The organism is Levilactobacillus yonginensis, from assembly GCF_964065165.1.
In the GTDB taxonomy this organism is placed as follows: domain Bacteria; phylum Bacillota; class Bacilli; order Lactobacillales; family Lactobacillaceae; genus Levilactobacillus; species Levilactobacillus yonginensis_A.
Genome location: NZ_OZ061549.1, coordinates 2248376 through 2363718 on the forward strand (window position 1 = coordinate 2248376; position 115343 = coordinate 2363718).

Genomic DNA, 115343 nt, shown 5'->3' on the forward strand with positions numbered 1-115343 from the left:
GGAATCTTTCAGGGAACGCGTAAGCCAGTGATAGTCCGTCTTCAAAACCAGTCGTCGTGTGGCCGCTCGCAAAGTCAAAATCAGTTGCGGGAGCTGCAGCCATAATCTTTGAAAGAGCCGGTAGAGGTTTAACTTCTGTGCTCCAACGATAAGGGCGCTTGTACCGAACGACACTTTTTACGATGCCGGTGTTGGAGTAGGCTGTGTATGAATTGTGGTTCATGAAGGCCACGATGGGTCCCAGTTTTGAGTTTTCATCGGCCCAATCAACGTGGACGTGCTTTTTGTTGACCGGATCAGGGGTGCTTGGCATTGATTGGAAAGGTGTTTGAGCGTTCGCATTTTTAATGAATGCTGGTGCGTAAGGCCCAAGTGCGTTGATAACACTGTAACGGAGGTCCCGCCGGTCAGTTAAGTATGACCGTTCCTCTTCGGCAGGGGTCCGCGTTTGCGTGATCTTAGCAGACTTATCGATATTTTCCTTCATCAAAGCTTTGTCGAGATTTTTCCCATCAGCATAGTAGTTAGAAAATTCGGAAAGCATGCCAATCATTGGATTGTTGGAGGCGGTCTTGTAGGTCGACACGTTTTGCTTATATGTATCCATAAAGTAACCGTACACGGCCCGTTGTGGCGCTAATTGTGCTGCGGTGCTGGCTTGGGCCACGTTAGTTGCCATGGGAAGAGTTACGGCGACCAATGAGAGAATGGTGGCAGCCCGCTTGGTCCAGGTACGTTGTCTAGTTTTCATGAAAATTCCTGCCTTTCACGTTAGGAGATATGTTTTCATTCTTCGTTTCAAATATCATCATACCTGACTTGACCCATGATATGGGTGGCTTCATCAAACCTGTACGCGAACCATACCAAACCGATACACAATGGTGAATATCCTAATATTTAGTCATTACACGGCTAATAACAGCTTGCTTTCATTAATTTTCAAATAAAAAAGACCAGCTCGTTTTGAGGTAGGCCAATTGGATTATTAATGACTTTATTTTGAAATTAAGTGTTGTTGCCGCGCATAGGCTAAGAGCACCTTCAGTGCTTGAACGTTGGTTGAAGTGATGTAGAGCGCGAAGGACAGGTTGGCTTCATCCAGAAAGTAGGCAAAATCACGCTGACCCATCGCCATTTTGGTGGCTTGGTAGGTGTCGTTACGGATGATGCCCATGCGAGTACTCTTGAGAGTTAGGTAAGTGATTTCACGCTGATCGACGACATGGACTAAATCGGTGAGCAAAATGGCATGGCTTTCCCGCAAACCAGTTCGCAAGTTTTTTCCTGATAGTATTACGTAATTATGCATAGAAGCCTCCTGTGGCGGTAGTTTCAATTCGGAGACGGGGCTTAAATCTTCAATTCGTGTCGGAGGGTCGTATTTCCCCAGTCCTCCAGGGACGTCAGAATCTGATGAAACATGACGCCACTGATTGTTAGACGGTAACTGTAGTCATTGTCAGGAATGGTTTCAATCAAGTTCCATTCTATCAATTTCTTTAACCGGAGGAGCAGGTTAAACGTAGAGATTCCACGCACGGTGCGACGCAGTTCCATGAAGTCAGTCGGTTGCGCGTCGAGTTGGTACAAAATAAGTGCGTACCAGCGTTGATGCAGGATTTCCAGTCCCAACTCGCTGCCCAGATTAATATTGGTGAGTGCCATTTTATTGCGTCCTTTCTTACATTTTCAAAAAATTAAAGAGACGGTAGCTGAACCGCAACCCAAATGTTTTGTGCGCTTAGCCAGTTTGATGACTGTGGTTGAGCGAGTTACGTGGGAAATCAGCTTAGCATTTAGTGGGCAACTTGTCCATAGAAACCAGTTCATTACGATTTAGTGATAGACAAAAAGATGGGTGAACCTTTGAAAGGATTCACTCATCTTTTGCGTTATTTTAATAAAATTAGGGTGACAAATGACTGTTGGATTTCGTTAGTAAGGGTAGCGGGTCATTTTACCACAGGCACCATTGCCAAGTGACACAGTGGTACCAGACAAATTGAAGCTTGACCTTATGAAAAGAAGGGCAGTAGCCCCAAGACTTCTTAGCGTTTGGTACTTGCAGCTTAACGGCAGGCATCTTATTGCTCAGCGTGAAGGTAAGGTGCCGGTTAGAGCGTTGATAGCCGCGTGGGGCTTTGGTTTCAACAAAGTAGTAACTGGCATACTTCAGGTTACCGACCTTGAGTTCGCCGCGCCAGTTAGTCGTGACGTCGCTCTTAATGAGCTTGCCGGTGGCCGTGTAGAGATTGAAGTGGGCGTTAGCTAAATGTCTGCAACCCCATTGATCCGTCTTGATCAACGTGACGGCGCCATTAGCAGCTTGTTCGTCGCCGTTGCCTTCACCATTACCTCCCCAGGCAATGGTACCGTGGACCGTTTTATTCAGAGCGGTGCTACCGTTCGTAGCGGTCAATGTGGCCGCGTTAGACCAGTGGCTATCACTAGGGACTCCAGTGAGACTAGTCTGGTAGTTCAGGTTGACCTTCTTATTGACGTGACCAAATTTCATGGTAATCGTGTTGCCGTTGACCGTGACGTCGGGTGCTGGGATGTTGCCGTCGACTTTGACGGAGCCAGGAACGTAAGTCTGGTCGCTACCCAAGGTATCAGTCAGCGTAACGTTCGTTAAGTCCTGGTTGTCAGGATTGAAGGCAATATTCCAGTTGGCCGTTGTTGGGTGGCCATCTTTAATTGTCGTATTCGTGAGCCAGCCGACTTTATTAACGAACCAGTTGGTGTTACCAGTGTTGACGTGCTTCCCGTTTGCGGCGAGTTGTAAAGTACCTTGGCGGGCTGTGTTGTGAGTAACAAGGTAGTCATTGAACGTGATAGTCCCCGTCTGACTGCCCTTTTGGATGGTAAAGGTCCCAATTTTGGCCTGAGACTTAGCATCGGTCAAATCGAATGTGTAGTTGTAACTAGAGGCCACGTTGGCGGGCAGGGAGACCGTTGCCGTATCACCCTCAGCCAGTTTGGTTGTGTCGTTAATGGTCCATTTGTAATGAATCTGATAGGCACTGTACTTGTCGAGGTTGCCGGTCGTAGATTGTGTGACACCTTGATCGTTCGTGATAGTGGCGTCCGCAGCGCCAAGACCATTGACCGAGACAGTGTTGGCACTAGCTTGTGAACGGCCGACAAAGAAGGTCAGTAACAGGCTAGCAATCAGCAGAAATACACGGCGCCAATTGCGGTTGGAAGAAGTATTGGTAAGCATAGTTGTCATTCCCTGTTATGTAATTTTTAAAACTGTGATGGATGATCCAAAATTTTCGTGCACTGAAAATTCAGATCGGAAGTGATTTAATGGTATACCTATTACACATCTCAATTGAATTGTAACACAATCCAATTTAATTGTAACGGGGGTAATCTAACCATAACGTAAAATGTTTAGAAGTGTAGTGAAAAATAGACTCTTTGACAATTGAATAGTAAGCTAGTTAATCGCTGATCTGGTAACTATCTAACTGGTTGGCGGATAATCAAGTTAACCGATTTTAGTTGATGGTTTTTTAACTGCGGAATGCCTAATGGGACAGCTAAATTTATTTTGATTAAGGTTTATAGAGTGTCCAGTAGGAGCGACTTATTTGCTGTCAGCGCTTACAATCTATGCTACGATGGGCATGTAGGTAATTCAAGAAGGGAGTAGATCAGATGTCAATCATCGTAAATCACCAACAGTTTCACTTGCAAACGGATCACAGCAGCTACATATTTCACGTCATGGCCAATGGCGAATTGGGTCAACTCTATTATGGGCCACGGTTACACGATCAAGCGACGTATCCCGAATTGCTGGTTCGCGAACACCATGAGGCGATGCCGGCTTGGCGATTGGATACACCTGACTTTCAGCCAGAAACGTTGAAACAAGAGTTTGCGGGTCTGGGTAAGGGTGACTACCGGGATCCTGCCTTTCAAATCACAGAACCAGATGGCAGTCGGATCAGCGAATTCAGCTACCAGGATTTTCGAATCGTTGATGGGAAGTCCCGACTGAGGGGCTTGCCATCGACCTTCGACGATGAGCACGACGATGCGCAGACGCTGGTGATTTCACTGGTAGATGCTGTGACGCAAGTTGTGCTGGAGTTGAGCTATGCAGTTTTTCCGCATCAAGACGTGATTGTCCGGAGCGCTAAATTTCAGAATCAGGGCCAAGCAGCGGTTAAGCTAAACCGGGCGTTGAGTAGTCAGTTAGATTTGCCAGATGCCGATTATGACTTACTCCAGTTCTCCGGAACTTGGACACGGGAACGGCATTTGGTCCGGACGCCGCTGCGAAGTGGTATTCAAAGCGTCGGGAGCCTGCGGGGGGCTTCCAGTCATCAACAGAACCCGGCCATGATTTTGGCCCGGCCACAGACCACGGATGATCAGGGGGCAGCCATGGGCTTCAACCTGGTCTACTCTGGTAACTTTTTGGATCAAGTGGAAGTCGATGCGTTTAACACGGCAAGAGTTCTGGTTGGTATCAACCCAACGGAATTCGACTGGCAGTTGCCAGCGGGTCAGTCCTTCCAGACACCAGAAGCCGTATTGAGTTACACGGGAGACGGTTTGAACCAATTAAGTCAGCAGATGGGGGACTTCTATCAACATCACCTCGTTAACCCCCACTTTGCGCAACAGCAGCGCCCTGTCTTGGTAAATAACTGGGAAGGAACCTATTTTGATTTTAATGAAGATAAGTTGGTGGCCATTGCTGAGGATGCCCACGCGTTGGGCATTGAAATGTTTGTCCTCGATGACGGTTGGTTCGGCCATCGAGATGACGATACAACCTCGTTAGGTGATTGGGACGTCTATCAGGAGAAGCTTCCGAATGGGATGGCGCACCTGGCCGAGCGAGTTCACGGTTTGAAAATGCAGTTCGGTCTTTGGTTTGAACCGGAAATGATTTCTATCGACAGTCAGCTATACCGGACCCATCCGGAATGGACGATTAAGACGCCTAAGCGCCAAATGACGCCAGGCCGGAACCAATTTGTCCTGGATATGGCCAATCCGGACGTCGTGGACTTTCTCTATGGCAAAATCAGTGGGTTGATTGAAACGGCCCACTTGGATTACATCAAATGGGACATGAACCGGAACATTACGGAGGCGTACAGTCCGACGTTACCGGCAGATCAGCAAGGGGAGTTCCTTCACCGCTATATGTTAGGTGTTTACGACCTGTATGCTCGGTTGATTGCGGCTCACCCAACCGTTCTGTTTGAATCCTGTGCTTCTGGTGGTGGTCGCTTTGACCTAGGGATGATGGCGTATGCACCGCAAGCCTGGACAAGTGATGACACGGATGCCGTCGAACGGTTGAAGATTCAATTTGGTACGTCCTACGGTTATCCGCAGGCGATGATGGGGGCACACGTTTCGGCGGTTCCCAATGACCAAACTGGGCGCATCACGCCAATTGAGACCCGTGCGGCGGTGGCTTACTTTGGCGACCTAGGCTATGAGTTGGATGTGACAAAATGTTCTCCCGATGAGAAGGCGGCAATTAAGCAACAAGTCACGTTCTACAAGGCCCACAGAGAGTTGTTCCAGCAAGGGAAGTTTTATCGCATTGACAATCCATTTACCGGGGATGGCAACGTGGGTAGCTGGCAGGTTGTTAGTGAGGATCAACGGCACGCCATTGCGGCACGTTATCAGATTCTCAACCATCCCAACCCAGCTTACACCCGCCTTTATCTGCGTGGATTGGCGCCAGATCAACGGTATCGCCTCAACGGCGGTCAACACATCTACTTTGGTGATGAGCTGATGCATGCTGGGGTTTTCGTACCACATTTGTTGGAGAGCACACAGGGGGTTGAGCAGTCAGCCGACTTTAGTGCCTTCTTAGTGGTCATCGACGCAGTGGAAGAGTGATTCGTACTGTATAATGGCTCTTAAATCTAAGGATTTAGGAGGCCAGCAACATGAAAATATTAGTGACTGGGTTTGATCCTTTTAACGGTGAGCCGATGAATCCGTCCATTGAGGCAGTCAAACGACTACCGGACACGATTGCTGACGCAGAAATTGTGAAGGTGACGGTGCCAACCATCTTTGTGCGAAGCGCGGCGTTAGTTCGGCAGGCAATTTTAGATGAGCAACCGGATGTGGTGCTGAGCATTGGTCAGGCTGGTGGTCGGTCGGCCATCACGCCGGAGCTGGTGGCCATTAACCTGAACGATGCACAGGTCACGGATAATGCTGGGTTACAGCCGATGGATGAACCGATTCAACCAGATGGCCCCACGGCGTATTTCACGCAGTTACCCGTAAAGGAAATGGTTGACGCCATGCATGAGGTGGGGGTCCCCGCTGCAGTCTCAACGACGGCGGGCACGTTTGTTTGCAACCACTTGATGTATCAGGTGCAGTATCAACGGGCCAAGGAGTTTCCTTGGTTGGCGGCAGGTTTCATGCACATTCCTTATTTGCCGAGTCAGGTGGTTGATAAGCCCGGTGTGCCAGCAATGGCCTTGGCTGACGTGGTGCGGGGGATTACGGCGGCCATCACGGCCCTGGTGAAGGGTATCAATGCGGTGGATGATGAGTCACCCGATGATTGAAATGTAAAATTTATTGGGTTTGGGACAAAAGTCTCAAACCCTTTTTGTACTCCGAACATATATGGTCGAAACGTGCGCTAAAAGGTTGGGGGACCACACCGTTTTGATAGCGTTTGGGTACCGGAAATGAATGAAGTGTTTTATAATTAATTTAATTATAAGAATCTGGAAATGGAGGAATTATTATGCAGAAATATGCTGCAGAGTTTTTTGGAACTTTCATGCTGGTCTTCTTAGGGACTGGGGCAGTTACCGTTGCGGCGGGCAGTACCTTAACGATTGGACTAGCCTTTGGGTTAGCCATTACGGTGTCTGCGTACGCATTCGGCGGCATTTCTGGGGGTCATTTCAACCCGGCTGTGACGACAGCGATGTTGATCAACCGGCGAATTGGTGCCAAGGATGCCCTGGGTTACGTGGTAGCTCAGGTGCTGGGGGCGACGGTGGCTTCGGCGTTCATCAAACTGTTCGTTGGTGGCCTAGGCTTGGCAACGAATCAATTGGGCCAAACGGATTTCCCAAAGATTTCAACGGGACTAGCTTTCTTGGTTGAAACGTTGGTGACTTTCTTATTCCTACTGGTAATCTTGAACGTCACGAGTGACCGGCATGGTAATGGTGACTTTGCGGGTGTCACGATTGGGGTGACGCTGGCGTTCTTAATCATTGTGGCCTTGAACCTGACTGGTGGCTCCTTGAATCCAGCGCGGTCATTTGGACCAGCTATTTTTGCTGGTGGAAGTGCACTGTCACACCTGTGGTTGTACATTCTGGCACCAGAGGTTGGGGCTATCTTGGCGGCGTTCGTTGGCCGGTTAATGGGTAGCGAAGATTAACTTAGAAATTTAAAAAACTAGCTAGACTCGGATGAGGAGTCTAGCTAGTTTTTTGATCAATCAGTGATTTCATGAACCCGAAAGGTAACGATTTGGGTGATCAGGTCAGTGGGGAGCGGTTGGTCGTAAGGCAGTTGGATGGCCCCCTTGGACGTGCGATAGGCTACTAACTCATTGGCAAAGTGAGCAATGGGTGATGGTGTGGGGTAGAGGCCCAGGTGATGTTTAGCAGCGGCGAAGTAAATGACAGGTTTGCCATCGATGTAGAAGGCGGGCATGCCGTAGCTGAATCGTTCGGTAGCAGTGGGGAGCAACGCTTGGAGCAGGTGATAGAGCTCAGTTAGTTGGGCTTGATGTTCTGGTGCGACTTTTTCGGTTAGATAGGCGGGGATGGGGGACATGGTGTGTGGGCTCCTTTTAGAGATTTAGGTAAGTTTATTATATCAAATTTACAGTTCGGGTATTTATGCGATTTATTAAAAGATAGTGCGACGGCGCATACAAATCTGTCCAAAAATGTTCTAATTATTTCTTCTCCACGTCCCGCAATCGCTTAAATTCTTCATCGCCCAATAAATGGTGCAATGCCGTATTGGCAGGCTGATGCTCCTTGCGTCCCAACCAGTAAAACAGTAATCCCAGCCCAATCCACACGGCCAGCATAATGTATTCGGTTGGCCAGGCTAAGGCAACTGGCGACTTCGGGTATAGCGTGCCGATGGCAATGGTCACCGCTAACAGCCCACCCAACATACTTGGCCAGAGTCGCTTTAGTCGAAAGCCCCCGTGGAGCGTTGGATAATCTCGGCGAATCCGCCACAGAGCCATTGCCGTGATGGCCCAAGCCATTGCTACGAAGAAGCCCCCTAAATCCAGGAAGTAGGTCATGGCACCTTTGCCCAGCCAGCCGAAGCCAACCGCAAATACCAGTACCAAAATCGTCGCGTTTACCGGTGTATTGTGTTTTTCATTAATCCTAGCAAACTGCTGTGGCAACAAACCTGCTCGAGATAATGAGAGGATTAGCCGGGGGGCCGCCGTGAACAGTCCAATGAAGCTCGTTAGCAATCCCAAGAAGGCAATCAGGTAGGCCGCCGTTCCCAGTAGTGGGAACCCCGCCTCCGTGTACGCCTTAATGGAGCCCATGCTGAATTTAGCCGTTTTCTGCCATGGGTAGACCCACGCACTTGCTAGCAGCACCACGATGTAGTAGCTGGCCGCCAACAAAATGGCGCCCACGACTGCTTTTCCAATTTTGCGGGGTGGCATAGCCGCTTCCTCTGCCAGAATCGTGACGACTTCCCAACCGGTCAGAAACGTCATGGCCGGGAGTACAAAACGAATCACGTTAGCCCAAGGGTCCGTTCCGGTACTAAACGCAGGCCAAAAGTTGTGGACACTCCCTTGGGTAAAGCCAGTGCCCACCAAGGTACCGCCTAAGATGACCAGACCAATGAACAGGACCGCTTGCACGCCCGCCGTCAATTTAGTGCCCCGGACATTTAGCGCGAAAATTAAGAGCGTGAAGGCCACACCAATCGCCAGCTCCATCAGTGACACGTGGGCGCCAGCAATGGTGTAGCCAGGTCCTGCCGATATCTGGGGGACCAACGTTGCCAGTAACATACTGCTGGCCGTTACGTAGAAGGAGAGGGCACTCAGGTAGGCTCCCAGAATTGCCCACCCTGTCGCAAAACCCAGTCGTTTACCGAACGCAAGGTAACTGTACACGACTGGCCCACCACTACGGGGGAAAATTGAGGAGAGCTCGGCGAAGGAGAGAGAGGCGAGCACGGTGATAAAGGTGGCTAGCACAAAGCCGAAGATTTCGCCCCCAGCCCCGTATTTATCGAAGAAGATACCGTTCGTGTAAATCCAGCTACTCCCAATAACACTGGAGGCTCCCAGAATTAAGAGACGGGGAAATGAAATGTGGCGGGACAAATTCTGCATGGTTATCGCTCGCTTTCATGGATTAACTAGAATTTCAATATTTATGTACTTGTGAAATTATGCTTTCCTCATTCTAACTGATGGTTGCGCTTACAACAACGGAAATGACTCGGTAAATTCACAAACTATTTCTGGATAGTTAGAACGGTAAACGCGAGTGAATTTGCTAGGGGCTAGTTAACCGGTCATTGTCCCGCTTGGTGGTCGTGACCGTTATTTCAGCTAGCAAATCAATTGCACACCTTATGATTTTCCACTACAGTAAGGTTAATCAACTAACTGAAACGGAGGACTGACGATGACGGATCCACTACGGTTTAATGAAAAAAATTACGACTCAGCAACGGCGACCGTGGGGACAACCCGGGTAACTTACCGCGCCTTTAAGGATCTAACCTACGTGGCACAACCAGTTGATGACTGTCAGAAGCTCAATATTTTCGTACCAGAGGGCTACTTTAACGGCCAGGCCATCAATGGCTATACGCGGGTTACGGCCCCCATCTTCATGCCTAATACCGTCGGGGGGTATTTACCCGGGCCCCGAGACTTCCCTGGCAATCCAGCGCCGTATAGTAGGAGTACCACTATTCTTCAGGCTCTGAAACGGGGCTACGTCGTTGTCTCAGCCGGATTACGAGGACGGACGACGCAGAACATACAAAACGAGTATTTGGGTAAGGCACCCGCCTTTATTGTAGATATGAAGGCTGCCGTGCGCTACGTAAAATACAATGCGGGCTGGCTTCCGGGTAATCCTGATCGCATCATCACCAATGGTACCAGTGCGGGTGGGGCGACCTCAGCCTTGATGGGGGCCAGTGGAAACGCTGATTTCTTTGAGACGCCCTTACAAGAAATTGGCGCGGCCCCGGCTACGGACGATATTTTTGCAGTTTCAGCGTACTGCCCGGTGCACAATCTGGCGCACGCCGATGCCGCTTACGAGTGGCAATTCAACGGTATCAACCAGTGGCACCGTCAACGCGTTCGCATTGAAAATAATCAGCGAATCTGTACGCCGATTCACGGCCAACTTTCGCCGGATGAACAGGGGTTGTCGCGTGAGCTCAAAGCAGCATTTGTGCCGTATCTTAATAGCTTGGGACTCAGAGATATTGCTGGTAATCCGTTGACCTTAGATGCAACCGGTGAGGGGAGTTTTAAACAAGAGATTGAGCGCGCAATTTTAATGTCCGCCCAGCGGGCACTAGCTGCTGGAACCGATGTGACTAAGTATGCTGGCATTACGGTAAGTAATCGTACGGTGACTGGGCTCGACTGGTCCCGTTACTTACGGGCCATTACACGAATGAAGAGTGTTCCGGCCTTTGATGCTTTGGACCTCGGTAATCCTGAAAATGACCTGTTTGGCAATCGATTGACACCGGCCCGACACTTTACTCAGTTTTCGCAGGACCATTCAACGGTTTCGGCGTTGCTGGCTGACCCGTTATTGGTTGCCGCAGTGAATCCCGTAACGTACTTGATGACTAAGCAGAGTCACGTGGCTCCTCACTGGCGGATTCGTCACGGAGCAGCGGACCGGGATACGTCGTTTGCTATCCCTATGATTTTAGCCACGAAATTAGCCAACCGAGGCTATGATGTTGATTTTAAGTTACCGTGGGCGACACCCCACAGCGGTGACTACGATTTGCCTGAACTTTTTCGGTGGATCGACAATCTCTGTCAAACCGCAACTAAATAGGCTTTGATGGCACCCTACGTCATGTATGTAGGGTGTTTTTTTAGACGACGAATTTACAATTGAAGTGCAACAAGTAAGAAGAAAATAAAAAAGAACTCATAGCCTGAGTCCTGTAAAATGAAGTCACCACAACAATCACTTAAAGGAGATCTTAGGCTATGAGTCCGTACAATCATCTTACCTTAAAAGACCGAGAATGCATACTGTTAGGAGTCACTTTAAACGATACTTATCAAGGTATTGCGGAGAAAATTGGCTGCTCAAAAGCCACCGTATCACGCGAAATTAAGCGCAACGGTGGCCGTGATGCATATTCAGCTGTCAAAGCACAAGAGAACTATCAGAGACGGCGACTGAAAAGCCGACGTCCTAGGATCTTAGCTGACTTGAAACTACGAGATTTTGTCCTTCACCGCATCGTTCAATGCCAATGGTCTCCGGAACAAATCTCAGGCCGTTTAGTTCACGAAAATAGCGAATGGCAAATCAGTTACAATACTATTTATCGCGGAATTAAACTCGATAATTTAGGGATTAAACGCAAGAGTCACGGTGCTCGTGGTTTTGCCCGAAAGTTGCGCCACCGTGGCAAAACCCGTAAGGTCAAAGGAACGGTTAACGAACGACGTGGTCGGTTTAACGAAGTTCTTTCAGTTCATGAACGACCAGTTTCGTGTAATAAACGGAGCTGGTTCGGCCATTGGGAAGGCGACACCGTTCGGGGTAAAACTGGGCGTTCAGCTTTGGTTACATTGGTGGACCGTAAATCACGGTACTTATTGTCTCAACGAGTTTCCAAAGTAAACGCCAAGAACGTCACGCAAGCTATGATTGACCTACTGCATACTGTGACGCCCAAACGAGTTCGTACGCTTACGCCGGATCGTGGAACTGAATTCGCAGGATACCGCGAAGTTAGTCAAGAACTTGGTATTCCAGTCTATTTCCCAGATCCACATGCGCCCCAGCAACGGGGAACCAATGAGAATACCAATGGCCTTATTCGTGAGTACTTCCCCAAGGGAACCGATTTAGATCAGCTCACTGACCAAGATATTTATCAGTTCGTTGAAGTGCTAAATAACCGACCACGCAAGATTTTAGGCTGGAAGAGTCCATCTGAAGTTTTCTTTGGGACAAAGTTACACTTGATTTGACAATTCGTCACAGCCAAAATAAAAAAGTTTGCATTTTAATACCCCGTGGGGTATATTAATCTTCGTTCTTGATTGGCGGTAATCATTTAGCCTTGAAATTAATACGAAACGAATTGTAGCTGTCGCCATCGGGAAGATGGTGACTTCAATTCGATGCTCTTTAGCCGTTCGCCGACCAATCATCAAATACCCCAGTGGGGATTATCCAATCGAAAATGCGGAGGTACCAGATTATGATTCAAGAAATTCACGATCAAAATTTTGATCAAGAAACGAATACGGGCGTTACCGTTGTCGACTTTCGAGCCGACTGGTGCCCACCTTGTAAGATGATGGACCCAATTCTCAAGAGTCTGTCTGAGAGTGATGAGTTTCAAGGAAAAGTTAGATTCACGTCGCTAAACGTTGATCATGATCAGGAAGTTGCCAGTCGATTCGATGTTCAGGGAATTCCTACTTTTCTAATCAAGAAAGATGGTCAGGTTGTGAGCCGATTAGTCGGTGCGCGGCCAAAGCCAATGTTTGCAGCAGAGCTGAAGAAAGTACTAGGTGACTAATGAGTAAAAAATTTGATTACATTGTGTTGGGTAGTGGCCCAGCGGCTTATGGATTAACGACGGCCTTAAAAGCAGCTGGTAGTACGAAGACCGCATTGATTATTGATAATGATCTATTTAGGGAACCTGCCCGAATTATGGGGGCGAACCTAAAATCTTTTTAGAAGGCGCCGTTCGGAACGTCTTGATTGCTCGTCAATTGCAAGGACGTGGTATTCAACAGCCTGCTAAGATTGACTGGTCGACGTTGATGACCACCCAGCAGGCGACGTTTGCCCCTTATCCAGCCAATGCTCGGGCAGCCTTTCAGACCGACTATGTGAAAACGTTGCAGGGAACTGCTAGTTTTATCTTAGCCCCTTTTGGCATACCAGCAGTGGATTTACAAACTGTCGACAGTTTGTTTTTTCAAATAACCAAGTCCCAGCGTTCAGGTTTACATCTCATGCGGGGGTTTCTATAGTCAAGGTAGAAGCGGAAGAGGTGACGACTATGCAGAAGCTGTACGTATTTGTGCCGTTGCTCAACGTCGTCGGGTGTCTGTACTTTCTACTGATTATTTCGCTAGAACCCGCGCAGACTAGCCTGGGCCTAGACTTGGTCTGGGAGCAACCGGACGTGTTATTGGTGGGCGGCATGTTGTTCATCATCTTAGTGACTAGCGTGGCAAAAAGCCGACTAGCTAAAATGTTGGGGTTAGTCATTAACATGGTGGTAATCGGGATGATGTCGGTCTTTTTATGGTGGCTCCACGTTCCAGTATTGGTCACAGATTATCTGTGGTTGTGGGCCCTGCTCATGATTTTTAACGTGTGTTTAATTGGCTGGGGCTGGATGCAGCTATGGGGAAAGTAAGAGTGCAAATGCGGACGGTTAGCTGGCAAGCGTTAACGTCGTTAGGACGAGAATTCCGGTCCTGAATTCTTGTTATAACGGGGTTAAGCAGAACCAGCTGTCCGCAATTGCACGTTCAGCCACAGAAATCAAAAAACTGCTGTCACACCAAATTCCAGTGTGGCAGCAGTTTTAAATTAGTTAGTATTTCAGCAAATTCCAGGGATGTTTCTCTTTTTCCGACGTCAGCTTAGATTAAGATACCGTTGCAGTGGTCAATCTCGTGTTGAATGATTTGGGCCACAAAGCCAGTGAAGGTCTGATGTTGGCGTTGGAAATTCTGATTGTCAAACGTGACATCGATCGTTTGGAATCGTTTCGCCGGTCGTTCGCCAGTTAAAGACAAGCAACCTTCCTGAGTGTCGTACGAACCGGATTTCTTAGTGATGGTGGGGTTGATCATGGCGACCGGGAACACGCCCATATCCACCACAATAATCCGCAAGTTAGTGCCAATCATATTGGCGGCCATACCCACGCAGTTGTCACTGTTAGCTTTTAAAGTGTCTAAAAGGTCCGTTACGGTGGCTGCATCAGCCTTGGTAGCGGGAGTAGATTTTTGTGCTAAGCGGGTTTGATCGTGTATAACGGGTTTAATCATGAGGGGCCTCCAGAAAGTTTTTGAGTTTGACGGTCGTGTTGTAGTTTCGGGCACTGGTCTGTTTGTAGAAAGCAGTCCCAGCGATTTTGGCATAGAAAGAGCGGCTGAAATTAATTTTTAATGTTGACGTCCAAAAGATGATATTCGGCGTAATCAGAATTCGGTCGTAGTCAGCAGTTTGGTGCTCAGCGAGCCAGTCATCCCATTGCGTTTCGTAAGAGTTAAGCTTAAACAGGGCGTTGTGTCGCAATTGAGGATCGGCGCCCCACCAAGCTGGTGCGAGGGCCAAGTCCGCCAGAAAGTCCGACTGTGTGAGTAACCGGAAGTCGATGGGAAAGTCAAAGTTAGTTGTCAAAATTTCAGTTACGATTGTCTCACAAATGGCTGCGGGTTGGTCACTGGAGACGAATAAATTACCACTATTAATGTATGAGCGAACGTCGGTGAAACCACCAGCGGTTAACAGAGCTCGAAGATCTGCCATGGGAACACGATGCTTGCCGCCCACGTTAATGCCTCGAAGCAGTAAGAGATAGTTCAAGGGAAGCCCTCCTTTCAGTTAGTATTGATCCTATTATGAACAACGATAAGCGAAGCGGATTAAGTTTGCAACCAGTTTAGTGAACTGATTATCGGCGCTAAAGGGTCAGTGACGAGGACTACCTCCCCATGGCTAGCTGGTGTATACTGCGAATTGTACCTGATAATTAACCAATTGGAGGATTCTATGATGAAGAAAAAGACGTTGTTTGTCGTCATGTTATTGGCTGGAGTTTCGTTCGGTGGCCTGGCAGTCACGACACCGACGACGGTGCAAGCTAAGACGCGGTCGCTAACCACTTTTCCCCAGCGTTACCGGCACACTTGGTATCATTACATAGGTCATGGCAAGTACGATACGCAGAAATTTACCGCCAAGACTTGGCAGTATACGTCCCATGCGGGTGGTTACGTGAAAGTAAAGTCGAGCCTACACCCAACCAATACTTATTCCTATCAACATAAGGAGCATTCAAGCTGGGTATTTGGGAGTACACTTTTTGCCCGGAAGGCCCACTGGATCAACATTAAACTCTGGAAGCAGAATGCGGGCTACGGCGACTACTATAAGACGAGTACCAAGAAGTATCATGGTAAAAAGATTTCAACGTTATCAGCGGCTTCTGGTCTGGTTCAGACGTCTGATCACTACTACCGTTCCAAGAAGGTTGCCAAGCAACTGAAAAACCATCACTTTAAGGGTGAAGTTTATGAACATTAAGTAATTTTTGAATAGGATAAATAATTCTTGAAAACAAGTGCCACTTCGTGAGTGCATTGAGTAAGCTCACGGAGAGGCATTTTTAATTTGCCAGTTTTGATGAAAAAGGGAGTTACAAACCTCACCTGAATTTCGTTAGTAACAGTAGGGAGGTTCCTCCAGTTCATGTGCTTAAACCAACATTCCGGTCAACTTGCAATTGCACCCATGTATGGTAAAATGACTATCCAGCAATAATTAACACCACTTATTACTTAATCGGCTAAGCTTGTTTTACAACTGAGTAATAGTATCAGTAATCGTAAAACAAGTGTAGCTGCAGGTTGGCAGGAACGGGCTATTGGTTTAGGCCACTGCGCTACATGCTTTCAGTAAATGAGAAATCGATGTAAAACAATCTAAACTCTTTAGCCAATTCAACGGATATGATAGACAAACGATAGTTATTTAAGGTGGAAGTCGCTACAATATAGTAGAAATCCATTAATGGATTATTGATTAATGACAGGTACAAGAGTCAGAGGAGGAATGAACGTGCGGAAAGCCATTTTATTTGTAACAGCCCTATTAACTGGGGTGTTATTGTGGGGGGCGAGCACCACGGTGGCCAGCGCGAACACCAACAACGCGACTAGCGATAACTTGGGGATTACCATTGATGGTAATTTTGATGATTGGCAAGATAAACCCATGACGACCATTAAGGAACCATGGGATGACTATAATATTAAAAGAGGGAGCATGTTGGCAGATGCGAATAATCTGTATCTGTATATCAACATGTCGCCCAAAAAAGGTAATGGTTACAACGAAATGCAAGGCTACGGGTACGTCTTAACAGCCGGTTCTAAGACCTATGATCTGCAATTTAACAATGTCGCGGGGACCACCACTGGTAAGAGTAAGTCTGGATCCGTCAATATTTGGAACCGGACGGATGGCGTCAATGATCCAACCACGGGTGCTCAGGTCATGGTTCACCGATTCAAGACAGGCCAGAACTTTAACGACGTTATGGAAGCCAAGATTCCGATTGCCGACTTAAAATTAGCCGGTGGGAGCCAGACGTTTAAGATGACTAATAGCAATCTGGGTAGTCAAACGCTAACGGTGACCGGTGGTTCCACTGGGCCAGTCGTCATAGCCGGAATTGGCTTCGCCATTGCTCTCGGCGGGGTCGTTAAGTTAAATAAATCGAGAAAAAAGAGGACTACTTAGATGAACAGCTACCTGTTATTTGGTATCATCGGGTGGCTCTATGCAATCTCAGTATTGAAACGGGCCCACCTCTCCGCGTATTACTTTATCGTGGGGAGTGTTGGCCTGTTCTTTATTCTCATTGCTGTTGGCAACCCTTATTGGGTCTGGTTTCTGACGCACTCAGTTATCAATGGTATTGCCTGGGTGAGTGATCTTACCCACTGGAGTAGTGTGCATACGAAGTACGGAATCGTCTACATTGTGAACGCAATTCGACCGGTAACCATGTCAATCGATTACGAGTGTTCGGGGATTATCGAGACGACCGCCTTCGTTAGCCTCTTAGCCTTTTATCCCACCTATGGTCGGCAGGAAAAGTTATTCTATCTGGCCTTGGGCACTTTGTGGGTGTATCTAGCTAACGTGATTCGCCTACTATTAGTCGTGATCTTAGTCCACTTTGGTGGGGCTAATTGGTTCTTCACGGCACACACGATTATTGGACGGTTAGTCTTCTACTGCTTAATTATTATGTTGTACTATAACGTCTTTACGTACTCAGAGCTGTCACAGAGCTGGTACCGTAACGTCAAACGCTACTTTTCGAGAGGTTAGTTATTCGTGGACTATTTTGTAAATTTAACACTATTTCAGATGGGGTTTTGGATTACCTGGGCAATGATTCCCATTGTTGTCGAAATCATTCCCTCCCTAATTTCAGCAGTGCGACTGATTGTCCGTAGTCGGCATCAGCACGATTTACCACTACCAGCCAAGTTGCCGTTTATTTCAATAATCGTGCCGGTCTATAATTCCGAAGACACACTTTTTGCCTGCCTGCAGTCGATCAATGATTCGACATTTCCTAACAAGAATATGCAAATCGTGATTGCGGATAATCAGAGTACGGATGACAGTTTTCAAGCTTTTGCGACGGCTCAAAACCACTTCGACCTGAACCTACAATTGATTCGGACGGAGCAGGGGAAGGCCAAAGCGCTGAACGGCGCCATTTACCAGTGTATCGGCACTTACATTGTCAATATTGACAGTGACGGGGTGCTAGAGAAACATGCGTTGATGAACATGGTCCTGCAATTTGAAAATGACTTGGCGTTAGCTGCCATGACCGGGACGATTCTGCCTCAGCGGGCAATGATCAAACGGACGAAAAGACGGTGGCTGCGGTTGCTTCAGAAGAATGAATACTTTGAATACGCCCAAGCTTTCTTATCAGGGCGGACGATTGAATCAAATAATAACGAACTTTTCACCATGTCTGGGGCCTTTTCGGCTTTCCGAAAAGAGACGCTGTTGGCTACGTTTATGTACAATACCAGTACGGTGGGTGAGGATACGGATATGACGTTTCAGGTGCGTGAACGGCTTAAACGGAAAGTGATGTTGTGTGCCGACGCTATTTTCTACATTGAACCAACACCGGGGATGAGTCAGCTCTACAAGCAGCGCCAACGGTGGATGCGTGGGGAACTGGAAGTCTCACGGGAGTACATGCACCATGATGCCCAGCTTGGAAAGTTCTTTCATAATTTTCTGGTTCGGCGAATCATGATCGATCACACCTTCATCTTTCCGAAGATGATTTGGCTCTTTGCCAGTGTCGTGCTCCTGTTCTTTCGGTACTCGCCCGTGGTATTGGGCCTGTCTTACCTGGTGATTTATCTGCTGTACGTCTTAGTGTCGCTGGTTAACTTTATCAGTGTCGGTAAGTTGTTGCAGAAATTTCCAGATGAAAAGCGTTTTTATTGGCGTGTTAGCTGGGTTATCTGGACCCTGCCAATTTATAATTTTGTAATCTCTTGGATTCGGCTAGTGGGTATCATCAATTCCATGTCGATGACGGGAGCTTGGAATACGGCCACGTTGGGTGCTGAGACAAAGTCGGTCGGACAAGTCCTCAAGGGGGACATTCAGCGGTTACGCGATCAGAGACAGAAAAGGGAGTGAGTGGATTGGGTGAAATCCATACGTATAAAATGAAGTCCTACATCAACGCGAGTCATGCGATGCGGTGGGAATCTGGTACCGGGCAAAAGCATAATCATACCTGGGAAGTTATCATGGAAATTCAATTGGACACGAAACATTTGGTCCGGTTTAACGATATTGAAGACAACATGCGTGAGGTCTCGGTAAACTATTCAGGCAAGTTTTTGAACGAAGTGCCACCGTTCGATAAGCTCAATCCCTCATTGGAAAATATCACCCGCTATTTCTATAAAAGATTGTCTGAAACACTGGCCCAGAGCCAGGCGACGCTGATGCGTTTAGAGATTGGAGAATCACCTACACGGTTCTATTGTATTCAACACACTGACGACTAATTCGAGGAATTCTGATGAATCAAAAAATCTTTAACTGGGGCCAACGTTTAATTCACGGCCTTTTTTACGTCTTATTTAGTTTAACGACTTATTTTGCCATCACGTCGCCGAATTTTATTTTAGGTGATAACCAGTTTACTGGGAGTGGAACCACGATAGTCACCACTTGGGTGGTCATGGTGGTTGTGGGCATTATTCTGTGCTTGTATGCATACCGGCCGTTATTTCGGGGGTTCAAGTGGCTATTTATTACGCATCAAGCGGTAACGGCGAGTGTCGTCTTGGCACTGGTTGTCGTTTGGCAGATCACGTTCATGCTGGCCGTCCATCCGGCAATTGGGTTCGATGTGGGAGCGATTCACGAAGCCGTTTTAAATCCTAAATCACCCGATATTACGTCGTACTTCAGTCAATACCCGAATAACTTGACGATTTTGCTATGGCAGCACGGCCTCGCCCAGCACTTCCACACCACGTCCTGGTTGTTCTTTGACACGGTGACGTTACTTCTGACGGATCTTTCCGTCTTGCTCAATCTGTTGAGCATGACGGTGATTAACCGGCGGTTGGTGCCCACGGCAATGTACATCCATGCCGGGTGGCTAGCCCTGTTTCCCATGATCATTATTCCCTATACGGATGCCTGGGTCTTACCCTTTGTGTCTGCCTATATCTTCTGTTATTTTGTCATGCGTTACACGCAGTCTCACTGGTCAGTAAAGCTACTGGCTGCGGTGGGTTTTGGTCTAGCAGCGATTGGTGGCTACTTTATGAAGCCATCTGCAGTGGTTGGAGTGATTGCCATTGTCCTGATTGAGTTATTGGGACTGTTTAAACGTGAGACTTGGCAACGGGCAACGGGCAAACGAATCGCTCTGGTATTGGTGCTGGTTGGTTTAACTGGCGGTGTGGCAGGGACGACGTACGTGGCTGGTAATCATGCACTGGATCAGCAGACCTACATTCAGATCAACACGGATCGCGCGATTCCGGCCATTCACTTCCTCAGTATGGGGATTTCGGGTCACGGAGGATATAACGCTAAGGACGCCCTTAAGATGGTGACCTTGCCAACGAAGAAGGCACGGTCAGATTGGTCTAAGAAGGTCTACATCCAACGGCTTCGTCAGCGAGGCTTCTGGGGTTACCTGAAATTCTTAGTCGCTAAACAGCGCAACAACACGGCTGACGGCTCATTTGCCTGGGTCAAGGAAGGGCACTTCATGCAACACGGAACCAAGCCGCAAGGAACGGGCCTGACCCGGGCGCTTGGTAGTTTTGTTTATTTGTATGGTGAAAATTTGGGTGACTTCCGGTATTTGGCCCAAGTTTGGTGGATCGTCTGGGTACTCATGATCTTCTTTGCCTGGGGTGACCGCCGACAACTGGTTCAAATGCTCCGGCTCAGTCTAATTGGGGGCTTTATGTTTCTATTACTCTTTGAAGGTGGCCGGAGTCGTTACTTGATTCAATTTCTACCAGTCTTCTTGATTTTAGCGACACTGTCGTTTGAACGTTCACTCGCATTCCTACGTGGATTGTTTGGTTGGGTCAACCAGCCCATACAGCCGCAAGAATTAGACAAAATGTAATGATTAATTTCTCAATCAGTGGCGTATACTGATTCCTAAAGGGATTGGTAGACCCAGTCTCGATTTGGGAGGATGGACTCATGAAAAAACAAGTAATCGGTGTGGCTGTGGTGGCCACTTTATTGGGTGTCGGTGGCGTCTGGGGGACGACGACCACTACCACTACTGCGCAGGCCAAGACGCAAACAACGTTGCGGACAATTCCACAGCGGTATCGGCATACCTGGTACCACTACACTCGTGGCCAGTATGAAAAACTGGCGTTTAGCACGAAAAAGATTGCGGGCCTCAGCTACTTTGATGGTGAGAGCATCAAGTATCGGGCCAATCTACACGCGCACAAGCTGACAGCTACGAAGTTTAAGTCGCACACGACTTGGAGTTCTGCGACTACCACTAAGCGTCGACACGCTATTTGGATTAATGTTCGCGGTTGGAATCAGGGAATGGGTGCCGGTGATTACTACAAGGTCATGACCAAGTCTTACCAGGGTGACCGACACGCTGTGTTGAGTCAGGCCGGCGGTGCCGGTGTTTGGACGTCGGCGCATTACTACCGTTCTAAAAAAATCGCTAAGCAATTGAAGAATCACCACTTTAAGGGTGAAGTTTACTATTAGATGCTGCCCGTTGCCAGAACGGGGGTTAGCTGTAGGGACTGAGATTGTGTGCGACTATGCAATGCGCATAGTCTGGCCCACAACAACTAAAATGATGAATGCTATTACGGCTCGGAATGCTGATTCCGGGCCTTTTTTTCGTTCAATTTAGGGTTCGGAATGTAAGGTGGTTAAGCGTTATCTAAGTTAGTTCAGGCCAAAGGACTTCAACGAATGGTTTGTATCAGCGACGTCATTGCGATTGCTCAGGACACAATCAAAATTTCTGTAGTTGGCTTGCTAAGACTGGTTGACAAAAGATAAAGGTGAGTTTATACTCACTTTATTAAGTAAGTAATCACTCACTCACCGAAAAGGCAACAAGCTTTGGGAGGCATTATGATGACACAAGCAATTATTGAACTTAACCATTTAGCTAAGAAATTTGGCAATCAAACTGTTTTGAAAGATATCAATTTAACTTTAAATAAAGGTGAGATCATCGGCCTGATTGGTCCTTCGGGAGCTGGCAAGTCGACCGTCATCAAAGTGGCATTAGGAATGGAAGTAGCCAGTGGCGGTTCCGCCAAGGTCTTCGATACCGTCATGCCTAACCGGCAGTTGCTAGGACGAATTGGATATATGGCGCAAACGGATGCTCTGTATGAAGCCCTATCAGGTCGTGAGAATTTGAAATTTTATGGTTTAATGAAGGGCATTGCTAAGGCTGATATGAAGAAAGAGGTAGCTCACGCTGCTCAGGTAGTTGATTTGACCGGCGACTTGGATAAGCGGGTTGCGGGTTACTCTGGTGGGATGATGCGACGGTTATCTTTAGCTATTGCCCTACTGGGTAATCCAGAATTGCTGATCTTGGATGAACCAACAGTTGGGATCGACCCTGCACTGCGGCGGCAAATCTGGGCGGAACTTGGTAGCATCCGTGATGAGGGCCGCAGTATTCTGATTACAACCCACGTGATGGATGAAGCCGAATTAGTGGACCGTGTGGCTCTATTACTGGGTGGTGAAGTCATGGCCTTTGACACACCGGTTGCTCTGAAGCAACAGTACGGGGTGAACACAATTGAAGACGTATTCTTAAAGGCGGAGGGTGTTGAATAATGAGAACGCTTGGAATTATGAACCGGGTGCTGAAGGAACTATTCCGGGACAAACGAACGTTAGCGTTGATGTTTGTTGCCCCCATCTTAGTGATGCTGTTAATGAGTGTTATCTTTAATACCAACTCGGCCACGAACGTTAACGTAGGCACGGTTGCCGTGACTCAGAAGCTAAATAAAGAAATGGGTGACATCAAGCACGTCGATGTTAAGACGTATGATACCAAGACCGATGCAAAGCAAGCGATGCAGGACGAAAAAATTGATGCCATCATCAAGAAAAATGGCAACAATTATGACTTGACGTATGCCAACACCGATTCTAGTAAGACGACAGTCGTCAAAATGGCCTTCAAGAATGCGGTGACGGCAACCAGTATTAGCCAATTGAAGTCTGCCCTGAAGAAGAGCACGACTGGCATGGCTAAGTTGCAAGCACAGATACAGGCTATGCAAAAGCAGCTGGCTGCTACGAGTGCTTCACCCCGAATGGCGGGGGCTACAGCGGCTGCTAAGAGAGCAGCATCAACGAAGTCTATGTCAACGACGATGGCTACCAAGAGCACTAGTCAGAGGGCGCCTAAGATCACAAATCACTACGTTTATGGTGATAAGAATACCGGTTACTTTGCCAAGATGCTCCCAATCTTGATGGGCTTCTTTGTCTTCTTCTTCGTCTTCCTGATTTCCGGCATGGCGCTGTTGAAGGAACGGACGACGGGAACGCTGGACCGGTTGTTGGCCACACCCGTTAAGCGGTCTTCTATTGTCTTTGGTTACATGTTGAGTTACGGAATTTTAGCGATTATTCAAACAATCGTCATCGTATTGGTAACCGTTTGGTTGTTAGGAATTGAAGTGGTGGGCAACGTAGCCAGCGTGGTTGTGATCAACTTACTCCTGGCACTGGTCGCGCTAGCTTTTGGAATCTTACTCTCGACGTTTGCCAACTCCGAGTTCCAAATGATGCAGTTCATTCCACTGGTTGTGATTCCCCAAATCTTCTTTTCCGGGATCATTCCGTTGGATTCGATGGCCGATTGGGTTAAGGATATTTCCTACATCATCCCATTGAAGTACTCTGGGGATGCTGTTACCGACATCATTATGCGTGGCACCTCTATCTTCAATGAAGGCTGGAACATCTTAGTATTGCTGGTTTTCTTGGTCGTCTTAACGATTCTCAACGTGGTAGGTTTGCGTCGCTACCGGAAAGTTTAAGTAAGGGGTGGGCGGTCAGGTCGGCAATCACGTGTATAATGGCCGCATTGACTTTAATTAGGAAGGGTGAAGGGTGTGGAATCAAATATTTTCAGCACCTACCGTGACTGGCTGGAACACGAAAGGATGCCCAAGGGGAAAAAGGCAGCGCTGGTGGCCGCCGTGGAGCTCTTTTCCGAGACGGGGTTTGACGGAACGTCTACCGTTCAGATTGCTGAAAAGGCCGGTATCAGTCAGGCAACCATCTTCAAGTACTTTCACACGAAGCAGGATCTCTTGTTAGCAATCGTTAGACCGGTCATGGAGAACTTTTTTCCGAAGTACCGTGACGACTTTTTTGCTGAAATGAGTCAGTTTGATACGTTGCCAGAATTGATTCGGTTTATCGTCAGCGACCGCTATCAGTTTGTTGCTGGGAATGTCGAAGTCATTAAAATTTTGTTCATGGAAATGATGAGTAATCCGGGGATTCGCCAGCTGTTTGGCAAGATTGTCTCCAGCAATAATTTCGATTTTCTGAGCGAAATGCTTGATAAGTTGAAGCAAACCGGTCAGTTGAGAACTGACGTTGATGCGGCCGGTTTGGTCCGAATCATCGGTGGTCAAATTGGTGTTTATCTGGTGCAAAGCCACTTGGTCCCATCCCTAGTTCACGGTGATGAGCGCGATTTACAGCTCATTTCAGATCAGGTTATCCGGACAATCAGCAAATAAATTAATCCCGCCGTCACGTTTACCGTGACGGCGGGATTTTTTGACTGTCAAGGCCCCAGTTTACAGATTGTGGCCTAATCAGGGGTCAGCGAAGGCTGGTATAATTTTTAACAGACGTTCAGTTCAAAAACACATTCCATAGTATTTGTTTTCCGATTTAATTACTAGATATAGTATGGACTAGGCACGTTGAAATGGGGGGATCACCTTGCAGACAGTCGACATTCAATCAAACCAGTTTTTGGGACAGTGCCACCCGTTAGCCTTGGTGCTATATTTTGGTGAGCTATTTACGGGATTGCTGCTCTTTAATCATGTTTTGATTACCGGGTTGTTCTTTTTAGCATTGTGCGGATTGTGTAGCTGGTATTTTGGTAGTCGGACAGTTTGGCGGCTCGTTCGTTCGGTACTGTCGTTGATGGGCCTGATTCTAGTTTTAAATATCCTGCTGAACCATTCAGGAGCTAGCTGGTGGCAGATTACTATAGGAACTTGGCACTGGGGAGTCTCACAGGTTGGTGTCCTGTATGGCGCAACGATGGCCCTTTCACTGGGGGGGATGATCATGGCGTTTATGTTGTTTAACGGCTGCGTAACGACGAGTCAGTTAAGAGCCCTTCTAAATCCAGTAGCGCCCAGGTTGGCAATGTTGTTAACACTGGCAATTCGGTTCGTGAACCTCTTTATCCAACAATTTCGGCGGTTGATACTCCTCCAGCGGACGCGAGGATCGGTGGTAACGGCGGGACCGTGGCGGCAACGGTTAACCAAGACGGGGAGTTTGCTCCGGGTCCTCTTACTGGGGAGTATTTCACGGGCAATGGAAACGGCTATTTTGATGGAGGCTCGGGGCTACGGTGGGCGGCAGCATAGCCAGTACCGCCACTACCGCTGGCGACTGGCTGATACGTTGTTTACGTTAATGGCGAGTGGATTATTTGTGATGGTCCTTGGCCTGCGTGTCCGTGGTTGGGGGATCACGATGAATGTACGGGACTTACCGGGAATATTGGCAACGGATTGGTGGGTGGTAGGTGCGGCTAGTTTGCTGGTTGGTTTACCACTCATTGGGGAAGGACTTTATCGATTATGCCAGAACTAATGAGTCTGAAGCAGTTGACCTTTACCTATCCGGCAACCACCAAGCCGGCCCTAAACGGTATCGATTTAAGCATTGTCAGCGGTGATTTTATGGTAATTGTGGGCGCCACTGGGAGTGGGAAGACGACGTTGTTACGCCAGCTAAAACCAGAGCTGATTCCAGCTGGCAAGCTTTCGGGAGCTGTCCAGTATCAGGGACGGTCTATTCAGAAATTAAGTACGACCGCAAGTGCCCGCGCAATCGGGGTAGTGACGCAAGATCCAGTGGTTCAGCCAGTTATGGCAACGGTAATTGAAGAACTCGCTTTTTCACTCGAAAACGTTGGTGTTCCGGCAGCTAGTATGCCTGGAAGAATTGCTGAAATCGCTAATTTTTTAGGATTAGATCAAATCTTACATACGCCGTTGCAGAATTTGTCAGGGGGGCAGTTGCAGCTCGTTAATTTAGCATCGGCTTTAGTTCTCCATCCCGCCATTTTACTACTGGATGAACCGACCGCCCAGCTTGATCCCGTGACAGCGCAGAACTTCTTAAACGTGCTACAACAGGTGCATCGAGAACTGGGGTTAACCATTGTAATGAGCGAACATCGCCTGGACCGAGTCCTGCCGTTAGCTAATCGGTTGGTCATCATGGAAGCCGGCACCTGTCTAGCAGCTGGAGCGGTGATAACGGGACTGCGGTTGATGGCTCAGCACGCTGAGCTAACCAGCTTTGTACCAGCGATTCCCAATTTCTTTGTGCACCAGCACTTGACCGATCGAAGGTTGCCGCTGACAGTTGCGACGGGTCGGCCAATACTTGAACAACGAGGTGTATCGTTTAAGCTACGACCGACTGTCCTGCCCAGGCAGTTATCTGGTTCACCCCTACTGACGGTGTCTGGCGTATCATTTCACTACGACCAGCAACTACCTACGTTGCGGACTATCGATGCCACCTTTACCACCGGAACCTGGGTGGCGATCTTAGGTAAAAATGGTGCGGGAAAATCCACGTTACTGAGCGTACTCGCGGGACTACGCAAGCCCCAGCACGGCAAAGTACGGTTAGATAATCAGATTATTTGGAAATTAAAAAATAGCGCGTTGATTCGACAGGTCGGCGTACTGTCACAGCATCCAATCGATCAGTTCACCGGGCTAACGGTGCGCGAAGAACTTATGGCCCAAGCACGATTAGGCAATGGACCCGCCACTGTGACGGCGGTCACGGAGTGGTTAATCAAATTACAGTTAACCGCAGTGGCTGATCAAAACGTTTTCGATTTGAGCGGCGGTCAGCAACAGTTAGTAGGGTTGGGGCTGGCCTTGATTACGCGACCACAGTTATTGTTGCTTGATGAGCCTACCAAAGGGTTAGACCCAGCGACTAAGCAAGTGGTCGGCCGGTTACTAGAAAAGTATCGTGCAGCGGGCGTGACCATTATTATGGCTAGCCATGACGTTGAATTTAGTGCACAGTTTGCGACTCATGGAACCTTTATGTTTGATGGACAATTGACGCCCGTGCAGCCTGGTCGAAAATTTTTTACGACAAACTTTGTGGCTACGACGGCAATTAATCGACTGCTACGACAATGGTTGCCTCAGGCCTTATTTAGCGCGGATGTGGAGCGAAAAGGTGGGGCGGATGATAAAAATTAATTGGTGGGAGCGTAATCGTTCCTGGTTGTTAGGACTGACGGTTATGCTGGTGTTACTGGCAGGACTATTGACGCTAAAGGGTCGCCATTACTTGCTCTTTAGTGTGGCTTGCCTAGCTTGTAGTTTAGTGCCAGCTTATTGGCACTTTGAGCATCGTCACATGCAGACCCGACTACTGGTGTTCTTAGCAATCATGATTGCGCTAGGCGTTTTGGGACGGGTGCCCTTCGCGGCAATTCCTAACGTTCAGTTGACTAGTTTTGTGGTGATTGTTAGTGCCGTTGTGCTGGGCCCTGAACTGGGTTTTGTGAGTGGTTCAATGATGGCATTGGTATCCAACCTCTTCCTCGGTCAGGGGCCTTGGACGCCGTGGCAAATGTTGGCCTGGGGTCTGATGGGGGTCACCACCGGTTTGTTGGGCCGAACCTCCCTACGGAATAAAGTTGGTGTGTTAGTGATATGGGGAGGGCTCTGGGGATTCTGGTTTGGTTGGATTCTGGATCTATGGTATGCGTTGGCGTACGTCCGACCAGTCCGACCGGCTAGTTTATTGGTATCGTTAGCATCAAGTGCGGTTTTTGATGGCTTTCACGCAATGACGAACGCAGTGAGTCTACTGGTCCTTTACCGACCGTGGCAAACAATGATGAAACGGTTAATGATGAAATATAAATTAATTTGAAGGAGCACAATTTGATGAGTAAGGCTAGGTTAGTGACAATTGCGTTAATGACGGTTATGACTTTAGGGACAGTAACGCCTGTAACAAATGTCAATGCAGCAACGATTAAGGTAGCGTCCAAGGCGTCGCAAAAGAATAAACAAAGGGCCCTTTACGCAGCAGCTAAGAAAATGATGAAGCACAACCGGAATGGCGTTTCTGGGAAAGCTAAAATTTTTAGCAAAAAAGCCTATCCAGCGACTGGTGCCGCTTCTGGTTACTCAGACTTTTTACTGGGGCTGAAGAAACAGGGATATAAATTTACGGCGGTCCAGAAGAAAATGGTCAAGAAAAATTTAATTGTTTCCAGTAAGAGTGATCCAGCAGTTTTAGCAAATGCCATCATTGGTTTGCAGGCAATGGGAATCAATCCCAAGGCCTATCAGTCGGTTGGTACGAAGCACAAGGTCAACCTAGTGACGACACTATATAAGAAGTCGCTGACTAAGCAGACGGTGAACATTCAAAGCCAAGCCTTGATTGCCGTTTCTTCCAATAAGACGTTTAAGCGGCCTAGTAAAGCTAAGTTTTCTAAGACATCTTTGAGCAACCGAATTGCCAAGGATCAGCAATCGAATCACGGGTGGGCGTACAACAATACAGTTGCGGGTGTTGATAGTGATACCACTGCAGTTGCTGTTAACGCCCTGACCATGGGTAGGAGTCAGCGCAAGCTAGTAACAGTAGCTACGAAGAACGGCCGTGCTTATCTAAAGAAGGCGGTTTACAAGAGTGGGGCGTTTGGGTACAGTTATAACGGTAAGAACTTTGCTAACGCTAATTCAACGGCGGAGGCAATCGTCGGTTTGGCTACGAACAAAGCGGCCTTTTCGTTGATTAATCACACGGCTATCAAACGTGGTCAACAGGCCACACCATTGAGAGCAATGAACGCTTATGTGACGGCCAAAGGAACTGTCAAGGGAGCAATGGATAGTGTCTTGGCCTATGGTCAAGTTAGTCTGGCCAACAGCGCCTATCATAACGGTAAGTACACGAATAAGCTGATTTATACGTTTAAATAATTTTGAAATAGGGAGCGAGTGGCATGAAAAAAACGGTGGGAATCATGGTGGCGGTCGTCCTCACCATTTTCACAATGGGGACAGCATTAGCTATGCAACAGCGTCAGCAAGGACAAACACCTTTGGCCGCACCGGTGGGCACCCATGATTTCTCGCTAGCTAGTGGCTCAGCCCGGGTTAGTCGCCAATCCAGTCAGCACCGGCAACAGTCTGTGGCGAGGACAGTGAAAGCTGGGACAGCGGCCTCTTCAGTGCGTGCTAGCCAGTCGGACCCCAGTCAAAGCGTGTCAACCAAGATACCAGCAACGCACCGTTCGGCTAACGCCAAGACCAAGACTAGTCAGACAGTTACGGTAGCTAAGAAAAAGGCCAACGCAACCAAGACCAATCAGGCAGCTGACCAGGTTCACTTGACCGTTACTGGTTATAAAAAGAGTTTTTATCGCGGTAACCTGAAAGTTACCAGTAAGTCGACCGTCTTTTCGGTACTCCAAGACTCGAAGCTAAAGGTAGGATACCAGGGTGGTGCAGCTGTGTACGTTAGCAGCATCCACGGTCTTGCGCAAAACGATGTCAAAGTTGGCAGCGGCTGGAAGTACACAGTCAACGGCAAGTACGTTGATCAAGCGGCCAATAGCAAGCGGGTTCAGCGGGGTGATCGCGTTCATTGGTACTTCACCACTGCTAGCTAAACGGTGAGCCAGAGTGGCAATCCACTGTGGGAACCACCTTTTTCAGCCAAAGCGTCGTCGCCAGGTTCTGCGTATAAATGCCGTTTCCGACTAGTCATCCCGTATCAGTATCAAAAAAATACGACCGTGATAATTTAACGTCAATTCTAGATAAGCAGTGCTGGTGGGGACCGAAATGGCGGACTCTATCAGCACTTTTTACATGTTGGACTGACAAGTGTTCGCGTGGTAATTTCGAGGTGGATAGTGTAGTCTAGGAGAATACGTGTCTCGGAAATAAAGGCGAAGGGAAGAGAATATGATGACGAAGTATCGTTGGCAAGCCACCGCGTTTGTCTTAGTTTCATTTATGTTAGGGTGTAATGAATTTATTGTGGTGGGTGTCCTCTCGGATATTGCGTCATCTCTAAAGGTTACGGTGGCCACGGTCGGTCTGTTGGTGACCTTGTTTGCCACGGTTTTTGCCATCAGTACGCCAATCATTACGATTTTAACCAGTCGTTTCAACCGGTACCGAGTCTTCATGACGCTGATGGTCATCTTCTTGGTTGGGAATACCTGGAGTGGGTTTGCCACAAGTTTTACCATGCTGCTGATTTCACGGATGATCACGGCTGTGGTGGCCGGGTCATTAGAATCACTGGTCATTGCCTTTGCCAATGATGTGGCACCGCGGGGGAAACGCGCCGTCTTAATCTCGTGGATTTCGGCGGGATTTAGTATTGCCTCCGTCATTGGGGTCCCCGTTGGAACGGCCATCAGTACGGCAACTAGCTGGCATGATGCCTTTCATTTAATTTCGTTACTGAGCCTGTTGACGTGTTTGATACTAGCTTGGCTGTTACCTAAACACGTGCAACAAGTGCCCGGAACGATTAAGGAACAGTTGGTTCTATTGACCGATGCCCGTATCTATTGGGGAGTGACGCTGATTACACTCTCTGCCGGCACCTTGTACGCTTACTATACCTATATTCGGCCGCTACTGACAACGGCGATGGGGTTCAATACGCAGGTGTTGAATTGGCTCCTATTTGCCTTAGGAATCATGAGCATTTTTGGCAATCGGTTGTCAGGGACGTTAGCAGATAATAATGGGCTGAAATGGATGCCCCACATTTATTTAGTCACCCTGGTGTTGCTATTATTGATGCCATTGACGTTAAGCCAGGCTGTAATAGGGTTTGGCATCTTCTTGGCGTTGACCTTATTGCTGACCTTGTTGGGTTCCCCACTACAGATCTTATTTTTGGATGTGGCCGAGGCGGACTACCCACAGGCCAAAGTACTGGCTTCGTCGTTAAATGCTATTTTTTATAACGTTGGTATCTCATTGGGGTCGGCAGCAGGGTCGCTAACGTTAGCACGCAGTAGTCTGCAACATTTAGGACCAACAGCGGCCATTTTTGCTGGTGCATCGATGCTGGTGGCGCTAGTCTTGAATCATGCGATTGCTAAGCGCAGAAAGTGACGAAAAAATTGACTGTAATTTTAGGACCGGAGGAAAAGAATTGTGAATAAGTATCGTTGGCAAGCTATCGTGTTTGTCTTAGTGGCCTTCATGCTGGGCTGTAATGAATTCATTGTGGTCGGGGTGCTCTCTGACATTGCTAAGGAATATCAAATTGCTGAGGCGACGGTTGGTTATTTAGTGACGATCTTCGCGACGGTGTATGCGGTCAGTACACCGTTTATCACCATTCTGACGAGTCGGTTCAGCCGCTATAAGACCCTGATGACGCTCATGGTGATCTTTTTGATAGGGAACACGTTGAGTGGCTTGGCCGTTAACTTCACCATGTTATTGATTTCCAGAATCCTTGCCGCAATGGTAGCTGGTGCCATAATTTCATTGATTATGACTTTTGCAAGTGCCATCGCGCCCCGTAATAAACGGGCCAGTCTGGTGTCGTGGATCTTTGCCGGTTTTAGTATTGCCTCGGTGTTTGGGGTACCATTGGGAACGGCCATTAGTACAGCATATAGTTGGCACGATGCCTTTTATTTAATTTCAGTGATCAGTGCCATCACTTGTCTCTTGCTGGGATGGTTGCTCCCACGACAGGTTGAACAGGTGCAGGGGAGTATCAAGAATCAGTTGGTTCTGTTGAAAGATAGTCGGGTCTACGTTGGAATTGCGTTGGTCCTGTTCACTGCTGCAATGATGTACGCATATTACACGTACATTCGACCGTTATTGACGCAAGCAATGGGCTTTAGCACGGCTAGCTTGAACTGGTTGTTGTTTCTAATTGGTATCATGAGTATCCTATGCAATCGTTTCTCAGGGATGTTGGCTGAGCGGAATGGGTTGCGGATTATGCCCAGATTTTACGTGGCAGACATTGTCTTGCTCCTGTTGCTGCCATTTGCCTTAGGCAGTCAGTTCTTGGGGATGGGCTTCCTGTTAGTTCTGACCTTACTGGTGACCCTACTGAACTCGCCAATTCAAATTCATTTCTTAAATTTGGCAGAACAAGAATACCCACAATCAACGGTGCTCGCGTCTTCGTTGAATTCAATTTTCTTTAATTTTGGTATTTCGTTAGGATCGGCAACAGCCTCGGGTTTACTGGGGGTGGTAGGGCTTGAACGAATTAGTTGGGGAGCCGCTGCTTTCGGTGTCATTTCATTGGTATTAGCCCTTATTCTAAATCGGGTTATCAGACGGCATCGTGAACACCAAGCGGAGGTTGAATAATTCATCTTATTGGGGAAGTGGAGTAAGCTGAGGTCAATTGTACTTGACGGGAGGTTATTCGATGACACAAGTTCCAGTAGTTACGTTAAATGATGGCTATCAAATGCCGGCAGTTGGTTTAGGTACATATCAGGTACGTGGTGGCGCTGGGGTCAATCAAATTTTGGAAGCCATTAAGGATGGGTATCGTAGTCTGGATACGGCGACCAATTATGATAATGAGGGAGCAGTTGGTGAAGCTATTCGCCGGTCAGGGATTCCACGGGGAGAATTTTTCGTGACGTCTAAGCTACCCGGAAAGTATCACCGTTATGAGGACGCTACTATGGCTATTCAGGAATCCTTGTACCGGATGGGTTTGACCTACTTTGATTTGTTTCTCATTCACTGGCCATTACCCAAACGAAATCATTACGTGGCAGCGTGGTGGGCGATGATTGACGCTCAAAAGCGAGGGGTGATTCGCTCGATTGGCGTCTCAAACTTTGAACCTGAGCACTTAGATCGGCTGATTAAAGAAACTGGTGTGACACCGGCGGTTAATCAGATTGAGGTGCATCCTTACTGGGTTCAAGCGCGGATGTTGCGAGCTGATCAGGAACGGGGAATTATTACGGAAGCGTGGAGCCCTCTGGGACGGGGAAGTGCTGTATTACAGGAGCCAGTTGTTCAGCAGTTGGCTCGAAAATACGGCAAAAATGTGGGGCAGATTCTTCTGCGCTGGCATTTTCAACGAGGCGTTGTTCCCATCCCCAAAGCACAGAATTTGAGCCATCAGCGGGCCAACCTGACAATCTTTGATTTTCAATTAACCACGGATGAAGAGGAAAGTATCAGTCGGTTGTCTCGCACTGATGGTCGGTTGGCGGGGCAAGACCCGAATGAGTATGAAGAATTTGATTAACTTACGAATCAGGAGAGCGAGACAAAGGTGGGTAGTTAGTGACCATTAACAGTGATAGACGGATAAACCTAGTCTTGGATTGTTTGTCTATCGGGGTTAAGCGGAATTGACTGCCGCTTGTTGTACATTTTAACCAGATACGTTCGGAGCGCAAAAAGGTTTGAGACTTTTGTCTCAAGCCTTTTTATGAACAAAGTGATTTTTAAAAAACATAAGGTTTATATGATGGAATTTATAAGACGTTAACTTGGACATTGACTTTGGTTTCGGTTATATTAGAAATCTGGACAATCGACACATCAGCTAAGTGTGAGGTGAAAGTATGCAAAATCAGACGGATAAACTGAAGGGTGTTTTGTATGGTCAAGCGATTGGTGATGCTATGGGGATGCCAGGCGAACTCTGGTCAGTTGAGCGAATCCAGCAGTACTTTGATGGGCCCATCACGACATTTTTAGATGGTCCGACCACTAATGAAGTAGCCGCTAATTTTACGAAGGGCCAGTACACGGATGATACGAATCAGGCACTAGTTATTTTAGAGGCTTTAATGGAGAGTGATTGGGTACCAGAGGCAGCGGTTTTTGGCAAGCATTTGTTACAGTGGGCGGATGCCATTGATGCGTTTGACCACAATATCTTGGGTCCGAGTTCTAAGGCAGCGCTACTGGCTCTCAAATCGGGTGCGGACGCACATCCTGTGACTGCGAGTGCGTTAACGAATGGTTGCGCCATGCGAATTGCACCCATTGGGGCGTTGTTTGATACCCGTCATTGCCAAGAGCTGGTAGACATGGTATGTGCTGTGACGCAAGTGACCCATTCATCAGATGTGGCCTTTGCGGGAGCAGCAATGGTCGCTGGGGCAGTTACGGCGGCGATGGACGATTTGGATTGGGACGACATTGTGGCATTTGCGATGACTGCTAGTGTCGTAGCCAAAGATTACGGTGTACCGACCTGGTCAGCGGACGTCACGGCCCGTCTTCGCTTAGGCCTTCAATTGGCATGGGAAAACGCTAATGATCCGGAACGGTTTGCTCGGTTGATTTATGACACTGTGGGCACGGGAACCGCAATTAGCGAGTCAGTTCCCGCAGCCGTGGCCATTGCCTATTACACACGAGATGTTCAAACGTGTGCCTTGTTCTGTGCCAATTTAGGCGGCGATACCGATACGATTGGTGCAATGGCTACCGCAATTTGTGGTGCCAAGAATGGGTATCATCGTATTTTACCAGAGTGGATCACACTAATTGATGAAGAGAATCCAGAGCATCGGTTGCTAGACTACGTGGTGCCAATGCAATCATTTAGAAATAGAACACTACTTTAAGGGGAGAATTTTTTGTGAATGAAGATGTTATTAAGGTACCAGACGCGGAGAAAATGTTAACACCAGGAAAACTTTTCTATAATTGGTTTGCCGCTAACATTGGGATTATGGGGATCGTGTTTGGTGCGATGATTGTTAGCTTTCATTTGTCCTTCTTCCAGGCGACACTGGCGTCATTGGTAGGAGGCCTATCCTTTGTCTTTCCGGGTTGGGTCGCAACCTTGGGAAAACGAGAAGGGATTACCACCTTTAAGCTTTCTCGGGCCGCTTATGGCACGCATGGAAACAAGATTCCTAACGCCATCGCTTGGTTTAATATGGTGGGTTGGTTGGCCATCAACGTGATTACGGGGACATTATTGCTGGTATCCTTGTTTAAAATTTTACATATCGCTAAAAACGGGGTGACGGTGGCTCTTGCCCTGGCAATTTTTGCAGGATTAGTTATTTTGTCAGGATTATTGGGTGAAGCAGTATTAGCTAAGATTCAGACCTGGCTATCCTGGATTTTTGGACTGCTGACGCTTATCATCCTAATCCTATTCTTAATGAAGGCCGATTGGCAGGCAGCGCTTGCAGCCCCTAGCGGACAGTGGCTAGGCGGATTTGGGCCAGCTGTCTCAATTGTGGCTGCTGGGTCAGGTATCAGCTGGTCCATGGCTGCTGCCGATTGGGGGGCTTACGTGAAGCCACAGACGAGTCAGTCCGCAACCTTTTGGAATACGACCCTGGGTGGCGCCATTCCCCTCTTCGTTTTAATGTGGGGCGGCGTATTGTTGAGTACCGTGGAGCCTTCATTGGCGACGGCCTCCAATCCAATTGATGTGATGAATGACGCCTTACCGTCATGGATTTCAGTGATTTATTTCTTAGTAGCCGCTGGTGGATTGATTCCACAATGTATCATTAGTCTCCGCTCTGCTCGGATCAACTTGGCGACAGTGGGTATCAAGGTATCACAGCAAACTTCCTTAGTGATTCACGGAGCAATCGTGGTACTGATTCCTATTTATGTACTCTTTATTTCGGGAAACTTTTTAGCTAACTTTGAACTGTTCTTGGGGTTCTTAGGAACTTGTTTAGCAGCCTGGGTTGCAATCTTTCTTTGCGATAGTGTGATGTATCGGCGGCAAGGGTACGATATTAGCTTGTTAGAAAATGATTCTCAGAATAAATATAATTGGAAGGGCATTACGTCTTGGGTGATCGCGGTTGTCACTGGTTTTCTATTTACGAACAATGCGATTTGGAATGGCCCGTTTGCTCAAGGAATCTTCCGGGATAATAGTTTGGGGGTCTTCATAGCAGGTATTGCGGCGGTCATCTGCATGTTATTACTCAAGCCAGTTGGTCGGACAAGCAAGAGTGAGGCACTTTAAAATGGCAAAACGAACGTTAGTGATTGGCGCAGCTTACGTTGATATTGTCGTGGGGCTTAATCGGTTACCTCAATCAGGAGAAGACGTTACTGGTAATCTGGAAGCGACACAGGTTGGTGGCTCGGCCTTCAATGTTCAGCGTGCTTTAGCGTATCAGGGGGCTGCTGCTGATTTACTCGCACCAGTTGGCCGGGGGACCTACGCGAGCATCGTTGACCAGGCATTTGCAGCTAGAAAGATTCCACTGCTCGTCAGGGATGATCGCGCTGATAATGGCTGGGATATCTCATTAGTTGAGGCGGATGGCGAACGAACTTTTTTAACAGTTAACGGCATTGAGCAGCTGTGGTGTGCACACTGGTTTCAATCGGTAGATCTAAGCGTTTACGATTACTTCTATATTTCTGGTTATGAATTAGAAGAACTGGGAGCTGCTGAGACTATTTTAAATGCTTTCCGTCGACGTAAAGTTGGTGCTAAGATTCTGTTTGATGCTTCACCCCGAAGTCAGTATTTACAGCCAGCGGTGTTGGAAGCCTTATTCATGCCAGGAACTATCGTGCACTGTAATGTGACGGAGGCAGGTTACTTGGTAGCAGGAGAGACGAATTATCAAGTCGTTGCCCAGCAAATCCATCGTCTAACGGGTGAGCCAGTTGTGGTTACGTTAGGTGCGGCGGGGGCCTACGTTGTAGACCAGGGCCAGGGAACGCGGGTGACTGGTGATGTTGCACGGGTGATCAATACAATTGGTGCTGGAGACAGTCATTGTGGGGGGCTGTTGGCTGCCCTCGCAGCTGGCCAGCCGTTATTAACGGCTGTCGCTGAGGCCAATCATTTGGCGGCTAAAGTGGTGGGCCAGGTTGCGGGTGCCTTAGAACACGACAGATAATTGGTTAGTCCAAAAGAGTCCGTACAATCAGAGCGATTGTACGGACTCTCTTTTAAACGTAATATGCAGATTAGCCTTTGTGTTCCAGCTTCCAATCGTAGGCACTAAGACTCGTAACAGTGAGTAACAGGATACCTAACCAAACGTAACCTTGGGTGGAACGTTCACCAGTTTGAGGTAAAGTTTGGCCCACGTAGGAACTGGCTGTAGCGCTGCTACTTGAGTGACTGCCAACACCGCTGCCAGCCGTGATGGCTCCGCCGGATGGTTGGCCGGTACTGCCATTACCAGTCGTAGTTGTGTAGGCACCATTGCCACCGGTAACGGTTTGCTGAGTACTTGGGTTACTTGTTTCGGGCTTGTGAGTCGCTGTGCCGGTAGGCTTGGTAGGCTTGATTAGTTTATTGGGTTTCTGAGGCTTCTGAGGCTTCTGAGGTTTCTGAGGTTTTTGAGGCGTTGTTGGGTTGGTAGGTGTTTCTGTTCCTGGGTTAGTAGGCGTCTCAGTTCCAGGATTAGTAGGTGTTTCTGTGCCGGTTCCTGGATTTTCCGGATTGGTAGGTGTTTCGGTGTTGCCATCGCCACCAGGGTTCTCCGGTGTACCGCCACCTTCAGAGCTGGAGTTTTCGCGAATATCAGTTGCCGTTACAGTGACCGCGGCCGTTTGTCCGTCAGTAATGGTAAAGGTAATGGGGTCCTTGCTCAATTCAAACCCAGCGGGTGGGGTAACTTCAACAAACTGATAATTACCAGGCGTGAGCCCTTCGCATTTAATGAGTCCCTCAGCATCAGTTACTAAGTTTGCTTTAATGATTTTGCCATTGGCATCTTGTAAATCGTAAACAGCGCCTGCTAGGGCTTCACCGTCAGTTTTGGCAGTTTTCTTCAAAATAACTTCGCCGGCCTGTTGATCATCACCATTACCATTACCGGTTCCGCTGCCGCCCCAGACAATACGGGCGCTGATGTTTTTGCCATTCAATGAAGCGTTATTTTTCCAGGTTCCACTGGTGCCTGAAACCGAGGGGGTGGTTTGGTAGGTCATGTTGACGGCAGTCTTGACATCGCTAAAAGTAAAGGTTAAGACGCTACCCATGATGCTGATGGCCGGTGAGATAGATCCGCCATCACTGTTGAAAAAGTTATTGCTATCGTAACTACCGGTTTGGGCATGAACACTGCCAGGAACATATTCTTGACCAGGACCGAGACTGTCAGTGACGACTGCCTGTCCCAGACTTGAACTAGTCGGGTTGAAGGCAATGTTCCAAGTCAACTTGGCTGGTGAACCGTCCGGATTGCGTTCAGACACCCAGCCAATCTTATTAATTCCCCAGTCAAGGTTTGTGTTATCTTCGGTCGTGCTCCCCTTCACATAAAATTGCAACTGTCCTGTGCGGTTCTTGGTGGTATTCGCTAATGCGCCGTTGAACGTAATGGTTCCAGTGCTTTCACCTTCCTTGATGCTAAAAGTCCCAATTTTTTGACCGTTATCGTCATAGAGTGGGAAAGTAACGTCCCGACGGCCAACGGCACTGTGTGGGAAGGTGACGGTGGCAGTGTCGCCATCCTTGATGACTTCTCCATCTGGAATACTCCAGTTGTAGTCAATCGTATAGTTATTCCACTTGCTTAAATCGCTCCCATTAGGGATGGGGGTACCGTTGGAATCTGTGATTGTTGCGCTGTTACCATCCAAACCAGATACCGTGACATTTTCCGCATGAGCAGTGATGCCACCGGCACCAAGTCCGCCAAGCATGAAGGCAGTAATGGCTATCAGAATACCAATCACGACGGTAGTAAACTTTCTTCTCATCGTAATCCTCCTCCAATCAACATTTACGAGTCTCTGTTGTTTCTAATAGTGTGTTTTACAGCAACGACTCATCAGACAAATTATTTTGACAATCTTTCAATTGCTTTATTCTCACTATAGTCGCAATCGTCAATGTTAGAGTGGGAGCGAGAAAAAAATTTAGTTGTTGAAAAACTGGCAGCATCAACTGGGAGCTTTAAGGGTGATTTGATGGTTGAATTTTCAAAATCGTGACCACTAACGTTGGTGTGAAGCAGTTTGATGGACCATTTTCTAGTTAACTAATTTGGTAAAAGACTGAGTTGTTCAGAGTAGAAACTTGGCTTGCTATGGTAGGTTAGCTAGCCCTTAAAGGTCATAGTGTGATAAATCAAAAGGCCCGTGAACGAGTCGCGGACTAGTAGAAGCATATTTATGAAATGAGTGAGGTGGTGATCGACTAGAAAAAATAAGGGATTAATTGTGGGCAATGAATAAGTTAATGACAAAAAACCTACCTTATCTTAACAGTGGCGTGAAGCAAGTGTCTGGGAAAAAGATGTTGTTTGGTCGGCGGCCTTACAAAGTTGCTAGTAAGTGATTGTGGTCAAGCCCAATTTGTGAATTACCGAACCGGTTGTGAGTGAGCAGATTTTACGAGTTTTGCCAAATCTTGGGGCAGATGTTGGTTGGCTACCAGTTGGGCTTGGTAGGTCAACTTTTTCTTTAAGGCTTGTTGCTGGTGGGTGGTCATCGTAGGCTGCAGGGCCAATGCAGCTTTAACCGAGTTGGCGACCTGTTTTTGTAGCTTGATTTTGGTTTCGGCCTCATTGGCCTTAATCGTTGTTGCTAGCCACTTGGCTTGAGTGGAACTCAGCGTCGTCCATGAGGTAGGTAGAACAAACGTATTTTGACGACGAACCAACTCGTGATGACTACCGGTCCCTTTGAATAACCACTGCCAATGTTGATTGTACGTCCAATAAGTGCGTTTGGTCGTCAGTTGGGCCTGCTTGGTTGTTTTAAGGACTACGCGGTTATTCGTCTTTAGGCTGGCCATGGTGTGTTGCTGAGTGGCGTTGGCATCCTTATAAACGTAGACTCGTTCATGTTTAGATTGGCGGATGGGCTGGTAGACTAGTAGTCCCAGTCGTTTGTCGGGTGACATTGAAGAAATACTGACTGTTGATGTGGTCGTGGTTTGATGCATTCCCCAATGCCAGTTGTCGTTACCAATCATAAGCGTCGCCATGGCACTTAGTAAGAGCAAACCGATAGTGCCAGTGATCAGTCGAGTTAATTTGGTTGGCATGAGTAATAAGCCGCCGATAAAAATTAAGATTCCGATGAATAATAGAATTAGAATCATGCGATTACCTCCTGGCGGTGAGACTTTAGGAAACAGGCAAAGATAAAGTCGAGAATGCCGAATGCCGTTGCAACCAGGAAGGCTGCGTGAAAGCCAGTCATGGCAGCTTGGTAACTTTGGTTTTGGTAAAGGAGTGGTGCCGTATTGCGTAACGTCTGGGCTGGTAAATGATTAGTCGTCACGTTAGCCAGGACGCTTCCCAGAATGGCAGTTCCCATTGAAGTCATTACCTGTCGCATGGTACTGTTAACAGCCGTACCATGGCTGAGCTGAATACCTTGAAGGTCGATGGAACTGGCTGCCGTAATCGGCATCGTTACCAGGGCGACCCCAATCATCAGAATCGTGTATTCACAGATGACGTAACTGTAAGGCGTGTTGCGGGTGAGAAAGGCAAATGGCAGGGTTCCCAGCGTTAGAAGGAAGGTCCCAATTAGAGCTAAGCGACGTCCACCCATCCGGTCATAGAGTGTGCCGCTGATTAGACTCACAACGCCATAGATTAAGGCGCCAGGTAGAATCATTAATCCAGAGTGGAATGGTGATAGGCCCCGAACTTGTTGAAGATACATAGGAAGTACGACTTGAATCCCAATCATGGCTGTATTGGACAGCGCTGTGATGAAGGATGCAATCGTAAACGACGATATTTTTAGTAAGCGGACGTTCAGGAAAGGCTGAGCCTGGGGCCATTCGTGGCGGGCAAACCAACCAATAAAGACTAAGCCAACCAAAATACCGCAAATGACGGTTACTGATCCCCAGCCGTTTTCGCCAACCTCTGAAAAGCCGTAGAGGAGACTCCCAAAACCAATTGTTGATAAGAGAATTGCGAACTTATCGATGGGCGATTTTTTAATCGGGATGACTGGCTGTACGAAGAAAAGTGACAGGACGAGAACCAAAATAACGGGTGGAATCATGACGCCAAATAGATCACGCCAGCTAGCATTGTCTAGAATCCAGCCAGAGACGGTTGGGCCTAATGCAGGTGCTAAGCCAATGACGATTCCACCGAGCCCCATCATGGCGCCCCTTTTGTCGGCAGGAAAGGTCACTAGCAAAACGGTTTGAATAGTGGGAAAGGTGATTCCCACGCCGATTGCTTGAATTAACCGTCCTAACAGGATGAGGCCAAAACTGCTGGCCGTGTAGCTGATAACTAGGCCAATTAAAAAGAAGCTGAGTGCGGTCAAATAAATTGTTCGGAGACTATAGTTGTTAATTAGCCATGCGCTGATGGGAATCATGATCCCCATGACTAGCAAAAAACCGGTGGTCAGCCATTGAACGGTGGCACTAGAAAGTGCGAAACGATTCATTAAGGTGGGGTAGGCGGTGACCAACATGTTTGTGGTCAGTGCTGTACAGAACGTTCCGAACATGAGAGTGACCATAAGTCCCACCCGATTATAAGCATGATTATTGTTAGTAGTCATTGATATAGGCCTCTTTATTTGGGGAGCACGGTGGCTCTCATTAATTAATAGGTATTATATACTGATAATTGGAGAAAATAAACTACATACATCAGTTTATTTTGAAACCGTTTCAATGTATAATAGCGAAAAGAGGCTGGAGAGGGGTACACACAATGGTGAAACGACGGACTTTATCGCATGAAAAAGTAATTGATCGGGCTAATTTGATGATTGCTGAAGAGGGGATTGACCATTTAACCATTCGGGCATTGGCCACAGCATTGGAGGTGCGACCACAATCGCTCTATAACTACGTTGAGAGCTTGAATGATTTGCTAGATCAGGTTGGGTTGCAGTTTGTTAAGGAAATTGAAGATCGGTTGATGCGTCGTTTGGTGGGGGTTTCGGGTAAAGAGGCGCTGATGGTTTTTGCCCAAGAATTTCGACAAAGTTGTAACCAGCAACAGCATTTGGCTCCCTTGCTTATGAATCCGAATGATTTACATCAGCTGACGCGGACTCACAAGGCATTGGTCGACCTGTACCAGCAAATGTTTCGGAGTCTGCACCTCGATGAAACTGGCGATACGGGATTGGTAGAATCAACACTGTATCGGTCAGTGTTGTTTGGGTTTATTATGCAGGAAATCGGGGGATTCCTGAACCTTTCTCAGCGCAAGGTCAATCAACGTTTCGAACAAACAATGGCGTTAGCAATTGATCAGTTTAAAATTGATTAGATTTGGTGGGTCGATAAAATTTATCGACCTTTTTTGTTATTTTCGCTTGCCTTAGAGTGCACTCTAAGGTGTTTACTAAGTCTTGTAAGCAATTGACGGAGGTGTTGAAGTTGGCCAGCAAACGTTATCGAATTGGCGAGTTTTCAAAGTTAGTGGGATTATCTACGTATACGTTACGCTACTATGAGAATCAGGGATTGATTCTTTCCCAACGCGATGACAATGGTGTTCGCTATTACGTTGAGGAGGACATTCGTTGGGTTGGATTTATCTTGCATTTAAAGGGAACTGGGATGCAACTCAACGACTTAAAACAGTACGTCAAGCTGCGTGCCGAAGGTGATACAACGATTGCTGAACGGCGCCAACTGTTGCAACGAGTCAAGGACAACGCTGAAGCTGAGATTGCGGAACAACAGGTGCATTTGAAAGTTTTGGGACACAAAATCGACTGGTATGATGGCAAAACAGCTCATACAATTGATGATTCGGAAAGTTTTCATGACTATTTACGGAGATTTCAGGATTAGAAAGGACACTTTAAAATGGCAAAAAATGAAGATATCAAAAATGGTGTAATTTTTCCAGCGGGCGACAAGAATGTCGCTTATCAAGACTTTTTTGTTGGTCAGAGCTATCTCCAAGGGTTAGTTAATGATCCAGATGTGAGTGTTGGCGTTGGGAACGTCACCTTTGAACCTGGTTGTCGGAATAACTGGCATATCCACCATGACGGCTTCCAGATTCTGTTGGTTACCGGTGGTGAAGGCTGGTACCAAGAAGCTGGTCAAGCGGCACGACGGTTAAAAGTGGGTGATGTGGTCGTTACCAAGGATGGTGTTAAACATTGGCATGGTGCGACAAAGGACAGTTGGTTCAGTCATATTGCTATTACGGCCGGCACGCCAGAATGGTTAGAGCCGGTTGATGATCAGGCTTATGATGCTTTAGACTAGGAGGTCTGTTAAATGGCTAAAAAACAAACTGCAGGACGCGATAATTTGGGTGACTTTGCCCCTAAATTTGCGGAACTAAACGATGATGTTTTATTCGGACAAGTGTGGTCACGAGAGGATAAACTATCAGCCCACCAACGAAGTTTGATTACTATTTCCGCTTTGATTTCTGCCGGAAACTTTGAACAATTACCAGCGCATTTAAAGATTGGTAAGGGGAACGGCATTACTAAAGATGAAATTGCCGAAGTCATTACACACCTTTCATTTTATGTTGGTTGGCCTAAAGCTTGGTCCGCTTTCAATATTGCGAAAGAAATCTTTACGGATTAATTAGCGAGTCGTCCTAGTTGAATGGGGCGACTTTTTTGATGGCGTCAATTATTAAAGAATGGTTCATTTGTTATGACAAACTATCTCTGAAAACACTATAATTTAAGTGAAATGTGAATTGTGGAAAGGAAGTAGAAATGGATGCGAAAACAGCGATGGTTACTTAGAACGTTGGGTGTGTTCCTATTAGGTGGTTTAGCCTTGGGGTTAACACTGGGACCGTCACAACCTGCACAGGCGAAGGCCAGTCAGGCAGTTGCGCAGTACAACCAATGGAAGAAAATATACGTGGGTGGCAAAACGCAAAAATACGTGAAATCGAATGATGGTTCCGGGAGCATCACGGCATTATCTGAGGGGCAGGGTTACGGGATGTTAGCCACAGTTTTGGCGGCAAAGAAGGGGGTCAAGACACGGTCGACCTTTAACCAGATGTACCAGTATTATCGTGCCCACCGGATCTCCAGTAGGTTACCTCTGATGCAGTGGCAACAGACTAAACGTTCAGGAAAGATGACCAGCCAAGGGTCGCAGAAGAATAGTGCGACGGATGGTGACTTAGATATTGCATATGCCTTGATCTTAGCGGATAAGAAGTGGGGGAGTAAGCAGGTCAACTATAAGCAGGCAGCAAAGAAGTTGTTGACTGCGATTAAACAAGAAGAACTCAACCCAACTACCCATTTACCAACCATGGGGAATTGGGCGACTAGCAGCTATGATCGGAGCAAGTTGCGGTCCTCAGATTTGATGACCGGATACTTTAAAACGTTTGCGAAATATACGAAAGATGGCACTTGGACCAAAGCAGCTAGTCGTAGCCAAGTAGCTGTTAAGAAGCTAAGTGCTCGTCATAAGACTGGCTTGTTTCCAGACTTCATCTTGGCTACGGGGAAGAGCCTTAAATTAAAGGCCGTCGCTCCTTACAGTATTGAGTCTGGAACGGATAATCAGGTTGGCTACAATGCTTGCCGGGTTCCTTGGCGACTTGCCCAAACTTATAAGTTGAAGCACGACAAGGTGACTAAGAATGCGTTGAATAAACAACTGCGCTTTTTCAATCAGAAAAAGCGGATTCAAGCAGTCTACACTTTGGGCGGTCGAACGGTAAATAACTACAGTAACGCGGCATTTGTTGCCCCAGTTCATTTTGCAGCCAAGGCGATGGGGAAGACGTCGTTAAAAAACAAAACGGCTAAGCAACTGTCCAAAAAAATTCCGCGAAAGAATTACTATTCCGCAACACTGCAAGTTGTCACTGGCTTGGAATGATTTAATCAGTCAGGTGAACACTAAAGAGAACGCGATAAAAGGCGGTTAGTCAGCAAGTATTAACGTCAATAGACGAATAATCCCAGTCTTGTGTTGTTAGTCTATCCGAGTTAAACGAAGTTGGCGGTCTTTTTTCGTACGTTTTGACCATATACATTTGGAATACAAAAAAAGGTTTGAGACTTTTGTCCCAAACCTTTTATTTACGATTTTAGTAAGTTGAAACGTATGCTTGGTTGGCAGTGACGTACTTACCGTTCGTTAATTGGAAACGGTAAGCGTTCTTGTTGTTCTTAACAATTGATTTGACGGCTAACTTCTTACCAGCAGCCACTTTAGTTCCACGATGACTCTTGGTAAAGAGGGTGGAAGAATATTCGTAAACAGCCTTCTTGGTCTTGACACCCGTGACATCACTAGCTGAGGTGTAGTAGCTAGCCTTGGAGTGGGTCGTGTTACCTGAGAACCAACTCTTAACGGCGGCGTTGTCTAAGACCTTGTTCAAGTCAACATTTCCACTGATACCGGACACTCTACCTGAACTCGTGTGTTGCCATAAGTCAACGGAGGTACCTGAAACTTTAGGCTTGGTAGAACTGTACTTGGCAATCCAGGTTCCATCGAACTTGGAGAAGTTCAAGTTGTTGGAGTTAGCGTACCATTCACCAGAGTACATGATCAATGGCTTGTCAGTTAAACTACGCATAGTCTTTAACCAGGCATTAACGTAAGTTTGTTCCTTACTTTTGGCACCGGGCATCCGCTTTTCTTCATCCAGTGCGTAGAACTTCGTGTGGGAGTTACTTCGCTTGTAGAAGTCTTTGGCTTCTCGTTGAGCATCCTTCACGCTGGTAAATTCGGCAAACATGTATTGGCCAAATGGAACGCCATACTTGTATGCGCCTTTAGCGTTAACGTTCCGCTTGCTGTCAACCATGTAACCAGTGTCACCCTTACTACCGTGTTGCACCCGAATAATGGCGTACTTTAAGTCCTTGGACGCCTTCTTCCAGTTGATATTTCCTTGGTATTGCGAAATATCAGCAACTTTTTTGCCGGCGGCGTTCGCAGTGGTAGTGTTTAAACTAACTCCAACAGCGACAACAGCAGCAAAGGCAGCTAATCCGGCCCCTAATTTACGTAAACTAATTTGCATGAATGATGTCCTCCTCAGTATTTGAATCCATTGTACACGGTAACCAAAGCGAACAGGTTACTAGAAATTTACAATTAGTTACAGTTCGATTGCAAATAAAAAAGATTGTGACCAAAAATTCGGCCGCAATCTTTTGACGTAGTTAATCAGTGTACTGCTGTGTAAATCTTTAAAGCCAGTTTTGCCCGGGCCTTGTCAGTTTTGGTGACGGGCGTGTACTTGGATAAACCGGCCTTAACTTTTTTGTAGCTATAAACATTGCTATTGCCGCTCTCATAGTACATGAGATCCTTGGCATTTGGTGAGTGGTTCAGGCCCATGACGTGGCCCATTTCGTGAGCGATGATGCTAGCGTAGGCATACATCCGGCCAGTATTGGCATAGCTTTTTTCGACTGCCTTCACGTCCTTAACTAACGTAGAATAGGCTGGCAGGGACGTTTCAACATTACCGGCTTCTTGATCGAATAACGTTGTATAGTTTTTATCACTAGTGGAGACGCCCTTGGCAACGAGGTTAGCCTTAGCTTTAGCTTCAATAGTGCTCTTGTATTGTCTGTAGAAGGAATCGTTCAGTTGTTCCGTCATTGCTGAACCAATTTCTTGTTTTTCAGCAGTGTAGTAGGATTGTCGAATCTGCAACTTTTTCTTAGCAGGAGTCCACCAGGCGTCACTTGAATCACTCTTGCTAGGCTTAGCCTTGGATACTGAGAACGTTAGCGTGTGGGACTTTTTAGTTCCCTGCGTAAATTCCTTTTTTCCTAATTGTTTGTTCCAGTAGTTCATGGCTACTTTGACGCTTTGCTTAAGGTTCTTGTCTTTAGTATTGACATAAACCACGGCTTTGCCGTTCTTCTTCAAAGCAGTTTGTGCATCGAACGCTAATTTGTATTTTTTACCCAGAGTTTTAGCGTGTTTGCGGTAGTAACTCGAACTTTTCTTGAGCGTGGTTGTCGATGGTGTGACACTTGCGGCTTCCGCTGTGATTGCACTGCTACTGACAACGGGGGTCACTAACAAGGTAGCGCCTGCTACCATGAGAAGTGAACGGACCCTTAGATGGTGTAATCTGCGCATGATGTTAACCTCCCTTAATTCCCCAAAACATTCAACATTTACAATAGCATAGGCTTTTACAATCACCTGGTCAAGTGAAAGAATCCGAAAAATTATTCACGCTATTATTCTTGTCTAATGGGCATGATGACGCTTCCAAATAATAATAAATAGAACGTTTGTTTGGTTGAACTGAGGCAATCTGGTATAGTAGTTTTAGAAGAGAATCTGGAGGACTGAGAAATGGCTAAACGATGTGACTGGGCGAACTCTTCGCCTGCAATGCAACGGTATCATGATGAGGAATGGTGTCGACCAGAACACAATCAACAGAAGCTATTTGAATTGTTATGCTTGGAAACGTATCAGGCGGGGCTGAGTTGGCAAACGGTGATTAATAAGCGTGCTGCCTTTCAACAAGACTTCCATGACTTCAAAATTGAACGGGTGGCGGCAATGACGTCGGTGGATGTTGATCAGCTAATGACTGATTCACGAATCATTCGTAATCGGCGCAAACTAGAAGCTACGGTCAACAATGCTCACGTAATCCAGGAGTGGTCGGCACCGGTCGACTTTTCAAGTTGGTTGTGGCAATTTGTGGGTGGTCAGCCGATTCGGCATGCCGTAAACACTACTGCGGAAGTGCCTGCAACGACAGATTTGGCCCAGCATATTTCAAGAGAGATGAAGAAACTAGGATTTAAATTTGTGGGGCCTATGACGGTGTATTCATTTTTACAGGCAGCAGGCTTAGTTAATGATCATTTGCTCAGTTGTGACTGGGCGCCGGAGAATCAATAAGGAGAGGACCAGACATGCGGTTTTTACATACAGCAGATTGGCATATTGGCAAAAAGTTAAACGGTTATGATTTGTTACCAGAGCAACGAGATGCGTATCAACAGATTAAGGCGATTGCTAAGGCTGAAAAAGTAGATGCTGTCGTTGTTGCTGGGGACCTCTATGACCGAGCCTTGCCGAGCGAAGCTGCAGTTGCAACATTGAACGATATGTTAGTTGACCTTAACCGGCGGGAAAAATTCCCGTTGTTAGCCATCAGTGGGAACCATGACTCTGGTGTGCGTTTAGGATATGGTCAGCAATGGTTTACGAGTACTGAATTTTATTTACGAACGACTTTAGCAAGTGCGCTTGAACCGATAACGGTTGGTGATACACAGTTCTTTTTGCTACCGTACTTTGAACCCTTTCAGGCCCGTCAATTTTTTCAAGATGATCAGATTAAAACGGTCAATCAAGCGATGGAACGGTTAGTAGCGGCTATGCAGCTGAAGTTTCAGTCGGGACAACGTCACGTTTTGGTAGCACATTTCTTTGCAGCTGGTAGTCAACATAGTGACTCTGAAACGGCCGTTCAGGTAGGGGGACTTAATGCTGTGCCGGTTGATTTACTTGCGCCGTTTGATTACGTTGCCTTGGGCCATTTGCATCGAAAGGAAGCCCTGCAAAATGAACCAAAGGTGAAATATAGTGGCTCGCCCCTAAAGTTTTCTACCAGTGAGGCGGAAGACACTAAGGGTGTTTGGATTGTCGACACGGATACGACGCCAGTCACAGTAACCTTTAAACCACTAAAACCCTGGCATGATTTAGTGGTATTAACGGATAGTTTCGAAAACTTAATGGATGCGGAACGGGATTACGGCGTACAATCGGAGGATTTTATAGCGATTGAGTTGACGGATACAACGCCAATTCCGAATGTGATGCAACGGTTAAAGACACGTTTTCCCAGAGTGATTGAGCTACAGCGGATTAATCAGCTGGAAGTTACACCAGCTGAATTGGACATTCACCAGGTACAGCGAGATCCACTACAACTCATGACTGAATTTTTTGAACAAGTAACACGACATCCAATGCAAGCGATGCAACAGAAGTGGGCGAAGGAGACCCTGCAAGCAGCTGAGAAGGAGGATAAAGAATGAGCCCAGTGAGTTTACACCTACAATACTTTGGTCCTTACCGCGATGAGACGGTCGATTTTACTAAGTTTGCGGCTACACCGTTGTTCCTAATTAGTGGTAAAACGGGGAGCGGTAAGACGACCATCTTTGATGGGATGTGTTATGCCTTGTTTGATCAAACGTCTGGGGTTGACCGGGAAGCCAAGTCCATGCGCTCAGACTTTGCAACGCCAGAAGACCGTACGCAAGTGACGTTTACGTTTACTCACCGGGATAAAACGTATGAACTAGTGCGTGAACCACAACAGCTCCTAAAAAAGCAGCGAGGAGAGGGCCTCACCGAAGCTAAGGCCAGTGTCACCCTGACGGTATATCAGGGAACGAAAGAGGTCAATCAGATAACGAAAGCGACACCGGTTCGTGATTTTCTACAGGACTTGTTACAAATGAATGGTGACCAGTTTGCGCAGATTGTGTTACTACCGCAAGGGCAATTTCGCCGGTTCTTAATCGCCCCCAGTGAAGACAAAGCGACTGTCCTCGAACAGCTCTTTCATACTGAAATCTTTTCCCGGTGGACGGATCAACTCAAGCTAAAAATGAGACGGAATCAAGTAGCTAATCGAGAATCGGCCCAGGAACTTGAACGTTTACAATCAGAACTTAAATGGCAGCCTGAAAATCAAGACCGCGCCATTGAGCTTATTGAGAAGCATCAGACAGCTGAAGTTATCGAACTAATGGCAACGCAGCAACGGGCGATGCAAGCGGCCAATCGGAGGGTTGACGCAGAGTTGGCTGAAACGAAAACGCGGGTCAACCAATTGCTGCGACAGGATGAACAAGAAAAGCAACTGCTAAAGGATCGTGTAGAGTTGCGAGAGCAAAAACTGACACTTGCAGCGTTACAAAAACAAGTTCCGGCCATGAATCAATTAACGGCTCTAATTGCGGAACTCGAGTGGGTTCAAACGGTTCAGCCGCAATTAGCAGAGCAGACCAGTGCACAACAAGCCCTGAGTATCCGGAAGGCCTCGCGAGAATCGTCGGAAAAACAAGTGAGAACTGCGACTAAGGACTTTGAAAAAGCTCAAGTTGCGTTAGCGGCCACTCAAGAGTTGCAAGAGACAATTACTAACGAAACGACGGAAATTGCTCAGCAGAAAAAGGTTTTGCCGGTTTATCAACGGGTTAGTAATTTAACGGAACAGTTGACGCAGCTTCAGAAATTGGTTGCTAATGCCCAGCAGGCTGAAATTGATGCACAAGAGTCCGTTCAACGGAATCAACAATTGCAGGCTACCCAAGAAAAAATTGTGAATCAGCAGACACAAGTCTATGAAGCAGATAAGCGTTTGACTCAGGAAGAAGCGCAGTTAGATGCCTGGCAGCAGCAACTGCACCAAGTTCAGCAAATTGGTCAGCAGCTTGAGCAATTAAGTACCAAGCGAGACCACTTGCAGAATCAATCAGACAAGGCAACGGTTGCGGCCACGCAACAGCGCAATTTGGCTCAAGATAAGTACCAAGAATTTTTACGGAGTCAAATTGCAGTTTTGAGTGCCAAGCTCACACCTGGAACGCCTTGTCCCGTCTGTGGGTCAGTGGAGCATCCTCATCCAGCTGTAACGAAGGTGACTGAGGTGGCTGAAACAGAAGTTCAAACAATGCAAGCTGCGGCTGACAAACGGGAGAGTCAGGCGGCTCATTTACGGGCAGAACTGACCTCGCAGCAATCACAGATTGTTAGTCTAACCGAGAAACAGCGGCAGGCAATCACTGAGCTATGTCAGGCCATGGAAGTTTCCGTAATGCCTGTTTCTCAGTTGACTGGCCAGTTAGCCGAACGCCAAGCCGTGCAGGAAAAGGCCCTTACGCAGGTTCAAGCCCGATTAGCTCAGATCAAGCAAGCACAGGCCCAGTTAGAGGTGCTGGGACGAAAGGCAACGGCTGGCCAGCAGACGTTGCAGCAAGCCCAACTGGAGCTGAAAAAGCAACAGAGCCAGTTGGAGAAAATCACAACCGAGCTGGCTACGGAGCAGAAACAATTGCCGGCAGATGCACCAACGTTAGCAACCTTTCAGAACCAGAACCAGCAATTACAGGCTCAGTTGCAGCAGCATCAAGCAGCACTGGCCGAAATCAAAGAGCAAGTTCAGACTACCAAGCAAGCACTCGCTGTCGGTCAGACGAGGCTAGCCACGGCCCAACAAGAAGTTACTCAGGAAAGTCTGCGAATGGAAAAGGCTAAGGCCGCAGTAACGGCAGTCATTGTTCAAAGACAGAAACAGGATGGTCAGGTGACGGAACAAAAGATTGTTGAACAAATCCCCTTGGTGGCTGAATTACCAGCTAAGCGACTGAAATTAAGAAACTTTGAAACGGCAAAGGAAAAGTTGACAACGACGGTTCACGATTTACAGGAGCGGATCAAAGACCGGCCAGAGCCAGATCAAGTAGCAACTCAGCAAGCGTTGAATGGCGCTAATAGTCATGCTGATGAATTGCAGGATCAACACCGACAACTGCTTAATCAGCAGGAACACAACGCTGGGTTAATTCAGCAGATTCAAGAACAAGTAACCCGTCAGGCTGATGAGTTAAAAACAACTCAGGCCCTAGCGGAGCTTGCCGGGGTGGTGAATGGGGATGGCCCCAATAGTAAGCTGGGTCTTGAACGCTACGTTTTGCAAACGTATTTGCGGCAGATTTTGTCCGTCGGGAATCATCGCTTGCGTCAACTGACGAATGGGCGGTATCAGTTTATTATCGATTCCACCCAAGCTAGCTCTAAGAAACGGTCTGGGCTTGAAATTAACGTTTATGATGATCATGTGGGTGAGCAGCGTAGTGTTCATACACTTTCTGGTGGCGAAAGTTTCATCGCATCTTTGGCACTCGCGTTGGCATTAGGTGAGGTCATTCAACAAACAACAGGGAGTGTGGATGTTGATGCGCTCTTCATTGATGAAGGTTTTGGGTCGCTCGACGAGGATGCTTTGATGGTGGCGTTAGACTCGTTGGAGACCATCGAAGGTAAACATCGGATGATCGGTATTATTAGTCACGTTAGCGAGCTGCGGGACCAGGTTCCCAATCAGTTACAAGTTATTGCTAATGGGAATGGGGAGAGCGCGATTCATTATCACTTAGCAGATTAAAAAAGTCGTCAATGTTTAGTTGACGACTTAATTCAGAAAAGCTCAACGTCGATTCAAAGCCACCTCCGGAAAAAAATGGATAAGCAAGAGAAGTTGATGGGGTAGTTGATTTTACCTACAAGGATGTGTCGGTAATTGGTAATCATCAAATTTTGAAACGCTTCTAATGTTATTAGGCAACCATCCGTGAGAAAATGAGGAAAACAACGGGTGCTGCCAAATTGTTTGGATTGGCGAAGAACTTTTCAGCCTTAGGATAGTCGCTTCACCCCGAATAAACATCTGTAAACCACGAGATTCCATTAAAATGTTATATTTTTCAGTTGTGCTTTAGAAGCTGAGCTACCTTTGCTTGGGAATCATTACTAACTGGTAAGGTTGGTAAACTGAATGTTTCACGGGGAGCTACGAGATATTCTATCAGACGAAGAAATGGTTATATAATTAACGATTATGCGTGCACATTCCTTGCCGATGGTTTAGAATAATTGATAACTAAATTAGAAACGGGATGGTTTTGATGTGTACTAGCTTGACCTTTGAAAATAGTCGGGGGGATCATTTTCTGGCTCGCACCATGGACTTTGCCTTTGAATTAGGTGGTCAGCCAATCTTTATGCCGCGACACCAAACATTTCAAGGTGACGCCGGTGAGTTCACCACTAAGTATGGTTTTGTGGGGGCTGGGCGTAATTTAAGCCATTATATAGTGGTGGATGGCGTTAATGAGTTTGGCCTTGGCGCGGCAGCACTCTATTTTCCACAATATGCACAATATGAAGAAACGGCCAAGGTAGGAAAGCTGGGCTTGGCACCTCATGATGTGACGGCTTGGGTTTTAGGAAATGCTAAAAGCGTGGCTGAGTTGCGTGACTTAGTCAAGACAATTCAAATTTTAGATGTGCCAGTTGCTCTGTTAGGTTTAACGACTCCGTTGCACTATATTTTTAGTGATCCTACGGGTGATACAGCTGTGTTAGAAGCGACGAGTGAGGAATTACACCTAATTGATGATCCAGTTGGTGTTATGGCCAACGCACCGCAATTAAGTTGGCACTTACAGAACTTGAGTACGTATGGGACGATGCAAGCTGAAGAACGTCCTTTACATGATTATTTAGGCTTGCCTTTGAAGACGCAAGGACCAGGAACTGGAGCCTTAGGGTTACCTGGGGACTATACGTCACCATCGCGATTTGTTCGGACGGTTTATAATAAACACTACAGTATTCCGACGGCTGATATTCCTTCGACGTTGAACTTACTTCAACATTTGCTGGACACAGTCACAATTCCCAAAGGCGTTAAACTAAAGGCAGATGGGAAGAGTGATTACACGCAGTATCGTGGGTACATGAGCTTAGACGAACGGGCCTTTTATATGGAACCGTATGATAACCAGGAATTGCAACGGGTAGTAATGACGGATGAAATGTTGAATGACTGGGATACACCGGTTGAATACCCGTTAGCTCATACACCACACGTTAGCCACTTAAACTAGGTGGGATGATGACAGAACTTTTAGTAAAGAACTTTGACCAGCTCACGACGAAAGAGCTTTTTCAGATTTATCAATTGCGGGTCACCGTATTTGTGGTGGAGCAAGCCTGCGCATACCAGGAAGTAGACAATCTAGATTTAACCGCTCAGCATTTAGTGCGGTTCGATGAGGCGCAACGGCTGAGTGCCTATGCTCGTATTATGGATGAGGGGAACCAGGTCCGAATTGGCCGCGTGGTGGTTGCACCATTTGCCCGTAAGCAGGGAATTGGTCGAAAATTGGTTGCAGCGGCAATTGCAACTGCTCAACAGGATTATCCTCGAGCGCAACGAATTGTGATTCAGGCACAGGCTTATCTGCAGGAATTTTACGCGTCCTTTGGCTTTGAGCCTGTTAGTGATGTGTATTTGGATACAGGCATCCCACATCTGGATATGGTCTTACCGATGCAATAAAAAAGTGTTTGGGACAAAGGTCTCAAACACTTTTTGCGTTCTAAAAGTAGATAGTCGAAACGGGCAATCAAGGACGATTAGTGCCACATTTGGTATCTGCTCTAATGGTCGTTTGCGGCAGCAATGAAACTAGAAATTAGGTTCTCTGGAACACCTAGGGCAACGGCTGCCCGGAGTGGCATGTTGAGAAACATCTGGTTTTGCATCAAGACTAGATTACCGTTGCCATCCTTAAGCGTTAGGAAGTTGTTTGTGCGATCCTGTTCTGAGTCCAGAACGATGCGTTGGAAGAGGTCGTTTAATCGCGGCTCTTGGACGACTTGGGCGAAGTAAGTTTCAGACGTAACCGGTGCGGGTGAATTCTTAAAGTCCATGGTTAACTTCGTTTGCAGCCGGATGTCGCGGGAAGATTCACCAATCATAATTTCATAATCACCAGTATCGGCTTCCCAGCGTTGTTTGGGTTCACACCACCAACTAAAGTCACGACGATTCAGTTTGAAGGTGACTAACTTCGTTTCGTGAGGATCGATGCTCAGTTTTGTGAAGGCCCGCAATTCTTTGGTGGGCATTGGTTTATGTGTAGAATGGTTAGCAACGTAGAGTTGTGGAACAGCTTGGCCAACGCGGTCACCCGTGTTGGTAATACCAAAGGTAACGGTGGCACCATGTTCATTTTGATCAATGACCAACTTAGAGTACTCAAAGTTGGTATAACTTAGTCCGTGACCAAATGGGAAGAGAACGTGCATTTCGTGCGTATCGTAGTAACGGTAGCCCATGAAGATGCCTTCCGTATAGTATTCGTGATGAGGATCCTGACCAAAGGTTGGTGCCATTGGTGTGTCAGTTAAGCGCCGGGGGAAAGTTTCTGTCAAGTGACCGGAGGGATTTACCGCACCAGTAATGATATCCCAGGTCGATTCACCGACTGATTCTCCAGCCAGGTACGTTTCAACGACAGCAGCGGTGCTGTGGACCCAAGGCATTTCTACTGCAGATCCATTTTGAAGGACTACCGTTGTGTGGGGGTTGATCTTAGCAAGTTGACCCACCAGGTCGCCTTGGTTTTCAGGAAGCATTAGTGAGTTTTTATCAAAGCCCTCTGATTCAGCGCTTTCTGGATAACCAGCGAAGACAACGACGTGATCCGCAGTCTTGGCGGCGTTGAGCGCTGCCTGTGCCAGACTATCATCGGTTTCACTTTGATCCAAACGATAACCAGGGTAGTAGTCAGCTTTGAGGTCACTGGTTTGTAGCGCTGCTAATGGTGTTACCAAGTTGGTTGGGTTAACGTGTGAGCTGCCAGATCCTTGGTAGCGCGGCTTTTCAGCCAATTCACCAATCACCACAAGTTTGCCTTCGTTTCCCGGAGTCAATGGTAATTCGTTAGCGTGATTTTTGAGTAAAACGATACTATCATCGGCAACGGTCCGGGCGAAGTTGTGATGTGCTTCGTGGTCGTAAGTACTTGGTTTTTCAGCGGGTGCCCAATTGTCAATGATGTGGAGTAAGTGACGGACAGATTTGTTTAGCGTTCCTTCGTCTAATTCACCGGTATCAATTCCACGAATAATTTCATCCACGGAAGCCTGGCCTTTGCCGGGCATTTCCAGGTCCAATCCGGCACGTAAAGCTTGCGGATGGTCGGCGACTGCTCCCCAATCGGACATTACCGCGCCGTGGAAGCCCCATTCGTCCCGCAGAATGCTCCGTAAGAGTCGTTGGTTCTGAGAATTGAGGACACCGTTTATTTTGTTATAAGAGGTCATGACGGTAGCAGGTAGTGCAGCCTTGACGACGATTTCAAACGTTCGTAAATAAAGTTCACGTAGCGTTCGTTCCGACATATCACTAGAGGCTGTAAACCGCTGATTTTCACGGTTGTTTGCGGCAAAGTGCTTGACCGCCACGCCGACATGTCGGGATTGAACACCTTTTACGTAGGCGCTCCCCAACTTACCGGCGACTAGTGGATCTTCTGAGAAGTATTCAAAGTTACGACCACCCAGAGGAGAGCGTTTGAGGTTGATGCCGGGGCCTAGTAGTAGGCTCACTTGCTCAGCGCGCGCTTCCTCTCCTAAATGTTCCCCCATTTTCTGTAAGAGGGATTCATTCCACGAACTAGCGCTGAGCGCCGCCGTGGGAAAGGCAATTGCTTGAATTGAATCCGTGAAGTCAGCTTCAGAACCAGGCTTTTGTTTCCGAAGACCCGACGGTCCATCCGTCATCATCAAGGCGGGAATGCCCAGTCGCTTTACAGCGGCCGTGTACCAGTTATTCTTTCCAGAGACCAAAGCGGCCTTCTCTGGTAACGTCAGTGCAGCAAGCGTTCGTTCGATGTCCATACGTTCAAATCCTTTCTACTAGTCAAACTTAATTCCAGTATACCGTTTTCCTAGAGGAGATGTTAGTGAGTCGGTTTTTTTCTTTGACAAACGAGGGGGATTGGGGTAACTTTAATTCTGTGCAATCCGTTTAATTACTAAAAATAAGGAGGGGAGACCACGATGATGATTAATGCCAACCAAGTTCAAATGGTTTTAGCCGCATGTTGCGAATGTAACGTGTGCTTTTTGCGTTGCTCATATCGTGGACTTCCGGCTAAACCGTAGCAATACATAACGACGACTCAGGTTGTCAGTGTAGCGGGTTACCTTTCACGATACGAGTGAAGGGTAACCCGCTTTTTATGCATAAAAATTGGATTTAGGGATTGCACACCACTAAATTTGAAGACAAGGGAGCAATGATTTTATGAGAAAATGGACCGGATTGGGACTCGTCGCAGCTGTAATGGCTTTGAGCCTGGGGTTAGCAGCTTGTGGCCAGTCAGCTTCCTCAGCGAAGCCCACCCAAGAGCTACGGTTACCCGCTACCGCACAACTTGATACGATTGATTTAGCCAAAGCCACTGGTTATGGTCAAACGGGAAATGTGTTTGAAGGATTTTATCGGTTGGGGAAGAACGGTCAAGTAGCACCAGGGTTAGCCGATAAAGTTCAGGAGTCTAAGGATCAGAAGACCTGGACCTTTCACATCCGGGACAATGCTAAGTGGAGTAATGGCGATAAGATCACTGCCCAGGATTTCGTCTATTCTTGGCGGCGGACGTTAACACCAGCTACCAAGTCTTCCTACACCAACATGTTCTCCGGCATTAAGAATGGCGATAAGATTATTGCGGGGAAGGCTGATCCGAACACGATTGGAATCCATGCCAAGAACCAGCAGACAGTGATTGTTAAGCTAGATAGACCAATTGCCTACTTTAAAATTTTGATGGCATACCCACTGTTTGCCCCGCAAAATAAGAAGGTTATCGACAAGTATGGTAAGAAGTACGCTACTAAGTCGGAATTCATGGTCTACAGTGGTCCTTTCAAGATTACGGACTGGAGTGGGACTGGGAACACCTGGTCCTTTGTGAAGAACAATCAGTACTGGGATAAGAACGTGGTTAAGTTGCAAAAAATCAAGTATCAAGTTGTGACCAACCCACAGACGGGGTTGAGCCTGTATCAGAACAACAAGCTTGATTTTGCTAACCTGACCAACGAACAAGTTAAAAACTATAAGAACGACCAGGCGTTTAAAGAATATCCCTACTCTATCGTGATTCACTTGAAGTATAATTTCCAAGACGCCAATAAAGAAAAGCGCCGAATTATGAACAATCAAAACATTCGGCAGGCCATTGCACTGTCCATTAACCGCAGTCAGCTGACGAAGAAGGTCTTAGGCGACGGGTCCGTGACACCAACTGGTTTTGTAGCCAGTGGTTTGGCTAAGGATCCTAAGACGGGTGAAGACTTTGCTAAGCAACAAACCGTTAAGAATTCCACTACCTATAACCCAACATTGGCTAGACAAAAGTGGACTCAGGGTCTGAAACAGTTGGGAATCAAGAAGGTCGACCTGAGTATCATGGCTGGAAACGATGATGCGGCTGCCAGCACAGTGACGCAGTATCTCAAAGGCGCTTTGGAAAAGAACCTGAAAGGCTTTGATTTGAAGATTCAAAACGTACCAGCTTCTGTTGCTCAGTCACGTTCAACTAGTGGGGACTTTGACCTCTACCTGTCACACTGGGGTGCCGATTTCAATGACCCAATTTCCTTCCTCCAGATTCCAGTCAGTTCCAATTCACTGAACTATGGCAAGTGGTCTAACAAGCAGTATGACCAATTGATCAATAAAGCTCAGAATCAGGATGCCGGTCAGCCGGAGGTTCGGTGGCAAGATATGATTAAAGCGGCTAAGATGCTCAATCAGACACAGAGCTTCACGCCACTTTACCAGGCTAATTACGCCTACCTCCAACGCCGTACTGCCAAAGGAATCATTCATAACACGGCGGGGACACAGTGGAGTTATAAGTATGCGTACATTAAGTGATAACTAAGGATTGAAAGCAAAATTGATAGCCATTGGAAGCCAGGAATGTGACCGGCTGAAAAAGACACCGGTCCGTTCGCCAAGCCCCTGTGTCCGCATCGTTTCAGCTCATGTCTGACGGCTGGTAAGTGAGTGGCCTTGTGATGTGGTCGCTTGTCGTTCATTGTTGTATCATGATGGCAGAGGATGGTGACGAGGTAATGGCGATTGGACCAAATGACGGCCAAGAGTGGCTGACCAATGGCACGCAAGAATACCATGCGTACTTTGGTACGCCGACCCACGATGATCACGTGCTGTATGAACTTCTAACGGTAGGGGTCTTTCAAGTGGGCCTAAGCTGGCAGGCAGCGGCTAGTAAATTACCCGTGTATCGCCGGTTGTTTGCGGAAATGAATCCGCAAGTCGTTGCTGGATTTGAAGACGAGTTGGATGGCGAACGGATTGCGCGAGACGCTGACATGATTAGTAACGGGCGCAAGATCCGGGCAACCATTCGGAATGCGCGGGCGATTATCCGGGTGCAACAGGAGTTTGGCAGTTTTGCTGATTATCTCTGGGCCTTTGTCGATGGAACACCATATCTGTTACCGGCTGTGACCCGGGATGAACTGACTAATCAGTCGGCAATTGGGACGGCGGTAGCCAAGGATTTAAAACAGCGGGGGTTTAGCTTCGTGGGGCCGGTCGTCACGCACATGTTTCTATTGGCAGCTGGAATTTTACGCGAGCAGGTTCTTGATGACTAAGTGAAATTTAGATGAGAAAAAGTAATGGCGATAAGATTATTTTTCCGGGCTAATATAGGTAAAGAGCTGTGTTGTGGGCGTTAACATAAAAGCATTTATCTAAAATTGTTCTTGACACCGAATTAAAGTTTCATTAGACTTGCTATTAAATTAAGCGATTGAAAACAATGTGATCAGGAGAGTAGCCTTCGTCAATGGTTCCAAGAGAGCTCGCGATTTGCTGTAAGCGGGTAACCCACGGCAAGGTGAAGATGGCCTGAAATTAATTGGTATCACTGAGTCCTTGGGATGAGGTGGTAATGTCTGGCACTCATTAGCGTGCACGCACTTTAAGGCATTAGCTGGCGAGTGTTAATGAGGAGCCAGCATTATTTTATGTGCCGACTTAAATTAGAATGGTACCACGACAAGTTCGTTTCTATTAATTTAGGAGCGGACTTTTTCTTTTGGTCATTGTTTGCAACCGTGGCGTTTAACTTTTGAGGATTTAGAAATTATTGAAAAATAAAGGGGATTTTGAGTATGAAGAAATCATTTAAACATTTTAGCTGGCTCCTATTATTATTGATTCCATTGTTAATCGTTGCCGGTTGTGGGAAGTCTAGTAGTTCCAGCAACAAGACTGTGAAGGTTGGAATCATGGGTTCCGACGAAAAAATCTGGAAACCAATTCAATCTAAGTTAAAGAAGCAAGGTATTAACATCAAATTGGTGACTTTCACCGATTACAACCAGCCTAACGCTGCGTTGACCAACCATGAAATTGATTTAAACTCGTTCCAACACACATACTTCATGGATCAATGGAACAAGGCTCACAAGAGTAACATCGTTTCCATCGGGAAGACTGTTCGGGCACCACTACGGTTATACTCCAAAAAGGTTAAGAGCGTTTCAGCCATCAAGAAGGGTGACCAAATTACGATCCCTAACGACTCCACCAATGAAGGACGGGCCTTACACTTACTGCAATCAGCTGGCTTGATCAAGGTTGATAGCAAGGTTGAGTTACCAACGCCTAAGAACATCACGGAAAACAAGTTGAAGTTAAAGATTACGGCTGTTGATGCTGCTCAAACACCACGTTCGTTGACTGATGCGACCGGTGCTGTTATCAACAACGAATTTGCCGCTGAAGCTAAGTTGCCTAACAAGGAAACTATCTTCAAGGAAAAGATCAATAAGGCATCAATTCCTTACATCAACATCATCGCAACCAACAAGTCTGACAAGAACAACAAGACCTACAAGAAGATCGTGAAGGCTTACCAGACTGAGGCAACCAAGAAGTTGTTGCAGAAGTACTACCACGGCTTGACCATCCCAGCTTGGTAATCTAGTGATCAGATTGATCGATAGGTTGCCGACGGGGTACCCGTCAATATGTGATAAGCGGCGGTGCTGTAATTTTTCAGCCAGGGTGGACGACCGCCAGTCAGTCTAAATAAGTTAAAGTGTCATATATTATAGAAGTAAAATGAAATTGCCGGCATTGGCGAGTAAGGAGAATGAAGTCTGTGACTAACGAAGCGATTATTCAGTTAAAAGATATCGACGTGACCTTTCATAACAAGGGTCAGACCGTAGCGGCCGTGAAAGATGTGTCCTTGACGGTCAACCGCGGTGACATCTACGGTGTCGTCGGCTATTCTGGAGCGGGGAAAAGTACCCTCGTGCGGGTAATCAACCGCCTCCAACGGCCAACTGCCGGCACTGTCGAAGTCAGTGGTCAAAATATTTTAGATTTGAGTTCCAAGGAATTACGGACTGCCCGGACTAAAATCGGCATGATTTTTCAGCATTTTAACCTCATGACGTCCCGGACTATTGCAGATAACGTCGATTACCCGTTGAAGGGGAGCAAGTTATCTCACGCGGAGCGGAAGGAAAAAGTGGCGCATCTACTGGACCTGGTTGGGTTGAGTGAAAAGGCGGAAGACTATCCGGCACAACTCTCTGGTGGTCAAAAGCAACGGGTTGCCATTGCCCGGGCGTTAGCCAATGATCCTGAAATTCTGATCAGTGATGAAGCCACAAGTGCATTGGACCCTAAGACCACGTCTTCCATTTTGGAATTATTGAAGCGGTTGAATAAGGAATTGGGTCTCACCGTGGTGCTGATTACCCATGAAATGGAAGCCGTGAAGGAAATTTGTAACAAAGTGGCGGTCATGGACGCTGGTGAAATTATTGAACGGGGTGACCTGGTTACCATCTTCAGTAAGCCAGATAAGCCATTGACCCAAGACTTCATCAATACGGCTACGCAAATCAATCAGGCGATGGAAAAAATTTACAAGCAAGCGGGAACACTGGGCTTGGACGATCATCACATCCTGGTGCAACTTCAATACGTTGGGGCAACCGCGGACGCACCGTTGATTACGGAATTGTACAAGCGGTATTCAGTCGTTTCAAACATCTTGTATGGGAACGTTGAAATCCTTCAGGATACGCCATTGGGTAACTTGATCGTTGTTATGGCTGGTGAACCCGACCAGTTGAATGAAGCCTGGACTTACTGTGAAGACGCTGGTATTAACGTTACGCAGCTTGACCCTAATTCGGAGGTGGCCTAAATGTTAGCAAAATACTTTCCAAACGCGGTCACAATGAAGGGTGACTTCATTCAAGCAACGTGGGAAACGTTGTACATGACGTTCTTCACCGCAGTGGTTGCTGGTATCATTGGGATGGCCATTGGGATTGGTCTAATTGTGACCCAACCCGGTGGTATCTTGGAAAACCGGGTTGTTTACAATATCTTGGATAAATTGGTTAACCTGTGTCGGTCAATTCCGTTTGTTATTTTACTGGCCGTCATCGCGCCGTTGACGCGGTTGATTGTTGGGACCGCCATCGGGACCACCGCAGCAATCGTGCCATTGGTCATTGGTTCCGCACCATTTTACGCCCGGCAGATTCAAAATGCCTTAGCGGAAGTGGACCGGGGCGTGATTGAAGCCGCTGAATCCGTTGGTTCTGGCCCCATTGCCATTATCTTCCGAGTATACTTGCGTGAGGGCCTGCCGGATATTATCCGCTCATCCGTCCTAACGTTGATCAGTCTGATCGACTTGACAGCCATGGCCGGTGCCATCGGTGGTGGTGGTTTAGGGAATCTGGCCATCAACGTTGGGTACAGTCGGTTCGAAAGTGACGTTACGGTTGGTGCAATGTTGATTATCTTAGTCATTGTCTTTGCCATTCAACTGATTGGGGATTTCTGGGCCCGCAAAGTTGATCACGCTTAGGCTAAGGGTCATCGCTGGAGCTTGAGCCGGTTACGTCTTAGTCAGATGAATTTAGAAGTAATGAATGAGTTTGGGATTAGTTCCCAAACTCATTTTGTGATTTGGGGATACATTTATTGGGTTAGAAGTTTCGATGATTGGGTTAATTACTAATTTTAGTGGCGTGAAGATGCTGATAATAAGGGGTTCTTGCCCGGTTATAGAGGATCTTTCCACCCGGTGAAGGTTGGTTAAAATATTTTTCGGACTGAATAAAGTTTTTGAGCTAAAATTAAAGAGGACAAAGATGGTTAGTCGTTACCATCTTTGTCAGTGAATTCTAATAGATATTCGGTAAAATAAATAGATTATGATGCATACCATTTTGGGGTGTGGGAGAGAAAGGATTATTCGGCTTTGAAAACTTCGACGGCGTCAACCGAAAACGTGATGAAGGGGATCTTTTGGGCAATCGTGGCTTCTGCAATGTGGGGGGTCTCGGGAACCGTTCTTCAGTTTATCTCGCAGGGACAATCGATTCCCGCTAGCTGGTTCTTATCAGCGAGAACTTTAGGCGCGGGGCTGGTGCTGCTTCTCATCAGTTTGATTTTTTACGGTAAGGAAACATTCACCATCTTCCGGAGTTGGCGTGAGGTGGGTTGGTTGCTGGCTTATGGACTCTTGGGTCTGGGTGCGAACCTGATGACTTTTTACATGTCCGTACAAACTGGTAACTCAGCTGCGTCAACGATTCTACAGTACTTAAGCCCACTCTTTATTGTGGTGGGAAGCTTGTTGTTCAAGCATGACCGGCCGCTGCGGAGTGACCTGGTGGCGTTTGCCGTTGCCATGATTGGGGTCTTTTTGGCTATTACGCGGGGAGACATTACCCGGTTATCCATTCCGTTTGACTCTCTGATGTGGGGAATTGGGTCTGGTCTGACGGCAGCCTTCTATGTGACGTTACCGCGACCATTGATCAAACAGTATGGTCATTCGCCCATTACAGTACTAGGATGGGGGACGTTAGTTGCTGGGGTAGCATTCAACTTGTTCCATCCCGTCTGGATCAGCGTGCCACCGATCACAACCGAATTAGTGGGGTCGATGAGCACCGTGATTATCGTGGGAACCATCGTGCCATTTGCGCTGGTGCTCTATAGTACGCGGTTTGCCCCATCGGACGTCATCAGCATCGTTGATGCGACGCAACCAGTGGTTACGTTTATTCTTTCGATCATATTCTTAAGTTTAAAAGTCAGCATTGCTGAAATTATCGGGTCAGCTTTGGTTATTTTGGCTATTTACTTGTTACAGCAGGGACGCCGGAAGGTTGAGCCTTTTCGACAATAAGGAAGTGATTGTGTGACAGTCTTTGATTGGGTGCGTCACGGTCAAACGCAAGCCAACGTTGACCATTTGATGCAAGGGCAGTTAGATACAGGGGTGACCCACTTGACCGTCGGTGGGTTACAACAAGCGGAACGGTTAGCCCAGTGGCTACGCAGTGAACGCTACGATCAACTGGTTAGCAGTCCGCTCCACCGGACACGGCAGACAACGGCAGCTTTGACGCGGACGTTGAGTGTATTCCCTCAGTTTGATGATCGTCTGATGGAAGCGGACTACGGTGAATGGACCGGAGCCAACTTCCGTGAGCTTCAGGACAAATTACCGGGTGAGTTTGATCCGGTCACCGGTGAAGCCTTACCCGATGTTTTGGTGCAAGCCGGGGGCGAATCTTACCTAACTATCCAACGGCGAGTGGGCCAGTGGCTGGCGGAAGAAGTCGTGGACCATCCGAATGATCACATCTTAGTGGTCAGCCACGGCCTGACCATTAAAGCAACGACATTGCTGATGATGAACGCCCCGGCGACCACGTCACTTCCAGAGCCTGCTAACACGAGTGTGACGCGGATGGTGATTGATCCAGCTAGCGGTCGGCGTTATCTGCGGTCATACAATGTCACACCACGCGTCAATCACTAGATGATCCGTTTCACCTGGCACCTGGCGACTATGATTACGATTGGATTAATTGCGGCTTAATTGATTTTTATGATGTTTACTAAAGCAATCAGCATATACAAAATTGATAGGCCAAACTTAAAAACTGGTTGTCACGTTATGTGGCAACCAGTTTTTAAATTTAGAGCAGGTAGTGGAGCGTTTTTGAGAGCCTGAATAGGGTGGCTTTTAATGATTCTCGATTTGATGGGCCATCTCACCGGAGCGCAATTGACTTTCCCAGTTCACTATCTAAGAATTAACCGTAAAAAAACACCCCACCACATAAATGGCAAGGTGTTTTTAAGGTTGAAACAGCCGGTTACTTCTTGAGGTTTTCTTCAACGTAAGAACGGACTTCAGCGTCTGACTTAGCGTCGATTTTCTTCATAGAAGCTTCAGTTTCATCGGTGTTGTGACCATTGGATTCCATGAAGTGGTCCCACAAAGCGTCCCGTACAGGTAACGAAGCATCGGACCAGTCAAATACTTCACTCATTTTTTCATCCAATAAAGCAGTCTTTTCTACAACAGCCATAACCAATTACCTCCAAATAAAAATTGGGGTCAGCGGTTTGTGTTACTGGCATATGCCACCGGCTTCAACTTTCATGTTAGTCCTTTTAGGGGGAAATGGTAAATATTTTGTTCAACCGGTTTCACGTGAATGTTGATGGCCAAAATAAAAGTTGGCGTGATAGGTGGTATAAGTACTGGTTGAACCGATGTGAGGAAGTAGGGATAGTGAATGAAGTATCGTAAACTGGGGAAAAAGTAATTTGGGGATGAGGTCCTGACAAATCGGAACGTTACTGCGACTAAATTGCTGACAGTTACGGCAGACTAGATGATCGGCGTTCGCAACGGTTACGATCAATATATTAAGAATCCCATGCAGGATCGTTGATAATGCTAACGACCGTTTCAGGAGTCGTTGGCAAATCAAAACAGGCCTGAGAAAACTTCTCCAGGCCTGCTGCATATTTGAATTGAGCTTTATATTAGGCTACTTGTAGGTCTAGAACCCAGTTATCAGCCTGTTTGTTACCGTTGATAACGGTGGGGTCCGCGACAAGGTCTTCGTTGACCTTAACCACGGTTCCTGCGTAGGGTGTTTTGAAGTTTTCAACAGCTTTGTCGCTCTCAACCTCTAAGATGTCATCTCCGGCTGCTAAAACGTCGTCTGCGAGGATTGGCAGGTCAGCAAAGCTAATGTCACCGATCTGCTCTAAAGCGTCGCTAGCGAGTCCTAAGCGGTAGTGTCCCTGGTCTCGCATTTCTAGCCAAACACCATCTTTGACCGTTACAGTCGGGGTGCTGGTTGCGTGCTTGCCACGGAATAGATTCATGAGTCGTTGCCAAAATGATTGTGGGTGTTCAGTCATCGTGTATTCCTCCCTAATGTCATTGCTAGAATCTAGTATACGCTTTAGATGTAACCGCTGACAACAACTTGCTCACGGCACCGTTTATCAGTTGTTGGGCCTGGGGGCTTATGCTAAACTGAACTTAATTTAGTCACAGCGAAGGGAGAATCACCCATGTTTCTAATTGATACGAATCGTCAAGGACAGGTCGTTACGGATGCCATCGTGAACCAGTCAATTGACAATTATCTGGTCAATGATTTGAAATTACCAGGACACGGTTTGATGATGTACGTAAACCAGCCAGCCGTTATTGTCGGGATCAATCAAACTGTCACGATGGAGGTTGATTTTAAGTACTTGGCTAAGCACGACGTTCAACTGGTGCGGCGGACTTCAGGCGGTGGGGCAGTCTATCACGATGAACGCAACCTGATTTTTGAGCACATTATTAATGGTGATCCACAAGATGGGTCTAAATTCGGGGACTATACGGTCTTTGCCCAACCAATCTTACGAGCATTGACGGCCATGGGGGTGCAGAACCCAGGAATCAGTAATAAGAGTGCCTTAGTCGTCGATGGCAAAAAGTTTTCCGGAATGACGATGTTTAAAAACGGGGATGGTTATGCCGCTGGTGGGACGATTATGTATGACTTAAACGTTGATGCCGCTCACCAGGCCTTGCTACCCGCGAGTGACAAGCCGCACCGGGGCGTGGATTCTAACCGAGTAACGATTACGAATCTGCGGCAGTACCTAGCACCAGAGTACCAAGATTTAAATATTCAAGAATTCAAAGAGGCACTCCTATGTCACATCTTTGAAGTTGATAGCTTGGCTGATATTGAGACTTACCACCTGCGTACGCATGATTGGGAAATTATTGATCAACGGCTAGCTGAGAAGTATGATACCGATGCTTGGAATTATGGGGCCAACCCCGGTTTTCGTGAGTATCGTAAGCTTGAATTGACCACTGGTGAATTGCATTTGAACTTTACCCGGCACGCTGACAAATTCCGCACGATGGCCTTTTTTGGGACAGTCGGGACGCCTGTAGAACTAGCTGGAATTGCTGAACAGTTGGTGGGAGTAGCGACAACGCCAGCCGCCGTTCAGGCCGTATTAACTCAGCCAGAAGTCAGTGCCATTTTAGGGGCGGATGCTATTTTACCAATTGTCACGGCGCTCACGGAGGTGGCTGAATGAAGGCTAAGTATGACGTGAATCAGTACGTCGGGGTGCCAGTGGCTGCGAACGCCTCTGGCCAGTATGAAATTAAGCGGGAGCCAGATGGCGATTTTAAGTTACACTCTTGGCGCACGGGGCGGCACAGTAAAGGGAAGTATCGCGGTGTTGGCCAAATTTTCCTGACTGAAAATGGTCTGAAGGTGGCGGTTGTTGCGGCTTATCCTGTTGCGTATAAGGACCGACATGGATTCACCCCGATGCAGCGACTCACTAGCGAATTCGTGAGCGATGCTGTGGTGCAACTCGCTACCGAACATTTAGACAACAATCATTCCTAAGTAGCAGGCCCCTGGTTGCCGGAGTGCGTAAATTTAAGCCAATTAAGCCAACTAAACAAAGAGCGGACTCGCCACATTGCGGGTCCGCTCTTTTAATCTAGGTCATTTTAACTGGAGCTGATCAAGTTATTTCACAAAGTAGGCTTCCTTGAAATTGGACTGCGTACCTACTGTGTTGTATTGCACGCCGTTTAGCTTAGGATTGATCAAGTACGTGCTGGCCGGTTGGAACAGTGGCGTGACACCTTGATCCTGCATTAAGCGACTCTCAGCAGCTAGTAGGGTTCGCCACCGGCGATTATTAAATGATGGCGCATTGCTGGCTCGAGCAATGAGCTTATCGTACGTTGCGCTAGACCAATGACCCGTGTTGGCCATGTTGGAGCTGGTGAAGAGGGCTAGCATCGCTAAAGGATCGGCGTACTGGGCATGCTGCGTTGCTAACGTTAAATCAGTGTTGGTTGGACCATCTGATTGATTGACCGCCCATTCCCGGGGTTGGAGTTTGATGGTCAAGCCCGGCAACTTACCAAGTTGCCGTTGCAATTCCTTGGCCACCTTGAGACTATAGGGGGCGTTTAGATAACTCAGGGATAAGGTGATGTTGCCGATGCCTGCTTGATGGCGAGCAGCTTGCCATTCTTGTTTGGCTACCTTAGGCTGGTAAGTTAATGTTTCTTGCTTGGGTTGGGCAGCAGCAAAGTCTGCCGTTCCCTTTTGTCCTCGGCTTAATCCAGCTGGGACGACACCTTGAGCAGGAAGCGAGGTCACACCATATGAAACTTGCCCCAACTTCTTACGGTTTAGAGTATGGGAGATAGCCAGCCGGGCAAGTCGTTGTTGCAGCAAACGGTTAATGATGGGTCTGGGTCCCTGCTGCCGATAATTTAAAATGACCATTTTGGAGTAGGGACGCGCCGTGTAGGCCGTTTGTTTCTGATATGATTTAATGTTTTGTGTGGAGACTAGTCGAACTTCATCCAGCTTTCCCTTGCGGTAGTCTTGCCACATGCTGGACGTGTTGTTATAGACGTCAACATTGATTCGTTGGAGGTATACGTGCTGCTTGTCCCAATAGCGTGGATTGGGAATCATGTGCCAGTGGGTCTTGGTGTTTCCCTGTGTGGCAACCATAAATGGCCCAGCGTAGACTTGGTATTGGGGCTTGGTAGCGTATTTCTTGCCGTACTTTTCAGCAATTTTTTGATTTTGGGGACCAAACAGGGGGTACGCTAAGCGTTGCGGCAGTTCGGCCATGGGATGATCAAGATCAACCACCAATTTGAATTTGCTGGGAGCCGAAACACCTAATTCACTGGCGGGGAGTTTGCCATCCAGAATCTTGCGGGCGTTGTGAATTCCTGTAAAGAGGTCGGCATTGGGGGCTTTGGTCTGTGGTGCTAAAGCCCGTTGCCAGGAGTAAACGAAGTTTTTAGCAGTGATCCGGTCACCATTACTCCAATAGGAATCTTTCCATAACGTGAACGTGTAGGTCGTCTTACTTTTGTTGACCTTAACTTTTTGTGCAAGTGCTAGTGCCGCTTGACCATTATTCGCAGTGGTGTAGAGTCCTTCAATCGTGTTATTGAGACGGCCAAATTCAGTCATTTTATCCGTATCTAGGGTGGTCAACGGCTGGCTGGTAGCTAGCGTTAACACCTGCTTTTTGGTCATAACCCCTTGGCTGTCGCTAGTTGAATCTGCTCGCTGACTAATGCTGCAGCTAGTTAGGCCGAGACAGAGTAATCCCAGACACATAACGAGTCCCCATCGTTTCACATTTACCACTCCGTTATCTATGTAATATCTTCTCTGATAATAGGGGAGTCCTGGGGTGGCGTCAAGCGTTGTCGGGACGTTAGCTTGTCGTGGCCAATGAAATTCGCTAAAATATAAAAATTAAGTCTTAGTTTCTGGACGTGAGGCCACCAAACTTGGTGACCACTGGGAATCGTTAAAGGAGGTAGCATGATGAAAGAATGGTCTATGGCAACGATGCGAGCATTTCGGCAGACATTGTTGGCTTGGTACGATCGTGAGGGTCGTGATTTACCCTGGCGACGGGATCACGACCCTTATCACGTGTGGGTGAGTGAAGTGATGCTCCAACAAACGCAGGTCAAGACGGTGATTCCGTACTATGAACGATTTATGGCGACTTTTCCGACGGTGGTTGAATTAGCTCAAGCAGATGAGGCAACCTTATTGAAGGCTTGGCAGGGACTGGGTTACTATTCGCGGGCGCGAAACTTGCAGCGCGCGGCGCAACAGATTGTCACGGACTATCAGGGGGCCTGGCCCCAAACGGCGGCCGCGTTGACCGATTTAGTCGGAATTGGTCCCTACACAGCCTGTGCGATTGCCAGTATTGCTTTTGGTCAGGTGGTTCCGGCGGTCGACGGCAATGCCTTCCGCGTGTTTAGCCGATTGTTATTGATCGAAGCAGATATTGCTAAGCCCAAGACGCGGCAACTATTTGAAAAGATTATTCAACCTATCGTTGATCCGGAACGACCGGGTGCTTTTAATCAAGCTATCATGGACCTAGGTTCTAGTTACATGACTGCCAAAAATTCGGATCCCGCCCATTCGCCTGTCAAAGCCTTCGACGCCTCCTATCAGTTGAATAAAGTTGAAGATTACCCAGTGAAGACTAAGGCTCCTCGACCAAAATTGATCGATTACTACGCCTTAATTATCCATTCGCCAGCGGGATACCTCCTGGTGCAACGCACGGAACAGGAAATGTTGGCGGGGTATTGGACGTTTCCGCTGGTTACGAAGGCGTCACTGCAATCGGCAGAAGCCACTGATGAAGCGACGCTAGCTCAAGATCTTAAGAGCTTGGAAGATTTATTTGCTGCTGACTATCAATTACCACTCTCACTGACCACGGTCGGTGGCCGGCCGGTAAGTCATACTTATACGCATCAGCGCTGGCAGGTAAAGCTCTTGGAGGCCAACTTACCAACGGCGTCATCGTTACCTTTCTATCCAGGAAAGTGGGTTCCGGCGGCGAAAATCACGGATTTGCCACTCCCCAAAGTTCAGGAAAAAGTCATGGCCCGGTATCAGAAACAGGAAGATTCGCAAGCGTTTTCAGGTAATTAGTTTCAGTTCAACACGAATTGCTGTATTATCTAGTTAACACAACGCTTAGATGAGGGAGTGACGAGTCGTGCAAACGATTTTCGATGAATTAAAACATATTTCTGTGAATCACCAAGAGGTTGAAAGCCAGCAGGTCGTCATCACCGATGCTGCGGGTAAGCCAAATGGTTTGCTGACGGATTTACTACGGGACTTGATTAACAATGCCTTATTGTTTGTGACGTTGGCCGACATGGATTCGGCGCAAGATTTAATTGAGCATTTGCGAACCCATACACCATTACCGGTGGACGTTTTATCGGAGTACGGAAAAATTTTGACGGAAGTTTGCGATGGACTGAATTTTGCACCCAGAAAGGGACTAATTGAACTGATTGTTCGGCGATAGGAGTTGCTAATGGTAGAAGAAGATTTAATTGAATGGATGCCGGGCGCCAATACTGCGGCGCCTTTATTATTGTTACAGGGTACTGGTGGAACAAATCAAGAGATACTAAATTTTGGTCGGCGGCTGGCGCCTCAGAGTCCCCTGATTACGATTGCTGGGCGGCAAGGGAGCGGGGCTGAACGCCAATATTTTCGGCAGACGGCTGCGGGACCGACAGATCCGTTGCAGGTCCATAACGAGGCAATTTGGCTGGGAAAGACGGTGACAAGTCTCTGCCAAGAACACCGGTGGGACGCGACTAAGTTAATTCTGGTCGGCTATTCTAATGGAGCGGCAATGGCCGCCTATGGAGCTCGCGCGGGCGTCATTCCGGGACAGGCGGCCGTTTTATTTCACCCGTTATGGTTGCCAGTTGCGCAGCCCGTCTCACGACCTGGTTATCAGGTCTGGCTATCCGCTGGCCAGCGAGATCTTTTAGTATCTGTGGATACCGTTCGACGCGTACAAAACGCTTGCGACCAGGTTGACGCCACGACGGAAATGCTGGTAACGGGTGGCAGTCATATGCTGACACCACAAGAAGTATTGGCCGCACAAACGTGGATAACACAAAATACCTAAAGGGTTGGACTAAATTTAATTCGGTTTTTTCGAACTTCCTATTTGCTATTCTGCGGAATACCTGTTATCCTATTGTTAATGTATTTATGGTTCGGAAGTTTTAAAGGCTCGACGTTCTTTAAGAATGGCTCCTTTTTACCCCAGCTTTCAAATGCAAATATTATTGCGCTATGCGCATGGAGGTTTCATTCTTATGGAACAAGGTACTGTTAAATGGTTCAACGCTGATAAAGGTTACGGTTTCATCACTTTGGAAAACGGCTCAGACGTTTTCGTTCACTTCTCTGCTATCAACAGTGAAGGCTTCAAGACGCTTGAAGAAGGCCAACACGTATCCCTTGATGTAGAACAAGGCGACCGTGGCCCACAAGCTGCTAACGTTTCGGTTGTTGACTAATTTATTTTAGCCTAATCGAGTTTAGAAAAACCACCAACTGTGTGTTGGTGGTTTTTTTGTGTCCAATTAGCAGCTAACAGCTCACTTATCAAGTGACAGGTAAAATACTTGTCTTCTTCTTTGAAAACGGTTACGATTAATTCATCTAATAAAGGGAGTTGTGCTGGATGAGCGAAAAAGTTTTTAATGCTGAAGAGTTAGCTAAATATAATGGTCAAAACGGCCAACCAGCTTACGTTGCTATTGATCAGACAGTTTACGATGTGTCGGACAAAGCGGCCTGGGCTGGTGGTAAGCACCACGGCAATTTGGCGGGTCAAGAATTGACCCAGATAATTGATGGCCAATCACCTCATGGTCGGCGAGTTCTGAAAGATTTGCCAGTTGTTGGGACCTACCAAGCGTAGGAGAGGGTGCGACAAGCAGAGTTGACTGCCCTTTGTCACACGTTTCGACGATATATGTTCGGAACAAAAAAAGGTCTGAGACTTTTGTCTCAAACCTTTTTTAAATGATGTCGCAAGAGAGATTCGAACCCTCGACCTACGGTTTAGAAGACCGTTGCTCTATCCAGCTGAGCTATTGCGACCTAATGGGTGGTTAGCCAACAACCTCTAATTATAGAGAAGGCGAGAGAGCCTGTCAATTGTGGATGTTAGGTACGATTGACAAGAGTATGTTTTTACGAGTAGAGTGAACTTAAATGGACGGAGGTGCTCTTGTGGCAGTTGTTCACGTGATTGCGGAAATTGTGGTGCTTTTTGCGGCCATCAGTTTGATCTATTACTTTTTTCAAATTACGCAGGCACATGGGAGTCGTCGGCAGAACTTGATTTATCTGGGAATTTCGCTGGCCGTCTTATTGGTAGCGTACCCCTTATCTAATTTAGTCGCGCAAAAACAAGTTGATCCAACCGATCAGGTTTCAAAGCATGTGCGGAAAATACGGGACAAGGAGCGGCCTGCATCATCAGATCGAAAGCCTGCGGATAGCTCCGCCAAGTCTGAAAGTAAGTAAACCACTAAAATTATCAAGAAATTCTAATAATTGCGTTCAAACCCTTGCAATCTTTCTGTAACATTACGATAATATAAATGTAACCTAAAGTTGACGGGGGGAATTGCTATGCATGCTGTAGTTATTATTTTGTTGATTATTGTGTTTGCCGGTGTGGGTCAGTTGTACTTAAACAACCGAGAAGCTTTCCGTAAGAAGAGCAAGCATCTGGCGACCCGCGAAGGTAAATTTCACGATAATTCAAATCGTCGATTAAGTTAATGAATCATAGCTCAGTTAAGGACTGGGCTTTTTATTTTGGATTCTTTTGGCGTGAAAGTTAGCAAGCATTTACAGCTACTGACCGAAAAAGTTGTGATAAAGTTGGCATAAATAAAACCCACGTTAGGAGTTGAGCGTCGTTGAACACGTTAGTATTGGTTTCTCATCCACAGATTGCGGACTCTGGGACGCAGGAATTTTTAAAGGCCAGTTTGCCCACGGGAAAGATTGCGTGGGAACACATTGAAAGCCAGATGGTTTTAGACACCGCGTATGAGCAAGCCCAGCTGCGGCAAGCAGACCGCATAGTCCTTCAGTTTCCTCTGTATTGGTACGCAGCACCGGCTGGATTAAAGCAATGGGAGGATACCGTTTTGACGCGGTCCTTTGTCTATGGTGATCACCGGTACCCCTTAGCCGGCAAAGAACTCGGGGTGGTCGTGACCACTGGCATGCCCGCCGAAGCATTTCAACGGGGGGGAGCGGAAGGCTTAACACTGGATGCTGCACTCGCTCCGTTGGCGGCAGTGGCACAACGAGCGAAGATGACTTGGTTGCCAACGTTTGCTATCCATCAGTTTAGTTATTTGGATGAGCCGGCTAAATTACGCTTGGTCATTGCCTATCAACGGTATTTAACCCAGCGACAACCGGATAGTTTGAAGAATCGGCAGGCGTGGTTCAGTGACCATTTGGCCGCGATGATTGCTCAGTTGGATGAGCAAGACCAACCAACTGGTCGCTTGATTGAAGAGACATTTAGCCAAAAGCAAGCAGACCTGGAGACTCTTCAGGATACCTTGGCAATGATAAAGGAGCAGGAAGATGACTGAGGAAGATACGGAGTGGTTGCATCAGGCCATTCAAAAGTTAGCTAGTCGTCAGGCTAAGTTTACGGACAGAGCGTTCTGGCTGGCGTTGGATGAAGTTGTCAAGGAACAAGATCAGCGCCATGACCAATTAGGTGGCGAAGTGGATGGTCGGACCTGGAGTCCCGACCGTTGGTAATCTGACAGCATTAAAAAAGTCGCGGCACCGGGCCACGACTGATTGTTTTTTCGAGCGTCATTTGGTTTTGATTGACCTTAGCTTAATTGACGGTCTAGAGCGGCCCAGTGGTTAATTGGACCAAATTTGTGACCAACTTCGATTGGTTCCCCGATGGCAGCATTCACGAACCGTTTGGCAATTTGAATGGCTTTCTTCATGGGGGTTCCTTTGGCCAGTTCGGCGGTAATGCAGGCTGAGAGGGTGTCTCCCGTCCCGTTCACCCGGTCGGTCTCGTGGTAAGGTTCACTGAGCCAGAAACCCTCACCGGACTCGAGGAGCACGTAATCGCGAACCTCTTGTTGATTAGTGTCGGTATGACTCCCCTTAGTGATGATATTTTTGGCGCCCATCGCTTGCATTTTCTTGGTGGCAAGTACCATGTCATCATCTGTCTTGATTGACATTTCGGCGATCTTTTCGGCTTCATAGAAGTTGGGCGTCAGTACTGCGGCGAGTGGGAGTAGCTTCGTTCGCAGAGTGTTAAAGGCACTTTCTTCTAATAACTGGTTGCCATGCTTGGTCATAATGACTGGGTCAACAACCAGTGGCCCAAAGTCAGCTTTTTGGTAATTTTTAACGACGGTTTCAATCAGTGCTGAGTCAGCCAGCATTCCGGTCTTAGATGCCCGAATCTGGTAATCGTCAGCGAGGTCGGCAAATTCTTGATCGATAAAATCCGTTGGCATTGGGACACTGGCGTGAATCCCATAGGAGTTACCGGCAACACAGGCAGTCATTACGGAAGCGCCGTAAATACCGCGGGCAAAAAACGTATGTAAGTCAGCTTGCATACCAGCGCTGCCGTCACTATCAGAGCCAGCAATGGTTAAGGCTTGTGGGTAAGAATTAGTCATGAGTCTCGAAACCTCCAAATGAAAGATATAAAACAAGTTCAGCATAGCATAACCATCTGTGGAAGCGCCACCACTTGGGCGCAAATTTATTTATTTATATTGGGGTAAGGGGGAGTCAGCATGACCACGAATATCAAGTATTTAGGTATTTGGCTGGGATTTGGTACGTTGGCGAGTTGGGTGGCATTGTCGGGAGCGTTCAATAGTCTTTACCAACTATTTCACAACGAACCGGTGACTTTGACGCTCGGACTGGGGTTAACTGTGATAAGCTTAATAGGAATCGTCCACTTCGCTAGACGGAGCCCTTGGTGGTGTTTAGTGCCGGCAACCTGCTTGGCTATCATAGTCACGGTGGGGATCGTGGCAGACAGCACCGTCCTCTTACTCGGACTGACGATTCCCGGTTTCTATTGAAAAAATCGTGTACAGGAGGTAGGTTAACGCACATGTTAATTCAACAAGGACTCATTGAGAACGCAACACAACCACAAGATATTCGGATTGAGGATGGTAAATTTGCAGCTATTGCTGATCATTTGACACCTCAAAATGGTGAACAGGTAATTGATGCAACGGGAAAGCTAATTTTGCCACCATTCGTCGACCCACACGTTCACTTGGATAGCACCATGACCGCTGGGGATCCTGAATGGAACCAGTCTGGGACTTTATTTGATGGAATTCGTATTTGGTCCGAACGGAAGAAAACACTGAGCATTGAAGACGTCAAGACCCGTGCACGACAAGCGCTGGAACGTCAAGCAGCCAATGGTATTCAGTTTGTGCGTTCTCACGTTGACGTAACAGATCCTAGTTTAACGGCTCTGAAAGCACTGATTGAAGTGCGTGATGAGGTTAAAGACTTTATCGAACTTCAATTGGTAGCCTTCCCACAAGAAGGAATTTTATCGTTCCCTCATGGTAAGGAATTGATGGAACAGGCGGCAAAGCTGGGAGTAGACGTCATCGGGGCCATCCCTCACTTTGAATTCACACGAGAATACAGTGTTGAGTCACTGCACTTTGCCGTTGACCTCGCTCAGAAGTACGGCAAATTGGTCGATGCGCACTGTGATGAAATTGACGATCCCGCCTCTCGTGGCCTAGAAACGTTGGCCACGTTAGCATTGGAGACCGGTTTAGGCGACCAAGTAACAGCCAGTCACACAACGGCAATGGGGTCTTACAACAACGCCTACGCTTATAAATTGATGCGGTTACTGCAGATGTCTCACATCAACATGATTTCTAACCCACTGATTAATACCCACTTAGGTGGCCGGTTCGACACATATCCTAAGCGTCGGGGGTTAACGCGGGTCAAAGAATTAAATGAAGCAGGCGTTAACGTGGCCTTTGGTGAAGATGATATTAAAGATCCGTGGTATCCAATGGGAGATGGCAATATGTTGGACTCCCTTCACATGGGGATTCACGTGACCCAAATGATGGGGTACGATGACATTATGAATTCCTATCAATTTGTGACGACACACGGTGCCAAAGCGATGCACGTCACCGACCACTATGGTCTGGCCGCTGGCAAACCAGCTAACCTGATTATTATGAATAACGATAACTTTTACAACGCATTGAACCAACGCTCCGAAGTGCTTTACTCGATTCACCATGGTAAGGTGGTTGTGAAGACCGATCCTAAGCGGGTGCATTTGGACCTGTAATTCTGCACACAGAACGTCGGGGGTAAAACCCTTCGCATTTACCAAATTGAAATTTAAAAATTAGTTTAATAGCTGACCTATTTTACATCAGTAAAATGGGCCAGTTTTTAGTTTGATTCACTAATTTAGATGAATAAAATAAAAACGTCGCCATTACAACCAGTTGGCTGGTTGCAGTGACGACGTTATTGTTTGCATTTATTTTTTGGCCTTGGAGCGTTTGGCCTTTTGGACAGTGGTGACGCTGATTGGCTTTTCAGCTGGCACAGCTTTCTTCTTTTCATGGTGTTGTGTGCGTAATTGTTCTTTCAAAGTTTCAATTTCCACGACGTGTTCTGTCTTCCATTCCTTGTACGATTTCGAGGAATCCGTGTCGTTAGGCTTGAGTCCAGTGTTTAGCCAGAAACAAGCTTCGGAAAGACTAGGGAAGTTGTGAATCCATAACGTTTGACCGTTATCGGAATCAAAGGCCACGTAGGAGCGGAAATGCTTTTTTAGAAAAGTATGCCGGCGAATCTTAAACGCTTCACGTTTACGGGTTAGTCGGTAGTCAGGTAAAATGTATTGACCGGAGATAGCTAGCTGCGGAAAACGTTCATCACGTTGTTCGCGCTGGTCCTTTAACATTTCACGGGCTTGGTCAACGGTAATAATGGACGCACGGATCGGATTCTTCATGAAAAACCCCCTCTTAGATTTGGAAAATTAAGTGACGCTGTGGTGCTCCGGTCAATACTCACACATACTAGGTTAGCATAATCTAAAAGTTATGAAAACAATTTACACTTTAAATTTAGGCAATTTAAAAGAATCACTAGAAAAGACCGTTAAAAAGTTTATCTAGGTGTTACAAAGATGGTAACGGCTACACAAAAGTGGTAATTGCCGATTTCACTGATAGGCCGGTAAAGTGTGGTAAACTAGCTAAGATTAGTTTGAAAGCGGGGATTTAATTGGCACAAAAGTACTACGCAGTCAGAAAGGGCCGGCAGCCTGGGATTTACCGGACCTGGCCAGAAACACAGGCGCAAGTCAGTGGCTTTTCTGGTGCGCAATATAAAAGTTTTGCCTCGGAAGCTGAGGCTAAGGCCTTCATGCAAGGAACGGCTGGCAGTGCAAAGCCAGCGCCAACTAAAGGACGGCGGCAACCAGCCGCCCGGTCCCAACAAGACCAGTCTAGCAGCCAACGTCCAGTGGCGATTACGGTGTACACGGATGGCGGGTCCCGTAATACGGGAAATGTTGCCGGTGGGCACGTCAGAACGGCTGATAAAGCTGCTTGGGCTTACCGGATTGAAATGCCAAATCGCGTGGTTACCGGATCAGGCGGTGAATTTGGTGCTACAAATAACCGGATGGAAATCATGGCTTTTCTGAACGCCCTCAAGCGGTTAGAGTCCCTGGGTGAGACTGCCACGGGTATTCGGTTCGTCCTGGATTCCCAGTATGTATTGAATGCGGTGACCAAGGGCTGGCTAGCTGGCTGGAAACGTCGTGGTTGGAAACGGGCTGCCGGACCGTTAGTTAACGTGGAATTGTGGCAAGCGGTCGACCGCTTGTTACCACAATTTACAGCTCTGTCGTTTGCCTGGACAAAGGGGCATGCAACGAATCAAGGAAATGTTTTCGTTGATCATTTGTTGAATCAAACAATGGATCAAATGGTTACTGGCCAGCCGATACCAAAGACTTCAGCAGATGCGCCAGTTGAGAAATCTAAAATAACTAAGCCTGACGCAAGGCATCAGAGTCGCGAACAGTCGGTCGCCGATATTGCGAAAAATTTACAAAACCTACCGTTTAATGACGATTAAGGCTATAATAGTTTCATAAATCTTATGCGGGTCATCTATTTGGGGGAATCGTTCGAGGTAGATGATAAATTGAACACTGAACAAAAACTGTAGCGAATGGGGTACCGATGATGCAAGTTAAAATGATTCCATATTTGGAATTTGAAAATGCGAAAGAGGCAATCACGTATTACCAAGATGTCTTTGACGCCAAAAATGCCTACCGAGTCAGTCCAACACCAGAAGAAGCCGAACGTTTAGGCTTAGAACCCACGGTCGACTTGGAGGGAATCACCATGCGCGGTGGCTTTCAAGTCATGGGGCTAGATATTCAGTGTGCCGACGCTTTAATGGGACAACCGACGTCGTCCACCCAGATTTCACTCATGATTGCTGTGGATGAGGATGATGGTGCGAGTGTTAAGGCACTGGCTGCGCTTTATCAACAGTTGGTGAAATCTGATGTAAAAGTTATCAGTCCGTTTACGGCGCAACGGGCCGGCGGTAAGATGGGGCAAGTGGTCGATGCGTACGGTATTACTTGGATCTTACGGGAGCAAGCCATGACGTTCACCGATGGCCCAGCAAGTGATTCAGAATAGAAATAATAGTATTCAGAGTGGCGAAGATGCGGGTCTTCACCACTTTTTATTTACTCTGCTAAAGTGTGTAAATTAGACAGCCCAGTAGTATGGCTTTCCGCCTTATCGGCCGCCAGATGTGGGCTGAAGCGTCCCCACAGCAGGCGGAATCCCTGGTCTTCGGAGTGCAATCACTCTGGACTAACTTAGGTCGCCAATACTTGATGGATGTAAACCACTTAGTTGTCAACATTTAGTTGCTCTGAAAAACTGGCGCTCGCAAGGCCTTTTTAAAAAGTGTTATGATTAAAAGCAAGAGGAGTGATTGATAAAGATGGCAACTGCACGAGAAAATATGACGGCTGGTAAGCCCTATGATCAGTTTGATAAGGAGCTGATCGACCGTCGAGTTCTGGCTCGTAAGACTCTGAGAGGCGCCAATCAAATTGATGATAACGGTGAACGGATGGCAGCATACAAACGCTTAATGCCAGACGTGGGCGAAGGCTTCTTTGTTGAGGCGGAGTTTATGTTTGATTACGGCTGGAATATTCATATCGGTGACCACTTTTATGGAAATTATGATATGACGTTTTTGGATACCTGTCCGATTACGATTGGCTCGCATTGTTACTTTGGCCCCAACATTGGTCTGTACACGCCGGTTCACCCATTGAATGCGATGGCCCGCAAGGCTGACGTTGAAATGGGGGCCCCAATTACAATTGGGGACAATGCTTGGTTGGGCGGCCGGGTCACGATTCTACCAGGTGTGACATTGGGTAATAACGTTGTGGTTGGTGCTGGCTCAGTTGTTACCAAGTCATTTGGTGATGATGTGGTGATTGCTGGTAACCCGGCGCGGGTCATCAAACAAATTGATAACGGTGTAACTGGTGATGCTGCGGCTCGCGAACAGTGGCCAGATTTACTGAAGTAGGCGTCCAGTCTTGAAATTCTAATCAAATTCTTAGATTCCAATGACTATAGGATGTGTAACCGCTTTATTTTCAGTAGAAATTTCTTATTTATCCGCAAGATTTTACTAATTAGTCCTTCTGCGTATAATAGACTTTGGATATCGCTTCAAAGAGATTTACGTAAGCAATTTGTATTTAACGTTTAAGCGCTGTGCAGGTGGCTCGTATGACGACCCTGAACTAGCGCTTTTTTCGTACAATCTCGTGAGGCAGCGTCCGCTGGAGGCTTGGCCTGCAGGAAACAAATGAGGAGGATTATTTATTTTAGCGCGTAAAAATATTGATAAGTTAGTATTCGTACCAACCATCGTTTTATTTATTCTCGCGTCATTGCTATTTATTTTAGGTGGCGGCCAGTTACAAGCCGGCCTGAGTTCAATATTGAACTGGATTGATACTCGCATGTCATGGGCCTATATGATGGTGTACGTGGTCAACTTTTTATTTTTTATGTATTTGGCATTTGGTAAGTTTGGTAAGGTTAAATTGGGTGACCCCGAAGACAAACCCCACTACAGTAATTTTCAGTGGGGGAGCATGGTCTTCGCTACGGCCATCGATGCCAGCATTTTGATGCTGTCTATCGTTGATCCCTTACGGTACCTACAACACCCAGCGTTTGGTTTGAAGCCATTCTCTAGTGATGCGTACGGTGCCGCCCACATGTTGGGGCAATTCAACTGGGGTCCCATGGCCTGGATGATGTTCGCGCCAGCCACGATTGCGATTGCTTACGTCCTGTACGTCAAGCATGGTAAGGTTCAGCGGGTTTCCGCCGCTATTACCAGTTTGCAAGGGGATAGTCGCGGTAAAGTGGTTGCGCGGCACGTCATTGACTTCTTAGTGGTCTTTGGAATTATGGGGGGCATTGGCTCTTCAGTCGGAATGGAAATTCCCATCATTTCCAAAGTCTTGAGTCGGCTTACCGGTGTGCAAGACAATTTGATGCTAAAAATTGAACTCTTTATTATTCTGTTTATTTTATTTGCTGTCACGGTGTTCCATGGTTTGAATGGTGGAATCAACCGGTTAAGTTCTGCGCATATTTGGACGGCACTGGGGTTATTAGCTATTATCTTGGTCATTGGACCAACGGTTTATATTTTAAATTCTGAAACGAACAGTTTGGGCTTGATGGCCCAAAAGTTTGTTTCCATGTCGACTAACACATTGCCCAATGGGGGTAGCAGTACCGCTCAGCAAGAAACGATTTTCTACTGGGGCTGGTGGTTGTCCTACATGCCCGTCATGGGACTGTTCATTGCCCGGATTTCTAAAGGCCGGACAATTCGTCAGGTCCTTGTGGGGATGTTGACTTATGGTGCTTTGGGTTGCATGAGTTTTTACGCCATCTTTGGCGGGTATTCTCTGTGGCTGCAACGTACCGGAGCCGTTAACTTGGTCCACATCTTGAATACCCAGGGTCAGGCTGCCGTGGTTGCCACGGTCATTGCTACTTTGCCATTTAAGATGATCATCTTGGCGCTCTACTGTATCTCTTGTTTCATCTTCTTAGCAACGACCATCTCGTCATCAGCGTTTATTGTTTCTTCGTTCACCAGCCTTCATTTGGACGATGGGGAAGAACCTAGTCGCTGGAACCGGATGATCTGGGTCGTTGTCTTCATCATCTTCTCCTTCGGGATTGTGATGGTGGGGGGCTTCAAGACTGTCCAAACGGTCTCAACGATTGCCGGATTCCCATTGATGATTGTTTGCTTGTTGTTGCTGCATTCCATTTGGCACATGTTAACGGCCAAAAATGCTGTAGCACCAGTCGTGGTTCCACAACCAGTTGTGATTCGCCGGATTACGGTGGAATTGCCACGAGCGGTTCGTGGGCCGATGATTTTATCGCCAGACCACGCTAATTAAACGAATGTAAACGAACGGGTAGCCCTGATTTTGCCGGGCTACCCATTTTGGTTATTTGGGTCAAATAAGAGTGCTAAGGTTTCACTACGGCCAGCCAACCCTGTGTGGCAGAACTTAATGATTAACTTAATCACTCATTATTGGAATCGTTGGTTTTTATCCACGGATGGCGTTTTAAGGGCGACTGGTTAGATTTCAGATAAAGTATCATGCTAACGGTTAAACCACCGATAACGTTCGATAAGACGTGTTAAGTGACAATCCTGGAGGAACTTACCACTTGTGACCTGAAAAATGATTTCGGGCCGGGCACTATAAATCTAGTGGTCAAAATTGAGTAGTCGTGCCACCTTTTTGTCAATTAGCTTGCTACTCTAGCGTGTGGAGGTATGATACAATGAAGCCGAATCATCCATTGGAGGGAAAATAACTTTATGGCAGATGAAAGTAACAATCCGCTGTTTTTCCGGCGTATTTTAATTACGATCGATGAGGACGACCGTCCATCGACCAGCCGGGCTTTTCGGTTTGCAATGACTATGGCGCGCGACTATCAAGCACATCTGGGTATTGCATCAGTCTTAGAAAACAATGATATCAGTATTTATGAGTCTTTGATGCCAGCTAAGCTGAACGAGAAACGGGATCATCTCCGGCGCATCGTTAAAGAATATGCTGACAAGGCGACGGCGTTTGGTGTTGAACAGGTTCGGCCGATTGTAGCCGAGGGTGGCGACGTTGACGACGTGATTCTGCAAAAAATTGTGCCAGACTTTCAACCAGACTTGATTGTTTGTGGAGCTGATGTGGACTTTGCAAGCCATGGTCATCCCGGTGCAATTGGTCTGCGGCTGACGAAGAAGTCTGACGTATCAGTCATCGTGATTCGTTAAGTGTCATGGTTCCGAACGCTGGTTGTGTTACCAATAAGGCGAATATTAGGTACTTTAGCAAAAAAGCACATTAGACTTTTCGATGGGAAAGTCCGATGTGCTTTTGTTAGTTGGTACGTAATTATGATAATTGGGGTCAGTAAGTTAGGCCGTTCAGTTAGTCTATTCAATCGAAATATGCCTATCAGTTATTAATCTACACATAGTTTGGTGTATAATAAGCATACTTGAGACGTTGTCAAAGGGGGAGTTCTGATGCAGAGACCAGCAATTCAGGGATTCTTGTTTGATCTACACGGGGTAATTGCTGATTCATGGCAGTACCACTTAGCTTCATGGCGAAAAATTGCCCAAGAACTTAAGGTACCGTGGACGCCACAGCTGGCTGAGACGTTACCAGGTATGAGTCGGCGTGCTTCGTTAGCAGCTATTTTAAGCTCTGACGGGCAAACGTCTAAGTTGACGGAACAACAATTTCAGGCCATTGCCACCCATGAAAATGAGTTGTATCAACGGATGATTGCCAAGATGACACCAGCTAATCGGTTGCCAGGCGTAACCAACTTTTTAAAGGAGTTGGTGGCGGCAGGATATCCAATGGCTTTGGCCTCGGCATCAACTAACGCACCAGCTGAAATTGTCCGGTTGGGATTGACAGGGTTCTTTCCGAAGATTGTTGCGGCCGATCAACTTCAACGCAGCAAACCCGCCCCCGACGTGTATTTGGCTGCGGCAAAGCTGGTGGGATTTCCCCCAGAAAATTGCGTGGCATTTGAAGACACGGTCACCGGGATACAAGCGGCTAAGGCTGCTGGGTGTTCCACGATTGGTATTAATCAGCAAGCTTTACCGGGCGCGGATGCTATGCTGGCCGATACGACGGCACTTAGTCTTGCAACCGTGCTGCGGGCACTTGGCCAGCCAATTGTGTGAGCACGAAGTCTTTCAAAATGATGGCTTGGTTGTGTTCCTCATCCTTGGCACCGTATAAAAAGATGACGTCCTGGGTGGCTAACTGATCAGCAACCAACTTTAGGAAGTCGGCTAGGGCGTCGTTAGCGGCGAGCTCAGCGAGGTACTTTTGCTTGAACTCTGGGAATTTAGCGGGTTCATGGTTGAACCACTTACGCAGTTCGGTCGTGGGGCCCATTTCTTTTTCCCAGGAAGCTAGTTGGGCGTTGACCTTTGAAATACCGCGGGGCCAGAGTCTGTCGACCAATACGCGGTAGCCGTCTAAGTCGGCGGGTTTTGTATAGATACGTTCGCATTTAATTGCCATTTTCATACCATCTCCATGACTCCTAGTTTACCATCTCTGTTCTGAGAATTAAATCTTACCAGGTGACGAATATTGCTGCCTGCGACTCATATGAGGAGTATCACTCAGAATTAGCTGGGGGGCGGAATATTGAGCAGCAATGAGGCGTAGAGGCTGGGTAATTTTTGTGAAGCTGGGCAGGGTAGATCTTAGTTCGCAGCTTGCTCTGCTCGCATTTGAATCAAGGAAAGTATTTGGCCAACTTTTTGTGGGCGCCCCCACAGCGGTCAAAGTTATAAATAAAAATTAAAGGAAGCGGATAAGACCATGACAAATGAGTTAGCTGAGTTTTATGCAGGTCGCTCTACACCAGAGATTACGCAAGACCTACTGGGGCATGAGTTGATCTACGACACACCGGCTGGCAGAATGAGTGGGTGGGTCGTTGAGGCGGAAGCCTATTTGGGTGAACAGGATACTGCTGCGCACGCCTTTAATGGCCGTCATACGGCCGCTAACGCCGCTTTGTATGATGCACCAGGAACTATCTATATTTACATTTTGCGCGGGTACTACATGTTAGACATTGCCACCCAAACGGTGGGAACACCACAAGGAATTCTGATTCGAGGAATTGAACCCCATGAAGGGTTAGATCTTATGCAGCAACACCGTGACAAACCAGTTCCAGATATTAGCAATGGGCCTGGCAAGCTGACAGCGGCTATCGGGTTACAATCCAAGGACCTGAACAGAACGCTACTTGGCACACATAATTTAACAATTACAGCAGAAAAGACGCGTCAACCAAAGGAAGTCGCGGCCACATCACGGGTTGGGGTCAGTGCAGGTAGCTGGCAGGACCGACCACTACGGTTTACAGTTGCAGGTAACCCCTACGTTTCCGGCAGTCGTAAACGTGATTGGGACCGGGACAATCACGGTTGGCAGAACTAAGCGTTGCTGGGGGGACTTTTGGTATAATAGCCCCAGAACGTTTTAAGGGATGGCATAAGTTTATGAATATTGATATTTTTATTGAAACACGGAAGCGACTGCATTTGTCGCAAGACCAGTTGGCTAATGGTATTTGTACACAAGCAACTCTCAGTAAATTTGAACGTAACGGCAAGGTTCCTTCTTTGAAAATTCTGTTGCAACTGTGCGATCGTCTAGAATTAACGTTAAATGATCTTTTTCCGTTGAACCATGATGAGGACTCCGTTCGTTCACAGGCATTGGAACAGGCTGAATTCCAGCTGTTGATTGGTGAATATAAGGAAGCCGCGGCTAGCCTGAAAAAATTAGGCAATCCAGAGACTGGCACGTTAACCTTTCAAATGCGGTTTTACTTCATTCGGGGGTATATCACGGCGCTGACTGGTGGCCCAATTGCCGACTCACTCTACGACTTTTCACAAATTTTAAACCGGTTTGATGAAGGCCATCATTCTATGTATTCCATGCTGGCCTACACTGGGATGGGAATTGCTTATAGTAATGAGGATGACGACGAACGGGCTGGTTTTTACTTCAATAAGGTTGCCGGTGAAATTCGAAACTTAAGTTTTAAGAATCGGCACAGCATTTGGCGCGCCTTAAACATTATTTTTTATACTGGTCAATTTTATGGTCGTAACGGCGAGTTGAAAAATAGTAACGACCTGTTGACTTACGGGGTTGAGGTCTGTGCGCGTTTCCACGTGACCTACTACTTGGCACGTATCCTGTATCAACGCGCCTTGAATCAGCAACGATTGCAAGGAGATCCCCACCAAATCAAGCAGGATCTTCAAGATGCTTCGGCGTTTGCCCGCTTGAACAGCAATACGAAGTTATTACAGATGATTGAAGAATTCCCGTTCAATGATTAAGAACGATGTTTTTAGACAGTAAAAGAGGTACCGAGACAGTTGTCCCGATACCTCTTTGTTTATCTTAGATTTAGTAAGGCTTACGGCCAAAGTGTACCGCGGCTGCCCCTAAGTTGAATTGCTGATAATGAACCTGACGGAGGCCAGCATCTCGAAACATCGTGGCCAACTCAGTCACACTCACGAATTGGTGAGTCGATTGTTGCAGGTAATTGTAAGCTTGGTAGTGATGTACCAGTTTGCCCATCAAGGGAACGATGTGACCGAAGTAAGCTTGCCAACCCGTGTGAATTACTGAGTTGGTTGGCTGAGAAGTCTCCAGACAAACGACTTGTCCGCCGGGTTTAACCACCCGCGCCATTTCGCGCAGGACTTGGTTTGCATCTGGGACATTACGCAGGCCGAAACCAATCGTTACCAGGTTAAAACTGTTATCTGGGTAGGGGAGGTGCATGGCATCTCCCTGACGCAACGTGATGCGGTCGGTCAGACCAGCCGCTTTAACCTTAGAACGCGCTTCACGTAACATGGTGCCACTAAAGTCGAGGCCAACTACGCGTCCCGCCGGACCAACAACATTCGCTAGCGCCAACGTCCAGTCACCAGTGCCACAGCAGAGGTCGAGGGCAAAGTCACCCGGATGAATGGTCGTTGCGTCCATTACGTGTTGCCGCCAAAGCCGGTGGGTCCCCAGACTGATTAGGTTGTTCATCTGATCATACTGAGGTGCGATACTGTCAAAGGTGGCTTGCACTTGGTCTTCAGGTGTTTGATTGGTCAGGGACATGTAAATGACCTCCTTTAGTCTGAATTACAGCAGGTATTTAGCGTCAGTGTCAGGATCTTGTGACGTCAAGATCTTAGGACCATCGTCAGTGATTACCAGCGTGTGCTCGTACTGAGCAGACAGTGAACCATCAGCCGTCGCGTAGTATTCCCAAGACTTGTCAGGCACTTCTTTAGAGATGATTTCCCAAGTTCCCAAGTTGATCATGGGTTCGATGGTAATCGTCATACCAGCGCGTAAACGTAACCCGCGACCGGCTTCACCGTAGTTAGGGACGTTTGGTTGTTCGTGCATGGTTGGTTGAATCCCATGGCCGATCAATTCACGGACATCGCCCATGTGTTCTTGGCCTTCCGTGTAAGCCTGAATGGCGTGACCAATGTCACCGATACGGTTGCCGACAACGGCTTGGTCAATCCCTAGGTAGAGGGCCTTCTTGGTGACATCCATCAAGTGTTGGGCTTCATCGCTGATTTTACCAACGGCGTAGGTCCAGCAGGAGTCACTTTCAAACCCGTCCAAGTTGACGGTCATGTCAACGGCAACAATGTCACCTTCCTTGAGCAAGAGTTCCTTGCGGGGAATGGCGTGGGCCACTTCGTCGTTAACGCTGACACAGGTAGCGTACTTGTAGCCTTCAAACCCTTTCTCTGAAGGGGTGGCACCATGTTCAGCGATGTATTTGTTAGCAAAACGTTCGATTTCCCAGGTAGAGATACCTGGCTTAATGATGTCCCGTAAGCCCTTGTGGACACCAGCTAAAACGGCACCGGATTCGGCCATTTTCTTAATTTCACGATCAGATTTAATGGTTATCAACGTGTTACCTCCTAAAAAATATGTTCACTTCTAATGTACACCTAATCAGTCATTTAGGCGACTCAGTTGAATAAGTTCTATACGGCAGGAACGACCGAACGAGGAAGTCTCGTTCGGTCGTTGATTAGTCTGCTTTGAGCTGATTGATTTTGCCGTCGTTGACCTGAGTCAAGATACGTTTGGCCTCGGTGATCCGTGCATCGCATAAGAAGTGCATGGAATTATCCTTTTCATCTTCAGCGCGTTTCATTTGTTCCGTGAGAAAATCGATTTCATCTTTTAAATAAGTCACTAAGTCCATAGTCCGCCCTCAATTCTTTGCGTAGTCCGCAATAACTGGTCATAAATACCCAGTCACATAATAATTTCATTGTACCAAAGTTTGCGCCATAAGTAACTTGATTGAACAGGGTCCAATTGGTTTACAGTCCCCGTCAAAAGGACTACGATAGAAGTCAGTTGATAATGTTTCTAAAGTAGCATGAGGGAGTGAGGGTTTTGGATTCAGAGGCAATTGATTTACAGGGACGGCCATATAGTCATCTGGCCTTTATTTGGACACTGTTGGCGGGGACTTTTACTATGTCGATTAGCCAGTCATCGCTGTCGACAGCGTACCCAACGCTGATGCGGTACTTCAACGTGCCAGCGTCAACGGTCCAGTGGCTGACGACGGGGTTCATGTTGGTGATGGTCGTGATGATGCCAGTTAGTCCGTGGCTGTTGAATAATATTCGGTTTCCAGTGCTCTTTGTGACCGTGCTGGCGTTATTTGACGTTGGGACGTTTATTATTTACTTAGCCACCAGCTTTCCGTTGATGATGCTGGGAAGAGTCATGGAAGCTATGGCGGTCGGCATTATGTTTCCGTCCTACCAGACGGTGATGCTCCGAATTACCCCAGAAGCCCAGCGGGGGAGTGTCATGGGGTTTGCTGGCTTGGTCATGGGTTCGGCGTTGGCAGTTGGCCCAATTATTTCCGGCATTGTTTTGAAATATACCAGTTGGCAGGGACTCTTCGTTGTCTTCATGCTAATCATCACGATTGTTTTTTTGATTGCCATCAAAACCATCAAAGATGTCATGCCGCAGCATAAGGCTCACCTGGATTACTGGTCCGTTATCAGTAGCGTGGGCTTCATTGGGATTCTGTACGTCGTCAACCAAATTGGTAAGGCAACAGTCAACTGGGGTGTTATGAGTGGCTTGCTGGTAGTCAGTCTTCTAGCGGTAGCCTACTTTGTCTTTCGCCAATTTCACGTGGCCACACCCTTACTGGATCTGCGCGTGCTGAAGACAGCTAATTTTGATTTGGCCGTCTTACTGACGGGAACTTCCTATATTGCTTTAATCGTGGTCACGATTGTCTTTCCGCTATACTATCAAGAGGTACTGGGAATTTCGCCATTTGCTTCGGGGATGGCCTTAGTTCCCGGGGCCGTGGTCCTAAGCCTGTTGAACCCGTTGACGGGGAAACTAGCCGACCATATTGGGTTTAAAGCCACCATGTTGACCGGGATGTCGATGATTGTCCTGGGCTGGCTATGGTTGGCCGTAGTTGGTGGCAAGCAGTCACTACTCGCCATGGTTTTAATTGCTGCCTTGATTGAAGGGGGCAATGCTTTTGTTATGATGCCAGCCGTGACTTTGGGGGCTAATTCTTTACCAGATCAGTTGATTTCTCATGGGACTGCGGTGATTACAACGGTTCGCCAAATTCTGGGATCAACCGGAGTTGCCGTAGCAACGCTGATTTTAGCCGCTGTTACGGCAGGACAGCTGAAGGTGACGTCAGCTGCTACTGCTAGCTTAGCTGGGTACCATGCGGTCTTCTGGACATTTCTAGGGATTGCGGTTGTCGGTTGGATTTTCGCTGCCATGCTTCGTGACGGTCGGAAACAGGCGTGACTTATTGCTATCTGTCGTCGCTAGTGGTTAGGTAGTTGTCGCACGTTTCGACCATTTGCGTTCGGAGTACAACCGGGGTTTGGGACTTTTGTCCCGAACTCATTTTTTATTCTTAAGTTTGTAAGCCTAAAGGTTGAAAGGTAAAATCGTCGTACTCTGGCGGCCAGAGATTTCGCCCGCTGTGGGGATGGTGGTCGATACTTGATTTGGTGAAGATTCTTGTGGCAGTTCCGGCCGGCTTTCAGTTAGTCTACGGTCATATATCAGACAGACACTCTTCAGTACACTTGTTTAGTTGAACGCTTTGACTGACTTAGGCAGCAAGGAAAATAAAATGTTGCTTCCATCGGACGAGTAAATACGCTAAAATAGCGGATAAGCTTAATCAGAAAGGGGTCTCCCTATGCCAAACACAACCATGATCGATTCGCCTTCGTTCTACGCGAACCCAGACCGCAACGTTGCCGTTTTAAACTACAATGCCCACTTTATTACGAGTGTTTTTGACCTCGTCAATAGTGAGGAGTTGATTGCGTTTGTTCGTTTATTCTTGAACCAACAGCGCGATAAGGTCCCAGTCGATGCCGACCCCGTCACGACCTTTAACCTAGCGACGCCAGAAACTTATATGGACGTAGTCAAGGCCATTTTGACGGACCAAGTGACCGCGTACCAGCCCTTCAAGACGGCCGAAATTTTGGCCAGCGTTGAGGACCTGTACACGTATTACCGAACGTACCTACGGATCTCATTGATGACGGCCCACGAGAATAACGTTGTCGCCAGTGAGTTCATGTCCATTGATCAAAATTTTAACGACTTAGTGATCCGGTTATACCGAGCCATTGAGGAAAAATTAAAGGGCCATGCGAACCACGTTTACCGTGAAGTCAACGCTGGGACTAACGGCACGTTGTTACTACGGGAAGTTGCGTGGCCATTGCCAACTGGCTACGAGGCCCTTAAGGACATCCATTTTATTAGTCGGATGATGTTACAACCACCAATGATGCTCCACACGAAGAGTAATAAGCGCAAGGGCCTCTTCACAGCGACGCAGACGAATCCCTTGGAAAACTTTAAGGGAACTGAACGTGACTGGTTGTGTTATCCAGCTAAGATTGGCGAGAGCCTGGCCTACATTTACTTCCACAGAGACTATTTGGCGTCGGGAATTGCCCTAGCTAATCTCTTTCAGATGGCAGACACTGAAGAAATCGCGGGGAAGCAGCCAGACCTTATTCTGTTGTTTGGGACACCAGGGGTGGCGAGCGATGAGTACCCGGAAAATGGTCACTATTTTTACGACCAAGCGAATGGGATTTACGTGGGGCAGATTCCTTACAACGACCAGACAACTTACTTCGGTTACATGAAGAAAATGTGTCTGACACTGCACAACCTCCACATGATTGCTGAGCAGAAGTTACCAATTCACGGCTCGATGGTTCGCATCACTTTTGCCAACGGTCAAACGAAGACGGTGGTTTTCTTTGGGGATTCCGGTGCTGGGAAGTCTGAATCCATTGAAGCTTTGCAGGCGGTGGCCGATGACCAGATTGCTAATATTGAAACGATTTTTGATGACATGGGTAGCTTCACATTAGAGGACGACCACTTGTACGCGCAGGGCACCGAAACCGGGGCCTTTGTCCGATTGGATGACTTGAGCAGCGAGGTAGCTTTCAACAACATGGACCGCGGAATCTATATGAATCCGGAACAAAAGAATGCACGAGTCATCATTCCAGCGAACACTTGGCCCCGGGTCGTGGCGCACCATGAAATCGATATGTGGGTCTACGCCAACAACTATGACGATGCAATTGGGGTTCATCGTTTTGAAGATCAGGCTACGGCCAAGGCCACCTTTGTTGCCGGCAAACGTTGTGCTTTAGGAACGACTGATGAAGTGGGGATGAGTACCACCTTCTTCGCTAATCCGTTCGGACCCGTACAGGAGCAGGCGGCGACACAACCAATTATTGATGCCGTCTTCGACCGGTTATTTGCGGATGACGTTTACGTTGGTGAGATCTTCACGCATCTGGGTAGCGACAAGTCACAGGCTAATCTCAATGCCTCCGCACATAAATTACTCCAAGAATTGCTTAAGTTGTAGAGCGATTCCGTCTTGCCGGCCGCACTGCGGTAGCCTGGAGCGTTCCCACAGCAGGGCCCACCCCTGGCCGCCGGAGCGCGAACATTGTAAGAAATTAAAAAAGGGATTACGTAAGCCAGCAACTGACACACGTAATCCCTTTTTAATTGGCAAGTTTAGTTGAATTGGGCGAGTAATGCGGTCATGAATGCTTGGGCATCTCCCACATAGCCGTAATCAGCAACATCAAAGATTGGTGCGTCGGGGTCAGAATTGACGGCGACAATCGTCTTAGAGTCCTGCATGCCGACCAGGAATTGGACGGCACCGCTGATTCCGAAGTTGATGATCAATTCAGGGTGAATAGTGTTACCACTCTGACCGATTTGATCATCATGGGTGAACCGGTCTTGATCGGTTAATGGCCGTGAGACCCCAATCCGACCACCCAGCTTTTCGGCTAACTGGGTAGCGTGGTTGACCATGGCAGCGCTGGCTGCTCCCCGACCTAGTGCAACCACCCGGCTGGCATCGCCGACCGTTGTAGCCGTGTTAACAACGGGTGTAGCAGCCGTCACTTGTAAGCGATCGACGGGGTGGAAAGTAACCGTGGTGGTCGTGACCTCAGCAGCACCGGCAGCTTCTTCAGCAACGAAGGTGTTTGGCCGCACCGTGACCATTTGTGGTCGACGTTCAGGGATGGTGATTTCGCACATGATATTATCACCGTAGGAAGGTTTTACGGCAATCAACGTTTCGCCATCGTAGCGTAGGCCCAATGCATCGGCGGTCAGTCCAGTCTGGAGCTTTGCTTGTAAGCGAGGGGCGATAGAACGGCCCGTGATGGTAGCACCAAAGAGGACACCGTTAGGCTGATAGGCTTCAACCAGTTGTTGGAGGGCATCAGCGTGTTCAGCGTCAGTAGCCGTTGGGAATCGGTCATCCCGAACGACCCGTATTTCGTCGGGACCGTAGGCTTTTAATTCGTCTTCCAAATGGTCCGTTGTCGCCTCTAACAAGATTACAACCGTTTTGAAGCTGTCACCAGCTAGGTCACGAGCTTTGGTGATTAGTTGTTGGGTGGTGGGTTCAATGTGGTCTAAGCGGCGTTCCGCAATGACCCATAATTCTGGTTTTGACATAGCAGATTCCTCCTTAGATTAATTGACGTTCTTTCAGGGCCTTGATCAGCTGACTAGCGGCTTCACTTGGGGTGCCAGCTAGCGGTGTCAGTTCACGCTTAACGGGTTCTGGGGCATAGACCTTGGTCACAACGGTTGGTGACCCTGATTGGCCCAAACGAGTATCGTCCAAGTCGAGGTCATCATGGTGCCAAACAGTCAGTGGCTTTTCAAAGCTCAATTGAATGTTGCGGGGGGTAGGGTAACGGGGGGTGTTCAACTCACTGCGGACGCTGACTACAGCTGGCAGTTGGGCCACCAGTGTTTGCTTGGTGTCTTCGAGTAGGCGTTCAGCGGTTACTTCGTTGGGACCACTCATCCGCAGGCTAGCTGCATAGGTGATTTGGGGCTGGTTGAGAAATTCAGCTACGATGGGACCTACTTGGCCGGTATCGGCATCGACTGCTTGCCGACCAAAGAGAATCAGGTCGGCGTCGCCAATTTTTTTTAAGGCTTGGGCAATGACGTAACCGGTGGCCAGGGTGTCAGCCCCAGCAAAGGCACGGTCGGATAGGAGGTAGCCAGAGTCGGCTCCCATAGCCATGCCTTCGCGCACAGATTCAGCGTAGTCATCGGGACCCATGGTTAGTAGGGCCACTTCAGCGCCGGTGGTGTCCTTTAGATTCAAGGCCAGTTCAACGGCATTCTTATCAAATGGATTCATTACACCAGCTAAGCCACGACGATCCAAGTTATGGGTCACTGGGTCGATCTTGACGTTGTTGGTTTCAGGAACTTGTTTAATGCAAACCACAATTTTCATGGGGAAACCTCCTATTTGTTAAATTCAGCTTTGGCAATGGCGGACCGCATCTTTTCAACGGTTCCTTCAGCAATTTCCATTGCCCGGGCGTCCCGAATCAGATGTTCGACGGGATATTCCCGACTGTAGCCATAACCAGCTAAGATCTGTAGGGTGTCGTCACCGGCGCTGACAGCAGCCCGTGAACCATGAGCCTTGGCCATGGCTGCTTCTTCGCTATATGGTTGGCCAGCTGCCTTTAATTGCGCGGCCTTTTGGTAGAGCAGCTTCGTTGTTTCTTTACGCATGGCAATGTCGGCAACCTTGCGATGGGTGACCTGCAGGTCAGTCAGCGGCGTATCGCCGGCTTTCCGTTCCTTAGCGTAGTCGGTTGCAATCTTTAAATCGTGTTCCATGATGCCCGTTAACACGGCACCCATCAAGATACGGGCGTCATCGTGAGCAGAATCACCAATAATACCACCGTCGCCAACCTTACCCAGCAAATGATCGTCGTCCACAATGAGATGGTCCATCACAATTTCACCGACCGGGGTGCCCTTGAGACCCAAGAAATCTTCCCGTTTACCAAAGGAAAAACCAGGCATGTCCTGATCAACCACAAATACGGAGAGTTCTTTAGGGGCCGTCTTAACCAGCACACAGTAGACTTGGGCTAGGCCACCGTTCGTAATCATGATCTTGTCACCGGTGATGACCCAGTGGTCGCCCTCACGGGTAGCGGTTGACCCAATTCCCATTGGATTGGAACCACCGCTGGCTTCAGTCATGGAAAAGGCAAAAATTCGGTCAGTGGCTGAAGGGAGTAGGGCTTTTTGCAACGCGGGCGTCCCATATTTGAGAATCTGGTCAATCGTTTTGAAGTGGCCTTCCAAGGTCACCGCCGTACTGGCGTTGCCCCGGGCAATGTGATTTAACACTTTAGCGGTGACTTCTGGTCCGAAGCCTGCACCGCCAAATTCTTGCGGTAGCATAATGCCTAAGAAACCAGTGTCCGTTAGCTTTTGAATGAAGCCGTCAGGAAAATCACCGGCCTTGTCCATAGGCATGTCCTGGGGACTGACTTCCCGTTCCGTGTAGTCGTCGACCATTTGTAACAGGAGCTTCTCTGCGGCAACAGTTGTAGATGGCATAAAAAATTCCTCCTTATTCAATCGTTATTAATTGTGTAAAGTTGAACTATTCGGAATCAGTATAACTAATAATCGATTGATAAGTCCAGTGAAAACGGTTTATTTTTACATATTTTCTAATTCTATAATTATATATCTGTAATTCCATTTATAGGTCAAAATAGTAAAACTGCTAGAAAAATTTTACTAAAATGTTGGCCTTTGGAGCCCGAGTATTATACAATGAAACCGGATTCTTTTTTTGGAGGTGTGATTCACATGGAAATTACGAAGAGCTCAGCTGGGACATTAAACCAGCAAGCAGTATCGAAGTATTTATTGACGAATCAGCAGGGTACTCGGGTAGCTGTCCTGACCTGGGGCGCTACGCTACAGGAATTTAGTGTAGTTGAAGATGGTGAGAAACATAACTTAATTATGAACCGTCCGAATCTGAAGGATTATGACCATAACTCATTTTACTTATGCCAGACACTTGGTCGGGTTGCTGGTCGAATTGCTGGTGCCCAGTTTGAACTGGACGGCAAGACGGTTCACTTGGATGCCAATGAAAAACCCAATGCCAGTCACGGGGGCCCTCACGGATTTACCTTTGTGAACTGGGATGCCACCACTAAGCAGACTGAGGATACAGCCAGCGTTGTGCTGACCCATACGGCAACTGAAGCGGAGGATAAGTATCCTGGAACCATCAAGACGACGGTAACTTTCACGTTGACTGAAGAAAACCGGTTGGATATCACATTTGACGCCGAGAGTGACGCCGCTACCTTGTTCAACCCAACGGTTCACACCTACTTTAATGTGACTGATGATCAACACAGTTTGGACGACCAATGGGTCAAGCTGAGTGGTGATAAGCGTCTGGTTTTGAACCAAGAGAAGATTCCAACTGGTGAAATGATTAAGACGGCCGGAACTGGTTATGATTTCAGTCAACCTCGGACCGTTAAGGACGGGTTGGCTCAGCTGAATCAGGATGGCCACGTTGAATACGATGACGCCTTTGTCGTTGTTCCTAGCAAGGATCAACCAATCGCTGAAATTGGTGACACCACGGGCCATCGGGAAGTGCAGGTTTACTCCGACCGTAACGCGCTGGTGGTCTTCACGGCGAACGTCACCGATGCTGACCGCATGGCCAAGCACGACTACAATGCCTTAGCCATGGAAGCACAGACGTTGCCAGATGCAATTCATCACACAGACTTCGGTGACGTGGTCCTTCCAGCTAACCAACCGGTACAACACACAATCAGTTATCAATACTTACGGAAATAGGGAGAGATTAGAATGAGTTGGCAAGAAAATTATCAGGTTTGGCAACAACAACCAACCATGATTCCTTACATTAAAAAAGAATTGACCGCCATTGCGGACGATGATGATGCCTTAAAGGCCGCTTTCACAGCACCCATGAGTTTTGGGACCGCTGGGATGCGTGGTGTGATGGGGCCTGGAATTGGCCAGATGAACGTTTACACTGTTCGGCAAGCAACTGAAGGGGTAGCCCGGTACTTAGATACGTTGGATGACGCTACGAAGCAACAGGGAGTCGCCATCAGTTTTGACTCCCGGTACCATTCCACTGAGTTTGCACACGAGGCCGCTCACGTTTTAGGGGCGCACCACATTCCTAGTTTTGTTTTCGATGACATGCGGCCAACGCCCGAACTGTCGTTTGCTGTGCGTCATCTGCATACGGCAATGGGAATCATGATTACCGCTAGCCATAACCCTAAGCAATACAACGGGTTTAAAATCTATGGGCCAGATGGTGGTCAGATGCCACCTAAGGCTTCCGACATGATTACTGATTTTGTTCGATCTGCTAAGGACGTCTTTGCCATTGAAGTGGCCGACGAACAAGAATTACGGGCCAATAAGACCTTACAGATTATTGGTGAAAACGTTGATCAACCTTACCTGAAGAACGTTGAGAGTGTGACGATCAACGCCGATCTCGTTCACAGTGTTGGGAAGACCATGAAATTGATCTACACACCATTGCATGGGACTGGGAAAGTTATCGGTGAGCGAGCATTACGTGGCGCCGGGTTTGAAAACTTTACCATGGTGCCTGAACAAGCAATTGCCGATCCCGAATTTCCAACGGTCCCATTTCCAAACCCTGAGTTTTCTCAGGCCTTTGATATGGCGATTGCCTTAGGAAAAAAGGAAGGTGCTGACCTGTTAGTCGCTACTGATCCTGACGCCGACCGGTTAGGTGCCGCTGTTCGTCAACCTAATGGGGATTACCAACTGTTGACGGGGAACCAAATTGCTTCCATTTTGTTGGCTTACATTTTGAAGGCTCGCAAAGCAGCTGGGCAATTACCTGCTGACAGTCGTGTGGTGAAGTCCATCGTTTCTACTGAGTTGGCCACCAAGATTGCGGCTGCTTATGGTGTTGAAATGAAGAACGTGCTGACCGGGTTCAAGTTTATTGCGGAGCAAATCCACCAATACGAAACCAATCACGACCACACCTTCCTATTTGGCTTTGAGGAAAGTTATGGTTACTTGATCAAACCATTCGTTCGTGACAAGGATGCCATTCAGTCAACGGTTCTGTTGGCTGAAGTGGCGGCCGACTACAAGCAACGGGGGATGACCCTGTACGATGGTATTGAGGAACTCTACGCGACTTACGGCTACTTTGCTGAAAAGACGACGTTCGAAGAATTCCCTGGTGTCGATGGTGCCGACCAGATGGCTCATTTGATGAGTGAATTCAGAGAAAACGCGCCAAAGTCCTTTGGCGATAGCAGTATTGACGAAGTGGAAGACTTCTCGACCAGTTTGAAGACGGCAGCTGATGGTACGACCAGCAAGATTGATCTGCCACAGTCTAACGTTTTAAAGTACTGGCTCAGTGATGGTACTTGGATCTGCATCCGGCCTTCTGGGACGGAACCTAAGGTCAAGTTCTACATTGGGACCAGTGACAAGACCGATGCCGCTGCCCAAGCTCGTTTGGCAACTTACGAACAGGCTTTGAAGGCGTACGTCGACTCCGTTAAATAAGATTTGCGAAAAAGGTGTGTCAGCGCGATAAATTTTTATCGTGCTGATTCACCTTTTTATTTAGTTTAGAAGCTGTCCATTTTTGAAATTAAATGGGATAGTGGCTGAAATGATTAAAGCGATACCATTTGGATGAGATCAGGCTTCATCTCGTGAAATAATTCATTTTGAACTAGCCTGCCAATAGCCATTGAATTAAAGTGAAGATTATAGAACCTATAATCCAAGCAAATTGAACTGAAAATGGGGCCCAATAGGGACTTGTAATTTCTGCAGAAACTCTTTAAAATGTTTATGTGAGTTGCTTACAAGGGCAACTAGCTTGATGAAAGTTATTTAGATTGTTAAAAAACATTCAAGGGATAAGAGGTAGAGATCAATGGCTAAGAACAGTAAGAAGTTAACGTTGGACCCCGCTAAGTTTGCTGCTGCCGTGTTAGGTGGGAACGAACAACGCTCAGATGAAGAAAACAAGGTATACATCAAACGTCAATTGACGCTTTACTTGGAATCCGAACTGTTAGCACAAGATTTCAACAACTTAGAAGAATCAGCTTTTGATATGGCCAAGTCCCAAAAGCGTGAAGAAGTCCTGTCTAAGATTATTGAACACCGTTATCACTAAGCAATGATTGCTGTTGCTTCTTCGTTAGGAAATAGCAGGTAGATAATTGTGAAAGCAGAAAAGGTACCGCACAATTTGGTGTGGTACCTTTTCTGCTTTTTTTGGAAATGGATTTTCAAAACTGTGATGGCGAAAGTTAACTTGAAAAGCAGAGCTGGATGTGAAAAGGGTTTACTCACGCATTTACTAAAATTTTTATCATAGAAAAAGCAACCGGTTGCAATGTGACTGTAACGGCTAAAGACACCTTTTTAAGTGTATCAGTGAGCATTGAAAGAGGTTGCAATTTTTAATGGATGTCCTTAGAATAACAATGTAAAGCGCTTACATTTAACTAAAACGTTAGCGCAGTTTTACCGGTCTAGTTAAACTATATTGGAAGATATGAGGTGTTTATAGATGGCTGCAAAGCAGGATGACAAGATTACTTTAGATCCCGTTGAGTTTGCTTCCGCTGTATTGGGGGGCAACGCACAGAAGCCTGGTGAAGAGAACAAGTTGTACATCAAACGGCAACTGACCCTTTACTTGGAAGCAACACTATTGGCTAAGGATTTCAATGGTCTTGAGGAATCACAATTCGATATGGCTAAGGCGCAACAGCGTGAAGCGGTTCTTTCCAAGATTATTGAACATCGTTATCACTAATGTTGTTGTGAATTAACTATCAGGGGTAGAACCCGTTGAAAGGTGTGAAGGAAACAATGGTTAAGCAATATCTATCATATGCTTTAGGGGCGTTCGGACATGATGCCTTCTATGCAACACTTAATACTTATTTTGCTATTTTTGTTACTAGTGCCCTGTTCGTTGGGAACGGCGCGGCTGCTGAAGCTGGGATCGTTACCACGATGGTTGTTGTTATTCGGTTAATTGAAATTGCTTTTGACCCGATGATTGGTGGGATGGTTGATAACACCAATACGAAGTTTGGGAAATTCAAACCCTGGATTTTAATTGGGGCCATCGTCAGTTCCGTTGGGATTATGTTGATGTTCTCCAGCCTGTTCGGGTTGGCTGACAGCAACACGTCGATTTACTTCTTGCTCTTCGGTATCGTGTTTGTCATTATGGATATCTTCTATTCATTTAAAGATATTGCCTTTTGGTCCATGTTACCTGCATTAAGTGTTGATTCTAAGGTTCGTAACAAGTTCGGGACGATTGGTCGTTTCGGTTCAACCTTAGGTTCTCAAGGGGTTATCATTGTGGTTACCCCATTAGTTATCTACTTCTCACAAACCTTCTCAGGTACTCACGGAAGTACACAAACTCGTGCTGGTTGGTTAGGATTTGCTATCGTGATTGGTTTAGTTTCGTTCCTGGGTGCTTTAGCAACCTTCTTCGGAACTAAGGAACAAACAAGCTTAATTCGTGAAAACACTGAAAAGACCCGCTTCCGTGACGTCTTCAAAGTTATTGGTGAAAATGACCAACTGATGTGGTTAGGGTTCTCATACTTACTGTTTGCCTTAAGCTACGTTGTTACGAACTCACTGTTGATTTACTACTTCCGTTACGTTATTGGCAACGCTGCCGCTTATAGTTTGATTGGGGTAATTACCGCTATCTTAGGGATTATCTCAGTTCCACTGTTCCCAATCATTGTTTCCAAGATTACTCGGAAGGGTGTCTACATTGGTGGGATTTGCATGATGTTAGTCGGTTACATTCTGTTTATGCTGGCCGGTACCAACACAATCATGATGTACATTGCCGATGCTATCTTCTTCTTCCCATACCCAATGATCTTCTTGGCCGCCTTGATGACGATCACTGATAGTGTTGAATATGGGCAATGGAAGAACGGTACGCGGAACGAATCCGTTACCTTGTCTGTTCGTCCATTGATTGATAAATTAGCTGGGGCCTTCTCAACTGGGATCGTTGTTATTGCCGCTGTCCACTCAGGGATGACTGGTAATGCCAAGCCTAGCGATATCACTTCTCACGGGATGTTTATCTTCCATTCATTCATCTTCTACATGCCAATGATCTTATTGATCGTTGCTGCCTTGATCTACCAATTCAAGATTGTGCTATCTGAAAAGAAGCATGCTGAAATTGTGCGTGAACTTGAAACGAAGTTGGAAACCGAAAAGGAAGAGGAAGAAGAAGCCGAATCCAAGTAATACGTTAATGTATCAGGGCCTCAGGTGAAAGTGCCTGAGGCTTTTATTTAAGAGCAAAGAAAGCGCTTTAAAATTAATTGACAAGGCCGCTAAAAGCGACTATGATAATTGTAGTAAAGTTTTACTAAAAAATTTATTAAGGAGTTAATCGCCATGGATTTCGCCAGCTTAGCATCTGAATACCAAGAACAATTTAACGTTGCACCAGAACGGGTCTTCTTCTCACCAGGACGAATCAACCTGATTGGTGAATACACTGACTTCAACGGTGGTCACGTTTTCCCAGCCGCTATCAGTATGGGGACTTACGCCGCATACTCAGCACGAGACGACAAGCAATTCCGCGTTTACTCCGCAAACGTTCCTGACGCTGGCGTATTGACGTTCTCACTGGATAACTTAGCCTTCAACAAGGCTGACAATTGGGCCAACTACCTGAAGGGGATGTTGTTCGAATTAGCCAAGCAGAATTTGACCATCGATCATGGGTTTGACCTCTTCGTTCACGGGAACTTGCCAGATGCTTCTGGTTTGTCCTCATCAGCTTCAATGGAAATGTTGATGGGCGAGATTCTTCACGCCGCATACGGCATGAAGCTAGACGAAGTTGAGATGGTTAAAGTCGGTCAACAAGTTGAAAATGACTACTTTGGCTTGAATACTGGGATTATGGATCAATTCGCTATTGGTATGGGTAAAAAGGACCAAGCTATCCTGTTAGATACCAATACTATGGATTACGAATACGCACCCCTAGACTTGGGCGACAACGTTGTGGTTATCATGAACACCAAGAAGCGTCGTGAACTGACCGACTCCAAGTACAACGAACGGCGGGCTGAATGTGAAGAAGCCTTACGTCGTTTGCAAACGAAGTTGGACATCAAGACGTTGGGTGACTTAAACGAGGATCAATTCGACCAAAACGCTTACCTGATCAACGATGAAACGCTGATCAAGCGTGCGCGTCACGCTGTCTTCGAAAACCAACGGACGTTAAAGGCATTTGCCGCTCTGCAAAAGAGTGACTTAAAGAGCTTTGGCGAATTGATCAACGCTTCTCACGTTTCCTTGCACTACGACTTTGAAGTTACGGGTAAAGAATTGGATACGTTGGTTGAAACGGCTTGGAAACAACCTGGTGTCTTAGGTGCCCGGATGACTGGTGCTGGCTTCGGTGGTTGTGCCATTGCTATCGTTAAGAAGGCTAACGTTGAAGACTTCGAAGCTAAGGTTGGTAAGGTCTACGAAGACACTATCGGCCATCCAGCAGAATTCTACGTCGCAGAAATTGCTGACGGTCCTGCCGAATTACAAAAATAACTAATTCGTTTGCCGTCTACGACAAGCAGGACACTGTGAATTCGTTGTTCTGACTGTTGAATGAAGTGGTTCAAAATAACGGTTGCGTAATGTCGTCAGTGGCAAAATACGCGAGCACCTAACGCTGGTGTTGACTGTCACAATTTATTTAACCAATTAACGAATAATCATAAGTAGCGTAAAGTTATTAATGAAACAAAACATAAGAGGAGGAATTGATCAATGACAGTTTTAGTCTTAGGTGGTGCCGGTTATATCGGTTCCCATGCAGTCGATCGTTTAATTAGTAAGGGTTATGATGTAGCCGTTGTCGATAATTTGGTAACGGGACACCGGGCCGCAGTGAATAAAAAAGCACGGTTCTACGAAGGGGACTTGCACGACCAGAAGTTCCTGAACGATGTCTTTGACAAGGAAGATATTGAAGGGGTTATGCACTTTGCTGCCTTCTCCATCGTGCCTGAATCCATGGAAAAGCCTTTGAAGTACTTTGATAACAACACTGCTGGGATGGTTTCTTTATTGGAAGTCATGAACAAGCACAACGTTAAGCGAATCGTCTTCTCTTCAACCGCGGCAACTTACGGTGAACCTAAGCAGATTCCTATCAAGGAAACTGACCCACAAATCCCAACCAACCCTTACGGTGAAAGTAAGTTGATGATGGAAAAGATTATGGGCTGGTCTGACAAGGCTTACGGTATTAAGTTTGTTGCCCTACGTTACTTCAACGTGGCTGGTGCTAAGGAAGATGGGAGCATTGGTGAAGATCACCATCCCGAAACCCACTTGGTTCCAATTATCTTGCAGGTTGCCGCTGGCGAACGGAAAGAACTTTCCATCTTTGGTAGTGACTACCCAACGAAAGACGGGACTAACGTTCGGGACTACGTTCACGTCGTTGACTTGGCCGATGCCCACATTTTAGCTCTGGAATATCTGAAGGCTGGCAATGACAGCAATGCCTTCAACCTGGGCTCTTCAACTGGTTTCTCCAACAAAGAAATGTTGGAAGCCGCTCGGAAGGTTACTGGTAAGGAAATTCCTGCTAAGATGGCACCACGCCGTGCCGGTGATCCTAGCACGTTGATTGCCGCCAGTGACAAGGCCCGTGAAGTCTTGAACTGGAAGCCACAGTTTGACAACGTCGAAGATATTATTCGGACCGCTTGGAACTGGAAGCAAACGCATCCACAAGGTTATAACGATCGGACCGAGGAGACGAAGTAATTATGGCTAAAGACACAATTCAAACTTTCATTGATCACATTGTTTCCTCGCCAGCACCCTACACGGAGCTGGACCGTCAGTACGTGACGAACCGTATTTTTGCCTTGATTGGCGATGGTGTTGCTGCTCAAGCAACTTCTGATGAACCCATCGACTTGGTCAATGCAATGATTCAAACGGCCGTTGACCACGGTAAGATTGAAGATTCTCCGAGTCCTAAGGAGATTCTTGAATCAGAACTGATGGACTTCATGACGCCGCTTCCTTCAGCCCTCAACCGGGGGTTCTGGGACCGGTATCAACAGAGTCCTAGTGCCGCAACTGATTGGTTCTATCAATTAAGTCAAAATAACAATTACATCAAGACGCGTAACATTGCTAAAAATGTGGTCTTTCCAGCGAAGACACCAGCTGGTGAATTAGAAATCACCATCAACCTGTCTAAGCCCGAAAAGGATCCTAAGGCGATTGCTGCTGCCTTGACACAGAAGAAGACCAGTTACCCGTTGGATCAACTTTGCATGACCAACGAAGGGTACTTGGGCCGTTTAGGTTATCCAGCCCGTAGCAACCATCGGATTATCCGGATGATGCTGGGTGGAGAAACTTGGGGCTTCCAGTACTCCCCATACGCTTATTTCTCTGAACACGCCATTTTCTTAGCCAAGGAACATCGGCCAATGGTGATCAACCAACACACATTTACCAACTTGTTGGAAATCGTGCGGACACTACCAACTTACTTTGTTGGCAGTAACGCCGACCTGCCCATCGTTGGGGGATCTATGCTGACTCACGACCATTATCAAGGTGGGAAGCACGACTTTCCAATGATGAAGGCCCCTATCGACCGGAAGATTGACTTGGGTGTGGCTGGCGTGACAGCTGGGGTCGTTAACTGGCCGATGACTGATATTCGGTTAAGCGGGGCTCAACCGGAACCACTGATCAATGCCGCAACCAAGGTCTTGAACAGCTGGATCGGTTACTCCGATGAATCTGTTGACGTTCGGGCCTACACGGGTGATACGCGTCATCATACCATTACGCCAATTGCGTACCGTGACGGTGACGACTACGTTCTGGATTTAGTCCTGCGAGACAACCAGACGTCAGACAAGTATCCGGATGGTATCTTCCATCCGCACCAGGATGTTCAACACATCAAGAAGGAAAATATTGGCTTGATCGAAGTCATGGGTCGCGCTATTTTACCGGCACGGCTGAAGAGTGAAATGGCAGAAGTCACGAAGTACTTGATTGACCAACCAAACAACATTGCGGACATGCATAAAGCGTGGGCTGACAAGATCAAGCAGGACCACCAACTGACGGCAGAGAACGTCACTGAAGTCTTGCACCAAGAAATTGGGAACGTCTTTGCTCGGGTCCTGGCGGATGCTGGGGTCTTCAAACGTGATGCGACTGGTCAAGCTGCATTGGATAAGTTTATTGCTCAAATTTAGTGTACAATGGGTGAATAATCGTTTAAGGGGGTGATGGTAATCGCAGCAACACTAAAGGATATTGCGCAGTCCGTTGGCGTGTCTCTGGCCACTGTATCGCGGGTCTTGAACTATGATCGAACGCTTTCGGTCAGCGAGTCAACTCGTAAACAGATTTTTGAAGTCGCTGAGGAATTGAACTATACCAAGCTCAAGCACCGGGCGTCATCGTCAGCCAAACAGCTGAAGATTGCCATCGTCCAGTGGTATTCGAAGACGAAGGAACTCGATGACTTGTACTATATGTCGATTCGATTGGGCCTAGAGAAGCGTTGCGAACAACGTCACATTCTGGCTACTCGGTCGTTTCAAAATGATTTACAGGCTGTTGATACCGACGTTGATGCCATTATTGCTATTGGTAAATTTAGCCAGCCGCAAGTTGAGTCAATGGCTCAGCTGACACCTAATTTGGTGTTCGTTGACCAGGACCAACTGTGCCACGGGTACGATAGCGTGGTTACAGACTTTCGGTTTGCCGTTAAACAAGTGGTGGACTTCTTCTGGCAACGGGACCAGCGCCGCATTGGCTTGCTTTACGGGACTGAATGGACCACGGATGGCGAACTCGAAGTGATTGATCCCCGGTATAAGGCGTTCAAGCAAGAAATGATGGCACGAGATGCTTTCAATCCTGACTTGGTTTTTGCTGGCGACTACACGAATCATTCGGGCTATCAGGAAATGCAAACGGCCATTGCTCAGTTGGGTGATGGTTTGCCAGACGCTTTCTTCGTCACGAACGATCCGATGGCTGGGGGGGCCTTGAAGGCCCTCCACGAAAACGGAATCGCTGTGCCGGAACGGGTGAAGCTGTTTAGCTTCAATGATACGACGATTGCTAAGTACGTCTTTCCAGAGCTGAGTAGTGTGCACGTCAATACGGAACTGATGGGAGCTACGGCTGTCGACATGGTGGAGAATCGCCTGCAGACTGGTCGTTCAACCGCACAGCGGATTACCGTGGGTACTGAACTGATTCAGCGTGAGAGCACGTTAAAATAAACTGAAATAAGAGCGTTTAGGCCAAATTGGTCTGAACGCTCTTTTGGTGTACGCTGCTGGAATTGTGCCGCCTTCGGCTACACGGGTGGGACCAGCAAATACAGTATTTGCTAGTGGGTGCAGTCAGGGGTGGCTTGAATCTAGATAAATTCTATCGGTTGAAGCTGGTCTATTGTGATTGATGAGTTGTTTTGAGAAAATTTTGGCTGTTTTCCTAGAGGAACGTACAAATTAATTTATTCTGATAGTGTTAGGCTAACTTTTAGTTGTGAGTCAATGTAGCCGGAGGTGGTCCATCTAGGACTTCGACTTGCCTGGCAAAGGGGATTCGAGATCAGTGATCCGTTCACTCCAGGTGAGTAGATTCTCGTAGACAGTTTCCAAATCAGTAGACGCCGTTTCACCGAGTACTTCTTGCCACAAATGTTTCAGCAGGCGGCGAATGCTGCGACTGGCGTCCATACCAGACTGGGTGATGGTGATCCAGATGGTGCGACGGTCGGTCTGATCGGAGTGCCGTTCGATGTAACCCGCCGTTTCTAGGCGCAACATTTCCCGACTGACGAGTCCCTTATTGATAGCTAGTTCATTAGAAATTTGTTTGGCCGTAACGCGTTCGTGTTCGCTAATGAAGAGGAGAAAATTGGCGTTACTGGCATTGAGTTCCGGTAAGGTTAAGTCATGACTGATGGCAGTTTGAAGTCGGCGATGCAGGATGCCAATGAATTTTCCTAGCTGAATAATTTGCATGGGCGCCCTCCTTTTGGCAACAGTATAGCATAGACAATGAAGGGACAAATAGTTTAAAGCCGCGGAGTTTCGTATTGCTTTGGGTGGTCATCGCGCGTACGTGAATTGTCGGGGCCGTGAATGATGGTTGGGTGACCTGAAAAACGACGAAAAATTTTTTTGAAAGGCTCAATCGCGTCACCTATTTAATTGTGTTTGAAGCGAGTTGTTTACTACCCAGTTAGACTTGTGGTTCGATTAGGGGTGGGGAGGGAGGTCAAAAGTTTTACGTGGTTTATCCAATTACAATTAACTGCTGAGAAGGAAAAGTTGCGTGTTCGCCATGCAATATGTTACATAGTCGGTTCCGTCCAAAAGTCTAGGGACAGTTCAATTTTTCTATATGTTGTATTTTTAAACTAAATATTCTACCATATCTAGTATACGGTTGAGACGGGAGTGAATGAGTTTGATGAATACAGCAACGGCGCCAATGGTCACGCTATCGGCGGATTTCATAAAAAAAACACAGGACGAGGTGACCCCACATTGGGGTGAATTAGGTTGGGTCACTTACAAAAGAACCTACGCACGGTGGTTACCTGATCAGCAACGGACTGAGGAGTGGCCCGAGACGGTTAAACGCGTGGTTGAGGGCAATATCAACCTCGACCCACGGTTACAGGCAGATTCAGTGACTGATCAGGTGGTTGCAGACTTAACGCAAGAGGCTCAGAACCTCTACCGGTTAGTCTACGGATTGGCAGCGACACCATCCGGTCGGAATTTATGGATTTCGGGAACGGACTATCAACACCGTAACGGTGATGCCCTCAATAACTGCTGGTTTATTGCCGTGCGACCACAACCATATGGTGACAGTCATCTGGTTCCGAACTACTTGGAACAGGACCAGCTAGCGGTTTCCATGCCTTTCTCTTTTATGTTTGATCAACTTATGAAGGGTGGAGGGGTTGGCTTTTCCGTAACCCCCAACAATGTGAGTCAAATGCCCCGGGTGGACCGACAGATTGACTTAACCATTGTGATCGATTCCCAGAGTGCTTCCTATGACGCCTCAGTGGCGCTAGGAGCCACTGACCGGACTGACTGGATGCAACGCCATTCATTAGCGAAGACGCGTTACTATCGGCTCCCAGATACTCGTGAGGGCTGGGTGTTGGCCAACGCCAACATGATTGACGCTCATTTTAATGCCAGCAATTCGGAGGGGCAAACGCAGGTCGTCTTAGATATCAGTGATATTCGTCCTAAGGATGCGCCAATCCACGGTTTTGGTGGGACGGCGTCCGGGCCAATGCCACTAGTGGAGATGCTCTTTGATATCAACCAGATTTTAAATGATGCCGCTGGCCGGAAGCTGACTGCGGTCGATTGTACGGACATGGGAAACTTAATCGGGAAAACGGTCGTTGCCGGCAACGTTCGGCGGTCCGCTGAACTGGCCTTAGGTGGCGCTGAGGACGATGATTTCATTACCATGAAACAAGACAAGGATAAGTTATACCATCACCGGTGGGCGTCTAATAATAGTGTGGCAGTGGACAGTCAGTTTGCCGACTATCAGCCAATTGCAGATTCCATTCAGCATAACGGGGAACCCGGGATTGTGAACCTCGGACTGTCACGTGACTATGGTCGACTGATTGATGGCCGGCAACCTGGGATCGATGGCGAAGTTGAGGGCACCAATCCCTGTGGTGAAATCTCCCTGAGCAACGGTGAACCTTGCAACCTATTTGAAGTCTTTCCCAGTGTGGCCGAGGAACAGGGGTGGCAATTAGAAGATGCTTTTGAATTAGGAGCTCGTTACACGAAACGGGTAACCTTTAGTCATTATGACTGGGAGGTTTCCCGGAAAGCTATTCACAAGAATCGGCGAATTGGGGTCTCCATGTCCGGAATTCAGGATTGGATTTTAAAGACGTTCAGGCAACGCGTCGTGACCGGGTTTGAAGCCAAACAAGATGCTGAAACCGGTCGGACGTTCATGCAGCCCATCTATAATCAAGCGGCAGTCAAACGATTCAATGACCTCTACGCGGCAGTTGTACAAGCAGATAAGACTTATTCCGAGACGCTGGGATGCCAGCCTTCAATTAAGCATACGACGGTCAAACCCTCTGGAACGGTAGCCAAGTTGGCGGGCGTGTCAGAAGGAATGCATTTCCATTATTCTCGTTACCTGATTCAACGGATTCGGTTCCAGGATAGTGATCCGTTGTTGCCCGCTTTGAGAGCCTGTGGTTATAAAGTTGAACCAGATGTTTATAGTCAAAATACCATGTGTGTGGAATTTCCAGTCAAGGCGGCGCATGCAGACAAATCAGCGTTTGCTTCTGCTGGTGAGGTCTCCATGGCGGAACAATTTGCAACGCAGGCATTTCTCCAGACCTACTGGTCCGACAACGCAGTTAGCTGTACCGTGACGTTCCAACCTAAAGAAGGCGCAGAAATCAGTCGGCTACTGCTACAGTACCGGCAAACAATTAAGTCGACGTCACTGTTACCTTACAGTGGGGCAGACTTTGATCAGGCACCTAAAGAACCCATTGATGAAGCAACTTATCACCAAAAGCGGGCCGAGATTTCAGCGGACGTGGCGGTTAAGTTTGCTGAAATGATGGGACATCATGATCAAAAAGATGTTGAATTGGTGGATCAATCTGATTGCGCCAGTGGCGCTTGCCCAATTCGGTAGACAAGTGAAACAGGTGACTTGAGGACGTAGATTGAGGTGCAGAACGTGAAGATTTATACGCGTGTAGGTGATCAAGGATTGACGAAACAAGTCAGTGGCCGAATGGTACCAAAGACGGACGCTCAAATTGTGATGCTTGGCGATATCGATGAACTACAGTCATATTTGGGCGTGGTTATTGCTAGTCTGGGCAATGCTCACATAACGCTTGTGGCCGAACTAATGACAATTCAACGTCGACTATACACGCTAGAAGCGGACGTGAGTATTCAACGGCATGCGAAAATGACGGCTGCAGATACGACTAATTTGGAGGAACGCATCGACTGGTACGTGGACCGCGTCCCGGAACTGAAGGGGTTCATTTTACCAGGCGGTTCGCAAGCCGGTGCTCAGCTACAGGTGGCACGCACCGTTGCGCGTCGAGCAGAGCGATCCGCAGTGGCGTTGCATCGCCAACAACCGCTGGCGGCGCCTATTCTGACATACTTGAACCGGCTGTCAGATTATCTATTTGTCCTGGCGCGCTATGTGAACGTCCGGGATGGCTATCAGGAACAACCAAGCAAGTTGGATGAGTGAGTCGGCGGTAGGCCTCAGCTAGATTAGGTGAGTTGTGCAGGGTGGATTTAGCACCGTCCAGATTGTTTGGGGATTAATGAGTCTGGTATTTGTTGGTCATATGGCTATACAGTACAGCGGATGCTAACTAGTTAGACAGATTGCCTTTCTAGGCGCTATGACCCTTAAACTATTTGTGATTAATTACGTAAAAAAAGGGTCTGGGACAAAAGTCCCAGACCCTTTTTGCACTCCGAACGTATATGGTCGAAACGTGCGCCAAAAGGCAGTCAACTCCGCTTAACCCCGATAGACAAACAATCCAAAATCGGGATTATTCGTCTATCGACGTTAATGCTCATTGACTAACCGCCTTCTGTCCCACTCTCTTTTTGTTTTACTAATTTTTACTGTTCTACCAGATCTTAACACGGTCGGCAGGGGCCAAATACATCTGGTCACCTGGCTGGACATTGAAGGTCGTATAGAAGTCGTCGAGATTTTTGACCTGAACGTTAGCCCGTAACTTAGCAGGAGCGTGGACGTCGATCGACAACAGTAGTTGCATGTATTCTGTGGTGGCTTTCATCCGCCAAACGTTGCCCCAATTGATGAAGAACGCCCGGAGGTCAACGTCATCGCTTGATTTAGCGGCCTCTAAGGCACAGCTTAGACCACCGGCGTCGGCAATGTTTTCGGAAACGGTCAGTTGGCCGTTGACCTTTTGACCGGCAAATTCAATGCCATCAAATTCACTGATCATCGCCTTAGCCAGGTCCTTAAAGTGGGCTAGGTCGGCTTCCGTCCACCAATTGTGGATGTTCCCAAATTCATCAAATTGGGAACCGTTATTGTCAAAGGCGTGGGAAATTTCGTGGGCGATGACGGCCCCAATTCCCCCGTAGTTGGCACTGCTAGATTGCTGGAGGCTGTAGAATGGTGCTTGCAGGATGGCAGCTGGGAAGACGATTTCATTGTTGGAAGGGGAGTAGTAGGCGTTCACTGTATTGGCGCTCATCTCCCACTTCTTCCGGTCAACGGGTTGACCCCAGTGGCCGAAGTGGTTGGCAATGATGGTTTCGGTAATGGTTTGCAGGTTATCATACAGTGAAGCCTGTTCGTCAATCTTGAACTTGCTGTAGAGGGCGTCGATAGAGTCTGGGTAGCCCACTTTGATGGTCAGCTTTTGCAACTTCACGATGGCCTTTTCACGAGTGTCTGCACTCAGCCAATCATTGGTCTTTAACCGTTGTTGGTAAACGTGGGTCATCTTGAGGACCATCTGCCGGACGTCTTCCTTGGCTGTTTCACCAAAATATTTACGTCCATAGTAGTCACCAACAACTTGACCAAATGTGCCAGTGGCCAGGTAGTAAGCCGCTTTTTTCTGGGAACGAGCTTGCTTCTGACCGGAAAGTGCCCGGCCATACGTCCCGCCAACCTGCCGGAATTCTTCAGTTAAAGCACCACTGGCAGATAGGACGGTCTTCACCAGCATCCAGCTCTTAATGGCGTCAAAGTTAGCCGGTGCCAGAATGTCGTTGGCTGCATCAAAGAAGAGTGGTTGGGGCAGGATAACTTGTTCAGGAACATCGTTAATAACGCCCTTGATGGCGGCAGTCAAGTCAATATTAGCTAATTTGGCGTCAACGTCTTTCAGTGGGAATGGATTGTACATCTTGACGTAGTCGGCTGATTCTTCAGCGAATTTTACGTGAGGGGCAATCTGAGCATCAAAGTCTTTCGCTTGTTCCACGATGGTCGTGGCTTCGGCTTCGGCATAGCCCGCCAGTTGTAAGAGCTTGACGGCCGTCTGGGTAAAGATGGGCATCAGTTGCTTGGCTGCGGAGTTGTCTTTAGCGTAGTAAGTCTTGTCTGGCAAGAACAGGCTAGGGGCGTCAACGTACAGGGCGTAGTGACTAGTGTCCTTCATGTCGGGTTCTACACCCAGGTCGATTGGCACTGGAAGCCCCTTTTGGTACCATTCCACTAAGTGAGCATTCAAGTCAGTGAAATCCTTGAGGTTGGCAATTTTAGTCAGCCAAGGCTTTAGCGGGGCAGTCCCATCGTTTTCGCGCCGGTCAAAGTCGCTAGCTAGGGCGTATAGTTTTTTAAATTCGGCCATTTCGGAATTGGCGGGGGCCATCTTACCCGCTAAGAGGTCGGCAAAGTCAGCCATCAGAGTGTGCTCGATATTGTCGACTAGGTCCATGAACCCACCAGTTGAGGCGTGATCGGCGGGGATGGTAGCCTGCTCAGCCCACTTGCCGTTGACCGCGTCATAGAAGTCCTGGGTCAGTTTACTTTCGTCTACGGGAAACGCTGATGTTGAGCCACTGGCAGAAGCATCAGACGTGAAATGATTAAGTCGCATACGGAATCCTCCTTGATTTTTCGTGTTACCTCAAAGGTTAAACCATTTGATGAGAAAAGGGAATTTTTTTGACACCCAGTTTTTAGTTGGTCAACTGGATTAGTGGGTAAACCAAAACGTGAGCTAGCGAGGTTGCCCACTAACTCACGTTGGTTCTATTCTGTTGTGATGGGTCACGACCTACTTATCGCCCAGTGCCTTCCGTTTTGTACGGAGAACGGGTCGCTGGAATTTCGGCCGGGTCCGATCCCAAACAGCAATATTTTGCTGATATTGCGTGAAGAATTCATTGATGTCGCCAGCAGTTAAGCTCGTTGGAATTTGTTCCCAAGCCGCTGCACTCTGCAGGAACGCCTGACGAATGTCATTTTCAATCGCCGCCCCCTTAGGCGTTAGCCGCAGGTACTTCACACGGCGGTCATCCAACTTAGCCTCTTGTTCAACAAAACCATCCAACAGCAGTGCCCGTAATTTTCGAGCAGCCGCGGAACGGGTGGTACGGGTCGAATCGGCCAGTTCGCTCAGCGTGATATTGCGTTGCTCATGAATTTGTTTCAACAGCAGGTACTGTTCAAAGCTGACCGAGTACTGACCCGTCACCTGTTCAGCGGCATTGATCAGTACGCGAAAGATCTCGCGGTATTGACGTAGAAATGTTTCGAATACTCTTTCTTCGTTTTGCATGATAACTCCCCCTAGGAAAACGAATTCAGCCGATTTGGTGCAATTTGCTGGTAAAATGACCAGCATTCTTCACTAACTCAGCATACCGTTATTATGCGGCCTGACGGGTGGGGATAAAAACAATTGCGCTTATCCACTGTGATTAAGAAAGGTCAGCTTGTTTTCTAAATCAAGGTGGGAAAGGAACTTAGTTGCTGGCAAAATAAAATCCGCTCATCCTACTGACGTAGCGGGGATGAGCGGATTAAGAGAGTTATTTTAAAGGTTGAAAGGTCGAAAACTGTTATCAAACCAAGAATAGCAAGGTGATATAGACTTAAAACTAGTCTGACCCATCCACCTACGGCTGTCAGAGATTCTGCCTGCTGTGGGGAACGCCTGCGGCCTGAAAAGCGGTCCTGCAGCCCGGTTTGAATCCTGGAAAAACCACCAGTCTCCAAACACGTCCCACGCGGTAAGCTGAAAATCGGCTAACACCGTCGACACAGTAGGCATTCACCCTGGCGACCGGAAGCGGCAATCAACGTTCGCCCACCAGCAAAGCTACTTCGTCATGTAGATGTAGAGATGATCGGTGGAGAAACCAGTGTTGAACCGCACGCCGTTCGACCGAATCGTCTTGGTCGTCGTAGAGCTACTGTTCTTTTTGGCATCTTTCAGGACCTTTTCAAACTTTTTGATCACGTACTTAGGTTTAGCGTTGAGTGAACCGCCCAACAGAGCGAAGGTGGTTCCAAAGTCCTTTTGGCCAGTTTTCGTCTTCATTTGTTTAGTGGGCGTGATCAGTGCGAGACCCATCAACTTGCGAGCTTGAACGTTGCCCCGGACGGTAACGGCTTTGGTGCTGATCAGGTTTTTCACACCAGCGGTCGTGTCAGTTGGCAAGAGCTCATCCTTAGCAGCTTTTTTGGCTGTGGCCATCTGTGCTTGAAGCTGCTTAGCAGCGGCTTGTTGCTTTTGAACGGCGGCGGCAGCTGCGGTAGGGTTCGTCTGAGCAAGAGCAGCTAACTTCTTTTTAGTAGCAGCTTGGGTCTTTTGCGCACTAGCTAATTGCTTTTGAACCTTTGCTGGTAAGTGGGTAGCAATCACCATTTGATTGTACTTTGCTGCGAATTTTTTGTAGTTACCTAAGGCAGTGACGTGCTTCACCGAAACGGTTTTGTGTGCCGTTCCGGCAGTAATTTTGACTTGTTGGTCCTTGGTCGCGGTTGGAACTTGGAAGAAGTAGGTGCCACCGTTAACCTCGGCCTTTTGTTTCCGACCACCATCGATTTGGTAGTTGACCGTTTTAGACTTGGCATTACCTTTTACCACAGCGGTCAGTGCGGTTGGGTGATAACTGCTTTTATTGGTGGTGAGCTGGTTACTAGAGCAGCCGGCTAGGGTCAAAGCTAAGAGTCCTAGGGCGCCCAACAGAAACTTTTTCATTTTATATCCATCCCTCAGTGATTGATTTACTCGACTTATCTTACCACAAAGTACTGATTATGCGGGTGATGATATTCCCAAGATTTTCAGGAATAAATTAAATCGTGAAAAATGACGCAAAGGTCTTTTATGCGGTCGAAAGAATTGGTATGATTAAGGTGTTGAAAGCGATATCACCTAGATGGTTTACTATGGAAAGGACGGGATATTATGTATGAACGGATTTTAGTACCAATGGATGGGAGCAAGAACGCCCACGCTGCGTTGGTGGAGGCTACCAACTTGGCTAAGCAACTCGGTTCCAAACTGTTCATCGTGTCCGTCGCCAGTGATCAGACTTACGCCCACTACGGTGCAGAATTTGGTAGCGAAATCGTCACGCACTTTAAGGAAGACGCTGCGAAGTTTTTGGAGAGTGCCGTAACGGAAGTCGAAGCACAGGGCGTGGCAGTCGAGACGAGCTTTAAAGTTGGGTTACCAAAGCCAACCATCGCACAAACCTTACCCGCAGAATTAGGAACGACGTTGACGGTGATTGGTCGTTCAGGGGCACATGGCATTGGCCGGGCAATCATGGGTTCCACCACTAGTTACGTGGTTCATCACTCTAAGACCAGCGTGTTAGTGGTCGACTAAGTAGCATCTGGTTTTGCAATTATATCCTCAAAATAGGGGTTCCTGGTCAACCAGTCACTGGCCAGGAACCCCTTTATGCTTTTTGAGCAAACAAAAAAGCCACTGACAGTGTCAGTGACTTTTCTAGTAAAGGCGTCAGACTACTTCTTGTTCTTTAACCAACGTTGTAAGTCTGAAATTTCGTCGCGTCGCTTCCGGTCCTTTTTACGGTTAACCTTCCGACGGCCTTGAACGCCATTTGGATGTGCTTTTCTCATTGTAAAAACCCTCGCTTAATTAAAATAACAATCGTGTGTTATTCTACTGGATATTCTCACAAAATGCAAGCCCCTCGCGGGATTAAGCAATTTCAGACTGCCTATTAGCGTTGACGGGCCGCGTTTGCTGTGATTTGCTTAAAATTTTTTATCCAGCCCTGGAGACCCCACGGAAAGTGGTATATTGGAATTAATTCGGTAAATGGCGTAAGAAGGGACGGGGAACATGCAAGTGATGAGAGAGAAACGGGTGCAGGGATGGCTCTGGCTTCTAGCGCTAGTCATCGGGGGTCTCCTGGTATGGGGAACACAGCACAATGCTGGTCTCTATCATGATCCCATTATGAAGGTCACCCAGGTTAAAACGGGGCGGGCAACGAAAGAGACTGATGATTTTCACAATCAAGATTATCAGGTGAAACAGATATTGACCGGCCACATCTTGAACGGGTCTTTCCGGGGACGGCCGTTGACGGTGACGAACACCTATTCACAATCTGGTGCGATGGATCAGCGTTATCACGTTGGGAGCCAACTATTTGTGGTCGTTCATCAACACACTGGTCAAAAGTTAACGGCAACAGCTAAGGATG

At 47.4% G+C, this 115343-nt stretch carries 113 protein-coding genes and 1 tRNA gene (2 of these 114 running past the window's edge); 83 read left to right on the plus strand and 31 right to left on the minus strand.

What is annotated here, in order from left to right; genetic code table 11:
- The 4 genes from AB3Y94_RS10390 to AB3Y94_RS10405 all read right to left on the minus strand — a co-directional run.
- Positions 1-751 carry the 5' end (the start) of a phosphatase PAP2 family protein gene (locus AB3Y94_RS10390; protein WP_367296154.1) on the minus strand. The gene continues 977 nt to the left of window position 1, outside the view, so 751 of the gene's 1728 nt are visible here — the first part of the coding sequence; it begins with the start codon at positions 749-751; its stop codon lies beyond the left edge, outside the window.
- A gap of 246 nt (positions 752-997) precedes the next feature.
- Complete coding sequence (locus AB3Y94_RS10395) at positions 998-1312, minus strand: hypothetical protein (RefSeq protein WP_367296155.1); 315 nt, start codon at positions 1310-1312, stop codon at positions 998-1000.
- Positions 1313-1353: 41 nt separating this feature from the next.
- Entirely contained in the window at positions 1354-1668 is a 315-nt protein-coding gene (locus AB3Y94_RS10400) for a winged helix-turn-helix transcriptional regulator (RefSeq protein WP_367296156.1), read from the minus strand.
- 292 nt (positions 1669-1960) lie between these two features.
- The gene (locus AB3Y94_RS10405) at positions 1961-3226 is read right to left on the minus strand and encodes a SpaA isopeptide-forming pilin-related protein (protein WP_367296157.1); all 1266 of its coding nucleotides are present in this window, start codon (positions 3224-3226) and stop codon (positions 1961-1963) included.
- A gap of 443 nt (positions 3227-3669) precedes the next feature.
- Between AB3Y94_RS10405 and AB3Y94_RS10410 the strand changes: the two genes are divergently transcribed.
- The 3 genes from AB3Y94_RS10410 (at position 3670) to AB3Y94_RS10420 (ending at position 7417) form a co-directional block, all read left to right on the plus strand.
- Entirely contained in the window at positions 3670-5892 is a 2223-nt protein-coding gene (locus AB3Y94_RS10410) for an alpha-galactosidase (protein ID WP_367296158.1), read from the plus strand.
- A 50-nt stretch (positions 5893-5942) separates the two neighbouring features.
- Entirely contained in the window at positions 5943-6581 is a 639-nt protein-coding gene (pcp, locus tag AB3Y94_RS10415; RefSeq protein ID WP_367296159.1) for a pyroglutamyl-peptidase I, read from the plus strand.
- 185 nt (positions 6582-6766) lie between these two features.
- Positions 6767-7417 carry an MIP/aquaporin family protein gene (locus tag AB3Y94_RS10420; RefSeq protein WP_367296160.1) on the plus strand — a complete coding sequence of 217 codons (651 nt, stop codon included), beginning with the start codon at positions 6767-6769 and terminating at the stop codon, positions 7415-7417.
- 56 nt (positions 7418-7473) lie between these two features.
- Here the strand turns inward: AB3Y94_RS10420 and AB3Y94_RS10425 are convergent, their stop codons facing one another.
- Entirely contained in the window at positions 7474-7818 is a 345-nt protein-coding gene (locus AB3Y94_RS10425; RefSeq protein ID WP_367296161.1) for an iron chaperone, read from the minus strand.
- A 124-nt stretch (positions 7819-7942) separates the two neighbouring features.
- Positions 7943-9370, minus strand: a complete 1428-nt coding sequence (locus tag AB3Y94_RS10430; RefSeq protein WP_367296162.1) for an APC family permease — start codon at positions 9368-9370, stop codon at positions 7943-7945.
- A 298-nt stretch (positions 9371-9668) separates the two neighbouring features.
- On the opposite strand from AB3Y94_RS10430, the gene AB3Y94_RS10435 reads away from it, so the two are divergent.
- From AB3Y94_RS10435 to AB3Y94_RS10460, 6 genes are all read left to right on the plus strand, one after another.
- Complete coding sequence (locus AB3Y94_RS10435; RefSeq protein WP_367296163.1) at positions 9669-11081, plus strand: subtype B tannase; 1413 nt, start codon at positions 9669-9671, stop codon at positions 11079-11081.
- A 158-nt stretch (positions 11082-11239) separates the two neighbouring features.
- On the plus strand, positions 11240-12238 hold the full coding sequence (locus tag AB3Y94_RS10440) for an IS30 family transposase (protein ID WP_367294841.1): 999 nt from the start codon (positions 11240-11242) through the stop codon (positions 12236-12238).
- 233 nt (positions 12239-12471) lie between these two features.
- Positions 12472-12795 (plus strand): thioredoxin family protein, encoded by a 324-nt coding sequence (locus tag AB3Y94_RS10445; RefSeq protein WP_367296164.1) that lies wholly within the window; start codon positions 12472-12474, stop codon positions 12793-12795.
- A complete protein-coding gene (locus AB3Y94_RS10450; protein WP_367296165.1) occupies positions 12795-12959 on the plus strand; it encodes a hypothetical protein in 165 nt (54 codons plus the stop codon). Before AB3Y94_RS10445 ends, AB3Y94_RS10450 begins: the two co-directional genes overlap by 1 nt.
- Before the next feature lie 20 nt (positions 12960-12979).
- Positions 12980-13258 (plus strand): hypothetical protein, encoded by a 279-nt coding sequence (locus tag AB3Y94_RS10455; protein ID WP_367296166.1) that lies wholly within the window; start codon positions 12980-12982, stop codon positions 13256-13258.
- Between the two features lie 29 nt (positions 13259-13287).
- A complete protein-coding gene (locus AB3Y94_RS10460; protein ID WP_367296167.1) occupies positions 13288-13650 on the plus strand; it encodes a hypothetical protein in 363 nt (120 codons plus the stop codon).
- A gap of 229 nt (positions 13651-13879) precedes the next feature.
- On the opposite strand, the gene AB3Y94_RS10465 is transcribed toward AB3Y94_RS10460, so the two are convergent.
- Positions 13880-14290 (minus strand): peptide deformylase, encoded by a 411-nt coding sequence (locus tag AB3Y94_RS10465; RefSeq protein ID WP_367296168.1) that lies wholly within the window; start codon positions 14288-14290, stop codon positions 13880-13882.
- Entirely contained in the window at positions 14283-14831 is a 549-nt protein-coding gene (locus AB3Y94_RS10470; RefSeq protein WP_367296169.1) for a DUF1697 domain-containing protein, read from the minus strand. The genes AB3Y94_RS10465 and AB3Y94_RS10470 overlap by 8 nt, the downstream gene beginning before the upstream one ends.
- A 186-nt stretch (positions 14832-15017) precedes the next feature.
- Here AB3Y94_RS10470 and AB3Y94_RS10475 point away from each other — a divergent pair, with 186 nt between their 5' ends.
- The 21 genes from AB3Y94_RS10475 to AB3Y94_RS10575 all read left to right on the plus strand — a co-directional run bounded on the left by AB3Y94_RS10475 (position 15018) and on the right by AB3Y94_RS10575 (position 36744).
- A complete protein-coding gene (locus AB3Y94_RS10475; RefSeq protein WP_367296170.1) occupies positions 15018-15551 on the plus strand; it encodes a hypothetical protein in 534 nt (177 codons plus the stop codon).
- A gap of 534 nt (positions 15552-16085) precedes the next feature.
- On the plus strand, positions 16086-16769 hold the full coding sequence (locus AB3Y94_RS10480; protein ID WP_367296171.1) for a Firmicu-CTERM sorting domain-containing protein: 684 nt from the start codon (positions 16086-16088) through the stop codon (positions 16767-16769).
- On the plus strand, positions 16770-17366 hold the full coding sequence (xrtG, locus tag AB3Y94_RS10485; RefSeq protein ID WP_367296172.1) for an exosortase family protein XrtG: 597 nt from the start codon (positions 16770-16772) through the stop codon (positions 17364-17366).
- 39 nt (positions 17367-17405) lie between these two features.
- Complete coding sequence (locus AB3Y94_RS10490) at positions 17406-18719, plus strand: TIGR03111 family XrtG-associated glycosyltransferase (protein ID WP_367296173.1); 1314 nt, start codon at positions 17406-17408, stop codon at positions 18717-18719.
- The gene (locus tag AB3Y94_RS10495; RefSeq protein WP_367296174.1) at positions 18716-19096 is read left to right on the plus strand and encodes a 6-carboxytetrahydropterin synthase; all 381 of its coding nucleotides are present in this window, start codon (positions 18716-18718) and stop codon (positions 19094-19096) included. The genes AB3Y94_RS10490 and AB3Y94_RS10495 overlap by 4 nt, the downstream gene beginning before the upstream one ends.
- Positions 19097-19110: 14 nt before the next feature.
- On the plus strand, positions 19111-20688 hold the full coding sequence (locus AB3Y94_RS10500) for a TIGR03766 family XrtG-associated glycosyltransferase (protein WP_367296175.1): 1578 nt from the start codon (positions 19111-19113) through the stop codon (positions 20686-20688).
- 80 nt (positions 20689-20768) lie between these two features.
- The gene (locus AB3Y94_RS10505; RefSeq protein WP_367296176.1) at positions 20769-21308 is read left to right on the plus strand and encodes a hypothetical protein; all 540 of its coding nucleotides are present in this window, start codon (positions 20769-20771) and stop codon (positions 21306-21308) included.
- A gap of 381 nt (positions 21309-21689) precedes the next feature.
- Entirely contained in the window at positions 21690-22412 is a 723-nt protein-coding gene (locus AB3Y94_RS10510) for an ABC transporter ATP-binding protein (protein ID WP_367296177.1), read from the plus strand.
- Complete coding sequence (locus AB3Y94_RS10515) at positions 22412-23632, plus strand: ABC transporter permease (protein WP_367296178.1); 1221 nt, start codon at positions 22412-22414, stop codon at positions 23630-23632. The genes AB3Y94_RS10510 and AB3Y94_RS10515 overlap by 1 nt, the downstream gene beginning before the upstream one ends.
- 75 nt (positions 23633-23707) lie before the next feature.
- Positions 23708-24346: a TetR/AcrR family transcriptional regulator gene (locus tag AB3Y94_RS10520; RefSeq protein WP_367296179.1), complete on the plus strand. Its 639-nt coding sequence runs from the start codon at positions 23708-23710 to the stop codon at positions 24344-24346.
- A gap of 208 nt (positions 24347-24554) precedes the next feature.
- Positions 24555-25448 (plus strand): energy-coupling factor transporter transmembrane component T, encoded by an 894-nt coding sequence (locus AB3Y94_RS10525; RefSeq protein ID WP_367296180.1) that lies wholly within the window; start codon positions 24555-24557, stop codon positions 25446-25448.
- Positions 25436-27094, plus strand: a complete 1659-nt coding sequence (locus AB3Y94_RS10530) for an ABC transporter ATP-binding protein (RefSeq protein ID WP_367296181.1) — start codon at positions 25436-25438, stop codon at positions 27092-27094. Before AB3Y94_RS10525 ends, AB3Y94_RS10530 begins: the two co-directional genes overlap by 13 nt.
- A complete protein-coding gene (locus tag AB3Y94_RS10535) occupies positions 27081-27776 on the plus strand; it encodes an ECF transporter S component (protein WP_367296182.1) in 696 nt (231 codons plus the stop codon). The genes AB3Y94_RS10530 and AB3Y94_RS10535 overlap by 14 nt, the downstream gene beginning before the upstream one ends.
- A 14-nt stretch (positions 27777-27790) precedes the next feature.
- Complete coding sequence (locus tag AB3Y94_RS10540; RefSeq protein WP_367296183.1) at positions 27791-28840, plus strand: fucose-binding lectin II; 1050 nt, start codon at positions 27791-27793, stop codon at positions 28838-28840.
- A 23-nt stretch (positions 28841-28863) separates the two neighbouring features.
- Positions 28864-29532: a DUF4430 domain-containing protein gene (locus tag AB3Y94_RS10545; RefSeq protein WP_367296184.1), complete on the plus strand. Its 669-nt coding sequence runs from the start codon at positions 28864-28866 to the stop codon at positions 29530-29532.
- A 301-nt stretch (positions 29533-29833) separates the two neighbouring features.
- Complete coding sequence (locus AB3Y94_RS10550; protein WP_367296185.1) at positions 29834-31003, plus strand: MFS transporter; 1170 nt, start codon at positions 29834-29836, stop codon at positions 31001-31003.
- A gap of 42 nt (positions 31004-31045) precedes the next feature.
- Positions 31046-32233, plus strand: a complete 1188-nt coding sequence (locus tag AB3Y94_RS10555; RefSeq protein ID WP_367296186.1) for an MFS transporter — start codon at positions 31046-31048, stop codon at positions 32231-32233.
- A 61-nt stretch (positions 32234-32294) separates the two neighbouring features.
- Positions 32295-33137 (plus strand): aldo/keto reductase, encoded by an 843-nt coding sequence (locus AB3Y94_RS10560; RefSeq protein WP_367296187.1) that lies wholly within the window; start codon positions 32295-32297, stop codon positions 33135-33137.
- Between the two features lie 322 nt (positions 33138-33459).
- Positions 33460-34473, plus strand: a complete 1014-nt coding sequence (locus tag AB3Y94_RS10565; protein ID WP_367296188.1) for an ADP-ribosylglycohydrolase family protein — start codon at positions 33460-33462, stop codon at positions 34471-34473.
- Positions 34474-34487: 14 nt separating this feature from the next.
- Complete coding sequence (locus AB3Y94_RS10570; protein WP_367296189.1) at positions 34488-35852, plus strand: cytosine permease; 1365 nt, start codon at positions 34488-34490, stop codon at positions 35850-35852.
- 1 nt (position 35853) lies between these two features.
- Complete coding sequence (locus AB3Y94_RS10575; protein WP_367296190.1) at positions 35854-36744, plus strand: PfkB family carbohydrate kinase; 891 nt, start codon at positions 35854-35856, stop codon at positions 36742-36744.
- A gap of 70 nt (positions 36745-36814) precedes the next feature.
- On the opposite strand, the gene AB3Y94_RS10580 is transcribed toward AB3Y94_RS10575, so the two are convergent.
- From AB3Y94_RS10580 to AB3Y94_RS10590, 3 genes are all read right to left on the minus strand, one after another.
- Entirely contained in the window at positions 36815-38560 is a 1746-nt protein-coding gene (locus AB3Y94_RS10580) for a SpaA isopeptide-forming pilin-related protein (protein WP_367296191.1), read from the minus strand.
- Between the two features lie 604 nt (positions 38561-39164).
- The gene (locus tag AB3Y94_RS10585) at positions 39165-39908 is read right to left on the minus strand and encodes a DUF4811 domain-containing protein (protein WP_367296192.1); all 744 of its coding nucleotides are present in this window, start codon (positions 39906-39908) and stop codon (positions 39165-39167) included.
- Positions 39905-41347 (minus strand): MDR family MFS transporter, encoded by a 1443-nt coding sequence (locus AB3Y94_RS10590; RefSeq protein WP_367296193.1) that lies wholly within the window; start codon positions 41345-41347, stop codon positions 39905-39907. Before AB3Y94_RS10590 ends, AB3Y94_RS10585 begins: the two co-directional genes overlap by 4 nt.
- 155 nt (positions 41348-41502) lie before the next feature.
- Here AB3Y94_RS10590 and AB3Y94_RS10595 point away from each other — a divergent pair, with 155 nt between their 5' ends.
- The 5 genes from AB3Y94_RS10595 (at position 41503) to AB3Y94_RS10615 (ending at position 44630) form a co-directional block, all read left to right on the plus strand.
- Positions 41503-42069 carry a TetR/AcrR family transcriptional regulator gene (locus AB3Y94_RS10595; protein ID WP_367296194.1) on the plus strand — a complete coding sequence of 189 codons (567 nt, stop codon included), beginning with the start codon at positions 41503-41505 and terminating at the stop codon, positions 42067-42069.
- A 110-nt stretch (positions 42070-42179) separates the two neighbouring features.
- A complete protein-coding gene (locus AB3Y94_RS10600) occupies positions 42180-42599 on the plus strand; it encodes a MerR family transcriptional regulator (RefSeq protein WP_367296195.1) in 420 nt (139 codons plus the stop codon).
- Between the two features lie 15 nt (positions 42600-42614).
- The gene (locus tag AB3Y94_RS10605) at positions 42615-43025 is read left to right on the plus strand and encodes a cupin domain-containing protein (protein ID WP_367296196.1); all 411 of its coding nucleotides are present in this window, start codon (positions 42615-42617) and stop codon (positions 43023-43025) included.
- Between the two features lie 12 nt (positions 43026-43037).
- Entirely contained in the window at positions 43038-43358 is a 321-nt protein-coding gene (locus AB3Y94_RS10610; protein ID WP_125685294.1) for a carboxymuconolactone decarboxylase family protein, read from the plus strand.
- Positions 43359-43499: 141 nt separating this feature from the next.
- Positions 43500-44630: a glycosyl hydrolase family 8 gene (locus tag AB3Y94_RS10615; protein WP_367296197.1), complete on the plus strand. Its 1131-nt coding sequence runs from the start codon at positions 43500-43502 to the stop codon at positions 44628-44630.
- A gap of 211 nt (positions 44631-44841) precedes the next feature.
- On the opposite strand, the gene AB3Y94_RS10620 is transcribed toward AB3Y94_RS10615, so the two are convergent.
- On the minus strand, positions 44842-45786 hold the full coding sequence (locus tag AB3Y94_RS10620; RefSeq protein ID WP_367296198.1) for a GH25 family lysozyme: 945 nt from the start codon (positions 45784-45786) through the stop codon (positions 44842-44844).
- A gap of 146 nt (positions 45787-45932) precedes the next feature.
- Positions 45933-46862, minus strand: a complete 930-nt coding sequence (locus AB3Y94_RS10625) for a matrixin family metalloprotease (RefSeq protein WP_367296199.1) — start codon at positions 46860-46862, stop codon at positions 45933-45935.
- A 222-nt stretch (positions 46863-47084) separates the two neighbouring features.
- On the opposite strand from AB3Y94_RS10625, the gene AB3Y94_RS10630 reads away from it, so the two are divergent.
- From AB3Y94_RS10630 to AB3Y94_RS10650, 5 genes are all read left to right on the plus strand, one after another.
- Positions 47085-47645 carry a DNA-3-methyladenine glycosylase I gene (locus AB3Y94_RS10630; protein ID WP_367296200.1) on the plus strand — a complete coding sequence of 187 codons (561 nt, stop codon included), beginning with the start codon at positions 47085-47087 and terminating at the stop codon, positions 47643-47645.
- Positions 47646-47659: 14 nt separating this feature from the next.
- Positions 47660-48793 carry an exonuclease SbcCD subunit D gene (locus AB3Y94_RS10635; protein WP_367296201.1) on the plus strand — a complete coding sequence of 378 codons (1134 nt, stop codon included), beginning with the start codon at positions 47660-47662 and terminating at the stop codon, positions 48791-48793.
- Positions 48790-51933: an AAA family ATPase gene (locus tag AB3Y94_RS10640; RefSeq protein WP_367296202.1), complete on the plus strand. Its 3144-nt coding sequence runs from the start codon at positions 48790-48792 to the stop codon at positions 51931-51933. Before AB3Y94_RS10635 ends, AB3Y94_RS10640 begins: the two co-directional genes overlap by 4 nt.
- 520 nt (positions 51934-52453) lie before the next feature.
- On the plus strand, positions 52454-53437 hold the full coding sequence (locus AB3Y94_RS10645; RefSeq protein WP_367296513.1) for a choloylglycine hydrolase family protein: 984 nt from the start codon (positions 52454-52456) through the stop codon (positions 53435-53437).
- A gap of 8 nt (positions 53438-53445) precedes the next feature.
- The gene (locus AB3Y94_RS10650; RefSeq protein WP_367296514.1) at positions 53446-53892 is read left to right on the plus strand and encodes a GNAT family N-acetyltransferase; all 447 of its coding nucleotides are present in this window, start codon (positions 53446-53448) and stop codon (positions 53890-53892) included.
- Between the two features lie 101 nt (positions 53893-53993).
- Here AB3Y94_RS10650 and AB3Y94_RS10655 read toward each other — a convergent pair whose 3' ends face one another.
- A complete protein-coding gene (locus AB3Y94_RS10655; RefSeq protein WP_367296203.1) occupies positions 53994-56240 on the minus strand; it encodes a glycoside hydrolase family 3 C-terminal domain-containing protein in 2247 nt (748 codons plus the stop codon).
- A gap of 409 nt (positions 56241-56649) precedes the next feature.
- Between AB3Y94_RS10655 and AB3Y94_RS10660 the strand changes: the two genes are divergently transcribed.
- The 7 genes from AB3Y94_RS10660 (at position 56650) to AB3Y94_RS10690 (ending at position 64264) form a co-directional block, all read left to right on the plus strand.
- Positions 56650-58290, plus strand: a complete 1641-nt coding sequence (locus tag AB3Y94_RS10660; protein ID WP_367296204.1) for a peptide ABC transporter substrate-binding protein — start codon at positions 56650-56652, stop codon at positions 58288-58290.
- 200 nt (positions 58291-58490) lie between these two features.
- The gene (locus AB3Y94_RS10665; RefSeq protein ID WP_367296515.1) at positions 58491-59039 is read left to right on the plus strand and encodes a DNA-3-methyladenine glycosylase I; all 549 of its coding nucleotides are present in this window, start codon (positions 58491-58493) and stop codon (positions 59037-59039) included.
- 522 nt (positions 59040-59561) lie between these two features.
- Positions 59562-60374, plus strand: a complete 813-nt coding sequence (locus tag AB3Y94_RS10670; RefSeq protein WP_367296205.1) for a MetQ/NlpA family ABC transporter substrate-binding protein — start codon at positions 59562-59564, stop codon at positions 60372-60374.
- A gap of 197 nt (positions 60375-60571) precedes the next feature.
- Positions 60572-61618, plus strand: coding sequence for a methionine ABC transporter ATP-binding protein (locus tag AB3Y94_RS10675; RefSeq protein ID WP_367296516.1), 1047 nt, complete (start codon positions 60572-60574; stop codon positions 61616-61618).
- Positions 61619-62293 (plus strand): methionine ABC transporter permease, encoded by a 675-nt coding sequence (locus AB3Y94_RS10680; RefSeq protein WP_125682193.1) that lies wholly within the window; start codon positions 61619-61621, stop codon positions 62291-62293.
- Between the two features lie 429 nt (positions 62294-62722).
- On the plus strand, positions 62723-63625 hold the full coding sequence (locus AB3Y94_RS10685) for a DMT family transporter (protein WP_367296517.1): 903 nt from the start codon (positions 62723-62725) through the stop codon (positions 63623-63625).
- A gap of 12 nt (positions 63626-63637) precedes the next feature.
- Positions 63638-64264, plus strand: a complete 627-nt coding sequence (locus AB3Y94_RS10690; protein ID WP_367296206.1) for a histidine phosphatase family protein — start codon at positions 63638-63640, stop codon at positions 64262-64264.
- 340 nt (positions 64265-64604) lie between these two features.
- On the opposite strand, the gene AB3Y94_RS10695 is transcribed toward AB3Y94_RS10690, so the two are convergent.
- On the minus strand, positions 64605-64820 hold the full coding sequence (locus AB3Y94_RS10695; RefSeq protein ID WP_367296207.1) for a hypothetical protein: 216 nt from the start codon (positions 64818-64820) through the stop codon (positions 64605-64607).
- A gap of 463 nt (positions 64821-65283) precedes the next feature.
- Positions 65284-65667 (minus strand): glycine cleavage system protein H, encoded by a 384-nt coding sequence (locus AB3Y94_RS10700; protein WP_367296208.1) that lies wholly within the window; start codon positions 65665-65667, stop codon positions 65284-65286.
- Positions 65668-65823: 156 nt separating this feature from the next.
- Between AB3Y94_RS10700 and AB3Y94_RS10705 the strand changes: the two genes are divergently transcribed.
- The gene (locus AB3Y94_RS10705) at positions 65824-66861 is read left to right on the plus strand and encodes a lipoyl protein ligase domain-containing protein (RefSeq protein WP_367296209.1); all 1038 of its coding nucleotides are present in this window, start codon (positions 65824-65826) and stop codon (positions 66859-66861) included.
- Positions 66858-67181, plus strand: coding sequence for a hypothetical protein (locus AB3Y94_RS10710; protein WP_367296210.1), 324 nt, complete (start codon positions 66858-66860; stop codon positions 67179-67181). The genes AB3Y94_RS10705 and AB3Y94_RS10710 overlap by 4 nt, the downstream gene beginning before the upstream one ends.
- 126 nt (positions 67182-67307) lie before the next feature.
- Here the strand turns inward: AB3Y94_RS10710 and AB3Y94_RS10715 are convergent, their stop codons facing one another.
- Positions 67308-68960: a peptide ABC transporter substrate-binding protein gene (locus tag AB3Y94_RS10715; protein WP_367296211.1), complete on the minus strand. Its 1653-nt coding sequence runs from the start codon at positions 68958-68960 to the stop codon at positions 67308-67310.
- A 192-nt stretch (positions 68961-69152) separates the two neighbouring features.
- On the opposite strand from AB3Y94_RS10715, the gene mutY reads away from it, so the two are divergent.
- The 5 genes from mutY (at position 69153) to AB3Y94_RS10740 (ending at position 72105) form a co-directional block, all read left to right on the plus strand.
- Complete coding sequence (mutY, locus tag AB3Y94_RS10720) at positions 69153-70292, plus strand: A/G-specific adenine glycosylase (protein ID WP_367296212.1); 1140 nt, start codon at positions 69153-69155, stop codon at positions 70290-70292.
- 67 nt (positions 70293-70359) lie between these two features.
- Complete coding sequence (locus tag AB3Y94_RS10725) at positions 70360-70680, plus strand: hypothetical protein (protein WP_367296213.1); 321 nt, start codon at positions 70360-70362, stop codon at positions 70678-70680.
- 9 nt (positions 70681-70689) lie between these two features.
- Positions 70690-71301, plus strand: a complete 612-nt coding sequence (locus AB3Y94_RS10730) for an esterase (protein WP_367296214.1) — start codon at positions 70690-70692, stop codon at positions 71299-71301.
- Positions 71302-71494: 193 nt separating this feature from the next.
- Positions 71495-71698 carry a cold-shock protein gene (locus tag AB3Y94_RS10735; protein ID WP_011668621.1) on the plus strand — a complete coding sequence of 68 codons (204 nt, stop codon included), beginning with the start codon at positions 71495-71497 and terminating at the stop codon, positions 71696-71698.
- Between the two features lie 167 nt (positions 71699-71865).
- The gene (locus AB3Y94_RS10740) at positions 71866-72105 is read left to right on the plus strand and encodes a cytochrome b5 domain-containing protein (RefSeq protein ID WP_367296215.1); all 240 of its coding nucleotides are present in this window, start codon (positions 71866-71868) and stop codon (positions 72103-72105) included.
- A 108-nt stretch (positions 72106-72213) separates the two neighbouring features.
- On the opposite strand, the gene AB3Y94_RS10745 is transcribed toward AB3Y94_RS10740, so the two are convergent.
- Positions 72214-72287: transfer RNA gene (locus AB3Y94_RS10745), tRNA-Arg, on the minus strand.
- Between the two features lie 132 nt (positions 72288-72419).
- Between AB3Y94_RS10745 and AB3Y94_RS10750 the strand changes: the two genes are divergently transcribed.
- The 4 genes from AB3Y94_RS10750 (at position 72420) to AB3Y94_RS10765 (ending at position 73985) form a co-directional block, all read left to right on the plus strand.
- Complete coding sequence (locus AB3Y94_RS10750; protein ID WP_367296216.1) at positions 72420-72716, plus strand: hypothetical protein; 297 nt, start codon at positions 72420-72422, stop codon at positions 72714-72716.
- Between the two features lie 108 nt (positions 72717-72824).
- On the plus strand, positions 72825-72977 hold the full coding sequence (locus AB3Y94_RS10755; RefSeq protein WP_367296217.1) for a hypothetical protein: 153 nt from the start codon (positions 72825-72827) through the stop codon (positions 72975-72977).
- A 140-nt stretch (positions 72978-73117) separates the two neighbouring features.
- The gene (locus tag AB3Y94_RS10760) at positions 73118-73810 is read left to right on the plus strand and encodes an NAD(P)H-dependent oxidoreductase (protein WP_367296218.1); all 693 of its coding nucleotides are present in this window, start codon (positions 73118-73120) and stop codon (positions 73808-73810) included.
- The gene (locus AB3Y94_RS10765; RefSeq protein WP_367296219.1) at positions 73803-73985 is read left to right on the plus strand and encodes a hypothetical protein; all 183 of its coding nucleotides are present in this window, start codon (positions 73803-73805) and stop codon (positions 73983-73985) included. Before AB3Y94_RS10760 ends, AB3Y94_RS10765 begins: the two co-directional genes overlap by 8 nt.
- A gap of 77 nt (positions 73986-74062) precedes the next feature.
- Here AB3Y94_RS10765 and thiD read toward each other — a convergent pair whose 3' ends face one another.
- Positions 74063-74881, minus strand: a complete 819-nt coding sequence (gene thiD, locus AB3Y94_RS10770) for a bifunctional hydroxymethylpyrimidine kinase/phosphomethylpyrimidine kinase (RefSeq protein ID WP_367296220.1) — start codon at positions 74879-74881, stop codon at positions 74063-74065.
- 120 nt (positions 74882-75001) lie between these two features.
- Here thiD and AB3Y94_RS10775 point away from each other — a divergent pair, with 120 nt between their 5' ends.
- Positions 75002-75298 carry a hypothetical protein gene (locus AB3Y94_RS10775; RefSeq protein ID WP_367296221.1) on the plus strand — a complete coding sequence of 99 codons (297 nt, stop codon included), beginning with the start codon at positions 75002-75004 and terminating at the stop codon, positions 75296-75298.
- Between the two features lie 32 nt (positions 75299-75330).
- Positions 75331-76566, plus strand: a complete 1236-nt coding sequence (gene codA / locus AB3Y94_RS10780) for a cytosine deaminase (RefSeq protein WP_367296222.1) — start codon at positions 75331-75333, stop codon at positions 76564-76566.
- Between the two features lie 198 nt (positions 76567-76764).
- Here the strand turns inward: codA and AB3Y94_RS10785 are convergent, their stop codons facing one another.
- Positions 76765-77244, minus strand: a complete 480-nt coding sequence (locus AB3Y94_RS10785; RefSeq protein ID WP_367296223.1) for a hypothetical protein — start codon at positions 77242-77244, stop codon at positions 76765-76767.
- 275 nt (positions 77245-77519) lie between these two features.
- Between AB3Y94_RS10785 and AB3Y94_RS10790 the strand changes: the two genes are divergently transcribed.
- The 6 genes from AB3Y94_RS10790 (at position 77520) to pgmB (ending at position 83621) form a co-directional block, all read left to right on the plus strand.
- A complete protein-coding gene (locus AB3Y94_RS10790) occupies positions 77520-78380 on the plus strand; it encodes a ribonuclease H family protein (RefSeq protein ID WP_367296224.1) in 861 nt (286 codons plus the stop codon).
- A gap of 107 nt (positions 78381-78487) precedes the next feature.
- Complete coding sequence (locus AB3Y94_RS10795) at positions 78488-78961, plus strand: VOC family protein (RefSeq protein WP_367296225.1); 474 nt, start codon at positions 78488-78490, stop codon at positions 78959-78961.
- 313 nt (positions 78962-79274) lie between these two features.
- Positions 79275-79880 (plus strand): sugar O-acetyltransferase, encoded by a 606-nt coding sequence (locus AB3Y94_RS10800; RefSeq protein ID WP_367296226.1) that lies wholly within the window; start codon positions 79275-79277, stop codon positions 79878-79880.
- Positions 79881-80199: 319 nt separating this feature from the next.
- On the plus strand, positions 80200-81795 hold the full coding sequence (locus tag AB3Y94_RS10805; RefSeq protein WP_125693842.1) for a BCCT family transporter: 1596 nt from the start codon (positions 80200-80202) through the stop codon (positions 81793-81795).
- Between the two features lie 434 nt (positions 81796-82229).
- Positions 82230-82688: a universal stress protein gene (locus tag AB3Y94_RS10810; protein ID WP_367296227.1), complete on the plus strand. Its 459-nt coding sequence runs from the start codon at positions 82230-82232 to the stop codon at positions 82686-82688.
- A gap of 255 nt (positions 82689-82943) precedes the next feature.
- Entirely contained in the window at positions 82944-83621 is a 678-nt protein-coding gene (pgmB, locus tag AB3Y94_RS10815) for a beta-phosphoglucomutase (RefSeq protein WP_367296228.1), read from the plus strand.
- Here pgmB and AB3Y94_RS10820 read toward each other — a convergent pair.
- A complete protein-coding gene (locus tag AB3Y94_RS10820; RefSeq protein ID WP_367296229.1) occupies positions 83575-83967 on the minus strand; it encodes a DUF488 domain-containing protein in 393 nt (130 codons plus the stop codon). The two genes, pgmB and AB3Y94_RS10820, sit on opposite strands and share 47 nt — an antisense overlap.
- Before the next feature lie 306 nt (positions 83968-84273).
- Here AB3Y94_RS10820 and AB3Y94_RS10825 point away from each other — a divergent pair, with 306 nt between their 5' ends.
- Positions 84274-84903: a DNA-3-methyladenine glycosylase gene (locus AB3Y94_RS10825; protein WP_367296230.1), complete on the plus strand. Its 630-nt coding sequence runs from the start codon at positions 84274-84276 to the stop codon at positions 84901-84903.
- Positions 84904-84965: 62 nt separating this feature from the next.
- Positions 84966-85820 carry a helix-turn-helix domain-containing protein gene (locus tag AB3Y94_RS10830; RefSeq protein WP_367296231.1) on the plus strand — a complete coding sequence of 285 codons (855 nt, stop codon included), beginning with the start codon at positions 84966-84968 and terminating at the stop codon, positions 85818-85820.
- 70 nt (positions 85821-85890) lie between these two features.
- Here AB3Y94_RS10830 and AB3Y94_RS10835 read toward each other — a convergent pair whose 3' ends face one another.
- The 3 genes from AB3Y94_RS10835 to AB3Y94_RS10845 form a co-directional block, all read right to left on the minus strand.
- A complete protein-coding gene (locus AB3Y94_RS10835) occupies positions 85891-86607 on the minus strand; it encodes a demethylmenaquinone methyltransferase (protein WP_367296232.1) in 717 nt (238 codons plus the stop codon).
- Between the two features lie 24 nt (positions 86608-86631).
- Positions 86632-87426, minus strand: a complete 795-nt coding sequence (map, locus tag AB3Y94_RS10840) for a type I methionyl aminopeptidase (protein WP_125693854.1) — start codon at positions 87424-87426, stop codon at positions 86632-86634.
- 124 nt (positions 87427-87550) lie between these two features.
- Positions 87551-87727, minus strand: a complete 177-nt coding sequence (locus AB3Y94_RS10845) for a hypothetical protein (RefSeq protein ID WP_164506427.1) — start codon at positions 87725-87727, stop codon at positions 87551-87553.
- Positions 87728-87924: 197 nt separating this feature from the next.
- On the opposite strand from AB3Y94_RS10845, the gene AB3Y94_RS10850 reads away from it, so the two are divergent.
- Positions 87925-89334, plus strand: coding sequence for an MFS transporter (locus AB3Y94_RS10850; RefSeq protein ID WP_367296233.1), 1410 nt, complete (start codon positions 87925-87927; stop codon positions 89332-89334).
- 403 nt (positions 89335-89737) lie between these two features.
- Positions 89738-91456 carry a phosphoenolpyruvate carboxykinase gene (locus AB3Y94_RS10855; RefSeq protein WP_367296234.1) on the plus strand — a complete coding sequence of 573 codons (1719 nt, stop codon included), beginning with the start codon at positions 89738-89740 and terminating at the stop codon, positions 91454-91456.
- Between the two features lie 155 nt (positions 91457-91611).
- Here the strand turns inward: AB3Y94_RS10855 and AB3Y94_RS10860 are convergent, their stop codons facing one another.
- Genes AB3Y94_RS10860 through AB3Y94_RS10870 form a run of 3 tightly spaced genes read right to left on the minus strand, consistent with a single transcriptional unit; the run spans position 91612 to position 94512 of the window.
- The gene (locus tag AB3Y94_RS10860; protein ID WP_367296235.1) at positions 91612-92577 is read right to left on the minus strand and encodes an electron transfer flavoprotein subunit alpha/FixB family protein; all 966 of its coding nucleotides are present in this window, start codon (positions 92575-92577) and stop codon (positions 91612-91614) included.
- Between the two features lie 13 nt (positions 92578-92590).
- Complete coding sequence (locus AB3Y94_RS10865) at positions 92591-93379, minus strand: electron transfer flavoprotein subunit beta (protein WP_367296236.1); 789 nt, start codon at positions 93377-93379, stop codon at positions 92591-92593.
- 11 nt (positions 93380-93390) lie between these two features.
- Positions 93391-94512, minus strand: a complete 1122-nt coding sequence (locus AB3Y94_RS10870) for an acyl-CoA dehydrogenase family protein (protein ID WP_367296237.1) — start codon at positions 94510-94512, stop codon at positions 93391-93393.
- Between the two features lie 258 nt (positions 94513-94770).
- Here AB3Y94_RS10870 and AB3Y94_RS10875 point away from each other — a divergent pair, with 258 nt between their 5' ends.
- The 9 genes from AB3Y94_RS10875 (at position 94771) to AB3Y94_RS10915 (ending at position 105359) form a co-directional block, all read left to right on the plus strand.
- Positions 94771-95793 carry an aldose epimerase family protein gene (locus AB3Y94_RS10875; protein ID WP_367296238.1) on the plus strand — a complete coding sequence of 341 codons (1023 nt, stop codon included), beginning with the start codon at positions 94771-94773 and terminating at the stop codon, positions 95791-95793.
- A gap of 12 nt (positions 95794-95805) precedes the next feature.
- Positions 95806-97539 carry a phospho-sugar mutase gene (locus AB3Y94_RS10880; protein ID WP_367296239.1) on the plus strand — a complete coding sequence of 578 codons (1734 nt, stop codon included), beginning with the start codon at positions 95806-95808 and terminating at the stop codon, positions 97537-97539.
- A gap of 379 nt (positions 97540-97918) precedes the next feature.
- Positions 97919-98164, plus strand: coding sequence for a hypothetical protein (locus tag AB3Y94_RS10885; protein WP_125682115.1), 246 nt, complete (start codon positions 97919-97921; stop codon positions 98162-98164).
- A gap of 399 nt (positions 98165-98563) precedes the next feature.
- On the plus strand, positions 98564-98812 hold the full coding sequence (locus tag AB3Y94_RS10890; RefSeq protein WP_367296240.1) for a hypothetical protein: 249 nt from the start codon (positions 98564-98566) through the stop codon (positions 98810-98812).
- Positions 98813-98868: 56 nt separating this feature from the next.
- Positions 98869-100296 carry a glycoside-pentoside-hexuronide (GPH):cation symporter gene (locus AB3Y94_RS10895; protein ID WP_367296518.1) on the plus strand — a complete coding sequence of 476 codons (1428 nt, stop codon included), beginning with the start codon at positions 98869-98871 and terminating at the stop codon, positions 100294-100296.
- Between the two features lie 153 nt (positions 100297-100449).
- Complete coding sequence (locus tag AB3Y94_RS10900; RefSeq protein WP_367296241.1) at positions 100450-101619, plus strand: galactokinase; 1170 nt, start codon at positions 100450-100452, stop codon at positions 101617-101619.
- A gap of 222 nt (positions 101620-101841) precedes the next feature.
- The gene (gene galE, locus AB3Y94_RS10905) at positions 101842-102849 is read left to right on the plus strand and encodes a UDP-glucose 4-epimerase GalE (RefSeq protein WP_125682108.1); all 1008 of its coding nucleotides are present in this window, start codon (positions 101842-101844) and stop codon (positions 102847-102849) included.
- 2 nt (positions 102850-102851) lie between these two features.
- Positions 102852-104315, plus strand: a complete 1464-nt coding sequence (locus AB3Y94_RS10910; protein ID WP_367296242.1) for a UDP-glucose--hexose-1-phosphate uridylyltransferase — start codon at positions 102852-102854, stop codon at positions 104313-104315.
- Between the two features lie 33 nt (positions 104316-104348).
- The gene (locus tag AB3Y94_RS10915; protein ID WP_367296243.1) at positions 104349-105359 is read left to right on the plus strand and encodes a LacI family DNA-binding transcriptional regulator; all 1011 of its coding nucleotides are present in this window, start codon (positions 104349-104351) and stop codon (positions 105357-105359) included.
- A gap of 297 nt (positions 105360-105656) precedes the next feature.
- On the opposite strand, the gene AB3Y94_RS10920 is transcribed toward AB3Y94_RS10915, so the two are convergent.
- A complete protein-coding gene (locus tag AB3Y94_RS10920) occupies positions 105657-106109 on the minus strand; it encodes a MarR family winged helix-turn-helix transcriptional regulator (RefSeq protein ID WP_367296244.1) in 453 nt (150 codons plus the stop codon).
- Positions 106110-106560: 451 nt separating this feature from the next.
- Between AB3Y94_RS10920 and nrdJ the strand changes: the two genes are divergently transcribed.
- The gene (nrdJ, locus tag AB3Y94_RS10925; protein WP_367296519.1) at positions 106561-108810 is read left to right on the plus strand and encodes a ribonucleoside-triphosphate reductase, adenosylcobalamin-dependent; all 2250 of its coding nucleotides are present in this window, start codon (positions 106561-106563) and stop codon (positions 108808-108810) included.
- 45 nt (positions 108811-108855) lie between these two features.
- Positions 108856-109392, plus strand: coding sequence for a cob(I)yrinic acid a,c-diamide adenosyltransferase (locus AB3Y94_RS10930; protein WP_367296520.1), 537 nt, complete (start codon positions 108856-108858; stop codon positions 109390-109392).
- 394 nt (positions 109393-109786) lie between these two features.
- Here the strand turns inward: AB3Y94_RS10930 and AB3Y94_RS10935 are convergent, their stop codons facing one another.
- The 3 genes from AB3Y94_RS10935 to AB3Y94_RS10945 all read right to left on the minus strand — a co-directional run bounded on the left by AB3Y94_RS10935 (position 109787) and on the right by AB3Y94_RS10945 (position 113857).
- Complete coding sequence (locus AB3Y94_RS10935; RefSeq protein WP_367296245.1) at positions 109787-111745, minus strand: M13 family metallopeptidase; 1959 nt, start codon at positions 111743-111745, stop codon at positions 109787-109789.
- Positions 111746-111925: 180 nt separating this feature from the next.
- Entirely contained in the window at positions 111926-112429 is a 504-nt protein-coding gene (locus AB3Y94_RS10940; RefSeq protein ID WP_125682098.1) for a MarR family transcriptional regulator, read from the minus strand.
- A gap of 543 nt (positions 112430-112972) precedes the next feature.
- The gene (locus tag AB3Y94_RS10945; protein WP_367296246.1) at positions 112973-113857 is read right to left on the minus strand and encodes a hypothetical protein; all 885 of its coding nucleotides are present in this window, start codon (positions 113855-113857) and stop codon (positions 112973-112975) included.
- Between the two features lie 210 nt (positions 113858-114067).
- On the opposite strand from AB3Y94_RS10945, the gene AB3Y94_RS10950 reads away from it, so the two are divergent.
- Both AB3Y94_RS10950 and AB3Y94_RS10955 read left to right on the plus strand, forming a co-directional pair.
- Positions 114068-114493, plus strand: a complete 426-nt coding sequence (locus AB3Y94_RS10950) for a universal stress protein (protein ID WP_125682094.1) — start codon at positions 114068-114070, stop codon at positions 114491-114493.
- 483 nt (positions 114494-114976) lie between these two features.
- A protein-coding gene (locus tag AB3Y94_RS10955) for a YibE/F family protein (RefSeq protein ID WP_367296247.1) crosses the window boundary here: on the plus strand, positions 114977-115343 show its beginning. 749 nt of this gene lie beyond the right edge of the window; the window shows 367 of its 1116 coding nt (coding positions 1-367); it begins with the start codon at positions 114977-114979; its stop codon lies beyond the right edge, outside the window.

Bases quoted from the DNA above. Each gene is read 5' to 3' on its own strand.
- AB3Y94_RS10410 (WP_367296158.1), top strand. From the start codon at position 3,670: ATGTCAATCATCGTAAATCACCAACAGTTTCACTTGCAAACGGATCAC.
- AB3Y94_RS10845 (WP_164506427.1), bottom strand. From the start codon at position 87,727: ATGGACTTAGTGACTTATTTAAAAGATGAAATCGATTTTCTCACGGAA.
- AB3Y94_RS10920 (WP_367296244.1), bottom strand. From the start codon at position 106,109: ATGCAAATTATTCAGCTAGGAAAATTCATTGGCATCCTGCATCGCCGA.
- AB3Y94_RS10865 (WP_367296236.1), bottom strand. From the start codon at position 93,379: ATGAAAATTGTGGTTTGCATTAAACAAGTTCCTGAAACCAACAACGTC.
- AB3Y94_RS10595 (WP_367296194.1), top strand. From the start codon at position 41,503: ATGGTGAAACGACGGACTTTATCGCATGAAAAAGTAATTGATCGGGCT.
- AB3Y94_RS10575 (WP_367296190.1), top strand. From the start codon at position 35,854: ATGGCAAAACGAACGTTAGTGATTGGCGCAGCTTACGTTGATATTGTC.
- thiD (WP_367296220.1), bottom strand. From the start codon at position 74,881: ATGACTAATTCTTACCCACAAGCCTTAACCATTGCTGGCTCTGATAGT.
- AB3Y94_RS10945 (WP_367296246.1), bottom strand. From the start codon at position 113,857: ATGAAAAAGTTTCTGTTGGGCGCCCTAGGACTCTTAGCTTTGACCCTA.
- galE (WP_125682108.1), top strand. From the start codon at position 101,842: ATGACAGTTTTAGTCTTAGGTGGTGCCGGTTATATCGGTTCCCATGCA.
- AB3Y94_RS10445 (WP_367296164.1), top strand. From the start codon at position 12,472: ATGATTCAAGAAATTCACGATCAAAATTTTGATCAAGAAACGAATACG.
- AB3Y94_RS10550 (WP_367296185.1), top strand. From the start codon at position 29,834: ATGACGAAGTATCGTTGGCAAGCCACCGCGTTTGTCTTAGTTTCATTT.
- AB3Y94_RS10465 (WP_367296168.1), bottom strand. From the start codon at position 14,290: ATGATTAAACCCGTTATACACGATCAAACCCGCTTAGCACAAAAATCT.
- AB3Y94_RS10890 (WP_367296240.1), top strand. From the start codon at position 98,564: ATGGCTGCAAAGCAGGATGACAAGATTACTTTAGATCCCGTTGAGTTT.
- AB3Y94_RS10395 (WP_367296155.1), bottom strand. From the start codon at position 1,312: ATGCATAATTACGTAATACTATCAGGAAAAAACTTGCGAACTGGTTTG.
- AB3Y94_RS10935 (WP_367296245.1), bottom strand. From the start codon at position 111,745: ATGCGACTTAATCATTTCACGTCTGATGCTTCTGCCAGTGGCTCAACA.
- AB3Y94_RS10425 (WP_367296161.1), bottom strand. From the start codon at position 7,818: ATGTCCCCCATCCCCGCCTATCTAACCGAAAAAGTCGCACCAGAACAT.
- mutY (WP_367296212.1), top strand. From the start codon at position 69,153: ATGAAAGAATGGTCTATGGCAACGATGCGAGCATTTCGGCAGACATTG.
- AB3Y94_RS10915 (WP_367296243.1), top strand. From the start codon at position 104,349: ATGGTAATCGCAGCAACACTAAAGGATATTGCGCAGTCCGTTGGCGTG.
- AB3Y94_RS10540 (WP_367296183.1), top strand. From the start codon at position 27,791: ATGAGTAAGGCTAGGTTAGTGACAATTGCGTTAATGACGGTTATGACT.
- AB3Y94_RS10810 (WP_367296227.1), top strand. From the start codon at position 82,230: ATGGCAGATGAAAGTAACAATCCGCTGTTTTTCCGGCGTATTTTAATT.
- AB3Y94_RS10500 (WP_367296175.1), top strand. From the start codon at position 19,111: ATGAATCAAAAAATCTTTAACTGGGGCCAACGTTTAATTCACGGCCTT.
- AB3Y94_RS10695 (WP_367296207.1), bottom strand. From the start codon at position 64,820: ATGGCTGTTGTAGAAAAGACTGCTTTATTGGATGAAAAAATGAGTGAA.
- AB3Y94_RS10870 (WP_367296237.1), bottom strand. From the start codon at position 94,512: ATGCCATCTACAACTGTTGCCGCAGAGAAGCTCCTGTTACAAATGGTC.
- AB3Y94_RS10405 (WP_367296157.1), bottom strand. From the start codon at position 3,226: ATGCTTACCAATACTTCTTCCAACCGCAATTGGCGCCGTGTATTTCTG.
- AB3Y94_RS10775 (WP_367296221.1), top strand. From the start codon at position 75,002: ATGACCACGAATATCAAGTATTTAGGTATTTGGCTGGGATTTGGTACG.
- AB3Y94_RS10635 (WP_367296201.1), top strand. From the start codon at position 47,660: ATGCGGTTTTTACATACAGCAGATTGGCATATTGGCAAAAAGTTAAAC.
- AB3Y94_RS10630 (WP_367296200.1), top strand. From the start codon at position 47,085: ATGGCTAAACGATGTGACTGGGCGAACTCTTCGCCTGCAATGCAACGG.
- AB3Y94_RS10895 (WP_367296518.1), top strand. From the start codon at position 98,869: ATGGTTAAGCAATATCTATCATATGCTTTAGGGGCGTTCGGACATGAT.
- AB3Y94_RS10755 (WP_367296217.1), top strand. From the start codon at position 72,825: ATGCATGCTGTAGTTATTATTTTGTTGATTATTGTGTTTGCCGGTGTG.
- AB3Y94_RS10900 (WP_367296241.1), top strand. From the start codon at position 100,450: ATGGATTTCGCCAGCTTAGCATCTGAATACCAAGAACAATTTAACGTT.
- AB3Y94_RS10610 (WP_125685294.1), top strand. From the start codon at position 43,038: ATGGCTAAAAAACAAACTGCAGGACGCGATAATTTGGGTGACTTTGCC.
- AB3Y94_RS10800 (WP_367296226.1), top strand. From the start codon at position 79,275: ATGGCAACTGCACGAGAAAATATGACGGCTGGTAAGCCCTATGATCAG.
- AB3Y94_RS10565 (WP_367296188.1), top strand. From the start codon at position 33,460: ATGCAAAATCAGACGGATAAACTGAAGGGTGTTTTGTATGGTCAAGCG.
- AB3Y94_RS10545 (WP_367296184.1), top strand. From the start codon at position 28,864: ATGAAAAAAACGGTGGGAATCATGGTGGCGGTCGTCCTCACCATTTTC.
- AB3Y94_RS10885 (WP_125682115.1), top strand. From the start codon at position 97,919: ATGGCTAAGAACAGTAAGAAGTTAACGTTGGACCCCGCTAAGTTTGCT.
- AB3Y94_RS10420 (WP_367296160.1), top strand. From the start codon at position 6,767: ATGCAGAAATATGCTGCAGAGTTTTTTGGAACTTTCATGCTGGTCTTC.
- AB3Y94_RS10830 (WP_367296231.1), top strand. From the start codon at position 84,966: ATGAATATTGATATTTTTATTGAAACACGGAAGCGACTGCATTTGTCG.
- AB3Y94_RS10430 (WP_367296162.1), bottom strand. From the start codon at position 9,370: ATGCAGAATTTGTCCCGCCACATTTCATTTCCCCGTCTCTTAATTCTG.
- AB3Y94_RS10435 (WP_367296163.1), top strand. From the start codon at position 9,669: ATGACGGATCCACTACGGTTTAATGAAAAAAATTACGACTCAGCAACG.
- AB3Y94_RS10585 (WP_367296192.1), bottom strand. From the start codon at position 39,908: ATGATTCTAATTCTATTATTCATCGGAATCTTAATTTTTATCGGCGGC.
- AB3Y94_RS10700 (WP_367296208.1), bottom strand. From the start codon at position 65,667: ATGACTGAACACCCACAATCATTTTGGCAACGACTCATGAATCTATTC.
- AB3Y94_RS10685 (WP_367296517.1), top strand. From the start codon at position 62,723: ATGAAGGGGATCTTTTGGGCAATCGTGGCTTCTGCAATGTGGGGGGTC.
- AB3Y94_RS10875 (WP_367296238.1), top strand. From the start codon at position 94,771: ATGGAAATTACGAAGAGCTCAGCTGGGACATTAAACCAGCAAGCAGTA.
- AB3Y94_RS10835 (WP_367296232.1), bottom strand. From the start codon at position 86,607: ATGTCCCTGACCAATCAAACACCTGAAGACCAAGTGCAAGCCACCTTT.
- AB3Y94_RS10670 (WP_367296205.1), top strand. From the start codon at position 59,562: ATGAAGAAATCATTTAAACATTTTAGCTGGCTCCTATTATTATTGATT.
- xrtG (WP_367296172.1), top strand. From the start codon at position 16,770: ATGAACAGCTACCTGTTATTTGGTATCATCGGGTGGCTCTATGCAATC.
- AB3Y94_RS10510 (WP_367296177.1), top strand. From the start codon at position 21,690: ATGACACAAGCAATTATTGAACTTAACCATTTAGCTAAGAAATTTGGC.
- AB3Y94_RS10950 (WP_125682094.1), top strand. From the start codon at position 114,068: ATGTATGAACGGATTTTAGTACCAATGGATGGGAGCAAGAACGCCCAC.
- AB3Y94_RS10660 (WP_367296204.1), top strand. From the start codon at position 56,650: ATGAGAAAATGGACCGGATTGGGACTCGTCGCAGCTGTAATGGCTTTG.
- AB3Y94_RS10620 (WP_367296198.1), bottom strand. From the start codon at position 45,786: ATGCAAATTAGTTTACGTAAATTAGGGGCCGGATTAGCTGCCTTTGCT.
- AB3Y94_RS10860 (WP_367296235.1), bottom strand. From the start codon at position 92,577: ATGTCAAAACCAGAATTATGGGTCATTGCGGAACGCCGCTTAGACCAC.
- AB3Y94_RS10940 (WP_125682098.1), bottom strand. From the start codon at position 112,429: ATGCAAAACGAAGAAAGAGTATTCGAAACATTTCTACGTCAATACCGC.
- AB3Y94_RS10475 (WP_367296170.1), top strand. From the start codon at position 15,018: ATGATGAAGAAAAAGACGTTGTTTGTCGTCATGTTATTGGCTGGAGTT.
- AB3Y94_RS10615 (WP_367296197.1), top strand. From the start codon at position 43,500: ATGCGAAAACAGCGATGGTTACTTAGAACGTTGGGTGTGTTCCTATTA.
- AB3Y94_RS10515 (WP_367296178.1), top strand. From the start codon at position 22,412: ATGAGAACGCTTGGAATTATGAACCGGGTGCTGAAGGAACTATTCCGG.
- AB3Y94_RS10505 (WP_367296176.1), top strand. From the start codon at position 20,769: ATGAAAAAACAAGTAATCGGTGTGGCTGTGGTGGCCACTTTATTGGGT.
- AB3Y94_RS10580 (WP_367296191.1), bottom strand. From the start codon at position 38,560: ATGAGAAGAAAGTTTACTACCGTCGTGATTGGTATTCTGATAGCCATT.
- nrdJ (WP_367296519.1), top strand. From the start codon at position 106,561: ATGAATACAGCAACGGCGCCAATGGTCACGCTATCGGCGGATTTCATA.
- AB3Y94_RS10460 (WP_367296167.1), top strand. From the start codon at position 13,288: ATGCAGAAGCTGTACGTATTTGTGCCGTTGCTCAACGTCGTCGGGTGT.
- AB3Y94_RS10825 (WP_367296230.1), top strand. From the start codon at position 84,274: ATGACAAATGAGTTAGCTGAGTTTTATGCAGGTCGCTCTACACCAGAG.
- AB3Y94_RS10645 (WP_367296513.1), top strand. From the start codon at position 52,454: ATGTGTACTAGCTTGACCTTTGAAAATAGTCGGGGGGATCATTTTCTG.
- AB3Y94_RS10795 (WP_367296225.1), top strand. From the start codon at position 78,488: ATGATGCAAGTTAAAATGATTCCATATTTGGAATTTGAAAATGCGAAA.
- AB3Y94_RS10740 (WP_367296215.1), top strand. From the start codon at position 71,866: ATGAGCGAAAAAGTTTTTAATGCTGAAGAGTTAGCTAAATATAATGGT.
- AB3Y94_RS10730 (WP_367296214.1), top strand. From the start codon at position 70,690: ATGGTAGAAGAAGATTTAATTGAATGGATGCCGGGCGCCAATACTGCG.
- AB3Y94_RS10680 (WP_125682193.1), top strand. From the start codon at position 61,619: ATGTTAGCAAAATACTTTCCAAACGCGGTCACAATGAAGGGTGACTTC.
- AB3Y94_RS10820 (WP_367296229.1), bottom strand. From the start codon at position 83,967: ATGGCAATTAAATGCGAACGTATCTATACAAAACCCGCCGACTTAGAC.
- AB3Y94_RS10650 (WP_367296514.1), top strand. From the start codon at position 53,446: ATGACAGAACTTTTAGTAAAGAACTTTGACCAGCTCACGACGAAAGAG.
- AB3Y94_RS10665 (WP_367296515.1), top strand. From the start codon at position 58,491: ATGGCGATTGGACCAAATGACGGCCAAGAGTGGCTGACCAATGGCACG.
- AB3Y94_RS10880 (WP_367296239.1), top strand. From the start codon at position 95,806: ATGAGTTGGCAAGAAAATTATCAGGTTTGGCAACAACAACCAACCATG.
- AB3Y94_RS10490 (WP_367296173.1), top strand. From the start codon at position 17,406: ATGGGGTTTTGGATTACCTGGGCAATGATTCCCATTGTTGTCGAAATC.
- AB3Y94_RS10440 (WP_367294841.1), top strand. From the start codon at position 11,240: ATGAGTCCGTACAATCATCTTACCTTAAAAGACCGAGAATGCATACTG.
- AB3Y94_RS10910 (WP_367296242.1), top strand. From the start codon at position 102,852: ATGGCTAAAGACACAATTCAAACTTTCATTGATCACATTGTTTCCTCG.
- AB3Y94_RS10705 (WP_367296209.1), top strand. From the start codon at position 65,824: ATGTTTCTAATTGATACGAATCGTCAAGGACAGGTCGTTACGGATGCC.
- AB3Y94_RS10655 (WP_367296203.1), bottom strand. From the start codon at position 56,240: ATGGACATCGAACGAACGCTTGCTGCACTGACGTTACCAGAGAAGGCC.
- AB3Y94_RS10535 (WP_367296182.1), top strand. From the start codon at position 27,081: ATGATAAAAATTAATTGGTGGGAGCGTAATCGTTCCTGGTTGTTAGGA.
- AB3Y94_RS10560 (WP_367296187.1), top strand. From the start codon at position 32,295: ATGACACAAGTTCCAGTAGTTACGTTAAATGATGGCTATCAAATGCCG.
- AB3Y94_RS10625 (WP_367296199.1), bottom strand. From the start codon at position 46,862: ATGCGCAGATTACACCATCTAAGGGTCCGTTCACTTCTCATGGTAGCA.
- AB3Y94_RS10530 (WP_367296181.1), top strand. From the start codon at position 25,436: ATGCCAGAACTAATGAGTCTGAAGCAGTTGACCTTTACCTATCCGGCA.
- AB3Y94_RS10785 (WP_367296223.1), bottom strand. From the start codon at position 77,244: ATGAAGAATCCGATCCGTGCGTCCATTATTACCGTTGACCAAGCCCGT.
- AB3Y94_RS10400 (WP_367296156.1), bottom strand. From the start codon at position 1,668: ATGGCACTCACCAATATTAATCTGGGCAGCGAGTTGGGACTGGAAATC.
- AB3Y94_RS10590 (WP_367296193.1), bottom strand. From the start codon at position 41,347: ATGACTACTAACAATAATCATGCTTATAATCGGGTGGGACTTATGGTC.
- AB3Y94_RS10605 (WP_367296196.1), top strand. From the start codon at position 42,615: ATGGCAAAAAATGAAGATATCAAAAATGGTGTAATTTTTCCAGCGGGC.
- AB3Y94_RS10640 (WP_367296202.1), top strand. From the start codon at position 48,790: ATGAGCCCAGTGAGTTTACACCTACAATACTTTGGTCCTTACCGCGAT.
- AB3Y94_RS10710 (WP_367296210.1), top strand. From the start codon at position 66,858: ATGAAGGCTAAGTATGACGTGAATCAGTACGTCGGGGTGCCAGTGGCT.
- AB3Y94_RS10450 (WP_367296165.1), top strand. From the start codon at position 12,795: ATGAGTAAAAAATTTGATTACATTGTGTTGGGTAGTGGCCCAGCGGCT.
- codA (WP_367296222.1), top strand. From the start codon at position 75,331: ATGTTAATTCAACAAGGACTCATTGAGAACGCAACACAACCACAAGAT.
- pgmB (WP_367296228.1), top strand. From the start codon at position 82,944: ATGCAGAGACCAGCAATTCAGGGATTCTTGTTTGATCTACACGGGGTA.
- AB3Y94_RS10855 (WP_367296234.1), top strand. From the start codon at position 89,738: ATGCCAAACACAACCATGATCGATTCGCCTTCGTTCTACGCGAACCCA.
- pcp (WP_367296159.1), top strand. From the start codon at position 5,943: ATGAAAATATTAGTGACTGGGTTTGATCCTTTTAACGGTGAGCCGATG.
- AB3Y94_RS10735 (WP_011668621.1), top strand. From the start codon at position 71,495: ATGGAACAAGGTACTGTTAAATGGTTCAACGCTGATAAAGGTTACGGT.
- AB3Y94_RS10765 (WP_367296219.1), top strand. From the start codon at position 73,803: ATGACTGAGGAAGATACGGAGTGGTTGCATCAGGCCATTCAAAAGTTA.